Consider the following 115,343-nt stretch of genomic DNA (forward strand, 5'->3'; position numbering starts at 1 on the left):
GGGGTGAAGCGCCCGCACATCGGGCCCGTCAATGTTGCCGTACACCCCCCGCATCGGCGCCACCGTGGCCAGCCGCTCAGAAACAGCCGCTATCCCGAAATCACCCGCGTGCCAGATCTCATCAACCCCCTCCAGCAGCGCCAGAATACGGTCATCCAGGTAACTGTGCGTATCAGAGATCAGGCCGATTTTCATGTGGTAATGTGCTAATTATTTAAGGTGCTGATGTGCTATTCAGAATACCTGTTGGGCAGATAAGGTAGGATACGGCCTCACCGGAGCTTCAGTTTTCGGCTTGTTTTATGGAAACAAGCCGAAAACTGAGGTTTTCATCTCCAAATCTGCACATCCCCAAATTTCCAATTTAAAGAAATAGCACATCAGCACATTAATCAATTAGCACATTAAATTCCCCACGTCTCGGGTGCCTTGCGCCATTGCTCCAGGGTGGCGATGGCCTCCTGGGAGATGTAGCCTTGGGTAGCGGCTGTTTCCAGGAGGGCGTTGTAGTTGCTGAGGCAGATGGTGGGGATACCGGCGGCAGTGAAATTTTCATCGGCCTGGGCAAAGCCGTAGGTGAAAATGGCGGCCATGCCTATGACCTCGCCTCCGGCGGCCTGCACGGCTTTGGCGGCTTTGAGCGAGGATCCGCCCGTGGAAATCAGGTCCTCAATAAGTACAACCCGCTGGCCGGGCTGTAATTTTCCTTCAATTTGGTTCCCCATTCCATGGCTCTTTGGCTCGGGGCGTACGTATAAGTACGGCAAGTTCAGTATATCTGCCACCAGGGCACCCTGCGCAATGCCTGCCGTGGCTACTCCGGCAATGGCTTGTACGCCCGGAAATTGCTGCTGAATGGCCTCTGCCAGGGCATTTTTAATATAAGAACGAATATGCGGATAAGAGAGCGTAACGCGGTTATCGCAGTAGATGGGGGAGTTCCAGCCGGAGCTCCACTTGAAAGGCTGCTCCGGACGGAGCCGCACCGCTTGGGTTTCAAGGAGGTAAGCCGCAATCTGAGCGGCAGTTTCTGTGTGTGGCATGGGCGAAATTACACAAATAGTAGTAATGTTTTCCTGCATCCTACTTCTTGTGCCCTATGAAAATTCTTTCTTATTTTGTACCTCCTTACGCGCCTTACATAAGCGACAACTTCATGAATGTCTTTATCAACGACATCCCACTGATTATTAAAAAAAGCAGTGAAAAGATCTTTAAGCACAAATACGATTTAGTGCTCGGTAAAGACGATCAGTTTACTTCCAAGGATTTGGTGGGCGATGTGCTCATCCGCGACGTTGACTCTGTTCTGATTGACCGCTTGGTGCGGCTCATGGAAGTGAAGAAACTCAAGAAATTGGAGTCCCTCACGCTGGTCACCGACAAAAAGAAGAAACTCATTGCGCACCTCAAAGATCAGTTCAAGATCATTAAGGCAGCCGGTGGCCTGGTAGTGAAAGAAGGAAAGATCCTGATGATCTACCGCATGGGCATGTGGGACCTGCCCAAAGGCAAAATCAAGAAATCTGAGGAAACAACCCTAGGCGCCCTGCGCGAGGTGGAGGAGGAATGCAACATCAAGGTGGCCATCACCGGTGAACTACCCAACACCTGGCATTCCTATGCCTATAAAGGGAACAAGATCCTGAAGAAGACCAGCTGGTTTACCATGCAGTGCCTTGATGACACCTACATGAAACCGCAAGCCGAGGAATTCATTGAAGAAGTGCGCTTCATGACCCCAGACGAAGTGCTGGAGGTGCTGCCCGAGTCCTACACCTCTATTCAGTTTGTGGTGCGGGACTATCTGAAGGCAATGAAGAAAGGCTGAAAGGTATAAACTCCTGCACGTTGCCGCCAAAACGGTGAATCTCCCTAATGATAGAAGAGTTGATGGCCGCCAGCGAGGGCGAGGTAATGAGAAACACAGTCTCCAGTTCAGGATTGATGTGCCGATTGGCCTGCGCAATGGTGTTCTCGTACTCAAAATCTGTAGTGTTGCGTAAACCGCGCAGCAGGAACCTGGCGCCCACTTCTTTCGCGAAATCGGCGGTGAGGCCTTTGTAGGCCTGCACCCACACCTGCGGATTATCCTTGAACACCCCTTCAATGATGGACACCATCTCCTGCACCGGAAAATAGCGGTTCTTGCTGCTGTTGTTGCCAATGGCAATAATAATGTTGTCAAACAGCTCACAGCCCCGCTGCACCACATCATAGTGCCCGTTGGTGAAAGGGTCAAAAGAACCGGGGAAGATGGCAATGCGCTTCATAGGGTAGCAGGTGAGAGGTGGGTTTTAAGAATTTCCGGCGGTGAAGATGCTGAAAATATTCTGTTCCTGTACCCCTCAGATTCCCCAAATGTTTTCACCTGCGCTGATTTAAGCCTCTTTTCCGGAAAACAGGCTCTAAACAGTTGGTGTAATTCCAAAATATTAACCCTTTTTTGTAGAGGCAATTCCATGTGGTTGCCCCCATGCGTCTCTTACCGCAACTCAAGTTGTTGGTGATAAAACCAACAAAGGCGACTTTTCAATAGCACATTACCAAGCTTATCAAATAATGGAAACAAGCACGTATTCCGTCCCCCTTTGAAGGGGTAGGGGGATGACAGTACCGTTAGAAGAACCATCAGTACCGGCTAAGAAACAATTCAAAATGATTCTCGGGAATACCATGACCTGCTGGTGTCAACGCCCCTCTGCGCTCTCCTCTAGGGGAGAATCCTCGGTTCCATTTGTTGGTGTTATTACCAATAGTATGTATTGCGGTGGCCTGCGCAAGGGTAACCACAAGTGATTGCTACTACATTTCTAAATCGTACTCAAAGTAAAAGTGCGTTTGTGCCTGCTTATGCAAAAACAGGCACAAAACGCACTTTCTATTTAATGGCTTAAGGTAGCCTGGTTTATACAGAAGGAGCCAAGACCTGGGCCTCGTTCACGGGTGCCACCAACCGGAAGCCGTTGCCGTGTACGTTGATAATTTCCACGGTGGGGTCTCCTTTGAGGTATTTCCGGAGTTTGGTCACGAAGACATCCATGCTGCGGGCGGTGAAGTAGTTGTCATCTTTCCAGATTTTGCTCAGGGCCACCTCGCGGGGTAGCACGTCATTGAGGTACTGGCATAGCAGTAGGAGCAGTTCTGCTTCTTTTGGGGAGAGTTTCTGCGTTTCCGCGCCGCGGGTGATGAGGCGGGTTTTGAAGTTGAAATGGTAAGAGCCCAGGTTGTACTCCGTGGCGGTGGATTTCTCGGCCGGGGCTGGGGCGGCCTTGCGCTGCAGAATGGCTTTGAGTTTGCAGAGCAGAATCTCAGAATCAAAAGGTTTGGTGATGTAGTCATCGGCACCAATCCTGAAACCTTCCAGCATATCGGCCTTCATGGCTTTGGCTGTGAGGAAGATCACGGGCATCAATGGGTCGGCTTTCTTGATATCGGCGGCCAGGGAGAAACCATCCTTCAGGGGCATCATTACGTCTAGAATGCAACCGTCAAACATCTCTTTCTGAAACATGTGCAGCCCTTGCATGCCATCGGTGCAGAGTGTTACCGCATAGTCATGCAGCTCAAGGTAATCTTTCAGAACCATCCCGAAGTTAGGATCATCTTCTACCAGTAAAAGGCGGGTGTCAGGGTTTGTTGTCATGAAATCTTACTTTAAGGATGATTGAATTGCGTTAAACTGCATGTTTTTGGAAAGGAAGCCATAAAGTGAATTTGCTGCCTTTGCCTAATTCACTGCGCAGGTGGATGCTGCCGGCGTGCGCCTCGGCCATGGTTTTGACGTAGCTCAGGCCCAGCCCGAAGCCTTTCACGTTATGCACGTTGCCGGTGGGCACCCGGTAGAACTTCTCAAACACTTTCTTCTGCGCCTCGCGCGACATGCCGGAACCTTGGTCTTCCACGGAGATGTGCAGGCCCTTGGAAATAGTAGTGGTCTGGATCACGATCTTGGGCGCGTTGGGCGAGTACTTGTTGGCGTTGTCCAGCAGGTTGCCTATCATGTTAGACAGGTGGCCGGGGTCGGCCCAGACGTAAGGGGTGCGGGCGTCTAGTTTCAGGTCCAGGGTGCCCTGGCGCTGCTCAATATGGAGTTGGAACGGCTCGGCCGCTTTCTTGATCAGCTGGTGCACGTCTACTTCCTCAAAGGCTAGTTGCAGGGTGCGGCGCTCCATTTGGGCCGTTTGCAGTACCTTCTCCACCTGCTGGTGCATGCGCCGGTTCTCGTCTTTGATGATGCGCGCGTAATAGTCTACCCGCACTTCGTCTTTCCGCACTTTAGGGTTCACCAAAGCATCCAAGGCCAGGGAAATGGTGGCGATGGGCGTTTTGAACTCGTGCGTCATGTTATTGATGAAGTCATTCTTGATCTCGGAGATCTTCTTCTGCCGCAGGATGGTGTACAGGGTGAAGGAGAAAGTCAGGATAATGATAAGCGTGAACAGCACCGAGATAGCCGACGGGAGCAGTAGGCTTTGCCAGACATAGAGGTTACGGTCTGGGAAGTTCAGCAGCAGGAAACCCGGCGCGGTCATCACGTCATTGGGGAAAAGGCGCACCGCGTATTCGTTCTCCCGTAGGTTGGAAGGAATGAGCACGTTGGGGGAGGAGGTTAGTATGAGGTTGGTATTTCCCGGGGTGGCTGCCGTGCGCAAGGTGCAGTTATAGCGGATGTTGATGTTATGGTTGGCCAGTTCGGTGATGAGCAAGTCATTTACCTTCAGCTCCTGCAGGCGCTCGGCCAGCGGTTTTTCCTTGCGTACGTACTCAACGGCCATCTGCTGCATCACTTTATTCAGGGACTGGGCTTTGGCTACGGCTTTCTGGTTTTTGTTTTTTTCATGGAATACGTGCTGTGCGGGCGCCACAGTGGGTGCCTTGCCGGGTTGCACAGCCAAAGGAATCTGCGTTGGGGTAAGCGTTCTGGCTCCTTGAAGGACAATGGTGCTCCCTTTGGCAGTTCCTTTGGTAGCCGGGTAGTAACGCGCCATTTTATGGCCATGCACCACCGTGTCCTTAGTAATAGTAAGGGCTTGCCAGACCTGTTTGCCCAACAGGGTATCCGTGACCACGTCAATGACATTGCCGCGCACGTTCACCGCTCTAATGTTCTTAGTGGGGAGCCGTAGCAACTGCTGTTGCCTGGCCCGGGTGACCGAGTCATAGCTCATCCGGAGGACGAAGGCTGAGTCAACTTTAGACCGCTGGAAATGAGTGGGGCTGCTTTTTTTGAAAAGGGAGTCTATCTGCGGTTTCTGGGAAGCCAGTATTTTCCAGACGATGACTGAATCTGCGGGGCCTTTCCCGAAGATCTCCAGGTTGTCTTTCACCGGACCGCTGTGGGAATCGCGCACGTACGTTCTGCCATGCAGTTCCTGGTACCTGGTTGCTTCCTGGGCCCGGCCCATGGTAATGGCTTCGGCTTGGGTGACCATTACTTTCACAGGAGACAAGGTAAGTCGGGCGGGGGGCACGGTAGTGACATTGACGGGTGCCGCAGGGGCGGGGGCATGGGTCTTTTTAGGCTGTTTTTTCGCTTTTAAAGCCGAAACAGGCCGGCTTTTCTCTACAGCCACCGGAGCCTCGGTAGACAAGGCCGCCGCCCTGATCTGGGGAGCCTTCTCCTGGAGGTAATACACTGCCTCCTTGGTTTCTAACCGGCGGGCTACCTGTTGCAGCGCATCATGCACGTTCCGGTCAAAAACCTCTTCCTCCATCCGTACTGCATGGTGAATCCAGTAGACCTGGAACCCTATCAGCCCTATGAGCGAGATAGTCATCAGCACAATGACCCAAAGCAATGTTTTCTTTCTCATCTCTACAAAGATAAAGGCTTAAATGAGGGCAAACCTTACTTTAACTTTTCATTAACAGACTTTAACGGAGCCTTAACCTCTTTCCAAAAAGATACCCGGTAATATTGTATGAATCAACACCATAGCCTCATCTAAATTACAATTGTTATGAGAAAGAAACAATACACGTTCCTCTGCCTGCTGTCCTTACTGTTCCTGACAACGGCCTCTTTTCTGCCCGCCCAGGCACAGGAAAAGGCACAGGGTAAGGCCAAAGAGAAAACCAAGGCCATTCCCGGCAAGCAGGCCCGGGTGAAGATAGTGAAGCAGGAAGGCGACTCCTATTTTGTGCTGGACACCACCCTCACCATCGCCGATGGCATGTCTCATGAAGAGGCCGTGAGAAGGTTGGAGACCAGCGGCGTCTCCTTTAAAAGCATGGGGGCAAAAGAACTGAAACCCCAAAAGATTTCGGCCGCCAAAGAATTCAAAGGTACCCGGTACCTGGTTACCTCTGGCCAGGACTCCCTTAGAACCGTGGTGTTCAAAAGAGCCATTTCAGATACCGTATTCACCAAAGGTGGTCCTATAAGGGTCTTTGAGGCCCGTACCATTTTAGTGGATAGCCTCATAGGAGACAAAATCCAGGCAGTACGGGTAATGGGGCATCCGGCTATCTACCGGGAGTCCATCAAAGTTGATTCCCTCCTCGGCCCTCATAGGTTCATTCGGTTAGACAGTGCCCTTCAACTGAAAGCCGATACTTTCCTTTTGAGTGAAACCATAAGGGTAGAGAAGAACGGTACCGATGGCGAGGTAAAGGTCATAAGGGTTAGGCCGGGCAGGGCGGGAGATGCCCTGGAAACTGGTGAATACAACGTCATCAAACTCAGAAACCCTGGCCAGAACAACCTCATCATCCTGAGGCCTTCCAAAGCAGGCAAACCGGATGAAAAGAAGCAGTCATTGAAAGCCTCTAAAAAGAGTAAGAAAAAAGAAGCAGAGGTTCCTGCCAAACTGGACCTGCAGTTCTTTCCCAATCCTACGAACGGGGAGGTGAATATAAACTTCTTTTCGCAAAAGAAGACCAAAGCGCAGGTGCGGGTGGTAGACAGTCAGGGCAAAACAGTGTACCAGGAAGACCTGGGCGCGGTGCAAGGGCAAGTGTACAAACGTATGAATTTGGCCAGGTATGGCAAGGGCGTGTACGTGGTGCAATTGCAACTGGGTAAGACCGCCCAATCGGGGAAAGTAGTAGTGCAATAGCTTTTTATTTGTATGTTTGGCAAAGAGGCCTGGAAGTAATTTCCGGGCCTCTTTTGCGTTCAAGATTTACTACTTTTTCACGCACTACCGTATAGCAGGAGTATGAAAATACCCTTACCCGTTCTCTCTCCCTTTTATGCTTCAAAGAACCTCCTTTTAGCCTTGATTGTCTGGGTGATAGGGTCTTCTGGCTGTCTTTTTGCTCAAAGCATTGAAACCCAATCCTGCGCGGCCGCCAGGGTTACCGGTACCCCCATGCTGTTAGCCGATGGTATCACTTCTGAGGACCATAGGGGCCTTATGCGCCAGTACGATATGCTCTGGTATAAACTGGACCTGGCGCTGGAAAGGACTTCCCTGGACATCAGCGGCAGCGTGACTTTGTATGCCTCTGTGCAGGCCAATAATCTAACCGAGTTCGCCTTTGAGCTGCACCCTAATTTTGCCATCCAGCGGGTGCTGCTGGACGGAGCACCTTGTACTGTACGCCGGAATGGGGTGGAGGTAGTGGCGGTGCTGCCCACCGCAAAGGCGCGGCAGCAGAAGGTCAGGGTGCAGGTGTTTTATTCAGGGAAAGCTCCCGCTGGCGCCAGCGCCGCCATTGGAAACGGATTCTCTTCCGAGGTTGCCCAGCCCTGGAACCAGCAGGTGGCCTGGAGCCTGAGCGAACCGTTCGCGGCCCATGAGTGGTTCCCGGTGAAGCAGCTGTTGGAAGACAAGGCAGACTCTGTGGAAGTATGGGTGACCACGGATGTCTCAAACAAAGTAGGTTCTAACGGGCTGCTGCAGCGGGTGACACCCCTGCCAAACCAGAAACACCGCTATGAGTGGAAATCCAATTACCCCATTGCGTATTACCTGATCTCTGTGGCCGTGGGGCAGTATGAGGAGTATTCTTACCAGGTGCCGTTGCCCGGAGCCGCGCAACCTATGCTGGTACAGAACTTCCTTTACCCGGGAGCGCTGGGCACTTTCAAAGCCGAGGTAGACCGCACCGGGCAATTCCTGCAGCTGTTTTCTGAGTTGTTCGGGTTATATCCTTTTTACAAAGAGAAGTACGGGCACAGCATGGCGCCCATTGGAGGCGGTATGGAGCACCAGACCATGACCACCCAATCAACCTTTGAGTTTTCGCTCACGGCCCATGAACTGGCGCACCAGTGGTGGGGCGATGAGGTGACCTGCGCAGACTGGAGCCACATTTGGCTCAATGAGGGCTTCGCCTCTTACGGCGAGTTCCTGGCCATTGAGAGACTGCTGCCGGCTCAACGGTTGAACTGGTTGAACCGGTCGGTGCAGAGCGCCCAAACCCAACCCCAGGGATCGGTGTTCGTGAAGGACAGCACCAACGTGGGCCGCATCTTCAGCGCTGCCCTTTCTTACCGCAAAGGGGCCATGGTGTTGCACATGCTGCGGCACACCCTGCAGAGCGATGCGCTCTTCTTTCAGGCGCTGCAGGCTTACCGGAACGAATTCAGGTACAAAGTGGCTACCACCCGTGATTTCCAGAAGGTGGTGGAGCGCGTGAGCGGGCGCTCACTGCAGTACTTTTTTGACCAGTGGGTTTATGGCGAGGGATTCCCCGTATTCAATATCTCCTGGGCGCAGCGGGGAAACCAACTATTCCTCAAAAGCCAACAAACAGGTACCAGCCAAGCGACGCCTTTTTTCACCACCGAGGTGGAGTACAAGATCAGTACCTCGGTGAAAGACACGGTAGTGGTGGTGCAGCAGAACCAGCCCACCCAGGATTACCAAATTACCGTGGCGGGGGAGGTCCTGGGCATTGAGGTAGACCCAGACCAGTGGCTTTTGGAATCGGTGAGCAGCGTGCAGCAGGATGCCTCCATAATCCCGACAGACCAGGAAACGGTGCTGGTGTATCCCAATCCCACCCAGGGCGAGGTGAACCTGAAAAGCCTGCAGGGCGTGCCTGAGCAGATTTCTATCTATGACATGGCAGGCCGGCACATCCGGACTTTTGAGCCAACGAGCCTTTCTTTTTCCATTGCGGATTTGGGCGCGGGAGCCTATTTCCTGCGGCTTAAATACGGAGACAAATTCACGCAAGTGCGGGTATTGAAGCTGTAATAATATTATTCTTCTTTTTTAGTTGTTTTTTGCCAACAAAAGTTTAGTTTTTCAGTTTATAGCTTTGCAAGTTCTTCTGAACTGCTCCCTTGCTGTTTTACGTCTCATTTCCTCAAAATAGCCTGAAAACGCCCTGTCTACCGGTCAGATGTATTCCATCTGCAGACAGATAAACCATTGTTGGATATATAAATTGTACCTTATAAAACTATGTCTATGACTACTGAAACCGCCCTTGACCTAGATATAAAGCATAGGTTATTAGACGAGTGCCTGCGCCAGCAGACAGATTTTGTGGACCACGCCCGGCAAGCCATGGAAGAAGCCCAGTCCAGCGCCAATGAAAGCCAGGGGGCAATTGAAGATAAGTTTGAGTCCTTCAGGGAGGCTTGCCAGATCCAGCGGGATATGTTCGCTAAGCAATTGGATGAGGCCATTGGGAAACTGAGCATCCTTAAGCGGATCGTGCGCAGCAAAGTGAATGAGGATGTTTCTCTGGGCTCCATTGTGCGCACAGACGCCCAGAACTATTTCATCTCGGTGAGTTTGGGTGAGATCAACGTGGATGGGGAGAAATACTTCGCCATTTCAGCGGCCTCGCCGGTTTTCCAGGCCATGGCCGGCAAAACCAAAGGAGAGTCTTTTATCTTCAGAGACAAGAAAATCACCATCCTGGACCTGTTGTAGTATTCTATTCACACCATTCCTATCAAAAAAAGTATTTAGGGCTAGTGCTCTTTCCCCCAGAAGAAGCAAGGGCCTAAAAGCAAAGCGGGAACCCCATAAGAGGTTCCCGCTTTGCTTTTATAGGGGTGGGGCTGATTATTGCACCCGCGTCCAGGTCTGGGACCGACCGATAAGGGAAATGCCAATGTAGCCTTTCACCTCCAATTTGTCCTGGCCCAATAATTTCATGTATGAAGAATAGGTCTTGCCAGATTTAGGGTCATAGATGGTGCCATCGTCCCATTTGTCTCCGCCTACCGGTGAGAAGTTCTTCAGGAAAACCAAGCCCATGATAGGGCGCTTCTGCAGTTTAGGGTCTGGGTTGAACTGATCTACTTTGGGTTTACCATCCCGGTTGGGTTCTTTGAGCCATATGATCTTTCCGCATAGTTTATCGCCGCACTGGTAAATTTCAAAACGGGCTTCTTTCTCTTCGTTGGTCCAAACGCCAATTGGAGATTTTTTCTGAGCCCAACCAAGGGTGGAGGCAAGGCAAAGGAAAAGGGCAAACAAAAAGATCTTTCTCATACGTGTGTTGATGTTTGTTTTATGGTTTTCTAAATATAAGCAAATTATAATCCAAAAATATTCCGCTGCGCCCGTTTGCCGTAGAATGTTTGAAAGAAGCCCAAAAACAGAAAACCCATGCGAAAAACGCTGCTCATCACCCAGGGCATTTATTATGCCCTAACCGGAATCTGGCCCTTGGTGCACATGCCCAGTTTCCTGGCGGTCACAGGACCTAAGAATGAAGTGTGGCTGGTGGTAACGGTGGGCATACTGGTGCTGGCTATTGGGGCGGCCCTATTTACGGCGGCTTTCCAGCGGCAGGAAGAGCGGAGCGCCGGGGTGCTGGGCTTCTTTAGTGCAGTGGGTTTAGGGGCAGTGGATGTGCGGTACGCCACCCATGAAGTGATCAGAGATGTGTACCTACTGGATGCCGTGGGGGAGTTCTTGCTGGCGCTGGCTTGGGTCTATGTATTTTTCAAAACCCGGGAATCTACCGGGAAATAAAAAACATAAATTTTTTCATCAAACCTTTTGAACTATCCTTCCGTCTTTTAACTTTATAAAACGGAAGCGAGTGCTCCGGGCCCCTCTGGCAAACCCATAATTTACTTGGTGTAAGCGGTCGGGTTTATGTCGGACTAAAAGAAAGGAGGTAAAAGTGTCTAATCCCAGTAAAAATGTATTAAGCCTAGCTCATGTGTCAACCGTTAACCGTGTTGAAGCTTGCTAACTAGACTTCGTCTACTGGCGAATCCGGCATGAGGTAGCCCAATGCGACTGAGAGGCAGTTCTCTTTCGTGTCGCTTGATACCATTTCAAAGGATTCCATACCCGGCTACTGCAGTGGCCGGGTATTTTTTTGTCCGTACTTTTTGCTAATGCCTCGGTATATACTGACAATCAACTGGTTAAAATTTGTATTTAAAAGATGACCAGCATTTTAGACCTGATTATAATCCCGGGAATAATACAGCAAACCTCAGGGAGTGAGGGTTAAAGAGGAAAGGATAGGAGGATACCATCTGCCAAAGCCCATACGGGTCGGTAGCCAAACAATTGGTTTAGATTGTTTTAAGCCCTGTTTTCCTTAACCTGGCCAGAAACAGGATGGCAGAAATCAGGGAATAACCCGCCTGATATCCAGGAAACGGTCCTGGTAAAGGGTGCCTTCCAGTTCACTTACCTTCACGCCTCCGTTGGAGGAAGAGTGCACAAACTGCACGGCTTTGGGTGGGTTGGTGATGACAATGCCCACGTGACCGGGCGTTCTATCCTGGAGGTCAGTACCCGTGAAAATGACCAGGTCGCCTTTTCTGGCCTGCTGAACCGGTACACTCTCGCCTAGTTTGGCCTGCGCCGAGGAGCCGTGCGGAAGGTTGAGCCCGAACTGGTTATAGACATAGGTGATAAAGCCAGAGCAGTCAAAGCCTTCTTCGGTGACCCCGCCATAGGTATATTCTGTGCCATATCGTTGCAGGGCAAAGGCCACCAGGCTGTCTGATTTGGTAGCGTAGTTTCCTTTCAGCACCCCTAAACCCGGAGCCGAGGCTGCGTTGCGCACGGGGTGAGCCAGGGTGGAGTCGTTGTGGAATGCCTTGTCGCCACCATCTGAACTGGTCCGTCTGATCGCGCCGCCCAGGGAATCACCGGGTGCGAAAAAGACCTTGTACAGGATGAGTACAGAAAGGAGCACCCCAAAAAGAATCCATATTTTTTTCATATTATTTTCCTTTGCTGTACATACGTATTTACCGCGGTCTGCGGTTACCGGTGCTGGTTCTTTCCTTGTATTAGCCGGTTTTTAGCCGTATTATGCGCCTTTGTACTTACTACCCAAACAACTTTATGCAAAAAATAATCCATTCCTGGGCGGCCGGAGTGTTTCTGCTGCTGGCAGTGGCTTTTTCAGCCTCCGCGGCGCCTAAAATCTCTTACCGCCTTTCCATGCCCGAGCCCCAGACCCACTACTTTGAAGTGGAGATGCGGCTGGAGGACTTCAAAGGCAAAAACCTGGACCTTACCATGCCGGTGTGGGCGCCGGGCTCTTACCTCATAAGGGAGTTTCCCAAGAACGTGGAGGCTTTTGAGGCTTACGTAGGCAGTAACCGGGTTTCCTCAGGCAAACTGGACAAGAACACCTGGCGGGTAGCCTCCGGCGGCAAAGACGTCACCGTTAAATACAAGGTCTATGCCTTTGAACTGAGCGTGCGCACCAGTTTCATTGACGCAAGCCATGGCTATTTGAACGGTACCAGCGTGTTCATGTACCCCGAGGGCCACAAAGACCTGCCGTCCACCGTTACGGTGGTGCCTTTCAAAAGCTGGAGCAAAGTGTCTACGGGCCTTCCGGCGGTAGCTGGGCAGCCTTTCACCTTTAAAGCGCTCAACTATGACGTCCTCGCCGATTCTCCCTTTGAGATAGGCAACCATGAGATCCTCTCCTTTAAAAGCAACGGGGTGAAGCACGACGTAGCCATGTACGGCGACGCCAACTATGATGCCCAGCGCCTCACCGCCGATATGAAGAAGGTGACCGAAGAAGCGGCCAAGGTGTTCGGGGAATTGCCGGTGAACTACTACCTGTTCATCGTGCACAACCTGGCCAGCGGCAGCGGCGGACTGGAGCACCTTAACTCTACCACTTTGTCTACCACCCGTACCGCCTACGGCACCGAGCGAGGCTACAACGGTTTCCTGAACCTGGTGGCCCACGAGTATTTCCATCTGTGGAACGTGAAGCGCCTGCGCCCCATCGCCCTGGGACCGTTTGACTATAACCAGGAGAACTATTCCCGTATGTTGTGGGTCTCTGAAGGTTTCACCTCATACTACGCCGATGTGATCATGCGCCGGGCCGGGTTCACTTCTGAACGGGAGCATCTGGAGAAGATCGGGAGCAGCATCACCAGCGTGGAGAACACCCCGGGAAACAAAGTAGTATCAGCGGCGCAGTCCAGCTTTGATGCCTGGATCAAGCAGTACCGCCCAGATGAGAACTCCTACAACACGCATCTCTCTTACTACAGCAAGGGCGGGCTCCTGGGCATGCTCCTGGACATGGAGATCCTGAAGGCCACCAACGGCTCCAAAAGCCTGGACGATGCCATGAAAGCCATGTATGATGAGTACTACAAGAAAAAGAAGCGTGGCTTCACCGATCAGGAATTCCAGCAGGGCATAGAGAAGTTCACGGGCCGGTCTATGGATGATTTCTTCCGCCGCTACGTGTACGGTGTGGAAACCCCGGATTATAACACCTTCTTCAGCGCCGTAGGCATCTCCCTTACGGATGTGAACAAAGGCACCAATAATCCCTTGTTGGGCGCGGCCATCTCTACCACCACCGGCAAACCCGTAGTGACCACCGTTACCCGCAACGGCAGTGCCTGGCAGTCGGGCCTCAACGTGAACGATGAAATCATAGGCATGAACGGTTACCGCGTGGCGGATGACATCAACAAATCCATACCGGCCTTCTCCGTTGGCGATGTGCTGGAACTGGTGGTGAGCCGCAGCGGGCAGCTGATGATCCTGCCGGTGACGCTTCTCAAAGACCAAACCATCAAGCTCCGCGCTGATTTGGCGCCAAACGCCACCGAGGTTCAAAAGAAAAGCTACCTGAAGTGGACCAGCGCTAAATAGCGCTTCAGGGCTGCTTTTTCAAAATCAGCCTTAAAACGATTTTCCCTAAAACAGAAAGGCCGCTCTCATGAGAGCGGCCTTTCTGTTTTAGGACTGTTTTCCGGGATATGGCCCTAAAATAAGCGCTTATTTGATCCGTTTTAATTCCACTTCTCGGGCGGGCTTGATGATGAGCGGCACCTTTTCAATTTTCACCGAGCTGGTGTCCAGGCCAAACCATTTACCTTCTGAGGTGGTGAATTGCTTTATGTTGAAGTAAGACTGCATGATGGTGTTCTCCCAGAAAGGCAGGTCGTTCTCGTAGCTCAGGAACTTCTCCAGCACCACAAACCTGAAGTCCCCTATAAGGTTCTGCTTGTTCAGAGAGCTGTAGCGGCTGGTAATGTCCACCTCTTTGTTTTTCACCAGATCTTCCACCACTTTCCGGAAGAAGAGGTTGATGCGCTGCTCTACCCGGAAACCTAAGTTGAAGTCAATGCGCACCACATCCTGGCTGGCCAGCACCTTCACCTTGTACTCCATGGTATAAGGATCATCCACAGTGTTCACGTGAATGAACCAGTAAATGTCGGCGCGCTTGGGGCGTTTCTGGAAGATGGAGTAGATGATCTTGGACTCAATCTCAGTGGTGCGCTCGGCGCTGGTCATGAAAACCAGGTGGGTGGCATATTTAGGAATTGTCTCATCCTCGCTCAGCTCCCGCAGGGCCGGTACGTACTCCTTCAAAGATACATTCTCCGTTAACCGGCGCTTGATGTAGAAAGCCCTTAGCCAGATGTACATCACTGAGATCAGCAGGAACCCGATCAGCAGGGTAACCCAACCGCCGTGCGGGAACTTGATGAGGTTAGCCAGCAGGAAAGAGCCCTCAATGCTCAGGTACACCACCAGAAAAAGGAAGATGCCTACTTTGGCTACCTTTTTGATGATAAGATAGTAACTGAGCAGGGTGGTGGTCATTAACATGGTCACCGTAATGGCCAGACCGTACGCCGCCTCCATGTTGGCAGATTCCCGGAAGTACAGAACCACGCCTACGCAGCCCAGGAGCAGCAGCCAGTTCATGCTGGGCACATAGAGCTGGCCTTTCACGTTGGTAGGGTAAATGAGGCGCACCTTGGGCCACATGTTCAGCCGGATGGCTTCGCCGATGAGGGTGAAGGACCCGGTGATGAGGGCCTGGCTGGCGATCACGGCGGCAATGGTGGCAATAATGATCCCGATGAGCAGGAACCAGTCAGGCATCAGGCCATAGAAGGGATTGGTAGTTCCCAGTGAGACCAACTCTTTCCCCTCGAACTGCATCAACCAGGCGCCCTGCCCGAAATAGTTGAGCAGGAGACAGGTTTTCACAAAGACCCAGCTGATCCTGATGTTGCCCTTGCCGCAGTGGCCCAAGTCTGAGTAAAGCGCCTCGGCCCCGGTGGTACACAGGAACACAGCCCCCAAAAGCCAGAAACCGCCCGGGTAATTCACCAGCAGGTCATAAGCGTAGTAGGGGTTCAATGATTTGAGGATCTCCGGGTGTTCCAGCACCGACAAGACGCCCAGCGTAGCCAGCATGCTGAACCAGATGAACATCACCGGACCGAAAGCCTTGCCCACAATCTGTGTCCCGAAACTCTGCAACAGAAACAGGATCACCAGAATGCTGATGACAATTGGAACAGTGGGAATATTTGGGTTCAAAAGCAGCAGACCTTCTACCGCCGAGGAGACTGAGATGGGGGGAGTAATAACCCCATCGGCGAGCAGGGCGCTTCCGCCCAGCATGGCCGGGATGGTGAGCCATTTCGCTTTCCTTCTCACCAGGGCGTAAAGCGAGAAAATGCCACCTTCGCCTTTGTTGTCTGCCTGAAGCGTCAGAATCACGTACTTGATGGTGGTTTGCAGGGTAAGGGTCCAAACCACGCAGGAAATGCCGCCGTACACCAAGGTGGCATTGATGGGAGTAGATCCAATGATGGCTTTCATCACGTACAACGGAGAAGTCCCGATGTCGCCGTAAATGATACCTAAGGCAATGAGCAAACCTGCACCCGATACTCCCTGAGAGTGACTTTGGGAGTGATTGTTGGTATTCATTATTGTAATCCGGTAAAATTTTTCCCCTTTGGCTCATTAGAAGTCTGAAGGGGCAAATAGTAGATTTCTCCAAAAGGAAACCAATAAGCGTTCCTTTGAAGAAAGCGGGCAAAATTAACAGGTGCACTGTAAATTCAATGCACTTATTCCCTGAATTTCAAGGTTTAAATTTTGCCTTATAAAGGGAAGCTAAATGGCCTTTTTAACCCTTTAAGCTTGATATAGAAGCCTTCTACAACCTTGTATTATGCATTATTCCAAAATTAATTTGGAATTTATGAAGCAACATTATATATTGATTAAAAAAAAGTATATAAAATAATTAAATAGTAATATTAAATAGTTTGAAAAGTTATATTTCTTTAAAAGATGGATTTATGGTTCAAGCTGAGACTGATTATTTTAAAGTCTGGTTAGATACCCCTCGGAGAGTAGCAGTGTTGAATTGGAAGAAAGATGTGGGCTTGGAGGAATGTCAGCAAGGGATGAATGAATTGTTTCATTTGATCTCTGCCGAAAAGTTGGAGAAATGCCTTATCAACAACTCTAGCAGGGGAGTTCTTTCTATTGAAGCCGAGGAGTGGGAATTAAGTATCCTGCAAAACGAGGCCCTTCCCTCTGTGCCCGAGGGTTTGCAGGTGGCGTTGGTTATGTCTGAGGAGAGATACCAGCAGATGATCCATGACTATTCCCTGAACAAGGTCTGCAAGATCAACTTACCCATCCATATCCATTATTTTACCCAGGTAGACGAAGCCATTGATTGGTTAGAACACCAGTCAACCATTCCCTCCTGATCTATCTCTGGGCAACAATCTTTCCGTTTCTGGTTCAATAAAGTAAAAATGCACCCTAAACTGTTCTGCGTCATAGCAGAGCTTGGGATACGTGTGTGAATTAGCTGTCCAGGAATGCCATACTCATGGGCCGTTATCACGCAGTTAAGCCTTCTACGCCTATAGAATGAAAAAAGGAGGACGGCTCCTGAGCGCATCCTCCTTAGGTTTATTCAGCCGGTAAGGCTTAGTTGTTAACCGTAATCAATTCCACATCGAAGATTAACGTGGCGTTTGGTCCAATGTCTCCGCCCGCGCCTCTGGCACCATAGGCCAGGTTGCTTGGGATAAACAGACGCCATTTGTCGCCTTCTTTCATCAATTGGAGGGCCTCGGTCCAGCCGGCGATTACGCCGCTAACCGGAAAGGAAGCCGGCTCCCCGCGCTCATAGGATGAGTCAAATACGGTGCCGTCAATCAACGTGCCGTGATAATGGGTAGTTACGTTAGAGTTTCTGGACGGGGTTTTGCCTGAGCCGCTTTCCAGCACCTGGTATTGGAGACCGCTTGGCAGTGAGTGAACTCCTTCTTTTTCCTGGTTGGCTTTCAGGAAAGCTTCGCCTTCTATTTTGTTTTGCTCGCCAGACGCTCCGGCCTGGGCTTGTTGTTTTTCCTGCATCTGCATCTGCAGTTGCATCATGGCTTGCTGCACCTCGTTCTGGTCCAGTTTGGAGGGATTTCCGCTAATGGCTTCTTTAAGCCCGAAAAGCAAGGCCTCTGGTTCTACTTCAATGCCCTGTTTGGCAAAGTTGGCTGCCATGTCGCGGCCAATGATGTAGCTGATTCTTTTTGAAAGGTCGTTTAATTCCATAGTTTATCTTTTGTTAGGTAAAGGTACGTTTTCTATGGAATTTGGATGGTACAAGAACGCTAATCCGCCCTCCGGCGGAGTTCCTTGCCTCAGTTTTTCACCTTACAGGTACAGATGATAATCTTCATCGGAAAGGTCCAGCGGGATATTTCCGGGCGATAACCAAGTGGTTGCCAAAAAGCCTAAGGCACCAATCACTAAGATAGTGGTAACGGTTGTAATGATTTTCATGGCTTGTTGCGTTTATATTACAAACGTAAAATTCTTCAATCTTGTTAACTTCCAGGTAAAATTTACATTATTCTTGTATTAAATTAAATACCCAGGCGCAAGATTATTTTTGAAGAAGAGAAAGAAGATCTACACTGGTGAATTTACTACAGGATGCACCCTGATCATGGCTGGTAAGTAGAAGGAAGACCTTCAAAGTTGTTCATCTGATTGTAGCCCACTCCTGACTTACTCACAATCTCTTTTTCTGCTCAAAAATCCTTTTTCATTATCTCTTAAATAAAAAAAGGAGCCTGCATTTGCAGACTCCTTTCATAAAAACAGGCCCAAAATGAATTTAAGCGCTGGGCTAATTATTACATGTTGCGGCGGTACTGGCCACCTACCTCAAACAAGGCATTGGTAATCTGACCCAGGGAGCAATACTTAGAGGCTTCCATGAGGGCTTCAAAGATGTTGCCGTTCTGCACGGCCACTTCCTGCAGTTGCTTCAAGAGGGCAGGGGCTTTGTCCGCGTGCCGGGCGTGCAGTTCCTGCAGCATGGAGATCTGGTACTGCTTTTCTTCCTCGGTGGCTCTTATCACTTCAGACGGAATCACGGTAGGCGAGCCCTGGCTGCTCAGGAAAGTGTTCACCCCGATGATAGGGTACTCACCGGTATGCTTAAGGGTCTCGTAGTACAGGCTTTCCTCCTGGATCTTACCGCGCTGGTACATGGTTTCCATAGCGCCTAACACGCCGCCCCGCTCGGTGATGCGGTCAAACTCCAGCAGTACGGCTTCCTCCACCAGGTCGGTCAGTTCTTCAATGATGAAGGAACCTTGCAGCGGGTTCTCGTTCTTGGCCAGACCCAGCTCCCGGTTAATGATCAATTGAATCGCCATGGCGCGGCGCACAGAAGCTTCGGTAGGCGTGGTGATGGCCTCGTCATAGGCGTTCGTGTGCAGCGAGTTACAATTGTCGTAAATGGCGTACAGCGCCTGCAGGGTAGTCCGGATATCGTTGAAGTCGATTTCCTGCGCGTGCAGTGAGCGGCCCGAGGTTTGGATGTGGTACTTCAGCATCTGCGAGCGTGGGTTGGCGCCGTACTTCAGCTTCATGGCTTTAGCCCATATTCTTCTGGCCACACGGCCAATTACCGCATACTCTGGGTCAATGCCGTTGGAGAAGAAGAAGCTCAGGTTAGGCGCAAACGCGTTGATGTCCATGCCGCGGCTCACATAGTACTCCACAAAGGTAAAGCCATTGGCCAGGGTGAAGGCCAGCTGCGAAATAGGATTGGCGCCCGCCTCGGCTATGTGGTACCCGGAGATAGAAACCGAGTAGAAGTTGCGCACGTTGTGGTCAATGAAGTACTGCTGCACATCACCCATCAAGCGTAAGGCAAACTCGGTGCTGAAGATACAGGTGTTCTGGGCCTGGTCTTCTTTGAGGATATCGGCCTGCACGGTACCGCGTACCGAGGCCAGCGTGCGCTCCTTGATCTGGGAGTATACATCAGCCGGCAACACCTGGTCACCGGTAACTCCTAAAAGCATCAGGCCTAAGCCGTTATTGCCGTCGGGCAACTCGCCCTGGTAAGTAGTGCGTTTCTGGCCTGATTTCTGGAAAATAGCCTCAATACGGTCGTTTACCTCTGCTTCCAGGCCGTTCTCTCTGATGTAGAGTTCGCACTGCTGGTCAATGGCAGCGTTCATGAAGAAACCGGTGAGCATAGCGGCCGGACCGTTGATGGTCATGGACACGGAGGTCATCGGGTCAGCCAGGTTAAAGCCAGAGTACAGCTTCTTGGCATCATCCAGGCAGCAGATGCTTACCCCAGAGTTACCGATCTTGCCATAGATATCCGGACGGAGATCCGGGTCTTCTCCGTATAAAGTAACAGAGTCAAAGGCAGTGGATAAACGCTTGGCTGGCAATCCTTTACTTACGTAGTGGAAGCGACGGTTCGTGCGTTCCGGTCCGCCTTCGCCGGCAAACATACGGGTAGGATCTTCGCCCTCGCGTTTGAAGGGGAACACGCCCGCGGTGTATGGGAACTCGCCTGGTACGTTCTCCTGCAGGTTCCACTTGAGCAAATCGCCCCAGGCCTCGTAGCGCGGCGTGGCCACCTTAGGTATATCCAACTGCGACAGGCTGGTGGTGTGGGTTTTCACCTTTAGCACTTTGTCCCGCACCTTGAACTCATAGAACTCGTTTTTGTAGCTCTGGCGCTTCTCGGGCCATTGCTCCAACAGCTTCTTGTTCTGGCCATCAAGCCTTAAAGCAGTTTCTTCGTAGGCGTACTCTAACCCTTTAATCAATCGGTCTTTATCTTCCACCTCAATGGCTTGGATGGCTTCAATTGACTGGCGGATGCCGTAGAGTTTCTGGGCCACGGCGGCCTGGTCCTGTACCCACTTGTCGTAGCTGCGGTTGTTTTCTGCGATCTCAGAAAGGTAGCGCGTACGGGCAGGAGGGATGATGTAAACTTTCGCAGACATCTCACCCGTCGCCTGCAGACTGGAGTCAAAAGAGACGCCGGTTTTCTCCGAAATCTTCGCGATCAGGGCTTTGTACAGGCGGTTCATGCCGGGGTCGTTGAACTGCGAGGCGATGGTCCCGAACACAGGAATCTGGTCGTCGCTCACGTCCCAGAGCTGGTGATTGCGCTTGTATTGTTTCTTCACGTCGCGCAGGGCATCCAGGGCGCCGCGCTTGTCAAACTTGTTCAGGGCAATGATATCGGCGAAGTCCAGCATGTCAATCTTCTCCAGCTGGGTGGCTGCCCCGTACTCGGGTGTCATCACGTACAGGCTGGCGTCTGAATGCTCAATGATCTCCGTGTCTGACTGGCCAATACCCGAAGTCTCCAAAATGATCAAGTCAAACTGGGCGGCTTTCACCACGTCCACGGCGTCCTGCACGTAGCGGCTCAGGGCCAGATTGCTCTGGCGAGTGGCCAGGGAGCGCATGTACACGCGGCTGTTGCTGATGGCGTTCATCCGGATACGGTCGCCCAGCAGGGCCCCGCCTGTTTTCCGCTTTGAAGGGTCCACCGAGATAATGGCGATGGTCTTGTCCGGGAAGTCCATCAGAAAGCGGCGCACCAGTTCATCCACCAGCGATGATTTACCTGCCCCGCCCGTACCGGTGATACCCAATACCGGGGTGCTTACCTGCTGTGGGCTGGCGGATTGCTGTTCAACGCCATTCAATAACTGTTCCTTCACCTTGGCGAACTCCTCGGGGAAGTTCTCCGCGGCAGAGATAAGGCGGGCAATGGATTTAATGTCTTTTTCTTTCAGGTGCTTCACCTCACCGTTCAGGTTCTGGCCGGTAGGGAAGTCACACTTCTGCAGCATGTCATTGATCATGCCCTGCAAACCCATGGCGCGTCCATCGTCTGGGGAATAGATGCGGGCGATGCCGTAGCCGTGCAGTTCCTCAATCTCCGTAGGCAGAATCACGCCTCCGCCACCCCCGAAGATGCGGATATGGCCGCAACCGCGCTCATTCAAGAGGTCATACATGTACTTGAAGTACTCCAGGTGACCGCCCTGGTAAGAGGTGATAGCAATGGCCTGGGCATCTTCCTGGATGGCGCAGTCCACGATCTCCTGCACGGAGCGGTTGTGGCCCAGGTGGATGACCTCGGCGCCAGACGCCTGAATAATCCGGCGCATGATATTAATAGCCGCGTCATGGCCGTCAAACAAAGAGGCAGCAGTGACAATGCGGATGTGGTTAACCGGTTTGTAGGGTTGTACAGTGGTAACTGACATTTGTTAGCTTAGCTGGTGAACGTTGTGCGAAAGTACGAATTTTAGACGAATGGTGGAGGCGCAATCCTGAGTGCCGGGCGAGCATGTTTAAAAGCAGGCCACTCTACCATGCTTTACGGATTTACAGAAGAAGAGAATGGGGCCAAAGCCTCAGAAAAAGCGCTTGGCGCAGTCTGGCAGTTTAGGCCTTATTTTTCCTGAAACAGGCTCAAACCAGGTTTCGTTCACAGACGGTTGCTGCTACCAACCCGCTTTTGCGTAGTTTACCAAAAAAATCTGCCTATGCCTGAACTGCCTGCTTCCGCCCTCATTCCCTTTATTGACGTGGTAGGTACCTTCGTGTTTGCCATCAGTGGCACCTTAACTGCCGCCGATAAGAAGCTGGACCCGTTTGGGGCATCGGTCATCGCTTTCGCGACGGCCTTGGGGGGAGGAACGGTAAGGGACTTGTTGCTGAACCTGCGGCCGGTTTGGGTACAGGATGAACGGCTGCTGATCACGGTTTTTGCGGCGGTGATGGTGACCTTGTTTTTCAGGAAGATCATTGGTAGATTCAGAAGGACCATGTTCCTGTTTGATACCGTGGGAATTGCCTTGTTCACCATCCTGGGCATGGAAAAAGCGCTTCGGCTGAACGTGCCGCCCTTGATTGCCTTGGTGATGGGGGTGGTGACAGCGGTATTCGGGGGGGTGGTGCGCGATATCCTTTGTAACGAGATTCCCCTGATTTTCAGAAGGGAGGTTTATGCCACGGCTTGCCTGGCGGGCGGCGCCTCTTACTTGCTTATGCGCCTGGCCCCGGTGCCGCCCGGGGTACCCGTTTGGATCGCCATCGGGATTATTATTCTCATCAGAATCCTGGCCGTGCGGCTGAAGTGGGCTTTCCCCAACCTGAAACCAGAAGAGTGATATTCGTTTTTCAGCCGTTTTCAGATAAATAGTCTTGAAACGGATACAGGCGGCGAGTTATTAACTTTTGCTTTTTTCCTTCTCCAGATTTTCCTGCTGCTTCTCCATGGTGTCCATCACTTTCTCTGGCTGGACATCCTTAGCGAGCTCATCAATCTCAGGGTCATGGGCTGCTTCAATACCCATCTGCTTGGCCATGGCGGTCACCAGGGTTACCAGGCGGGTAATCTCGTGCTCGGCCAATAAACTGACTTGCAGGTCCAGATCAGCCCGTTTGTCGGCCTGGATGTTGGAGCGGTTCTGGCTGATGAGCACGAAGGTGGACAGAAAAATAGCCTCCACCGAGGCGAACATCGCCAGTACCACAAAGGACTCATCAAAGGGTTTCAGGCCCAACCAACCAGAATTCCAGGCAATCCAGGTGCCAAACAGCAACAGGTGAATAACCACAAACAGCATGCTGCCCGTGAATTTGGTTACCGCGTCAGAAATGCGTTCAGACATATTCCGGGAACGATCTTCCTGTTTGCGCCGGTCCAGCAGCGCCTTGATATTGCGTTCCACTATCTCGGCCATGTGGCCCTCCGTTCCCCGGAACACACTAACGTCCTTCTCTTCAGCCATATCAGTTCAATTTCAACACGGGTTATACGGCTGCTGCGAAAAGAAGAGGTTTTAAACAAAAGAAAATTCATTTAAACCAAGCCAGTTTATTGAGCTAAGTCTGTATTTATGCTTATTTTCAGAAAACAGGCCCAAAAGAGGCCAGAAAACGTAAAAAGTAAGTCCAGGCTCCCAGATGCTTTCCAGCGGCTCGCATTTCTTTATTATCTTTGTTGATTGTAATCGATTTCTATGAAGAACATCCGCAATTTTTGCATCATTGCGCATATTGACCACGGCAAAAGCACCCTGGCCGACCGCCTGCTGGAGTTTACTTCCTCAGTGACGGAGCGGGAAATGCAGAACCAACTTTTGGATAACATGGATCTGGAGCGGGAGCGCGGCATCACCATCAAGAGCCACGCCATCCAGATGAACTATAACTACAAAGGCGAGGACTACATCCTGAACCTTATTGACACGCCCGGCCACGTGGACTTTAGCTACGAGGTTTCCCGTTCCATCGCCGCCTGCGAGGGCGCGCTGCTGATTGTGGATGCTTCGCAGGGAATTGAGGCGCAGACCATCTCCAACCTGTACCTGGCCATTGGGAACGACCTGGAGATCATCCCGGTGTTGAACAAGATTGATTTGCCGCATGCCATGCCTGAGGAGGTAAGTGACCAGATCATAGACCTGATCGGCTGCGAGCGGGAAGACATTATCCATGCCTCGGGAAAGGCGGGAATTGGTATTGAGGAGATCCTTGCGGCCATCTGTGACCGCATCCCGGCGCCCAAAGGCGACCCCGAGGCGCCGTTGCAAGCCTTGATCTTTGACTCGGTGTTCAACTCTTACCGCGGTATTGAGGTGTACTTCCGGATCATGAACGGCACACTGCGCAAAGGCGACAAGGTGAAATTCATTGCCACCGGCAAGCAGTACGAGGCCGACGAGATTGGCGTACTCAAACTGAACCAGGAGCCTAAGCAGGTGATGGGGGCCGGAAACGTGGGTTACCTCATCTCCGGGATCAAGAACGCGAAAGAAGTAAAAGTAGGGGATACCATTACCCACGCTGCCAACCCAGACACTATCCAGATCCAGGGCTTTGAAGAAGTGAAACCCATGGTATTCGCGGGGATTTACCCAGTGGAGACCACCGAGTACGAAGAGCTGCGTTCCTCAATGGAGAAGTTGCAGTTGAATGATGCCTCTCTGGTATGGGAACCGGAAACCTCCGCGGCGCTCGGTTTCGGATTCCGTTGCGGGTTCCTGGGCATGCTCCACATGGAGATTGTGCAGGAGCGTCTGGAGCGCGAGTTTGACATGACCGTGATCACCACGGTACCCAGTGTGCAGTTTAAGGCATTCACCACCAAAGACGGCGAGGTTGCGGTAAGCGCGCCGTCTGAGATGCCAGAGCCTAATTTCATTGACCATATTGAGGAGCCGTTTATCAAGGCGCAGATCATCTCCAAAGCCGAGTTCATCGGTCCGATCATCTCCCTGTGTATGGACAAGCGCGGTATCCTGAAAGCCCAGAACTTCCTGACCTCTGACCGTGTGGAGCTCATCTTTGAGATGCCGCTGGCCGAGATCGTGTTCGACTTCTTCGATAAACTCAAGACCATCAGCCGGGGCTACGCCTCCCTTGACTACGAACTCATTGGGTTCCGGGAGTCGCACATGGTGAAGCTGGACATCATGCTTAACGGCGAGAAAGTGGATGCCCTTTCTGCCATTGTGCACCGCGATAAGGCCTATGACTGGGGTAAGCGCCTCTGCGAGAAACTTCGGGAGCTGCTGCCGCGCCAGATGTTTGAGATCGCCATCCAGGCCGCCATCGGGCAGAAAATCATTGCCCGTGAGACGGTGAAAGCCCTCAGAAAGAACGTATTGGCCAAGTGCTACGGCGGGGATATCTCCCGTAAACGGAAGCTCTTGGAGAAACAGAAGAAAGGGAAGAAGCGTATGCGCCAGGTGGGCAACGTGGAGATTCCGCAGGAAGCCTTCCTTGCAGTTCTTAAACTAGATTGATTTCAGAACCCGGTGCCACTGCACCGGGTTTTTCTTTTACCCGTACGCCATGCCTTTCACTTTTTCCCACCCCGCGGTCGTGTTGCCGTTCAAGTCGGTCTCCGGCCAGAAAGTCTCCCTTACCGCAATGGTGCTGGGCAGCATGGCGCCTGATTTCGAGTTCTTTTTCAGAATGCGGGCCGAAACCGAAATCAGCCACACCTTGAAGGGCATTTTCCTGTTCGATATCCCGGTGGTGGTGGTCATGGCTTTTCTGTACCATTGCTGGGTGAGGCACCCTTTTTTGGGTCATTTACCGGTTTTCCTGCAAAAACGGTTCTCGGTCTACTCGCAATTCAACTGGCCGGCTTACTTCAAGGAGAATTGGGTGGTGGTGATCACCTCGGGGTTTCTTGGCGTAGTGCTGCACCTGCTCTGCGACGATTTCACCCATGACTACGGCTACACCGCGCAGCATATCCCGGCGCTGGCCGCTGCCTATGAGATTTTTGGCCGGGATGTGCCCGGGTACCACCTCAACCAGTACCTAAGCAGCCTGATTTTGGGCATCCTCCTGGTCATCCAAGCATTGCGGCTGCCTGCCATCCATTCCGCCGATGAACAAGCTGCTTTCTTCCGATACTGGGTTTTGGTGGCGCTCGTCTCTTTGCCTACCTTTTTCCTGCGTTTTGCCCTGCGTGACCGTGAGATGATCATGAATGACATGATTATGACCGCCATTGCGGCTGGTTTGCTGGGGATCATCGTCGCGTCCTCGGCGGCCCAATTGGCTAGAAAAAAGCAACGCGCGCCCATCAGCCCTGTGTAAGCTACAAATATTTTGGGGCTGTTTTCCTGAAATCGGGCTTGAAACAGAGCCTTATCTTTTCAACTCCAAAGGATGCAAGATAGAGGCATTACTGAGTCTGTTTAGGCTAGGACCTAACTTTGCGGGTTTTCCGGCCTGACTACCTCCAGAAACAATCCCCCTTCGTTTTTAAAGCATTTTCAGAAAATCGGAAACAAAACAGAATCTTGTCTTGTTTATTAATCAATCGATTGATTAACTTTGCGCCACTTTAGAAAATGGCAGAGAAAGAAAAAATAGATAAGAAAGAGCACCTGCTGAACGTGGCGGAACGCGTGTTTGGCGAGATGGGCTACGATGGCGCTTCTACCCGGCTGCTGGCCCAGGAGGCAGGCATGAACATGGCCATGCTCAATTACTACTTCGGGTCTAAGGACGGATTGCTGAAGGCGGTAGTAGAACGCCGGATGTCCTCAACCAGGAAAGAGTTTGAGGTGATCGCCCACCAGGACATGCCGTGCTGGGAGAAAATCAACCAGATCGTGCAGCTGTACGTGAGCCGGGTGGCCACGAGCAAATATTTCCACAAGATCATCTTCCGGGAAATCTCCGTGATCCGCACCGGGTCCGAAGTGACCGACTTCGTGCTGGAAAACCTTTACCAGAATGTGATGCTGGTGCACCAGGTGCTGGCAGAAGGCATCCAGAAAGGAGAGTTCCGGGAAGTAGACATTGAAATGACCGTGGCCGGAATTTTTGGGACGGTCAACTACCTTATCAACTCCCGCCGGTTGGCCTCCAAGATCCTGAAAATGGATTTGATGGATGACCAGGTGCTGCAAGAAGAAATGAAGCCGCGCCTGCTGGCTTATTTACAAGATTCCCTTAAAACACACTTACTTAAAAATGAAACTGAGAAATAATGCTTCTGCTGAGCATCCTGCCTTTGGACGGAGCGTCCTTTCGGCGGTCGTGGTAGGAGGCTTTAGCTTCCTGATGGCGTTTGCCCAACCGGCGGCGGCCCAGGAAGCCAAACACCTGAACCTGCAGGAAGCCGTGCAAATGGGGGTGCAGAATAGCAAGGTACTGCGCCTTTCCCAAACCAAGATTGACCAGGCCATTTCGCGCTACAACCAGGTGAAAGACGAGGCCAAGCCTAAAGCCAGCGCCAGCTACACCTACAACCACGCCGAGATCCCTTCTAACATCCTGCAGATGTCCAAACACGCCGAGCCGTTTTTCCTGCCCAAGCGTGCCGATGCTTTTTTAGGGACGGTCTCTGTGCAAGAGGTGATCTTTGCCGGAAACAAACTGAAGTACGCCAAAGAATCCACTGACCTTATGGCCCAGGTGGCCCGTCTGGACGCCGAGAAGGACAAAGACGAGATTGCCTACCATGTGACCAACGCTTATTTCAACCTGTACAAACTGCAGCAGAGCCAGAAAGTGGTGGCGCAGAACCTGCAGGCAATTGACAAGCAGATAAAGCAGGCGAAGCGGTTCTTTGAGCAGGGCATTGTGACCAAGAACGATGTATTGCGCTTCCAGCTGCAGCGCAGCAATGTGGAGCTCACCGGCTCCGACCTGGAGATAAACCGCAAGATTGTGGTTTATAACCTGAACGTACTGCTGGGCTTGCCGGAGAACAATGACCTGGTGGTGGAAAACGCCGCCGCGCCGGACGGCCGCAACGTGTCTTTGGCCGCTTACGTGGATTCTGCCCTAGCTAACCGCGAGGAACTGCAGGCCATTGACCTGAACAGCCGCGCCGCCGATAACAACATCAAGTCTATCAAAGCCGATGCGCTGCCCGCCCTGGTGGCCTCCGCCGATGCCTACCACATCAACCCCAGCGGCTCCATCATTCCGCCGGCGCGTGGTTCTCTGGCCATCGGGACGGTAGGTCTGACTGCCGCCTGGAACTTTGACCGCCTCTGGACAAACAAAAACAAGATCGCTGAGGCCAAGATCCAGAGATCCCAGCTGGACATCAGCCGCGAACTGACCACGGACCAACTGAAAACCGAGGTGAACCAGAACTACCAACGTTACCTTTTGGCCTTGGACAAAATCAACATCCTGCAGACCTCCATCGCTCAGGCCGAGGAGAACGACCGCAGCGAGGCCTCGCGCTACACAAACAAAGTAGCCTCGGCTACCGACAGAATTGAGGCGCAGACCCGCCTGTACCAGGCCCTCATCAACCTGGAACTGGCCAAAGCCGATGCTGGCCTGGCTTATTTTACTTTATTAAAATCAACTGGAAATATCCTTAACTAATCACCGCATACAACCCAAATGGAAACTGAGAAAAAGAAATCGAACAAAGTAATTCCCATCATCCTGGGCCTAGTCCTGATCATTGGCGGATTCTTTGGCGTGAAAGAATACCTGTATTTCAGCAAGCACGAGGACACCGATGACGCCCAGATTGACGCCGATATCAGCCCAGTGGTGGCGCGTGTGAGCGGCTACGTGGATACCATCATGTTTGAGGAAAACACCCACGTAACGCAAGGCCAGGTGCTGGTGAAACTGGATGACCGTGACTACGCCATCAAAGTAGAGCAGGCAATGGCCGCTTCACAAGGCGCCAGTGCCAGCACCGGCGTAAACCAGTCTCAGATTACCGCCACCGCTGCCACTGCTACCACCGCCAAGGCGAACATTGAGGCCACCCGCGTGCGTCTCTGGAAAGCAACCCAGGACTACAACCGCTTCGCTAATTTGATCAAAGACGGTTCTATCACCCAGCAGCAGTTTGACCAGGCCAAAGCCGACCGCGACGTGGCCCAGGCAAACTACCAGGCCGCGCAGGACCAGTACAAAGCCGCTTTGCAGCAGGTAGGTACTACCCGCTCGCAACTGGCGGTGACCAACACGGGCGTAAACCAGCGCCAGGCCGATGTGGACTTTGCCAAACTGCAGATGTCTTACACCACCATCACGGCGCCGGCCAGCGGCATTGTATCGAATAAAAACGTGCAGAAAGGTCAGTTGGTGCAAGCCGGCCAGAGCCTGTTCTCCATCGTGAATGACAACAGCATCTTCGTAACCGCCAATTTCAAGGAAACCCAACTGGAGAACATCCGCGAGGGACAGAAAGTGAAGATTGAGGTAGACGCTTTTCCTGAGGCCGATGTACAAGGGGAGATCTATAACTTCTCACCGGCCACCGGCGCCAAGTTCTCTCTGCTGCCCCCGGATAACGCTACCGGTAACTTCGTGAAAGTGGTACAGCGCGTGCCCGTGAAAATCAAAATCAAGGCCTCTCCTGAACTGATGAAGAAACTGCGCCCAGGCATGAGCGTGAAAACATCGGTCCTGACGCAAGAATAACCTATGGCTGAAACTGGATTAAGAAAATGGGCCATCACCATTACGGTGATCTCGGCGGCGCTGCTGGAGCTCATTGACACCACCATCGTAAACGTGGCCATGCCGCAGATCCAGGGCAATCTAGGCGCGACGCTGGAAGACGTAGCCATGATTGTGACCGGTTACGCGGTGGCCAACGTGATCATTCTGCCTATGTCGGGGTGGTTGGGGAGCCGATTTGGCCGCAAGAACTACTTCCTGTTCTCCATCATTGTGTTCACCCTGGTGTCTTTCCTTTGCGGGAACGCCACCAGTCTGGAGGAACTGGTGATCTTCAGGATTCTGCAGGGGCTGGCCGGGGGCGGATTACTGTCCACCTCGCAGTCCATCCTGCTGGAGGCCTGGCCCAAAGAGCAGGTAGGAACCGCGACCGCCTTGTTCGGGTTGGGCGCCGTGGTAGGGCCTACTTTGGGACCCACCATCGGGGGCTACATCACCGATAACTACTCCTGGCCCTGGATTTTCTACGTGAACATTCCGGTGGGCATTATGGCGGCCATTGCCACCTACCTGTTCATCAAGAAGACACCCCGAGAGCTAGGCGGCAAACCCGTGGACTGGTGGGGCATTGCGCTGCTGGCCATTGCCGTGGGCAGTCTGCAGATTGTGCTGGAGAAAGGCGAGACCGAGGATTGGTTTGCAGCTACCTACATCATCGTGCTGTCGGCAACCGCCGTGATCGGGACGCTGCTCTTCATTTGGCGCGAGCTCACGTTTGAGTACCCCATTGTCAATTTCAAGATCATGCGCCACCGGAGTTTCTCGGTGGGCATGTTCACCTCTTTTGTGCTGGGTTTCGGTTTATACAGCTCCATGTTCGTGTTCCCGGTGTTCACGCAGGGGTTGCTGGGCTTCACGGCGCAGCAATCGGGTAAACTGTTGCTCCCGGGCGGACTGTTCACCATCATGATGATGCCGTTCATCGGGAAGATGCTGCAGCGCGGCGTACCGGCCCAGTTCATGGCGACGGGCGGGATGCTCTTGTTCTTTGTCTTCGCGATGATGATGAACCACTCCACCTTGCTCTCAGGCACCGGCGACTTCTTTTGGCCACTAGCCATCAGGGGAATCGGGATGGCGCTGCTGTTCGTGCCTTTGACCACGCTGGCGATCCAGGACCTGAAAGGACATGAGGTAGGGCAGGGAACTGGTCTGAACAACATGATGCGCCAGCTGGGCGGCTCCTTCGGGATTGCGGCCTTGACTACGCTCATCCACGTGCGCCAGGGCTTCCACCGCAACAACCTGCTGGTGAACATCAACGAGTATAACCCCGTGTTCACCCAACGCCTGAACGGCCTCATGCAGAACTTCCTGAGCAAAGGCTACACGTTCATGGATGCGCAGAAAGCCGCCTACAAAGCCATTGAAGGGATGGTGATGAAGCAGACCGCCCTCTTGTCCTACACCGATGCCTTCTGGGTATCGGGGATGATCATGCTTTGCTCCATTCCGCTGCTCTACCTGCAGAAGTTCAAGAAGAACTCCAACGTGCCGGTAGACGTGCATTGATCTAACCTGAACACCGATAATCAGAAATCCCTTTCGGGCCTATTTTCCCAAAAACAGCTTCGAAAGGGATTTTTCTTTTACAGACGAGTTCGGGTTAATGAGTTTCAGTAAAGCGGAGGGAAAAGGTTGCCGAACCTGTCTCAATGTTTCTCTGAGTGTGGTTCATCCTTTGGATCTCCTTCGTCTTGTTTATCGCCTCTTTTTCCATAATAAGCTATAAAACAGTAAGGATAGCAGGTGGCAATTGCAATAAGACTTGCACTAAGCCAAAGTGGAATATCTTTTTTCTTACATATAACTCAGGCTCAGGAAATAACTGCGAAAACCCGTGGACCTTTCCCCGTTGGCATGTACTTTTGCGCTTCGTATCATCTCTCATTCTCTTACCCATGACCCTTTTAGACGGAAAGAAAACCTCTGAAGCCATCCAAAGCGAGATTGCCGCAGAAGTTGCCCACATCAAAGAACAAGGAGGAAAGGTACCACACTTGGCTGCTATTCTGGTTGGCCATGACGGTGGTTCAATGACGTATGTAAACAACAAAGTACTGGCCTGCGAGCGCGTAGGGTTTGAGTCCACGCTGTTGCATTACGAGGACGATATAACCGAGGAAGCCCTTCTTAATAAGATCAGGGAGATAAATGAGGACGATGCCATTGACGGCCTGATTGTGCAGTTGCCGCTGCCCAAGCACATCAACCCGAACAAAGTGCTGGAGGTATTGGATTACAAGAAAGATGTGGACGGATTCCACCCCGTGAACGTGGGTCGCATGGTAGCCGGTCTGCCCGCCTATCTGCCTGCAACCCCTTACGGCATCATGCAGTTGCTGGAACGCTACAACATTGAAACCAAAGGCAAGCACTGCGTAGTGGTAGGCCGCAGCAACATCGTGGGAACGCCTATCAGCATTCTCATGAGCAAATGCACCATCCCCGGCGAGGCCACCGTTACCATCTGCCACCGCAACACCGTGGATCTGGCGCACCACACCCGCCAAGCCGATATCCTCATCGTGGCCGTGGGCAAACCCGGCCTCATCACCGAGGACATGGTGAAAGAAGGCGCCGTAGTGATTGACGTAGGAACCACCCGCGTTACCGATCCCACCCGCGAAAGAGGCTGGCGCCTACGCGGCGACGTCGATTTTGAGAAAGTAGCCCCAAAATGCAGCTACATCACCCCGGTACCCGGCGGCGTAGGTCCGTTAACCATCTCCATGCTGCTGAAGAACACCCTTCGGGCCGCCAAGAAAGAAGTACACGCTTAGAATAAGCCATAAAACAGAAACGCCTCACTTGCTCAAAGCAGGTGAGGCGTTTTCCGTTTAGGAGTCACTTTAATCAAAGCACTTCTAAACGTCATTAAAGGGTTCCTTCCTTATGTTCCTGCATCAAGAGCAGTTTGAACCCGGCAAAGTCATTGGGCATATCGGTGACTTGTTTCTGCCTACCCTGGAAGACCTTCAGTTGCTCTGGTAGTTCTATTTCCTGGCCTAAGACTTCTTCCATGCTTTTCTTGAATTTGGCCGGGTGCGCGGTTTCCAGGAAAATTCCCGGGGTTTTCAGCTCAGGCAGCAGTTGGCGCAGACTCAGGTACCCGATGGCGCCGTGCGGGTCTAAGAGGTAACCCGTGTCCTGGTGCACCAGTTTGATGGTGCCTTTGATTTCCTCGTCATCGGCCCAGAAGCCTTTGACCACCTGTTGGATGGCCCCCAGTTCATGGCGGAACAGCTCCTGGATGCGCGGGAAGTTGTTGGGGTTTCCTACGTCCATAGCGTTAGCGATGGTGCATACTGAGGGAGCGGGCGCATACTCGCCGGTCTCCAGGTAGTGAGGTACAATGCGGTTGCGGTTGGTGGCGGCTACAAAGTAGGTAACGGGTAAGCCCATCTGACGGGCCAGCAATCCGGCAGCCAGGTTCCCGAAATTTCCGCTGGGCACCGAGATAGTGATCTCAGTGGCCTCAGGGTTCAGTTTTTTCCATTGTCCCCAGGCATAGAAGTAATACACCATCTGCGGGAGCCACCGCGCCACGTTAATGGAGTTAGCCGAGGAAAGGTTCTTCTTCTGGTTTAACTCTTCGTCTGAAAAAGCCTGTTTCACAAGGGCTTGGCAATCGTCAAAGGTGCCTTCAATGCCTACCGCGCTGGTGTTCTGGCCCAGCGTGGTGAACTGCATTTCCTGAATCTCGCTTACGCCCAACTGCGGATACACCACCACCACGTCAATGTTGTCGAGGCCCAGGAAACCGTTGGCTACGGCGCTGCCGGTATCGCCTGAAGTAGCCACCAATACGGTAACCGGACGGTCAGGTTCCGCGAAGGCCTGCAAACAGCGGGACATGAATCGGGCACCTACGTCTTTGAAAGCGCAGGTAGGCCCATGGAACAGCTCCAGGGCGTAGATGTCTTTCTCCACCTCCACCAACGGAATCGGGAAATTGAACACTTCGGCGCAGATCTTTCGCAGGTCGTCCGGAGAAATATCAGCGGTGACATAAGGCTGTAAAACTTCAAAGGCAATCTCGGGCAGCGAGAGGGTAGGGAGCGCTTCAAAAAAGTCTTCGCCCAGGGCAGGGATCTCATGCGGGAAGAAGAGCCCTTTGTCCTGGGGTAGCCCTTTGATGACGGCTTCCTTGAAACTCATCTGGGCAGCGTAGTCATTGGTGCTGTAGTATTTCATAGCGAAACGGCAGGTTGGAAGGTTGACTGGGCCACCAAGCGTACACCCTGGTCCGGCACCTGTGATACATACGTTTTGGTTTCAATTCCGCTGCCAGCATAAACGGCTTCCATGGCTTTCTTCACCTCCTGGGCCTGCTCCAGCGTCGCCGACAAAGCGAAAATAGACGGCCCCGAACCTGAGATTCCTGCTCCCAAAGCCCCGGCACTTATAGCGGCATCTTTGACCTGCTTGAACAAAGGAATGAGCACCGAGCGCTCTGGCTCGAAAATCTCATCATGCAAACTGCGCCCAACCAAGCCATAATCCTTCTTCAACAGGCCGGCCATTAAACCCGCCAGATTTCCCCACTGTCGGATGCCTTTCTTGAGCGGGATTTCCTGTTTAAGGATGCTGCGCGACAGCGAAGTTTTGAGTTCTATCTGCGGGTACAGAATGGTGCAGTACAATTCCAGCGGCACCCCCAAAGGCACCACATCCAGGGGCTCATAATCCCGTACCAACACAAACCCACCCAGAAGAGAAGGCGCTACATTGTCGGCGTGGGCAGAACCGGAGGCTTTGCGCTCACCTTCCATGGCGTACATTACCAGTTCCTGGGTTGTGAAAGGCGAACCCAACAAGGCGTTCACGGCGAAGGCGGCTGCGGCCGAACTGGCGGCGCTACTGCCCAAACCGCTGCCCACCGGCATGCCTTTGTGCAGTTGCAACTCCAAGCCGTGGGTAATGTTCAGGGCCTCTAGCATTTTCTGGGCCACCACGCCAATCACGTTCTCTTTAGCATCAGTGGAAAGTCCTTCAATGCCGTGGATGGCGGAAATGGTGACACCCGGGGCATCTGATTTACGGGCCCATACTTCATCTCCGGGGGCGTCCAGGGCAAAACCCAGCACGTCAAAGCCGCAGCAGACATTGGCCACCGTAGCCGGGGCGTAGGCTTTGACAAAATTGTTGTTATCCATAAATAAGGCGCTGTATCTGTATGTCAGACCTAAGACTTTAAACTGGTAGAGGTCTGTTGATCAGTTTTTAATGGTTAGTTTATTGCGTGTATTCTGAAAACTTCGGGTAAAGCGATTACGCCAGCGTGGCGGTTGATTTTTCCGGGACGGTGAGGAAGAACCGGTCGTGGAGCAGATTCACGGCGCGGTGGGCGTCATTGGTGTTCAAAACCACGGATATAATCCGTTCGGTAGCGCCCTGCGCGATGGCCCTGATGTTGATGTTATGGTCACCCAGCAGCGAGAAAGCCTTGCCCGCGATGCCGGGCTGCTGTACCATGCCGTTTCCTACAATGGCCACAATACTCATGGGCGTCTCTACGCTTACCGGGTTCAGGAGCCCTTGTTCTATGTCGCCGGCAAATTCCTCGGTGATGGCCTGGGCAGCTTTTTCCCCCTCGGCCTCGGCCAGACCAATAGTGATGCTTTGCTCAGAAGATGACTGCGTGATGAAATAAACGTTGATGCACTCCAGGGCCACGGCTTTGAACATCCGCATGGCCACGCCGGGAACGCCCACCATACCGCTCCCGCTGATGGTAAGCACCGCAATGTGGTCAATACAGGAAATTCCCTTCACGTTCTGAGCACTAGGAGCGGGGTTGGCCGAGATGAGCGTTCCTTTATGGGCCGGGTTAAAGGTGTTCTTGAGTACCAGCGGAATTTTGGCGGCCACCAAAGGCGCGATGGTGGGAGGGTAAAGCACCTTCGCCCCGAAATACGCCAGCTCCATGGCTTCCTCGTAGCTCAGTTCCTCAATAGAATAAGCGGCGGCCGCTTTGCGCGGATCGGTGGTATACATACCGTCCACATCAGACCAGATCTCCAGCAGTTCAGCATTCAAGGCAGCAGCATACAATGAAGCGGTATAGTCAGAGCCCCCCCGGCCCAGGACGGTGGTTTTGCCGTCGGCGGAGCGGGCGATGAAGCCGGGTGCCACTAGGAGATCCGCCTGTGGCAGGTTGTCTCGCATAAAGGCGTAGGTGGCTTTGAGGTTCACCTTCGCATTCAGGTAATTGTTGTCGGTTTGAATGAAGTCGCGGCTGTCTACCAGTATGTTGGGCAGACCGTGGTGCTGGAACGCCACCGACACGATGGCCGAGGACAGGCGCTCGCCGTAGGCCATAACCCGGGCTTTAGTAGAGTCGCTGAGCTCATCCAGGAGGTAAATGCCGCGGCACAAGTCTTCCAACTCCCGGAAAATCATCTTGATACGGCCTTTAATGTCAATCTGCTGGCTCATGGGTACCAGTTCCTCAATGGCCTCCATGTGCTTGCTCTCCAGCTGCGATAGGAGCTCCAGGTAGGTAACATCATGGGTTGCGGCCTTCTGGTACAGGCTGATGAGCAGATCGGTGACTTTGGACATGGCGGAGACCACCACCAGCATTTTAGGGTTGTTTTTCTCCCGCAGAATGGAGATCAGTTGACGGATGGCCCCGGCATTGGCCACGGAGGTACCTCCAAATTTCAAAACCAGCATAAGATCAGGCTTTTAGGAAACGATAATTGTTACGTTGATTTCCGGCCACAGGCCGAAAAGGCCAGCTAGAATTTGGCCTTTGGAAGGGACGATATGTGCAGCTATACCCCCGGAGGGGTAATCGTGGTAATGCCTGTGGTAATGGAAAACGCCAACACACCGGTACCCGTCTCCTGAATGGCAGGAGAAAGCAGAAGGGATACTATGTTGAGAGTTTGTGCCATTGGTGCTGGCAATATCTGAAAAATTATCAAAGGAAAAAGTGAAAAGCTGAAAAAACTTTATTGGACTATGGGAAGTCACGCGAAAAAGCCGTCCTGCAACTCTGGGCAGGAATAGTTAACTTTGCGGCGCCCAAGGAAAATCCAATTGGTAAAGCGGGCCCATGCGGCAACTTATACCGTTGAATAGATGTTGGGTTAATACAACAATTCACGTTTTGGGACAGTTTTCATGAAAACGGGCCCTAAACCGTTTAGCTTATTACTTAGAAATTGGAAGCGACAGCAGATATTAAGATTGCCTCAGTGCACACCGTACCCAAAGACGGCACCAAATTACCTTTGATGGAGCATTTTTACACCATCCAGGGCGAAGGGTACCATACCGGCAAAGCCGCCTACTTCATCAGGTTGGGGGGCTGCGACATAGGGTGCCACTGGTGCGACGTGAAAGAGTCATGGGATGCGAAACTGCACCCCCTCACCGATACCGATTGGATTGTGCAGCAGGCTGAGCAGTACCCGGGCAAAGCTGTAGTGGTGACGGGCGGCGAGCCGTTGATCTATAACTTGGATTACCTTACCTCAGAACTGCAGAAACGCGGCATCCAGACGTTCATAGAAACCTCGGGGGCTTACCCTTTGAGCGGAACCTGGGACTGGATCTGCCTTTCGCCCAAAAAATTCAAAGGTCCGCACCCCAGCGTACAGCCGCACGCCGGGGAACTGAAGGTGATTGTGTTCAACAAAAGCGATTTCGCCTGGGCTGAGGAACATGCCGCGCAGGTGGGACCTAACACGCGCCTTTACCTGCAGCCCGAGTGGAGCAAAGCCGACGTGATGATGCCCCAGATTGTGGAGTATGTGAAAAGCAACCCTAAGTGGCGCATTTCGTTGCAAACCCATAAATTCCTGAATATCCCCTAAACCATGCAGCGTCTCCCGCTTCTTTGCCTTGTCTTTTTCTTCTTTCTCCAGTTAACCACCCCGGCATCTGCCCAAAAGCCAATAGAAGGTGGCTCTGCGAATAAAAAAGCCCAGAACGCTTACCAGGAAGGATTGAAATACATCCAGGCCCGGGATTTTGAGAAGGCGCTGGCATCGTTCAATGATGCCGTGAAGCGGGATTCCACCTTTGGGGAGGCTTACCTGGAGGCCGCTGGTTTGTACCGTATCCTGCAGAAAGAGGAGGAGGCTTACCAGTATTTCCGACGTGGTTTGGCCAAAATGGATTTAAAACCTGGCCGCTCCGCCGATTATTACAACTACGCTGATCTGGCCTTCGCCCGTGGGCAGTATGACCAGGCTTCTACCTATTACCAGCACTACATCCAGTTCGGGAAGAAGAACAGCCGGCAGATGCAGCGAGCAGTCCAGCAGCTGGAAAATGCCAAGTTTGCCCAAAACGCCATCAAAACGCCTGTTGACTTCAAGCCTCAGCCATTAGGCGAGGGGGTAAACAAATTCAACCTGCAGTATTCCCCGGTGCTCACCGCCGACCAACAGGCGCTGCTTTTCACCGCCCGCAACGGCAGCGGAGAACTGGACGACGAGAACCTTTACCTGGCTTCCCGCAAGGATGGGCAGTGGCAGGCGGCAGTTCCCATCTCGGAAGCCATCAACTCAGAGTTGAACGAGGGTGCTGCCTCGTTCTCCGGCGATGGTCGCGTGCTGGTCTTCACCTCCTGCAACCGCCAGGATTCCTACGGCTCCTGCGATCTGTACATCAGCTACCGCGAGGGAAATGAGTGGAGCAAACCCAAAAACATGGGCCGAACCGTGAACACCGCATCCTGGGATTCCCAACCAAGTCTCTCGGCGGATGGGCGCACCATTTACTTTGCCTCTAACCGCAAAGGCGGGCAAGGGGGCGAGGACCTCTGGATGACCAAACAGCAGGATGACGGCAACTGGAGCCTGCCGGTGAACCTGGGCCCCAAAGTGAATACCCCGGGCCGCGAGAACTCGCCTTTCCTGCACGCCAGTGGCAACACCCTGTACTTCGCCACTGATGGGTTGCAGGGCATGGGCGGTTTGGACCTGTTTAAGGTAAACCGGGAGCAAAACGGCTGGGGCACGCCCCAGAACATGGGCTACCCGCTGAATACCCACCGCGACGAAAGCTCCATCTTCATTTCCCCTGACAACAAAACCGGATATTACTCGGGTCAGGCGGTGGCAGGCACCAAAGCGGAGGTTGCTTTGCTGCAGTTTGAAGTGCCCGAAGTCTGGAAAAGCAAAACCATTGCTTCATTTGCCCAAGGACGCGTTTTTGACGCCGTCACCAAAAAACCGCTCAAAGCCACCGTGCAGGTGTATGACCTTGACTCTGCGGGCGTGATCTCCCAACAGGTAAACTCAGATGGTACCTCGGGCGCGTACACCATCGTCCTGAACCAGAAACAGCGCTACGCCTTATATGTGACGGCACCAAACCACGTGCTGGAAAGCCGCCATATTGCCGCAACTTCCACCTCGGCGCCATTGGCCCTGGACTTCTACCTGCAGCCCCTGAACAAAGGCGCCAAAGCCGTGCTCAGCAACATCTTCTTTGACACCGGCAAAGCCGAACTTCGGCCAGAGTCGCAGACGGAACTGAACAAAATCTTCCAGTTCCTGAAGGCCAACCCCAGGATACAGGTGGAGATTGCCGGCCACACCGATAACGTAGGTCAGCCAGCCGCAAACCAGAAACTCTCCGAGGCTCGGGCCAAGGCCGTGGTGAAATACCTGGTCTCCAAAGGCGCTCCAGCTTCTATCTTCCAGGCCAAGGGTTACGGTCAGACCCAACCAGATGCCCCCAACACCTCAGAAGAGAACCGGCAATTGAACCGCCGCATTGAGATGCGTATTCTATAGGAAAAAATTTTAGAGAAGAACAAACAATCCAAAGCCTTGCTGGTTGTATTAGTGCTAGTGTAAGTAAAACCTAAGGTTTAGTTGTTTAATTGATTTAGTAGAAAGGAAAAGCGGCCGGATTAAATCCGGCCGCTTTTTTTGTTTTCAAGCTGATTTCACCAAAACAAGGCTGAAACACAATCACCTTGTTCTAGGCAACAAGATATTGTCAAGCCATTCTTACAGTGCGCTTTTCTCGGCGGTTTCCGCTACCTGCTGGTCCAGGGACACCAGGGCGGCATCGCGGGGTTGGGCCAGGGCCTCGGCCATGTCTGGTTCTTCAATCTGCCGGTTCACCTCCCTGGCTTTCTGCACCAAGGCCTGGAAGAGCCGGCGTTGTTCCTGTCTTCGGGGCAGGTACTCTGGGTGCCACTGTACGCCCATGATAAAATCCCGCTCCACATGTTCAATGGCCTGCACCACCCCGTTAGATTCTGTGGCCACTATGTCAAGGCCTTTGCCGGGGGTATGCACCGCCTGGTGGTGCAGCGCGTTCACTTTGAGTTTTGGGCCCCCTATAATCTGCTCCAGTTTGCTGCCTGGCTTAAAGGTGACTTTCTTCACCGGAAAAATGCTGGACGGATTGGGCTCTTCTTTGTAGAAATCGCTGATGTCCTGGTGCAGGGTTCCCCTGAAGTACACATTCAATAGCTGTGAGCCCCGGCAGATGCCCAGAACCGGCAGGTTCTTTTTCACAGCCTGGTCTATGAGCTGGAACTCCAGGTGGTCGCGGTCATGGTCCAGAGACCACTGCGGCTTGCGGCTGAAGAGTTTGCGCACGAAGAAAAGGACAGGGTAGTAGATCCAGCGGGTGAAGCGCCAGATCCTCTGGAAGAAGTTTTTCCTGGGGTTCTTGAGCGTGCGTTTGAGGTACTCCTGAAAGACCGAGTCCTGCTGGTAAGTCTTAGGATCCACATCGGCGCCGCCGCCCACAATGAGGCCCTGCAAGCCATCGGCGGTACGCGGGTTTGACGGGGTGATATGCACGGGTCGGCCGCCGGCCAGCAAAACCCCGAAGGCCGTGAATACCCACGCCACCTCGCCGCCCTTGTCTGGGCCGGTAATGCCAATAGTGGGCCGGTTACGGTGGATCTTATAGTTGGTCTTCTTTATGGTAGCCACTGCTCAGTTTGTTTGCACCATTTTTTCTCAAACCCAATGAGGGTGTTCTCTTTCAGGCTGAGGTATTCTTTGCTCATCTGGGTGATGCGGTCTGGGTCATTGGCCAGTTCTTCAATGACTACCCAATTGTTCCATTCTTGGGCCAGGGTCCAGTCTGGGTCAGAGATACAGGAGTTGGGCAGGCGGTAATGGAAAGTCTTTCTGGCTTTTACGCTGCCCAGGTTCGTATATTGGTTCACTTGCTCAGGCCGCACAGAGGCAAAGAGGGGGTACATATCCAGAGGGCGATTCCGGTCTGGGTTGTACTGGTGGTAATCGTCAATGAGTTGTTCCAGGGTAGGCGCGTAACCCGGATCCAACACCAGCCGGTTGTACTCGGCCGGGAAAGGATTAATGAACGAGGTAAGGTTCTTGCGGGCGAAATCTGTCTCGCCAGCCTCCAGAAGCCATGGGTATAAAAGCAGAAATGCCCTGATGTACCGCAGAATGGTGTCTGGCTCGGTATCGGGGATCTCGGTGTTGATGTGCGTACCGAAGGCATTAGTGATGAAGGCCTCGGTGCCTTTGGCGTGGTGCTCATACAAGGTCTGGCGCAGCACCTCCAATTGTTCCAGCTGGTCATAGGGAAGCGGCGGCAGCCCTATTTCATAGGGAATCACTTTCTGGATTACGGCCTCCAGGGCATCGTCTATGAAACTCTCCAGGGTTTCGTTACCCAGTTTGACATGCTCCACATCAATGTTCAGCTTCTCGAAGAGCGTTTTATACTGTTTCTCGGTGAGTAGCTTCAGGTCTATCTCCACGCTGAAATCGCCAAGGCGCGTATTTACCAGTTTGGCCGAGAAACGGTTTTCCCATTCTATCTCGCCGCCGTACAGCACCTGGATGATCTCCAGGCATTCATTGATGCCCACATTCGCGAACTCCAACTCAAAACCTACGGTCCGCACCTTTCCTTCCTTGTTTCTCTCAATTGGCAGTGGCTTGAATGTCATAGTTTTAAAGGTCTACACAGTTTCCTACACGAACGAGGATAGAAGCGAAGCGTTACACCTTTTGTACTATTTTATTGTGTTTTGAAACGAAAGGATGGTCTTTCCCAATTGGTTTTTTGATTTCCTGGGGAGGAGAAGAAGTTTGATGAAGTGTAAACATTGTGGACCTGAATTGGCGCAGACGCTCGCAGGACCTCTGGACGCTGCGAGGTCCTTTGAGCAGGCGTTATCCCAGAACTTAAGCAAAAAGGTGATTTAGGCACGTTTTTCTAAAACAATGCCTAAATCACCTTTTACATTTTCCCTATTTGCCCAGAAGCAGTACAACCACCTTGTAGCAATCTCATTCTACCGCTTACAGGGGATGCATACTTTTCCCGCTTTGAATGAGAAAAATTAGCCGATGGTATTACCGTGTGCTCAAAAGACCTCGTAGCGTCCGGAGGTCCTGCGAGCGTCTATGCCAAGCACGCAGGACTACGCCAGCATTTGGTTGAATTCTTCCTCAGAAACAATCTTCACGCCCAGGGTAGTGGCTTTCTCCAGTTTACTGGGTCCCATTTTGTCGCCGGCTACCAGGTAAGACAGTTTCTTGGAGATGGAGGAAACAATCTTGCCGCCGTTGGCCACAATGGTATCCTGCAGTTCCTCGCGGGAGTAGCCAGAGAATACCCCGGATACCACGAAGGTGAGGCCCGCCAGTTTATCGGATTGGGGCTCTACCACGGCTACCTCACCCAGGTCCAACTGCAAGCCATGGAACCTCAGGCGTTCCACCAAATGTACGTTGGCTACATCCTGGAAATACTCCCGCACCGAGGCGGCAATGCGGCCCCCGATCTCGGGCACGGCAATGAGTTCTTCCTCGGTGGCGGTGCGCAGGGCGTCTATGTTCCGGAAGTGCTGGGCCAGTTTCTGCGCTACTGTGTTCCCTACAAACCGGATACCCAGGGCAAACAGCACCCGGTCAAATGGTGCTTCCTTGGAGTTCTCCAACGCTTTGAGGATGTTCTCCACGGTGGTTTTCTGGAACGTCACCACCCGACTTTTACCGGTCTCTTCGTTCACAAAGGTCTTTTTCAACCCGAACAGCGTGTCATACGTGAGGTCATAGAGATGGTCGGGGCTGGTGACCAGACCTTGTTCCACCAGCAACTCAATCTTGCCTTCGCCCAGACTCATGATGTTCATGGCCTTTCGGCTGATAAAATGCTCCAGTTTGCCTTTCACCTGCGGCGGACAGCCTTTCTCGTTAGGGCAATAGTGGTTGGCCTCTCCCTCGGTACGGACCAGGGCGGTATTACAGGCCGGGCAAATGGTTGGGTATACAATTGGCTCAGCGTTTTCTGTCCGTAATTCGGTTTTTACCGCGGTTACCTTGGGGATGATCTCGCCACCTTTCTCTACTACCACTTTGTCACCGATCATCAGCCCCAGGCGTTCTATCTCGTTGGCGTTGTGCAGGGAAGCGCGTTTCACAGTAGTGCCCGCCAACAGTACCGGTTTCATGAGTGCCACGGGCGTCACAGCGCCGGTGCGGCCCACATTGTATTCAATGCCCAGCAGATCAGTGACGGCTTCCATGGCTTTGTACTTGTAGGCCATGGCCCAACGCGGACTTTTGGCCGTGTAGCCCAGCTCCTCCTGCTGCGCATAGGAGTTCACCTTCACCACAATACCGTCTGTGGCGATGGGTAGCTCAAAGCGCTTGGTTTCCCATTCGTGAATGAAGTCCATTACCTCTTCAATGGTGTCGCACACGCGCCAGGTAGGCGATACGTTTAGTCCCCAACGCTGCAAGGCCTCCAAACTCTGGGAGTGGCTGTCGAACAGGGTAGGGGAGCTGAGCAAACTATAAGCAAACATGCTCAGACGACGGCGGGCCACTTCTTTGGAATCCTGCAGCTTGAGCGTGCCGGAGGTGGCGTTTCTAGGGTTGGCCATCAATGCTTCTCCAATCTCCTCGCGCTCTTTGTTTAGTTCCTCAAACACCGAGAAAGGCATGAATACCTCACCGCGCACCTCTACCTCCGCCGGGATGTCCTCACCGTGCAGGTGCAGCGGAATGGTACGGATGGTGCGCACATTGGGCGTGATGTCATCGCCGCGGGTCCCGTCGCCCCGGGTGACGCCGGCAGTAAGCGCGCCATTGGTATAAGTGAGGCTCATGGCCACCCCATCAAACTTAAGCTCGCAAACGTACTCCACGTGGTCACCGGTGACCTTGCGCACGCGGTTGTCAAACTCCCGCACCTCATCCTCAGAGTAGGTGTTGCCCAAGGAAAGCATAGGGTATTTATGCTTTACCGTAGGAAAACTCTTGGTAATGGTGCCGCCCACGCGCTGGGTGGGGGAGTTGTCTGAGCGGAATTGCGGGTGCTGCTCTTCCAACTGCTGCAGCTCTTTCAGCATCTGGTCAAACTCATAGTCAGACACTTCCGAGACGCTGTTCTGGTAATATTGGTAATTGAGGTAGTTAAGGCGCTGGGTAAGCTCTAAAATGCGGGCTTCAGGGTTCTGCTCAGGCATGGGTGCGTGGTGTTTTTATCTAGGGCAAAGGTATGAAAAATCACCCCGAAGTTGCTCCATCCTGGTTCTCCAAATAACCACCCCCAGCCCCTCTTAAAATAGGAGGGGAGCTTTCTGCTCCTCACCGTAGATTAGGGGTAGCCAGAGTTTTTATCGTATAAATACCTGCACTTGAAGAAGCTGTTTTTGCTTTAGTTTTGGAAAAAGAGCACGAAAGGATCTTGCTTTTAGCAAACTTTTAGGTTTTTATTCAACAAGGGGAACGTTGTGGCAAAATGGACTGCAAACATTAATTAACCGGAAAGCGGCTATTGAAGAAAAGCTCCCCTCCTAATATTGGAGGGGTTGGGGGTGGTAAATGGTTGCTACTTTCTAAAGCTTCTCCTAATTTCCTCAATAACTCCCTCTGTCTGTTCAAACACATCTTTGTTCTCAAACCGGATTACTCTGATGTTTAGGTTCTGCAGGTAAGCTGTCCTGACATGATCATTCTCCATGCCGGCATAGGTAAAATGATGGGCTCCATCCAATTCAATGGCGAGCATTTCTGAAGGGCAATAGAAATCAAGGATATATGGACCTACACTGTGTTGCCGCCTGAATTTTTTTCCGTCCAATTGGCTTCTTTGCAGGATTTTCCATAAAAATGCCTCGGCAGATGTAAGATTATTCCTCAGATTTCTGCGATTCTCTTTTAAAGGCGGAACGTTATGGATAGGTGTTTTCACATAAAGCGGATTTCCGGCCAAACTGAGGTACAAGCGTTTTGGTTCCCATTGTAAACTACGTTGGAAAAGGCTCAAGAAATTGCATCTAACAGGTTCTTAAATCCATAAAATTTGTTCAATCCTGAAAATCCTGCTTCTTTGGGTTTTTCCTAAACTAAAAAGAACAAAACATGTCATATATGGTAATGGGCGTATCGGGGAGCGGAAAGACCACGGTGGGGAAGCTTTTGGCGCAGAAACTTGGTTTGCATTTCTTTGACGCCGATGATTACCACCTGGCGCCCAGCATTGAGAAAATGCGAAGTGGCATTCCACTTACGGACGAGGACCGCGCTGAGTGGCTTCTAAAACTGAACGGACTTTTGCAGGAGGCGGAAAAAGCGGGGCAGGAGATTGTACTGGCCTGTTCGGCGCTAAAGGAGAAGTACCGCCTGGTTTTGCAGCAGAACCTGAAAAACGAGCTCAAAATAGCTTTCCTGAATGGTGATGCGGCCTTGCTCCAGAGCCGCCTGAGCGCGCGGGAGGGGCACTACATGCCTGCTACTTTGCTGGCCTCCCAACTGAACACGCTGGAGGTGCCCGTTCATGCCTTAACTTTGGATGTGGTGCATCCGCCGGAGGTGCTGGTAGAAGAAATCATCCGGAATTTCCCGCCAGGCGGTGCTGCTGTCACAAGCGCCGATGTCTGAGCAATCCAGAACCCGTATTTATAGGCTATCTTTGGGCTACAATATCCTTCAAGACTATAGTATGTCCTTTTCAGAGTTAGGTTTATCGCCCGCCATTGTCAAAGCCGTGGCCACCCAGAATTTCCCTCAACCCACCCCGGTGCAGAAAATCGCTATCCCGGAGATTTTGAAGGGACGGGATTTGCTGGGAATTGCGCAGACGGGCTCGGGGAAAACCGCGGCTTACGCCCTGCCTATCCTGGACAGAATGCAGACGAACCGGGCTTTCAGGAACCGCTACGTGAAGGCGCTCATCTTGGTGCCCACGCGGGAACTGGCTTTGCAAGTGGGGGAGGTATTCCTGTCTTTCAGCGCGCATATTCCTATCCAGATTAAGACACTGGCTGTATTTGGGGGCGTGTCTATCAATCCGCAGATGATGAAACTGCAGGGAACCGATATCCTGGTGGCCACGCCGGGCCGCTTGCTGGACCTGGTGGAGTCTAAGGCGGTGCATCTGTCTGAGGTAGAGACGCTGGTGCTGGACGAAGCCGATAAAATGCTGAACCTGGGTTTTGAGGAGGAGATGCGCCAGATTCTGGCCCTTTTACCAAAAAGACGCCAGAATCTGCTGTTTTCAGCCACGCTGGACAAGAAGGTAGACGCCATCCAGGAAACTTTGCTGCATGAGCCTATTGTGGTGGACATCAAAGAAGAGGAAGACGCCGGGCCGTCGCTGATCTCCGAGATGGCTTACCTGGTGGCCACTGAAAGGAAAGGTCCGTTCCTGCGCTATCTCATCAAACACAATAACATGCAACAGGTGCTGGTGTTCGTCTCCGCTACCCAGCGCGCCGATCATCTGGTGACCAAACTCGCGAACAACGGCATTAAAGCGGTGGCGCTGCACAGCGGCAAAAGCCAGGGAGCGCGCACTGAGGCGCTGGCCTTGTTCAAGAAAGGGAAAGTAACGGTGCTGGTGGCCACTGATCTGGCCTCGCGGGGAATTGACGTGCAGTATTTGCCCTACGTGATCAACTATGACCTGCCGCGCGCGTCTAAAGACTACATCCACCGGATTGGCCGCACGGGCCGGGCAGAGTCGGCGGGAGAGGCGATCACGCTGGTTACCCCCGAGGATGCCCACCATTTCAAGATCATCCAGAAGCAAACCAAACGGGTGATTCCCACTCAGGAAACCGGCGACATTGATTTGAAAGGCTTTTGATATAGCTCTGGAAAGAGAGCAATAACTATAAAGGGTTTCGGGGTTGTTTTTTGAAAAACAGCCCCGAAACCCTTTTCAGATTTTTATCCGGCGGTCGCCGATATTTTCACCTAAGGATTGGTAGACCAGATGCCCGCTTCTTTAAGGAAAACCCTGCGGTTCAGCTTTAGTTGGCAAACCACAAACTCAGCAAAATCTTCTGGCTGCATTACTTTATCTGGGTTGCCGTCCGTAAGCTTTAGTTCCACGGCTAAGTCGGTGGCTACGGTGCTGGGGGTGAGGGTGGTCACCCGGATGTTGTGCTTCCGGACCTCCTGCATCAGGGACTCAGACAAGCCAATGAGCCCGAATTTTGAGGCGCTGTAAGCACTGGTCACCGCGGAGCCGCGTTGCCCGGCAGTAGAGGAAATATTCACGATATCGCCGGTTTTCTTGGAGATCATGGCGGGCAGTACGGCGCGGGTCACGTAGTAAGGCCCCATCAGGTTTACTTTGATGATGTGCTCCCATTGGTCCGGCTCCAGGTCCAGGAACTTCCCGAAGGAAGCTGTACCAGCGTTGTTGATGAGGATATCTACAAAGCCCAATTCCTGCTGCACCTGCTCCACGGCCTCGTTCACGCTGCGGATCTGGGTGACATCGGCAGTCACGATGGAGGTTTCCACGCCAAGGGCTTCTATCTCAGAGGACACTTTCTCCAGATCGCTTTTGGTGCGGGCCAGCAACCCAATGTTCACTCCTTCTTTAGCCAGCGCAAGGGCAATGGCACGCCCAATTCCTTTGCCGGCGCCCGTAATAAGGGCAGTTTTTCCTTTCAAAGATTCCATAAAGTGTACTTATAATTTCTAATACCAGCAGATACGCCCCTGCACACCTTGGTGCGGGCCATTTCCTGCCAACAACTGTGCTTCTTGTCATGGGTTAAACGGGCAAAATTTCTGGTAGTTGGATTTCTTTTTATGGAATGGAGCTGGTTTGAATAGATTCCCTGCATTACCGGCAGAGTAGGATTACAGAATGGCGAAAGCTGTTTTGAGCCTGTTTTCTGTAAAGCAAAAAGAAACGGATTCTCCCATTTCAAAGGATAATTCCTACTTGAAAATGCCTGTATTTCTAATTTGGCTTCCTGGAATGGTGACTTACGCAGCTTTTTAAAATTTAATATTATCTTGTGTGGGTGCAAATTAGAACCTGGCTTATTCATAGGCTGTTCTGATAAAAAAGCCCTAAAGTCCGTTTCTTATATAGAAGATTCGTATATTTCGTCAGCTCCTCCTGAATTGCAGGACATATGTGTTTGCCCTTCATTACCCCCCTAAATATGAAAGCTACCAAAAGAAATTATGTACAGGTCAAAGGCAAAGGGAAGAAACCCATGCTGTTTGCCCACGGCTATGGCTGCGACCAGTCTATGTGGCGCTACGTTACGCCTGCCTTTGAAGAAGATTACAAAATAATACTCTTTGACCATGTGGGTTTCGGGAAGGCAGATACCTCTGCGTACGTTCTGGAGCGCTATTCATCACTGCAGTCTTACGCCGTAGACATCCTGGAAATCTGCGAGGAGCTGGAACTGGAGGATGTCATCTTTGTGGGCCACTCGGTCAGTGCCATGATCGGGGTGCTGGCTTCCATCATTGACCCAGACAGGTTCTCCAAACTGGTATTGATCGGGCCCTCACCCCGTTACATCAACGATGAAGATTACACCGGAGGATTTACCCAGGAGGGCATAGATGGCCTGCTGGCTTCGCTGGACAGCGATTACCTGAACTGGTCACACAGCATTGCGCCCATTATCATGGGCAACGAAGACCGGCCCGAATTGGGGCAGGAACTGGCCCAGAGCTTTTGCCGAAGCAACATAGAGGTGGCCAAGGAATTTGCCCGCATCACTTTCCTCTCAGATAACCGGGCCGATCTGAAGAACGTGAAAACCGAATCCCTGATCCTGCAGTGCTCTGATGACGTGATTGCGCCCCTGCCGGTAGGGGAGTATATGCACCAGAACCTGCCCAATAGCACCTTCAAGCTCCTGAAAGCCACCGGGCATTGCCCTAACCTTAGTGCCCCGGAAGAGACCATTGCTGCCATTAAAGAATTTTTAAGCCTTGATGTAAAATCTGAGGAGAAAGCCAAAAGCACAGTATAAAGTTCTGTCCCCTAAAAGGCAGAACAGAATGTGGGAAATCAACTCAATGGATAAAACGGAGCTCAAGAAGGCGAATGGTGATGTATACTTTGAGGCGCAAAGGCTGCTGCTGAATGGGTACATTCAAGTGAACTGGATTGGGATCCAGTCTCTTGAAACGGTGGTGATGGGCGGTAATCAAATCCTAGCTATGCTGCGGGAAAAACCTTGCCGGGGTCTACTTAACAGTAACCGCGAACTCATAGGCCCTTGGGAGGTGGCTGTGCCGTACATGGCTTTTAAATGGGCACCGGCCGCAAGCTCACTGGGCCTGCGGTACTTCGCGCATGTCTTGTCCCCGGGCATTTTCGGGAAGAGGTCATTTGACCAGTTCCAGACCCAAATGAAAGAACCGCTGATCATTGTGAGGTCTTTTGATGAACAAACCCAGGCTGAGCAATGGCTCCTCAAGCAATTGGCTTAATCTCTTCCCTTCCTTTAGGAATACTCTACCAAAAAAATAACAGCCTCCGTTTCATGGCTGATTTCCAAAAATCAGCCATGAAACGGAGGCCACAATATCTATAATCAAAGAGCTATTCTTTGACCTGTACGCCGGAAGCGACAAACGTGATGGTGGCTTTGGGTTTGTTGATGGCGGCAATCTCTTCTTTGCTTTTTCCGGCATCCTCGGCGAAATGGCGCTGGTCTGCCACGCTCACGGTGTCTCTGAACGCCACACCCTCAAACACCACTTCCTTACCTACAATGTTTTTGGGCATAAAGAACGCGTAGTTCTTGAAGGTGACCCGCATGGGCTCCTGCCCATCTAAGGCTACTTTCATCCAGCAGCCTTTGGCCTGGCAAACCTCCAGCACATTGGCGGCAATAGTTGCCTTGGCTGAGTCCTGGGTTTCAAGCATAGTGGGCAGCTGGGTGGCGGCAATGGCGTTCTTGGTCGTGATCTTGGTCCCGAAGGTTTTCACCGGTTGCGCAGAGTTCTGGGCAGCAGAAGCAGGGGCCTCAGGGTTTCTGGCGCAGTTTCCAAAAAGAAGGGCCAAAGCAAGGGAGGCTGGGAAGAGAAGCTTTTTCATAGCAGTCTTGGATTTAACTATGAGTAAAGCTACTCAACTTAGGCTAAGGTGCAAACATAGAGCGGTTTATTTCTGCAGGGCCTGGGCCGCGTTCCGCTTGGTTATGAGTTCCAGGCCTTTGGCTTTCTTTCCGCGCTTGTTATAGTACTGGCATTTGATGAGGCCGTGCTCCAGGGAGAAATACTCCTCCACCTTGAAAACATCGCGCAGAGGCAGGCCCATGGCGTCCAGGTTCACCTCATAGTTGTAGGTGATTTTATAGCAGTCAAAGGTGCCGGCCGGGGTGGTTACTTTTTCTATGGCTTCTACCTTGCGGTCTGTTGCTACCATGGAAATTTGGGTTATATTTACTGAAGAGGAGCGGACCTTGACACCCAGTTTTCCGTCGGGCAATTTCTGGCCTATTTTCATCTGCTGCGGATAGGCAATATCTACCGGGGTAAAGTCAAAATCCTTTCCTTCAAAGGCTTTCATTACCTGTTCCCTGAGCAGAAGCATGGCATCAAGGTAAACGGTGTCATTGACGCACCGGATGTGGTACTCCTCAGCGGTTTCTGGCCGGTTAGATTTGTTTCTGCGGGCGCTTTTGAAGGTGGTCACGTAAGCGCCGTCCTTGTCGGTTACCTGTTGTACCACTTTGTTGTTGAGGGTGCCTTTGTTGCGCCCCTTGTCGGTTACCTGAAAGACGAACTCAGTATTCTTGGCCAAGCCCAGCGGTTGCAGACAGTTTTGGGCCAGTGCCGCACCGGGCACCATGCCCGAAGCCCCAAGCCACACCAGGCCTAGCACGTAGAAGTAAATTTTTTTCATAGAGAGTTACCCCACTCCGGGGTAGATAGCTGCTATTTATACGTAGTAGTCCCTTGCTTGGATATATTGGACTTTTCAAATTATAATACGGAATGAAACGAGGCGTTTTAAGCTTCGTATTTTTTGTCTTTGTAACCGCATCTGCAAACCAACTTAGAGAATATGGAAAACTCTACCCAACCCGTTCAGAAACTGTCTGACCTGGCCGCCATCCTCCTGGAGAAACTGAAGGCCGCCCAAACAGACATCACCTTGGATTTTCAGGAAATGTCTGTGCAGGGACCCGGCCCCGCAGGCCAGCCCGGCCAGTGGAAACTCAACGGCAAGCTCACGCTCAAAACCAAGTCCTCAGGCGCTAACCACTCATAAGCCATGGATGCGTTTCCGTTTGAAATTGCCGGTAAACTGGTGCTCACCGTTCTGGAAGACCACGTGCTGGTAGTGGCCGAGGAGAATTACGTCATCGTGAACTTTAAAGACCACCCAGCCCTGGAGCGGGTGCTCCAGAATGTGCTGCCGCCTTCGGGCCCGGGCAAAAGCAGCGGTGGGTTTGCTTCCAAGATGGAAAAAGCCAAAGAGCTGAACCATTGGATGCTACGGGCCGGCCTGGTGGTAGATGTACGGGTCAACAACAAAACGTACGTGGAATTTGGTACCGGTAACATGCCCCGGATTACGGCCAGTGCGGTGTTTGGGCAGGTGGGTTCGTGGTTTAAAAGAAGCTGATTCCTGCCTTCCATGCGCCCAGAAACTTCCCTGAAAATGGATTATTTAATATAAAAATAGGTGGATGCAACGTTCTTGCAGAAAAGTGCATCAAATATGAGAAAACCTGTAAACATTCTATTGATTTTCAAGGTAGTACATAAGAGAAAAGGAAGTGTTTCAAACAGTCTGGTAAGCATGTAAGGCTAATGAACTTTTAAGTCATGAAATCTGAGAATCAAAATAAAATAGGCGCTGGCAAAATGTCCAGCTTTGAAAAAATAGAGAAGGTACCGCCGCTCAAAATGCTCCTTTATGTCAGCATGGCCGGCATGGCCATGTTGTTTTTCATGCTAACGGTGATGTTTCTCTATAAGACCGGCGAGTCTGCCTCTGTTACCTCCTTTGTACTGCCTAAGCTTTTTTCTGTAAGTACCGTTCTTATCCTGGTAAGTGGCTTCTTTATGCAGCAGGTGCCCGGTTTCTACCTTCAGGACGACCTGGTGCAAATGAAGAAAGGCTTGATGTGGTCTTTGGTCCTGGGCATGGCGTTTGCCGTGGCGCAGATTGTGGCCTGGTATGAAATGGCCTCGGCCAGGGTTTTCTTTGACGGGCATCCGGCGGGCACTTTTCTGTACCTTTTGTCGGCTCTGCACTTGCTGCATATTGCCGGCGGATTGGCATTTGCTTCTTACCTCTACGTGAAAGTGAACAGAGCCTCCACAGACCCAATCCGTTCGCTTATCTTCAACCGTGACCCATACCGCCTTATGCAGGTGCAGATGCTGCGCAGCTATTGGCAGTTCCTGGACGTAATCTGGATCGCGCTGTTCTTTATTTTCCTGTTTGCGCTGTGAGGAATGAGTGATTGAGAGAATAAAGCAAGAAAATAAAGAGGCGAGGTTGGTAAACTGAATTTACCGGCCTCGCCTCTTTATTTTATCAAATATAGGTGGATTTTAATTTTTCAAGCTATCGAATTTCACCATCCATTCATTCCTTCACTCAACCACTCCTTATTCATTCTCTCAATCATTAAATTACTCATTCAATCAATAACACACTCAATCGCAAAAGTGAAGGCTGTAGAGGTCAAAATTCTGGTGGTTGAACAGGGTGTCAAAACGGTAGCTGAACCCTACGCCGGTGGGTTTTTTCCCGAACTGCACGTGCCGGATATAGGTTCGGAGAACTTCATGCAGTTGTGAGTCCAGGAGTAATTCTCCCCACACCGTGACCTGGTCCTGGTCGGGGTTCATCTTCTTTTCTTGAAGCACAAACAGCACGTAGTAGATGAAGTCTTCTGAGGACGTGAAAAAGAAAGAGTTGCAGAACTCCAGTTTCAGGCCTTGCAGCACCACCAGCGTCACGTAGTTCTTGTCTACGTAGATGAAAAGCTGGGGCCTTGAACTGCGCTCGGCCATGTGCAGAATCCCTTCCATCAGCGCCGAGGTCTGGTGCACAAACTCAATGGGGCTATTCTGGAAATGGGTATCCGACCAAGCCTCCAGGGAAGCCGGAACCGTGAACACGTTGATAAGCTCTAACCGGGGATGCTCGTGGTGGTGCACTAACTCCAGTTCCGGTTCTACCACGGCATTCAGCTTCAGGTACTCTTCGCGGGCATTCAGGTCAAAAAGGGCCTCGGGGATGAGGGTAAACTGCTGGTTCTTGATCCCGATGCGTACCTGCTGCCATTTTCTCTCCTCCAGTAGGGGAGAGACGCTCCGCAATTGCTGTAGTTGCGAGATGGCGTTTTCCACCGAGGAAGGACTTTCGGCCTCATAATCTTCCAAGGCAACGAATTTATTGCGCTGGGCATCCAGCACCCCCAAACGGATGCGGTGGGCCCCGAAATTGATGTATAGGTGAGCGCTGGCACTGGAGCTAGGGTCAAAAGCGTCATCTAGGACGCGTTGCGTCTGTCTGAAAGCCGGCACGGACGTAGTCAAGGGTAAGTCTTAGGTGAAAAATGAATTACAATATTACTCAAATTATGCCTACTCCCCATGCCGCCCCGCCAGATTGCTGCGGATTCGCCCGATTAGTCAAGCTCCAGGCCATTGGCTACTAGCCTTAAGCGAGGTCAAGGAACTCACCAGAAGCGGATGAGGAGCTGCTATTTTCCGTGAAAGTATATTCCCTTTTACACCTGTTTTTTAGAAAAGAGGTGTAAAACATTAACTGCGGTTTTAGCCCAAATAAAAAGAAGCAGATCAGAAATCCACGGAGTAGATCTTTTCCAATTGCTTGTCATTGATCCAGGTCGGCAGGTGGCGCAACGCAAAATTGCGGGCCTTCATGTACAAAGGGTTTTTATTTTGAGCCACTTCTCCCAGGAACTTGGACTGTCTGGTAATCCAATGGGTGCGGGGCATGCGGCGGGCCTCAAAACGTTTGGCGGCCAGGTTGAAGTCAAAGTCTTTCTTCAGCTCATCGGCGAAGACAATGGCGTCTTCCACGGCTTGGCATGCTCCCTGGCCCATATTGGGAGTGGTAGCGTGCCCGGCATCGCCCAGCAGCAATACATTCTGGAAAGCGAACTGCGGTAACGGTGCCAGGTCATAGAGATCGTGCCAGAGTAGTTCCTCGGGTTTGGTGTGCAGGAACAGCTCAGGGATAGGGGCGTGATAATGCTTAAAGTGCCGCTGCAGATCCTCTACCCGCATGGCTTTCATTCTGGGGTCTTGTTCCGGTGCGTTGATGCAGGCAAACCAGTAAATCTTGTTTCCTTTCAAAGGTGTCCAACCCACACGGCCGGCTTTGCCCCAGGTCTCTGAAGCGTAGATACTGTCCAGCCCGGGGTTCTCAATGATGGCGCGCCAGCAGGTGTAACCCGCGTACCGGGTCACCGATTGCGGCAGCAACTGCTTCCGGATGGCGGAGTTAATTCCGTCCGCTACCAGCAGATGGTCAAAAGTTGCGGTTTCCCCGTCCTGAAAATGCACAGTGATTCCCGCGGGAGTAGAAGTGGTGCTCAGGGCGCGTTTATTGGGGTGCAGGGTATATCCAGGCAGTTGGTTCACCAGAACCCGGTGCAGGGAGGCTCTATGGATGACAAAGTTGTCAAGGCCGTACTTCTCACTAATTTTTCGGCTATCGGTGCGGTTGATGAGGCGGCCGTGCTCGTCAAAAATATGGAAGCCATCAAGGCAGTTCCCTTCGGCAATGACTTTCTCAGCAATGCCTATGCGCTGAAAACCTTTGATGGCATTGGCCGCCAGGGCTAGACCGGCACCCACGGGCTCAAACCTGGGCGCGGCGTCAAACACCTGCGCGGTAAGGCCAATTCGCTGCAAGGCAATGGCGGTGGTCAGTCCGGCTATGCCGCCCCCAATAATTCCAATCTTCATGTGTTCTGTTACTGGTTCCTGAACGTCAAAGGTGAGGCGAAGATACGGCAGGAGAAACCATTAAGGAATTCTATAAACCACCGCATTGGCATTCATGCCGGCCCCTACGGAGGCGAACACCAGCACCTCACCACTCTGAAAACGGTGGCCGTCCATTTCACCGTGGGCCACCAAATCATAAAGCACCGGCAGGGTAGCCACCGAGTTGTTGCCCAGCGTCCCGATGGTCATCGGCATGATGTCTACGGGAATGTTTTCCTCGCCATACAGTTTGAATAGTCGGTCCAGCATGGCCTCGTCCATCTTCTCGTTGGCCTGGTGAATGAGCACTTTCTTCACCTCAGACAGCGTTATGTTGGCTTTATCCAGGCAGTCTTTGATGAGTTGCGGAACCCGCGTCAGGGCGTATTCATAGATCTTGCGACCATCCATTTTGATGTAGAGGTTCTCGCGGGAAAGGTCTGGGTTGTAAGAAGGGGAGGAGTTGAGCCAGAAGGCCTGCGTGAGGGTGTCTGACACGGTAAGGTGCTGCAGAATGCCGTTTTTGGCTTCGCCCGGGTGGGCCTCCAGAATCACGGCCCCGGCGCCGTCTGAGTAAATCATGCTGTCGCGGTCATGGGCATCAGAAACCCTGGACAGCGTCTCCGTCCCGATGACCAAGATGCGTTTGGCATCACCGGACTGAAGGTAATAGTGCGCCTGAATCACCCCCTGCAACCAACCAGGGCACCCGAAAGGCAAATCATATGCCACGGTGTAGGGGTTGGCAATCTGCAGTTTGTGCTTGATACGCGCCGCCAGCGGCGGCATCATGTCCACCCGCCGGGAGCAGGCTTTCACATCCCCGAAGTTGTGGGCCACAATGATGTAGTCAAGGGTCTCGGGGTCAATGCCGGCATCAGCAATGGCTTCCTGCGCGGCCCTGAATCCCAGGTCTGAGGCCACCAGGTCATCGGTGGCGTATCTTCTCTCTTTGATGCCCGTGATCTGGGTGAATTTCTGGATGATGACTTCATTGGAATTGGGCAATTTCTTACCCGCGGCATCAAAGAACGAATGCTCCAGGAAATCTTCATTGGGTACTATTTTAGTAGGCAGGAATCTCCCGGACCCGGTAATGACAGTTGAAAGCGTATGGGGCAACATAATAGGTAAAAACACAAGTGGTGAAGGGTAACAGCAGGTTTCAGGCGTTCTGGGGGATGGGCCTGGATGGGAGTTCCTCCAGGAAAAATGAAAGAGGAAGCCCGGTTATTATCCGCTGCAAAGTCAAGGTGCAGATTATTTTTCGGAAACCAAAAAAAGCCAGCCCGGAAAAAGCAAAACCAATGGGCAAGTGCTTGTAGTGTAGTAATTTACCTTGTTTTAAGAAATAAGCCCAAAAACGGCAGATTAGGAATAAATACGTAAAGCATCTCTAAGAACCCAGTAGATGTACTGGTTACGGAAGCTAAGGTGAGGCAAGAGCGAATAACTATTCAAATAACAGTTTCCAGCCACCCAAAAGCACGAAAAGCCAGATCAAGCCTTTGATCAGGAAAAACAGGAATCCGGCAACGCCTATCCTTTTTAAGCCTTTTTTCCAGTTTGACATAGTCTTAAATAGGGGTTATACGAAAATATGCACGTTTAAAGCTACCAGGTACAAACGTGTTTTTAAGCCATTTTGTATAAAACAGTTCAAAAAGAGGAAACACCCGTTCACTGGCCTCCTCCACAAAAAGTGAAAAGCTTGCCTCCTTTACCCCTGCCAGATAACTGAGGAAATTACCCTATAGTCAACTGACAGGAGAAGGTTTATAGGTCTAAACAAGAGTTTCAGGCCCAGAGAACTCCACTTAAGGCTACACCAGCCCGGCCAGTTTCAGGTCCTTTTTGGAGAGTTTGTTTTTCTTGAGTTCATAAGATTGCCTGATGAGGCTTTCCAGTCTGGTTTTCTCTAGGGCAAAAGGATTCTCCAGGAGCACCCATTTATAGCGGGCCAGGTAAGGGGCCGGAATAATGCCGGGCAGGGCAATCAGCTCTTCAAATTCATGGTCCAGCACCTGCATAGAGAAAGTGAAGGGCGGTTCCATGCTGGCCACGCAGAACATCTTGCCACCCAAAGAAAAACAAAGGTCGTGGCCCCATTTGATGTCTTCGGTCACGGCCGGGAAAGACAGGCAAAGCGTCCGTAATGATTCAAGATTCATGTGGTCAATTCAATTTAGGTCCCGAAAGATAAGCCGGTTTAAGGGCACTTTTAGCAAAATCGGGCTTAAAATAGAGCGGCTTACTTCATGCGCACCAGCGGGTTCCCGCAATTAGAGCAGTAGTTATCGGTTTTGTCTACCTCCCGGTCACAGTTATTACAGGTAAGTGGAGGGCCAGCAGGGACGGTTCCTGCCGCTTTCACTTTGGACAGTTCTACAGTTACAATGCCGGTTGGCACCGCAATGATGGCGTAACCAATGAGCATCACCAAAGAGGAAATCACCTGCCCGGTGGCCGTCTTGGGGGTAATGTCTCCGTACCCCACCGTGGTGATGGTGACAATGGCCCAGTAGATGCTTTGCGGGATGCTGGTAAACCCGTTTTCTTCTCCTTCTACTACATAAATCACCGTCCCAATCACCAGCACCAGGGCACAGACGGTGAGGATGAAGACCGTGATTTTCTGCATACTGGCGACCAGCGCACTCCTGATGATCTGGGCGTTCTCCACGTAGCTGGTGAGCTTCAGAATTCGGAAAACGCGCAGTAAACGCAGAATCCTGATGGCCATGATGTACCGGAGGCTGGGCACGAAGATCGCCAGGTAAGTAGGAATGACGGATAAGAAATCTATGATCCCGAAGAAGCTGAACATGTACTTCAACGGCCTGGGGTTACTGTAGATGCGCAGCAGGTATTCCAGGGTAAACGCCGCGGTGAAGACCATCTCCAGGGCCCTGAAATACACATTGAACAACTGCCGGTAAGAAGGAACACTCTCCAGGCAAACGGTGAGGGTAGAAAGCAGAATCATCCACAGCAGGACCACGTCAAACCGGCGGCCGGCTGGCGTGTCGGTGCCATGAATGATAATGTAGATCTTTTTCCTCAGCGCGGCATTTCCCATAAGTGATTCTTTTGATGTTCTGGCGAAGAATAAAGGTAAACTGCCAATAGTACACAGAAAATACCGCAGAGTTGCGCAATGGCCAAGACTAAATTCTAAGGGAAGGCAAAATTCTGAGGACGGACGGAGGTTCTCAGAAGGGCAGGTCCAGCTAAATTTGAGGCGAACCCTGTATTTAACTCCCTAATCCTTACCTTTGTAGAACATTTCCCAGAACTTACCCCAGCTACATCACCCTTTATCGCTTATGCTGAAGCCTCTTAGACTTCTTTTTGCGCTTGCCCTTTTCCTTTCCCTGACCCAGGTTTCTGCCCAGGAACTTCCCAACCGCGAGTTCCGGGGCGTGTGGGTAGCCACCGTGGCCAACCTGGACTGGCCCGTACGCGGCGCCTCCCCAGAAAGCCAGAAAGCTGCTTTACGGGCAATGTTTGACAAGATCAAGGAAGCCAACCTGAACGTGGTTTTCTTCCAGATAAGAACCGAGTGCGATGCTTTTTACCGATCCAGCAAGGAGCCCTGGTCCAGGTTTTTGACCGGTACTCAAGGCAAAGACCCCGGCTACGACCCCCTGGCCTTTGCCATTGAGGAGGCCCACGCCCGCGGCCTGGAACTACACGCCTGGTTTAATCCGTACCGCGTGAGCACAGTCCCCAACCCGGCGGTGTACAATGCCCAGCACGTCTCTAAATCCCGGCCCGAGTGGCTTCTGAGTTTCTCTAACGGCAAGAAGATCTTGAACCCGGGCCTGCCCGAGGTGCGCCAGTACATTGCCTCGCTCATCAAAGAAGTGACCCAGAACTACGCCATTGACGGCGTCCATTTCGATGACTATTTCTATCCGTACCCCGAAGGCACTTTTAACGGCATCTCCTCAGAAGACGCCCAGACTTTTCAGCAGTACGGGGCTGGGTTTGCCAGCATCAAAGACTGGCGGCGCTATAACGTAAATGAGACCCTGCGCCTGGTCAATGCCCAGATCAAAGAAACCAAGCCCCAGGTACGGTTTGGCGTGAGCCCCTTCGGGATTTGGAAGAACAACGAGCCGGCGGGTATCTCGGGGATGGATGCCTACAACGCCATCTACGCCGATGCCGTCTATTGGCTGGACAACCACTACGTAGACTACCTCACGCCGCAGCTCTACTGGGCCATCGGCGGACGCCAGGATTACCGCAAACTGCTGTATTGGTGGTCAGACAAAGCGGCCAATGCCTCCAGGCACCTGTATCCGGGCCACATCGTGCAACAAACAGGATTTACGCCAGAGGAAGTGCCTCACCAGATTGAGATCTCGCGCTCAAACCAGGAGAAAAACGCTTTGGGCAGTGTCATCTTCCGGGCGGCCAATATCCTCAACAATTCCAACCTCATCGCCACCTCGTTCAAAGCCGCTACATTCCGGTTGCCGGCCGCGCCGCCTGCCATGTCCTGGATGACGGGCAAAGCCCCCGCCGCTCCGTCTGGCCTTACCGTGACCCTGAACGAAGCCACTGGCAACTACGAGGTGCGCTGGACCAGAAACCCGTTGAATACCCACGCCTTCAAACGTTACCTGCTGTACACCACCGCTTCTATGCCGGCCACGGGCGCACTAATCCCGGATGGTTCTGTAAGGGCCTTCACCACCGCAGAAACGGTGACCATTGCCGCCGCCGAGGTTCCTTCACCTACCGCTTTCTGGGCCGTGACGGAAATGAGCCCCGCAAACCAGGAGAGCGAATTAAGCAATGTGGTGGTATTAGGAAACACGGTACCGGTGCTGGCCCAGCAAGAGAAGCCTATCTTAACCGTAGACCAATTAGGCCTCGGCAATGGCACCCCGGAGACGGTGGCTTCTCCTGGCACGCCTGTTTCTTCTACTTCCAACAACGTTTATGTGACCATTAACCTGAAGAAGAAATCTGGGGTGAAGGCCGAGCTGTACACCATGGACCGCAAAAAGAAAATTCGCGTTCTGAAGGAGAAATACAAAGCTGGTAACCATACCCTAGCTATCCCGAGGGGCAAAATGGCGCCAGGCACCTACATGCTGGTTTTGGAGTACGCCGGCCAAAGAAGCGTGCAGAAAGTAGTGTTTGATTAAACCCCCTGCCTCTTTATAGATAAAAACAGAGAAAGCTTGCCGTTGGCAAGCTTTCTCTGTTTTGGGGAGGGTGGTAAGTCAATTCCTGGCCAGGGTTTCGGTTTGCTCAGGGAGTGTGGGTTTGAGCACAAAAGCCCGGGCAAACTTACCTAATAGGGTGAATTCGTGGTCAGGTACTTTGTTCTCTATCGGTTTTATGGATCTCAGGTAAGAGACAACTGCGGTGAGTTCTTCGTCATTCATGTTTTGTCCCTGCATGAAAGGCAGCACTGCCTCCCCGTTCTTTTTTACCCCGTAGCGGAGCACGCGGGCAATCTCCCCATCGGTCATGCCCCCAATCCCGGTTTTTACATCTGGGGTGATGTTAGTGGTGAAGATCGTCCCGAAGGGTGTTTCCACTTTCTTATTCCCGGCCAGGGAAGGCTCATGCCCCATTTTCAAAACTGAATCTACGTTCTGGACCGGACTGTGGCACTGCACGCATCCTCTGGTCACCAGAACCAGGTTTTTCCCGCGCTCAATCACTACCAGGTCTTGAGAGGCTTTGATGTCTGGGTAAGGTGCTTCGTAGGTAAGGTGCTGGCGAAGCATGGTAGCCACCGCGGCCCCGGCAATCAGGACCAACAAGACCAGTCCGGTCCATTTAAAAAATTTACGCGCCATGGTATTTGATAGGGTGTAGCCTGAGGTATGGAATATTGAATAAGATATAAATAGAATCCTAGGGTTTAACTGGCAACCGGTTTATAGCTTCTCAAGAGCAGGAATCCTACAATGGAGAAAAACAACACGGCCAAGCCAATGGGCGCCTCCTGCTGTGCATACCAGATGTTGCTATTCTTCAGCAGCGGTTCAACCAGAAAAGGCCCTACTATTCTGGCAAACAGCAGAAACAGGCCAAATACCACCACCGGAGAAAGAATAATGGCCAGAACCCGAACCCATACCGGCCGATGGATGCTCAGCCTGTAGCCCACCCCGGTGGATCCTATGGCCAGCAGGATAATGCCCACCTTCATCAAAAAGGCAGCGGCGCCGGTGTCTATGATCCTGCCGTCTGTGGAAATAATAACCCCCAGCTTGATTGTCCAGGCCAAAGCGCCGCCAATCAATAACAGGGCTGCTACCCGGGTCCAGTTTGAAAAAAGTGCCTTTACTTGCATATGTTTGCGTTTTTATGATTTAATCTGGAATCTATTTAGACCATAAAGCCACCTGCGGGATAATGGTGGTTTTGAGGTAATGTGAACTCAATAAAGGCGATTTCCTGGTGCCGATGTTAGGGTACTTTGGAATGGCTGATACGCCCTATGGAAGCTGATACAATCCCAGCTTACCTGTCGCGCTTTGTGGCTGGTACTTTCGCCTTCTTATCAGGAAGACAGCCTGAACAAAGATTTCCACTATGGGGAGCGGCTGTTTTTTTATGCGGGTTCCCGTTTGGGGCTTATTCGTAGAATAAAGGCTTTAAACACAATTCCTAAAAGAAGCAGGTGATAAAGCCCTTATCCTGAAAGGATTTTGAATACGGGAGTGTGTATTTAGGGTAAACCTGACCATGTGAGAAGCGGGAAGGAGGCAGGGTATTACTTCAAGGCAGGCTATAGGAAACTGGTTAGAAGCGATGGCTCCTAATTTTAGCAACCTATGTTTGAACCTGCTTTAAGGGTTATTACTTAGTTTTTAGGGCTCAGCTTTTTGTCTGAAACAGCCACTTTTGTGGATGGTGCGCTCTGGGTATTATCCTGCTTTTTAGCCTGCTTGTTTTTGTCAAAGGGGAAATAATCTACCACGTCATATTTCCAGACGTTGGTGGGGAAAATCACCACCAGGTTTGCTGTTTCTTCGCCCACGTTCTTAAACGCATGCGGAACCATAGGCGGGATGTTCACCATGTAAGGTGCCTTAATGGTGAAGGTAGTATCGCCTAAGGCATATAGAATATCTCCCTCCAGCAACACATGTGATTCTTCGCCTTCATGCGTGTGCATGGGAGGGTAACCGCCCGGGAAAGTCTCGGTGATACCAATGGTCAGGTTGTTGTACCCATTTCTCTGGCCTTCCATGACATGCACGTATTCGCCGGGGCCTGGGTTAATGGTGGGCATTTTGTCCAGGGTGACGGCGTGGTGGGAGTAATACTTCATGGATGGCGCGGTAAACGGACCCGGCACGGTTCGTCTTTCCAGTACTTTGTGCGGATGGTGCTGGGCATGCAGCCTTACCATGGTTTGGTCTGGAGTAACTTTGTTTTCCTTTACCAGATTACTTAAAGGGAAGGTCTCTTTGGCCTTGCTCTCAGTGGAGGTTTTGCTGGTAGGGGTGTCGTTTTTTTTGGCTGAGCGGCTAGTACAGGAAGAAAAAAGAAGCAGTACAAAAACCGCTAAATAGAAGGGCGAGAAGGCTTTCATGATAAGTGGTTTTTAAAATGAAAGATTTTTTCCTCAGCATTTCAGTTCACATGGCAGATCCGGATGGTGTAATTAAATATACTTTATTTAATGGCTATTTTCTAAAGAATTAACCAAAAAGAGTTGATGCCCAAAGGTTTATCTCTAGTAAAATAAAAGAAGGAGCACCCTGCGGGTCAGACAATTTGTCGTCCCGCAAGCGATACTCCTCCTAATAGCGGGGAGAAGGATATTGGGTGATGGTGATGTACAGATGAACAAACCTGTGTTTGGGGTTCCTTTTGCGGAAACTAGGTCCCAAACATAATGGTCCCCATTTGACTTGGTTTTAACTTGCTCTTGCCGCTGAAAACAGGTTAGAATTGAAAACCCATTTGCAACTGTATATCAGATCTGTAACTATCTAAAGGACCTGCTCCTTTTTTATAAGTTACGCCTATTGAAAAAGGTCTTTTCCCTGTCTTAATGTCAACCCCTGCACCTCCCATAAAATAAAACATGATAGGCTTATCATCATAAGTTGTATCTAAAGACGCTGTATATACCGTTTCTTGACTTGGAGCGCCATCCAAGGGCCCAGACGTGTATTCATACCTTCCTTTCTGATTTAAATAGATGTCACAGCCCGGTCCAAACTTAATGAAGGGCAAAACCGATGCGTTACTTCTGTAGAAGGAGTACTTAAACATGAGGGGGAGTTTAAGAGTGGTGAATTGGATGTTTGTTTTGTAGCTATATAACAAGGGATATAGCGCTAGTTCTTTTTGCGATGTATACTCTGCAATATTCAAAGCGGGAGCCAACTGCAGGAAGTATTTATTCTCCCCTATAAAGTTCAGACTCAGGTCTACCAGTACACCCACTTCATAAGTGAAACTTGGTTTAAAATCTAAGTACTTCCTTACATCATAATCACTGATGTACATGTTGTAAGGCGGAGAATCCAGGTGGGAAAGGCCTCCTGCTACAAATACCCCAAACTTTGATTTAACTCCTTTAGGGACAGGTTTTTCAAATTGCACATATTCCTGGGAGGGAGAACTGAGTTGCTGGTAGGCTTTGGCCAGGGATACCAGATCTTTGATAGTACAAGAGGCTCTATCTATTTTGGGGTGTAAAGAGGGCTGATCCCACATGAGATACTTCAACTGTCCTCTGAATTTCTCCGGAACTGCTTGCCCTTGGTTAATACCACCATTCCTTAAGGTACCGGCAAACTCATCATGATGGTCCAGTTCCACCACCTGGTTTCCTTTTGACACAAAGAAGTGGTCTTTGACATCCTCTTTGTAATAAAATACACTAATCAAACCCTGGGAGACAGATTCAATAAAAACGTCTTCTTCTAACCGGTAATTAAATTGAATGCTGGATAGGTAATTTTTTCCATCCTGAAACCGGTAAGCCCTCAACTGATCAGGGGTATACACTATTTTGTCCTGATCCTGCTCTTTTTTGAAGACGCAGTTTTTGGCGTTGGCTATATCGCTCCGGTAATTGAGGAAGCCTTTTACCGTATCACCTTGTAACGTGATAATGTAACCAGGCCTGAAATCTGTTTGGGCTTTAATTTCTGAAAAAAGGAATAGAAATGTAAGTAGGGAAAAGGCAATCTTGTACTTAAAAGAAATCATGTAAAGTTGTAATGATAGGCTATGGGTATGAATTGGGTTATAAAATGGCAAGATAGGAAATGGTAACTGGTATTAGATAGAGGCCATCCTGGTTAATTCTACCTCTAATTTGTCAAAGTTTTCTTCATTCTTGTCAACCGCAAATTTCTTGATTTTTAAACACTCTTTCTGAGTGTCAAAAAGCATCTTGAAGATGACGCGGGTAGTGTTGGCGGTTACTTCTTCAAAGGTTACCAGTACCTGGAAAAGCGGTTGAGAGTGCCGTTTCCAGTGAATAAGAAATGGGGCGTCTATCCTGATGAACTCACATTCATTATGGTAATTTCCTTTCTCGGGGCCGTGCATGGTAAAACGCCACATACCGCCGGGCCTGAAATCAAACTCATGGAAGGTATTGGTAAACCCCGCCGGACCCCACCAATTCTGTAAGTGGTCTGGATTAGCCCAGGCCAAGAAAACCAGCTCTTTGGAGCCCTTAAAAACACGGGTGCTGACAATCTCGCACTCGTCGGGGGAAGAGGGGATAGGTTCTGCTAACATACCGAGGAAAAGGGTATAGAGTAATGCGTATACTGCAATGGTCACCAGGAAGATAAATATATAAAACAGGCAGATAGAGCATCCTCTGCCTTTACCCCTGGCGCAGAATCTTCTCCAGCTTTTTGCCTTTCGCCAGTTCATCTACCAGCTTATCTAAATACCGGACTTGCTGAGTTAAAGGATTTTCAATTTCTTCAATTCTATAGCCGCAGATGGTGCCGGTGATCAGGTGGGCATTGGGGTTCAGGTTGGCCTCCCGGAAGAATGTCTCAAACGTTGCTTTCTCGTTGACCAATTCCTGCAGCTTCTGGTCATCATACCCCGTGAGCCAATGGATGACCTGGTGCAGTTCTTCTATGGTGCGGCCTTTGCGCTCCACTTTGGTGACATAGTGCGGGTAAACCGAGGAGAAAGTCATGCTGGCTATTCTGGCATCATGCTCGGGTGTTGCTTTCATGTTATTTCAATCTTTCAAGTTGTCCTTTTCTTTTCACCAGGTTCTTGTAGTCCAACTGAATTTCCCTGGCTTTCTTCAGCCAGTTCTTCACCTGGGCTACATCCACCTGTTCAACTGAGGTATAGGTGATGGAGGCATCTTTGAACTTGCCGGTGCCCGCCTTCAACTGCTCTTCCCCAAAATCTGCACCGCTCCAGAACATGAGCCGGACGCCGCCCTTCAGTTTGCTGTACCCTACAATAGGGTTGCCGTCCAGAAACCATACCGGATGGGCATGCCAGATTTTGCTTTCCGCCTCGGTCAGTTCGGCGTCAATAACCCTTGCCAGCAGGTCACAGATTTCCTGGTCGGCCGCTGATTGACTGTGGTGATAAGCCTGTATTTCCTCTTTCATGGTGGTTTTCTTTGGGGTGGCTCCTCGGCTATATTTGTCCCTTATGGTTTGGGTCAAAGTCTACCATCCACTCAATTCCATATTTGTCTCTGAACATACCAAAATAAGAGCCCCAAGGGCTATCAGAAATAGGCATTTCAATTTGCCCGCCTGCTGAGAGTCCATGGAATAGTTTGTCAGCTTCTTCTTTGCTTTCAGCACTAATCACAATTTTGCTTCTGTTCTCATTTTCGTTTGTTCGCCCCAGTACTTCAGGTACATCATTGGCCATCAAGACACTTTTACCAATGGGTAAAGCAATGTGCATGATTTTATCCTTTTCATGATCTGCTACTGGGAATTCAGCGCTTGCCAAATCTTTGAAACGCATTATTCTGGCGAATTCTCCGCCAAATACTGATCTGTAAAAGTTGAATGCTTCTTCTGCATTTCCGTTGAAATTAATGTGTGGGTTTATATTCGCCATAATTTCAAATTGTAACTTGATTTATATATTTAACTAACCTTATTCAAAACACCCGTAACCAAAAGCTATAAGTAATCTTGGATTCTAAATTATTTTTATTTAAATGTTTGGGCTAATTTTATGTAGTGTTCTGATTTAGTAAAATCAACACAGTCTTCTATGGCCCTTTTAAGAAGGAATTTTTCATCTTGAGAAATTCCGGCTCCCCACACAGCTCCTTGGATTGCAAACAATATTTCCTTTTCAAGGTCTGATCTTACTTCAACTTCTTTTCTGTTTAGCAGAAGGCTTCCTGGCCGGGGAAGGTTGTCAAATCTTTTTAAGGTTGCTCTCTGCACAAACTCAATTTCGCAAGTTTGAGAATTTTGGTCTTGCATAACCAAAGTTACCGATCCTCCGTCCATCCAAAGATGAACATCTTCTATGGTTAGCTTTCCTTTGATATTGAACACTCTGAAAATACAGCAGTTACGCCTAACGGCCTAGTGTAAAAAATGTGCAAAGCCGTCGGCCGTGGTATAGTGTTTACACAATGTTAGGCATATGTGCCTTTTACAGCAAGTGTGTTGGCTTTAATTTTTGGCCTGCAAGTTCTACTATTTCAATTATTCGTTTATTCCTTGTCTCAGGCCGCCTGGCAAGTACAAGCCATTGTAATATTGCTTTCCTGGCAGACTTACTCAAGCTTAAAAAGAAGTCTTTTGCAAATGGTTTGCTGGCAAATGCTGTCTCTAAATCTTTTGGGATAATCAAATCTTCCACTTCATCTAATAGGGTCCAGGAACCATTTTGCTTGGCAATTTCAACGCTTTTATAACCAGCATCTGTCATTTGCCCGTTGCCAATCAGTTCCTGCACTTTGATTTTGTTTATTTTTGACCAGGTACTAGTTGGTTTGCGTTTGCTAAAAAACTGATGTGCTGTTTCTTCGTCAACCTTTATTTTTTTACTATCTATCCATCCAAAACATAGTGCCGCATCTACGGCTTCACTCCAAGTAATAGCTTCTTTTGCAGAGCTTTTGTTGTAAAACACAAGCCATACAGCCTGCTTGGAAAGATGGTTTTTCTCTAACCACTTCCACCACGCTGTATAGCTTGTAGGATGAAATATTTCTATCTCTTTCTCTTGCATTTTACTTGACCACAGTAGCCTCAAGCTCAACTGTTAAAGTGGCAAAAAGCCCTTTTACTTCAATTAAAGTTGTTGCTTGCTGGATGCCATGTTTTTGTATAAATGGCACATATACATCCATACAAGTAGTGAAAAATTCCTGCGTTGAGGTTGTGTAGATATTGAGTCTGACAATGTTTTTGCATTCGTAACCCGATTCATCAATCAGTTGCTTTAAATTAGCAATTGTCTGGATTAACTGCGAACGCATATCTGCATTGCTTGGAACTCCGTGGACATCAAGGGCAACTTGTCCTGAGCAATAAAGGGTCCCAGTAACGTTTTTTACTTCAACGGCCTGTACTGAATTGGTGTTTTTACCCCAAACCCAAGGGTCAAATGTTTGCTTTTCCATTTTTTGCAGTGTTTTAAATTTTACAATGCAAAGGTGAAGCACCGTTATGACAGCCCTATGTCAGGGGTTAGAGTGAGTTAATGAAATTTATCGAAATATTCCTGTAACGTCATTTTATGTTGGTCAAACTTTTCGGTTAAAATCTCCAATGCCGTAATTCTGTCTAACCTAAAATATCTAAATCCATTTCTTAGATGACACCATGCTATTAGCAACCAATTTTCTGTGGTGCTAATTAGGGCAAAAGGCTCAATGGTGCGATGGGTTGTTTTATTTTGTTCATTGGTATAGTCTATTCTAACCAAATAAAAATTGGTTAGAGCATATTGTAGTTGTGAAATATTATCACTGTTTCTTTCTCTGTTTAAATTTTGCTCAAAACGGGTACGTTCAGCGAGTAAGTTGACTTTGTCTTTTTCTGTCTGCCTTAAAACTGCTTTTATTTTGTCTATTGCTTCAGTGTAATCCCTGATGAAAGACGTGTCTTTGTTCTTCAGCACTAACTGTTCGGCAAGGATCAAAGCATTGGCCTGGCTTTCAGAAAACATGACAGGCGGGATTTTATATCCTTCCATTAAGGAATACCCCTTACCGTCTTCTGTCAGGATAGGAACACCTGCTTGTTCTAATGCCCTGATGTCTCGGTATATTGTCCTGATGCTAACGTTGAATTTGCCTGCCAGGCTTGCCGCTGTCGTCAGGCGTTTCGTTTGCAGTTGTGTCAAAATTGCAGTCAGCCGTGAAAGTCGCTTTGTATCGTTATCGTTCATTTATTTGTCTGACTGTTAATGTTTGTAGAGTGTTTGGTGGTATTACGCCTCACGTACTGGGCTATGCGGTGGCGAAGCTACCGTATAGGTGTGGTTATTTGCTGGGCTTTTACCGTCTGGATTGTTCATGGACAATTGGAGTAAATGAAAGTCCTTTCAGTTTCTGCTTTTCAATTAAATTTTTGATTCTCTTAGAGACGACTTGAAGTCTTGCTGCACTTCCGCCACTACCAAAATACTCGTTGGTTTGAACAATTTCATAATCTGGGTTGAAAAGGGATTTATTAAAAAGATAACCGCCAATTTGGGGATGATGAAACTTAACTCGTCCGCAACATTTTAGATTTGTGTCTATGTTGCACTCCTCTTCATTATCTGTTTTGCAGGTTACTGTTTTTGTGTTGTAATCATCAAAACCTCTATCCAAAATTGTGTCTATATGCAATTGGAAGATTGACTCAACTTCGCTGTTTTTCTTATGCAGTAGGGGCTTGGAAAATGCGATGCCTTTTACCTTTTCGTTTTCTAAAAATTGTTTAGTTTCTGGCCTTACGAATATTGCCTCAAACTCCCAGTGTAAGCCCCAAAACTGATTCTTGGTTTGTTTTGGTTCTGCTTTCAGCCTATAAGGTGCGTTTTGAATCTTTCCAATGCCACAAACCCCACAATATGCGTCTAAATCAAAAGTGGCCTTTAAGTAACCAAAATCACCTTCGGGTTGAGGATACTGGTATTCTCCTGTGTTTATGACAAACCAGTCTGCATTTTCAATGTCTGCTTTTTCATAGACTGTTCCTACTTGTGAAATTATTCCATAACTGTCAACCGCCTCTTTCAAGTCTTCGAAACCTGTCGTGTCTTCATACAAGTAAAACTCAATCAAGTATTTGAAACTTGGAATTACGCAATGAAGGTCCTCTTTATATTTGTATTCACAAGAGTATCTATCTAGAGTACGTTTGATTGGTCCGATTACATTTGTGTGGCTGTCATATACCAAGTATCTATGTTGAATCCTCATATTTTGTTATTTAGCCTTGCACATAACGGTCTCGTGCATGAGGCGTGCGAGGCCGTCGGCCGTAGCATGGCTTATGCACAATGTTGGGCTACGTTATTCATCTTTTTTATTAGAATCATCTGACGCTGTTTTGCCATAAGCGTCTATAAGTTTTCTGCAAGTCCTGAGGATGTCCGCTTTGTAAGTTAAGTTTACTTCGTCGAACTCATTTTCAAATTCTATCAACTTTTCGATATTCCATTGAAGGCGCTCCGTTCCAATCGGTAATTCATCTACATTCAAGTCATAGTCTCTAAAGATTGAGACATCTATATCATTAGCCTCTTTGTAAGGTTCAAGCCAGCCTATTATCTGGTTCATTTTATAAACCCCAAGAGGTATGGCTACTTGATTGGAAATAATGGCTCTAGCATTTGACACCATTTTGTTTATGAACCTCTGCCTTTCCTTTTCTTCTAGAGTCATTGAATTTTATATATTTTAATGAAGCCCAACGGACTCGTATAAAAGACGGCGAGGCCGTCGGCCGAAGCTGACTTTTATACAATGTTGGGCAAAGTAGTTCTTTAACCGTCTATTAAAACTGCTTGAGGTTCAACTCCGCTAAATTCTACTGTGAATTGGTGGTTTTCATCATGTTCCGTGTCGAATGATAAATCCCATTTCAAAGGTTTCTTATCCTGGTTGGGGATTGTTAAGGCGACCAACTGAAATTCGCTGTCGAAGTTTTTTATTGTGAAGTCTTCTTTCCAATTCCTGAACTCGTCTTCGATTAGTGGCTTGAACTTTATCACCAAGTCGCTGTAGTTTTCCTGAATCCAATTATAAAACTCTTTTTGTTTTTGGTCGGGGCCGTCCTCGTTAGCGGTGATAAAATACTCAATTTCTTTTCCAGTCGGTTTGAAAATTCCTTTTCCTTCAAAGTAGCTTTTCCCTTCGACCTTCATTTTCCTAAACCTTAGATTTCCGAAAAAGTCGTCCTGAATTATTACTGGCTTTTTGAAGATGTCGAATAATCCCATTTTTTATATTTTCTATTTTGCCCAACTACTGTATATAAGGAGCTGTTCCGGTTATTGACACCTTGAACAGAGCCAAACTTCCGTTTATCTGACCAACGGTGGTCAAATAAACGGAACTGCTCCCCCGAATGTAATATATATCCCTCTCATTGTATTTTCTATTTAGCGGCTATTTTCTCAAAAGCAGCCACTAAACAGACAGCCTTACCTTATTGCCTCATACAACACCTCTATTAGGCGCTTCGCATCTCTGCCGGTGCAGCCGGGGATTTGTTTGCGGTAGCTGGTGTCAAGGCGGCAAGAAAGACGTTGGCGTGTTGATGGCAGATGGTAGAAGTCTTAATGGAATTGTGGCTTTTAAAAACCGAAAACTCGTATTAACCATATAAGCAAAGTAGTGCTTCAGGGTTTAGTACTGGGGGGTAGTCAGTATTAGTTACTAAACTGGGCCTAAACTTCCTGATTCTACTCAATTGTGGAATAAAAATCAGTAAATACGCCTTGGATTTCCTGTTTCGTATATAGTAAGTTAAAGAGCCGGCGCTCTTTCATTCTTATTAGGCCTTTCTGAAAGTAACTGCTTGTTTTATGGCTATTATAAATGGTACTTCCGTTATACTGTATCCTTCAGCCGGATACTTAATTCACAGTTATTCTGTAGAATATATTATTTCTTAGGTCTTTTTAGTCTTTTCAGGCTTCTTGGGTGAACAGATGGCTAGTCAACTCAATAACGCTTTCTGCTTCTGGCTTAACTGCTGGTGCTCTTTTATAGCTTAGGCTTCTTTTATTTACTTCTATGCATTCCACCCCAGATTTTTCTTTGAACCTGCCCCAGGTTTTTGAAGCCCTGCCTGACTGCTACCTGGTATTATCCGCAGACTTTGTTATCCAAGGCGTGACGGAAAGCTATCTTACATCAACCTTCACGAGCAGAGAACAGTTAGTGGGTAACTCTTTTTTTGAGGTATTTACGGGCCAAGAGGGTCAGCAGGAAGCGGCAATTCTCCGGCACCTGAAGCAATCTTTTGATAGGGTTCTGAAAACGAAAAAGCCAGATAGCATGCCGGTGCAGCACTTTAACTTAAAAGATCCGGAGAGGCCCAACCTTAAGCTGGAACGGTACTGGAAATCTTTAAACACCCCGGTACTGGATGGCAAGGGCGAGGTGCTTTACATTTTACATAGGGTAGAAGATGTTACAAAAATTGTTCGGCAAAGCCATAAACTGGAAAACCTGACCAGGCAGGAAGAAGACACCAAAGCAATTGCTAACGAAAGTCAATTGTTGTGGTACATTGAGCAAGAGAAAGTTAAACGGGCTTACGAAAAACTGGAAGAGGAACACCGTAGGTTTAAGGAAGCCCAGGCTCTGGGGCACATCGGCAGCTTTGAGCGAAATTATAGTGAAGAAACCCTTAATTGTTCTGATGAATTTTACCGTATCCACGGTTTAGAACCTCAGAGTGAGGAAATAACAACTGATAAAATATTAGCCTTTTCGCATCCGGAAGAACGGGAGATTTTGCGGGAACGCATTTGGCAGGCACAAATCTTTCTTGAACCTTTAGAATTAACCCACCGGATAATCTGGCGCAATGGCACCATTCGTTACGTTCACCGGCGGGCCGTTTTAACCCCAGATGCGCAAGGAAAGCCGCTGAAAGTCTACGGAACCATTCAGGATATTACGAGCCAGGTGATGGCTCAGGAAAAAGTCCAGGCCAGTGAAGCCTTGTTACGGAAAGCCGAAGCAATAGGGCAAACGGGTAGTTATGAAGGAGACTTGACTACCAGGAAATTCCGGTTTTCAGATAACATGTACCAGTTACTTGGCCTGCAACCTCAAAGCCTTGTCCCGGACCTGGATTTTATTGATTCTATATCCCATCCGGAAGATGTTGCTCAGGTACGGGAAATAATTGGTAAGGCTGTTCAGTCAAAAAGACCTTACCAATACACGCGCAGAATTTACCGGCCTGATGGTGAAATGCGCTACCTTTTCAGTAATGGAAAGGTAGTTTGTGATGAAGCCGGCAATGCCATCAAAATAGTAGGAACGGCCCAGGACATCACTGAAAAGAAACGGGCAGAAGAAGAAATAAAAGAAACCAAAGATTTACTGGAAGCCACCTTCAATGCTTCGGTAAACGGCATAGAAGTTTTCCAGGCGGTGCGAAATGACGCCGGGGAAATAATAGACTTTGAATGGTTACTGGTGAATCATACCACGGAGCGGTACGCCGGCCGAACGGACTTAAAGGGGCATAAATGGCTTGCCACTTACCCTGAGCTCAGACAAACCAGCATGTTTCACCAATTCAGGAAAGTAGTAGAAACCGGGCAAGTTCTGGATTATGAGCACTTTGACCAGTATAAAGATTTTGCTGCCTGGTTTCAGACCATGGGGGTGCCGTATAGAGATGGGCTAATTCTTACCTGGACAGATATAACCAACCGGAAAAACGCGGAAGCAGAACTAACCCAAAAGGCTGAATTATTGCAAACCATTGTAGATACGGCTTTTGGCGGCATGGCGCTATTGGCGGCTATACGGGACCAGGAAGGAAAGATTACTGATTTTCGCTACCTTATGGTTAACACGGTACAGGCCAGGTATGCGAATATATCCAGGGAGAAAATGGTAGGGAACACGGTGCTTGCCTTTTTTCCTTCTATCATAAGTACTGGGGCATGGGAGTGTTTGCTCCGGGTAATGGAAACCGGTGAACCTATTCAGCAATTGGAAGAATACCATGCCGATGGCGTAGGTGGCTGGTTTGAACAGCATTACGAGAAAATAAACGATGGTATTCTGGTTTGGAACGTGGATGTAACTCCCATCAAAAAAGCTGAAATTGAAAGGCGGGAGAGCGAAGAACGGACCTGGAAATTTATTGATTCCCTTCCTCAGATGGCCTGGACCGCGGCTGTAAACGGGGGCAGTACCTACTATAACCAAAAAACGTACGATTATACCGGCCTTACCTTTGAGCAGATGAAAGAGTATGGTTGGGAGCAAATCTATCAGGAGACGGAGCGAGCCAAGGTAGAACAGGAATGGAAAACAGCCATCGCCTCGGGGAAAGAATACCGGAAACAGTCTCTCATGCGCCGTTGGGATGGCGCCTATCGCTGGCAGTTAGTCATTGCCCAGCCCGTAAAAGACCATGCCGGCAACATTACTTCCTGGGCAGGTACGGTAACCGACATCCACGAAAGGGTTATTGCCGAACAAGAGTTACAAGAGAACAGGCAGCTGCTCAAAGCTGTCATAGATGCTTCCATCAATGGGATCCAGGCTTTCAGGGCCATACGCGATGAAGAAAACCAGCTGATTGATTTTGAGTGGATTCTTACAAACCAGGTAACGGATACCTTCCTGCAGAAAAATGATTTGGTGGGGAAGCGATTAACAGATAAATATCCGGGTACAAAGCCAGTTGGAATTTTTGATAAGATGAAGCAAGTGAACGAAACTGGAAAAACCGCTCACTTTGAAGTCTGGTATCCCTATGATGCTTTACAGCATTGGTTTCAGTTTATAGTGGTAAAAATGGGAGATGGAGTAGTTCTCACTTTCCAGGATATAACAGAACGCAAAGAACTGGAAGAGCAACGCCTGCAGTGGGAACTCCAGAAGCAACAGGAGTTGCTGCATGCCATCTTAGAAACCGAAGAAAGAGAGAAAAAACGGATTGCTGAAAATTTGCATAATGGGTTAGGGCAAGTTCTTTTTGCAGTTAAGATGCAATTAGACCTGCTCAACCCAGAGGACTCCGTAAAAAGCGCAGCCCAAACAAAGGCCTTCTGGCAAAGAACAGACCAGCTATTGACCAATGCCATTGAACTTACCCAAACCATCTCCCATGAGCTTACCCCAACCGTGCTGAAAACCTTTGGATTATCTGCAGTGCTGGTGGATATATGCAAGCAATTAAGTACTAAAAACCTCTTAGTGAAATGCAAGACTGATTTTAAAACAGTTTTAGAAAAACACCTCCAAACTGCTATCTACCGGATTGTTCAGGAGCTGCTTAATAACATTGTGAAACATGCGCATGCTACCCTTGCCTCTATAACCGTGCTGGAAGAAAAAAGTGGTATTCTCATTATAGCCCAGGACAACGGAAAGGGGTTTAAGGCAAAGCCACTTCCAGGTAAGGGAATGGGTTTGATAGGTATAGGTGATCGGGTGAAACTACTGAACGGAACGCTAGAAATCCATTCTTCCGGTCCCGGAACAACCATCACCATTAAATTGCCCCTTAAAAACAACCATCCTGGCGTCCGTAAAACAGAAGTTGTTTTATAAAATACGTATAAAATAAGAAGAGGAGGATGTAGCAGCACCGTAAATCATTAAAGGCAGAAGGTGAGTAATGAAAGGTACCTTGATCTTACTTATTTCCATGACCAGGAAAATACCCCGTTTAAACGCCTTTTTTCTGCGGGTTCTTTACTGACCGGTTCTTATGCTTTGTTACTACTTGTGCTTTATTACCTGGTACTTTATCCAGGGAAACGCTTCATATAATTTGAAATGATAAAAGTAGCTATCGCCGATGATCACGCACTTGTAAGAGAAGGTTTAAAAACCATGCTGAATAATTCTCCGGACGCCGGTATAAACCTGGTAGACGAAGTAGAATCAGGAACTGATTTGGTGCAGCTTCTTAGCCAGGTAGAGGTAGATGTAGTGCTTATGGATATAAGCATGCCAGATATGGATGGTTTACAGGCCACCCGTCAAATCAAGCAGCAGCACCCCTTGGTAAAAGTACTTATTCTCTCCATGCTGGAAGATGAACGGTTTGTAGTGGAAGCCATGCAAGCGGGAGCAACCGGGTACCTGACCAAAACAGTAAGCCGCAAAGAACTGGTAAGAGCAATTCAAATAACGGCTGGGGGCGAGGTGTATATTGGTACGCACATCTCCTTAAAGCTACTCGGTAAAATTCCCTTAGAGGATAGTAAAACACCAACGCCCGAGGAAAAATCAGATAGTAATCTTACCAAGCGAGAGTTGGAAGTACTAAGCCTGATTGCTCAGGGTTTTACCACTACCCAAATGGCGGATAAACTTTTCACCAGCAAACGGACCATAGAAAGTCATCGGCAGCATTTGCTTGAAAAAACAAATTCTAAAAATACAGCTTCTCTTATTGCTTACGCAGCCACCCATCATTTACTCAATTAACCAGGCGGGTAATCCTTCCCCCGTATTTCTAATAGGTTACAATGGTTAAGGTTTGGCTTTACGTATAACCCGTAGTCATCCTGTAAATGCTTATCAATGGAAGCTTATTATAAGTTTACCTGATAGGCCTCTAAGTAAAAATTCATACTAAAAAGTACCATTTCTGGTGCAAATATCCGTGAATTCCTCCCGGTTTTAAGTGCTTTCTGCCATTCCTCCGTGTTTTCATAGAGCATAAATCAGTATAACGCTCCCAAATTTCAAGCGTTTTCTTCCTTATCATCTCCACCTTACTGAATGCATTCTTAAATCAACTATCACCTTAACCCATCTACCTATGAAAGCTTTAGTATTTCACAAACCCAAAGATGTTAGTGTAGATAATGTTGATGACCCAACAATTGAGGAACCAACCGATGCCATTGTTCGCATCACTTCTACAGCCATTTGTGGTTCTGATCTCCACATTTACAACGGCTTTATGCCCCAGCCGCATGATTTAGTTCTTGGCCACGAGTTTATGGGTATTGTGGAAGAAGTAGGCAGCAGTGTGTCAAAATTAAAAAGAGGAGACCGGGTAATTGTTCCATTTCCAATTGGATGCGGGCACTGCATGTTTTGCCAGCATGACTTAGCCACCCACTGTGAAAACTCCAATGATAAAACCTACAGCCAGGATGGTAACCTGGCCAAAGCGCACGGCGGCGGCCAGTTATATGGTTTCACGGCCACTTACGGCGATAAAAACGGCGGCCAGGCGGAATATGCCCGGGTACGTTACGCCGATTACAACCCAAGAATAGTACCGGATGGTATTCAGGACGAAAAAATATTATTCCTGACCGATATATTTTCTACCGGCTGGGCGGCCTGCGAGTGGGCAAACGTGTCGCCCGGCGAAACAGTAGTAGTATTTGGTTGTGGTCCGGTTGGTATAATGGCCCAGAAAGCCGCCTGGCTTCATGGTGCAGGACGGGTAATTGGGGTGGATATTTATGATTACCGGCTGGCCAAAGCCCGCGAAACCGCCGGTTCAGAAACCATTAATGCGCACCAGGTAGACGCGGTAAAAGCCATTGTGGATATGACCGGTGGCTATGGCGCCGACGTTTGTATTGACGCGGTGGGGATGGAAGCAGATAGAACCACGCTGGAAAAAGTAGGCAATGTACTGCACGCCGAAAAAGGCAGCGACAAGGTGCTGGAAAATTGTATTGATGCCGTACGGCGAGGCGGCAAGGTATCAGTAGTAGGGGCCTATGGCTACCCATATGACAAATTCCCCGTGCAGAAATGGTGGGAAAAGAACTTTACGCTTCGGGGCGGCCAGGCCTGGGTACAAAAATATATTGACCACCTCATTACCCTGGTAGCCGAAGGCAAAGTAACCTTGGATGACATTATTACCCACAAGGTGCCGCTGAGTGAAGCTGCCCGCATGTACCAGATCTTCAACGATAAAGAAGACAACTGCGTGAAGGTGGTACTTAAACCCTAAGGTTTCCTCCATGGTAGGTGTACTGTAAGTTTAAAGTAAACGAAAAAGCTACTTGAGCTTGGGCATACTTAGTTTGGGCAGGCTTTTCAAAATTTAGCCCGGAAACAGAAGCTTGCCCGAACGTTAGGGAGAAGCGTTGAAATCCAGAAGGTTCAGTTTGCCACCTAAGCAGAGTAGTGCTTCAAGGTTTAGTACTGTAAGGTAGCCAGTATTTGTACAAAACTGTTCCGTTAAATTGTTTTTTTACCATTTTGGCCAAACCAGGTCCAAAACGTCTCATCAAAATACACAACACCATTACGCTGGGTAAAAACCGGTTCTAAAGAAGTTGTACTTATCGGTAGCATAATAGGTGTCTTCTTTATGGCCTTGCCTCTTATTCAAGAAATGTCCCCTGTAACCCTTCTATCACGCCAGGGTTTGAAATTCACTTCTGCTTAATTCTTTATGCCTAAAAAAACCGCTTATGCTAGCAATGAACTTTCGCGGCCCTTTTCAAATTAGGGCAGACCGCAACCGACCGGAACCGGAGATCAAACATCCCATGGATGCTATTGTCCGGGTCACCCGATCCCTGGTTTGTGGCTCGGACTTGCACCTGTACCACGGGTTAGTGCCCGACACACGGGTGGGGATGACCTTTGGTCATGAATTTACCGGTGTGGTAGAAGCAGTTGGATCAGAGGTGAAAAAACTGAAAGTGGGTGACCATGTATTGGTACCATTTAATATTGCCTGCGGCTCCTGCCCGCATTGCAAACAGGAATTGTTTGGTAACTGCCATGAGGCTAATTCAGAAGCCACCGCCGTAGGGGGCTTTTTTGGCTATGCCCACACGGGGGGAGGGTATGATGGAGGACAGGCCGAATACGTTAGGGTACCTTATGCCGATGTGAGTCCCACCATCATCCCGGAAGGTATGGACCTGGAGAATGCCGTGCTCCTCACGGACGTGGTGCCCACCGGCTACCAGGCGGCAGAGCAGGCTGGCATCCAGAAAGGCGATACCGTGGTGGTGTTTGGAGCCGGACCGGTAGGACTTTTGGCAGCCCGCTTTGCCTGGTTCTTTGGTGCCGGACGAGTTATTGTGATTGATGAATTAGACTACCGCCTGGAGTTTGCCCGCAAATTTGCGTTCGCCGAGGCGTACAACTTCAGAGAAATGAAAGACCCGGTGGTATTCCTGAAAAAAACCACCGATTACTTTGGCGCTGACGTGTGTATTGATGCCGTGGGTTGCGATGCCACCGGCAGTACCCTGCAAAACATTACCGGTAAAGAATTACTGCTGCAGGCCGGTAATGCAACTGCCTTCCATTGGGCTGTTAATGCTGTTAAAAAAGGTGGTATTGTGTCCATCATTGGGGTATATGGTCCACCCTGGAACCTCGTTCCCCTCGGCAGTATAATGAATAAAGGCATTACCATAAGGGGCAACCAGGCCTCGGTAAAACGGCTGCTTCCCAAGCTGATTGACCATATCATGAGCGGCAGAATCAATCCGAAGGAAATCATTACGCACAGGCTGCCTCTGGAGGAAGTGTCAGATGCCTATCGCATGTTTTCCAAAAAGCTGGACTACATGATCAAACCTGTGTTAATTCCTCCAAGAGCCAACGTTTAAAACCGTTTTACTATGAAGAATGCATTAGAAAACAGAATAGATGAGTTCCAGGACAGGGTTATAGCCAACCGCAATATGGCTGATCTGGCCTTAAATATACCTGGCTGGGGAATGGATGCAGATCCCGAAAATGATCCCACTTACCCCATGAAGCATTATAACGGTGCTGACCACCAACGCCTCAATTATGAAAAGGCGCCCCAGCAGCCCCTTGACATGGAGGTCTTTCATTCTATTGAGCGCCCCGGTGTTACGCGTGTCTTCGGTACTTCTACACCCCCGGCAGGCCTGAGCGGTGCTATACGTAGGTATGCCTATAAGTACAGCGAAGCCACCGCCACGCACTGGATGACGCTCATTCTGGCAGACCGGGTAGACGTAATACAGGGAAAAATCAATGATCTGAAACACGGCGTTATTCCCAACCCCTGGAAAGAAAGAGGCTGGAGAGCTGAATGGAAATACAACCGTTCAGCTTTTCTTGGCAGGGCAGCTACTACGGCTTTGCTTATAACTGCAGGTGTCTTATGGTTTAAAAGAAGATCCTTGAATAAGCAACTTCTGGAAAGGAGGTAGTCTATACAGTATCAACCCAAAAGTTGTCACAGGCTGAACAACTTTTGGGTTGATACCTATAGGTAAGAGGTACGCCTGTGTTCTGCAAGACCACTTAAACTGGTGAGCAGAATGGGAGCTACTTTACCTGTATGCTCAAAGCCGACGCTGCTAATTCTATAGGTTCCAATATTCTATTCATCTGCCTGCCTTAGCCATTTGCTTATGGAGCGTCCGTGCCAGAACGAAACAGCTTGCCTTCAAGGAGGATAAATTTTCCACGTTTAATTATTCACTATTTACAGGCCATTCTTATTAAATCATCTCCTAACTGATTTTTACTCATAATAAATTTTAAACCCTATGGCTAATGCATTTAAAACATTTGGTCCGCCTCATTCAAACCAATCTGCCAGGCAGGGGCAAACGAAAAGCTTCACCAATGTAGGTACATCTGGCAGAGTATTATCGGTGTTGGGTGGTGCGGCTTTGGCCTATTACGGTTGGGGCAGAAAGCAATCTCCTCTCGGGAAAAGCTTAGCCACAGCGGGCGGTTACCTGGTACTACGGGGAACAACGGGTTTCTGCCCGTTTAATGAAGTCCTGCACGTAGATACAGCTCATCCTGAAACCCAGGGATTTGAAGTCACTTCCAGCGTTACTATACTTAAACCACGTGAAGAGGTGTACCAATTCTGGCGCCAACTAGAAAACCTGCCCAGGTTTATGCAATACCTGGAAGATGTGCGGCGAACAGGTCCCCGGCGTTCGCACTGGGTAGCCAAGGTGCCCAAAAATATTATCTACAAAGAGAAGCTCACTACAATAGAATGGGAAGCCGAAATCACACACGAAGAGGAAAATAGCCTGATTGCCTGGCGCTCCCTGCCTGGTTCTGAAGTTGAAAATTCCGGTGAGGTCCGTTTTACAGATGCTCCCGCCAACCGGGGCACCGTGGTGCAAGCTACCATTTCTTACAGACCGCCGGCAGGAGCTGCCGGGCAGCTAGCCGCCAGATTGCTGAATCCGGCCTTTAAGGAACTGGTAAAACAGGACGTTCGCCGGTTTAAGCGTCTGCTGGAGGCAGGAGAAATCCCCACCATAATTGGCCAACCCTCCGGCCGCAAAGATGAGAACTACTAAAAACACATTTTCTAAAATTTAATAAGGAACCTATGAAAGCCATCTGCTGGGAAGGAATCAATAAAGTGAGTACGGAACGCGTACCAGATCCTACTATTTTAAATCCGCGTGACGCGATTGTGCGCGTTTTTTTATCATCGGTATGCGGCTCAGATTTGCACCTGCTGGGTGGCTATATACCCGCCATGCGTTCCGGCGATATAATTGGCCATGAGTTTATGGGCGAAATTGTAGAAGTTGGCCCCGAAGTAAAAAACCTGAAGAAAGGGGACCGGGTAGTGGTGTGCTCTGTTTTAGCTTGTGGCGGGTGTGAGTACTGTGATCGGGAGGAGTATTCGTTGTGCGATAATTCCAATGCCGAACCTGAATGGACCGAGAAGGCTTACGGCTACCCCGTGGCAGGCATTTTTGGTTATTCTCACGCTTTGGGAGGTTACGCCGGCAGCCATGCCGAGTATACCCGGGTTCCCTTCGCCGATAATGTGTGTTTTAAAGTACCGGATGGGGTAAGTAACGAATCTGCCTTATTTACCTCAGATGCTTTCCCAACCGGGTATATGGCAGCCGATTTCGCCGGCATTGAACCTGGCGACACCGTGGTGGTATGGGGTTGCGGCGGTGTAGGCCTGATGGCCATGCACAGCGCCTGGTTGTTGGGAGCCGGCCGGGTAATCGCCATTGACCAGTACCCGTACCGGCTGGAACAAGCCCGTCTCAGGGCAAATGCCGAAGTACTGAATTTTAAAGAAGTGGATGTACTGGAAGCTTTGAAACAAATGACCGGGGGCCGTGGTCCGGATCGCTGTATAGATTGCGTGGGCATGGAAGCCAACAGCACCGGAATTGAAAAGGTGTATGATTACGCCAAGCAATACGCCCGGCTACAGAGTGATAGGCCTTCCGTGCTCCGGCAGGCAATTATGGCGTGCCGCAAAGGCGGAACGGTATCAATTATAGGGGTGTACGGAGGACTTATAGATAAATTCCCAATGGGACCGGCCATGAACAAAGGCCTGACTTTCCGGATGGGCCAGCAGTTTGGCCAACGGTACATTCCTAAACTGCTTGATATTGTAGCCCGCGGAGAAGTAGACCCAGCCTATTTGCTCACCCATAAATTACCCCTGGATAAAGGCCAGGAAGGGTATATGATGTTCAAAGAAAAAGCAAACAATAACATGCGTTCGGTGTTTGCCCCGGCCGGATAAAATAAGATAGGAAATTATTCTGGCAGAGAGGATAATATGCTTTTCTCCCGGTTACGGATGCTGGTGCCTTTTACCATTACCATAGAGTTCCTACCAGCTTTGCAAACAGGAACTCTATGGTAACCGCCATTAGTCAAATTCGGAAAGAAGAAGAAACAAACGAAGGCGAGAAGGGAAAAAATTGTTGAATCTTAAACCGTTCTTATGCACAACCATAGACCAACCGATAGGCTGGAATATTTCAGTGATGCGGTGTTAGCTATTGCGGCAACACTGCTTGCCACCGAACTGCCGAAACCGGAGACCGAAACCGGCTTGCTGCAGGCCATTGCCCATGAATGGCCTTCGTATGCGGCGTTCGCGGCGTCTTTCCTGTTTATCTGCATTGCCTGGTCCAACCACCACAACATGTTTATTTACCTAAAGCAGACAGACCAGTACCTGCTCATCCTGAATATCTTGTTTTTGATGTTTGTTACCCTGCAATCCTTTACCACCGGCTTATTGGCTAATCATGTAGGCAAACCAGACGAACAAACGGCCGCAATGATATACCACGGGACCCTGGTGTTAATGACCTTTTTCTACAATTGTCTCTGGTGGTACGCCATCAGGAAGCCTGAACTTCTGGAGGAAGATACAGACAAGAAGCTCCTTAGGCTACTTACAAAAGAATACGCCATTGCTCCTGCGCTGCACCTGGCTGCCTTAGTCATTTGCATCTGGAGCGTACCTTTTAGTATCATCCCTGTTTTGTTGCTGTACATCTATTTTGCCCTTCCTCGGCTTAGTGAAAAAAGGATGAACCAGGAAAATCCAAATTAGAGTAGACAAGCATGGAACCTACTTCTGACACTTCAACTTAAAACTACCCACTCATGAGTACAAACAGTGAACAATTGGAACATGTATTTTCAGACAATACCTACCAGTTAACCGGGGTAGCGGTATCAAAAGAGGGGCGGGTGTTTACCTGCTATCCTCTATGGCCTGGTCCGCACAAATGGGATGTGGTGGAAATCACTGGGCCTGATACCTGCAGGCCTTACCCAGATGAACAGTGGAACAACTGGAAAGAAGGGGAGGACGGAAAGAATAAATGGGTTTGTGTGCAGGCGGTGTATGTAGATGAGGAAGATTTCCTGTGGGTGGTAGACCCGGCGTGCCCTTTTATGGAACAAGTATATGACAATAGTTTTAAGCTGGTAAAGTTCAACCTGGTTACCAATAGCATAGAAGAGGCCTACCGGTTTGATGGCATACTGAGCAACAAAAGCTATATCAATGATGTGCGGGTAGACACCCAAAGGAAGGTTGCTTATTTAACGAACTCCAACGAAGGTGGAATTGTAGTGGTAAATCTTGAAACCGGAACCATTAGGGAGTTACTGCGCAACCATTATTCTGTGAAACATGACCCTTCCTTTAAACTGATTGTGGATGGGAAAGAATTCAAAAAGAAGGGTGAACCGGTTCACCTACAATCTGATGGTATTGCTTTAACACCAGATGGCGAATGGCTGTACTACAAACCCCTCACCGATAATAAACTATACCGTATCAGAACCGAATTTTTGCGGAATGAAGAGCTGCCGGAAGATCAAGTGGAGGCTGCAGTAGAAGATCTGGGAAGGTTTGCGGTGACAGACGGGATGATTTTTGACAAGAGCGGCACCATATACCAGGGAGATTACCAGAACTACAAAATGGTGAAAATAACTCCGGACCAAAACCAGGAAGATGTAGTGGCAGACGAAAGACTTATATGGCCTGACAGCTATTCCATTTCACAGGATGGTTATTTATACATCAGCTGCTCCCAAATCAACAAACAACCCGATTATAACGAAGGCGAAAATAAAAGAACAGCCCCTTATGCCATTTACCGGATGAAGTTGCCTGCCACCTAAAAAGCAGCGAGCCAGATTTTGTTAACCCATTCCGCTCAGTAAGTAGTTGAGCTAGCCAGAAGAATTACTATGCGGATTTGTCTTTTAGATTTTAACTACCACTTTTCCAATGGCTTTGCCGCTTTCTAATAAATTGTGCGCTTCTTTCAGGTTTTCGGCGGTCAAGCCTTGCATGGTGGTATTAAGAGTTGGTTGTAAGATGCCCTCATCCAGTAGTTGAGCAATTTTGTTTAGGATGTGATGCTGCTCTACCATGTCTTCTGTCTGGTACAAAGAACGGGTAAACATAAGCTCCCAATAAAAGCTCACACTCTTTCTTTTTAGCTGCTGTAATCTTACAGGTTCTGTCGGGTCGCTGATGGAACCTACCTTTCCCAGCGGTTTGATGAGTTCTACTATGGCTTCCCAATATTGATTCAGGTCTACAAAGTCTACAATAAAGTCTACCTGTTCAAAGCCGATGTTTTTTACCTCACTCACCAGGTTGCTGTGGTTGACAACATGATCTGCGCCCATTTTTTTGCACCAATCAATAGTAACGTCTCTTGAAGCGGTGGCAATAACGGTTAACCCCAATAGCTTTTTAACCAGTTGGATGGCAACGGAACCCACACCTCCGGCACCGCCAATAATAAGCAGGGTTTTGCCTGCATCTTTCTCTTTGCTCAGTTGAAAATGATCAAAGAACAGTTCATAAGCCGTAAGGGAAGTAAGCGGCATGGCAGCAGCTTGTTCCATGCTGATGTTTTTCGGGGCGAACCCTACAATGCGTTCATCTACTAACTGATATTCCTGGTTAGAGCCTTCCCTTGTAAGGTCTCCTGCATAAAATACCCGGTCACCTTTCTGGAAGAGGGTCACCTCCTCGCCGGTAGCTTCTACGGTACCTATCGCATCCCAACCAATGACCTTAGGCGTATCCTGTTGCTTGTCTTTGAGGCTGTTTCTTCTTATTTTATAATCTACAGGGTTGACCGATATGGCTTCCACCTTTACCAGAATGTCTTTTCCTTGCGCAGTTGGTATTTCTTTTTCAAACTGGATAAAGCTTTCTGCTTCCTCAATGGGTAATGAAGTTTTAAAGCCGATTGCTTTCATAATGTATGTTACTTTGGTTTTAGATAGTAGTTCTAGAACCTGTTACCGATAAATTCCTGCGGAGTTGTCAAGAATTCTTCATTCTCCTATATTTTTTAGTTCTAACCTTTGGGAAGGAGACGGCTAACGTGGGAGGGGTATTGCCGGTGTGCTGATGAACCGTGTTGCAAAAAGCTTGCTGCCTTTTACGGATAATTACCAATTTTTCTAAGAAGGAGAGTGGACCCTGAGCATAGTAGCAATACAGTGTTGCGCGTTCGTTTTATTTTCCAATAAGAACATTGTATTCGGTTGGGACTTCCACTCCTCTAAAACGGTTGGTCAAGCCATAGAACAGAAAGGCTGTCAGGATAATACCGAAGCCCAATATCGCTTTTGCCTGCCTTTGTGGTGTCCAGCCAAAAACAGCCTGTTTCATTTTCTTGCTGTGAATCGCTGCCATATGCCCGAAAAAGGAGATGGTGGCAAGCGCGTAATAGGGAATAAAGAACAGGTTGAATGGGAAAGTATTCAATCCTGCCACGCCATAATAAAAGTTGGTGTCTAGGTGCAAAACAGTACGTCCCGCTAATACAGAGCCTACATGAATGATAAAAAAAGCCGCCAAGTAAAGTCCTGTCCAACGGTGCAGTTTATCAATTTTGCTGACAGCTGCCTTCCGGTTTTTCTTGAAGAGCTTAATGCCCGACATTATTTGTAAAAGCACGGCCATCAGCAGGATTGCCTCCACAAGAATGTCGCGGTATACAAGGCGCAAGCTCTTCATGACCTCTATATGCTGGTCAGCTCCTGCAATACTGTAGAGGTGGTTGAATAAATGAAGCCCGGTAAAAATAGCTAACATGAGGCCAGATAGATAGTGAAGTCTTGTAGTAGTCAATTTTGATGGTGGGGTTTATAGCATAAAATGTTGCACAACGGTTAGGCTAAACGGCACCTCCTGCCACTTGCCGCTTTCCGCCACTTCTTTGATCACCCGGTTTCGCTCTAAAAGCAGGTGCGTCATGTACTGTCTTAGAAACAGGTAATCTGCCAGTTTGCCCAGCATACCCAAGGGCGAGGTATAGTGGAACACAACTGTCATGCGCGTAGCCTCTCCGGCTAAAGCCTCAAACCTGTGTTCATGCCGGAAGCTTTTAAAAGCACCGGTGAGCATTTCATCTGCAAAGAAATAAGGCCGCTCAAATGCAGTAATGTAGCTGCTCAACTTTAGACGTACCCCCAGGTGTTTTGCTTCCCATGTGACAGAATCACCTAACTCCATCAAGCCTGCTATTACTCCTTATTTGGCTTTCTCTTCTGTTTGCTCGGTAGAGACCTGATGCAAGTCAACACTTCTAGCCAAGTCAAAGCAAACAGCTAAAGGAGCTTTGATGGAATTATTGAGAGTGATTGTTGGCATTAAATTAAACAGGCATGCATAAAAGGATAATGATTAGTTCCACCAACGTTTTTTCTATGCGCAGTGTACCAAAGGGCATTCCGTATAGGTTTTGCTGTATGCAGCTTTTATTCTAATCTTTCATAATTTATTTTCAGGTCGAAATCATAATGGCTATCCTCAGCAACTATTTTGAAGTATGAACAACCATATTTCACTTCAGAAACATAGAGTTCCTTATCATGTCTTGATATCTTTAAAATTATTCCTCCCTTTTCATGAGAAAGATTAAAGTGTAAATCAAATTCTTGATCTAAATAGTTGTCAAGTAAATCAATAGTCCTTTTGCCGTTTTTGCAGGCTTCTAATCTCAAATTATTCTCCTCATACGACTTATAAATTTTAGTAGCCTCAGTTACTTGTTCATCTTTTTTCAAGGATGAGTAATCATGGCTAAAAAGAATATTTAAACTCCAATCCTTTGTGTCATTTTGAGGTTTTATCTTGAAGTTGTTAAAGGATCTCTGACTGGATATTACACCTGTTGACCTTTTACCCTGATTAGTGAAGTTGTACTCATATTGATGGTGATACTCTCGAATAGCAAATGCAGTTTTAATAATAAATCCGATTAACTTTAATATTATTCTCCTATTTATCAGTAAGATTACAGCTATTAAGGAAGCTGTCAAATAATGCCAATTAGTTATGACTCTCTCTTGATCTAGTTTAATGAGAATTCTGTTCCATGATTCAGTAAAAGAAATCGACAGATTAATCTTCTGATAAAAGAGGTAGACAGAAGTTCCCAAAGCAAGTAGAATTATCCATATAAGATTTGATATTATCTTACTTCCAACGGGGTCTTTCCAAATACCTTGAAATGTTTTTTTCATTTGTATAATTATATACAAGGTCTCTGCTAAACGACGGGTGAGGCCTTCACCGAAAACTGACTTTTGAGTTTTGTTAGCAATTGTAATTTTTATAAATCCAATAACTCCTTCTGTAGTTCTTTTTGAAGTTGTTTGTTTGGAATCTTACTAACTATTTTCTCTGTTATTCTTTTTAAATCCTGGAAGTTTTCCTTTAAATCTTTATCTGTAGGAGTATTTATGCCGTGCAGTAAATTGTTCCTTATTTGTCGAAGATACCTAAGTTGATTAGAATCTTCGGATGTTAATATATTCTTACTTTGCAGAAAAGTAAAGTCAGGAACAAGATGCAGTTTCCTTTTTATTTCATCAGAAGGGTAAAATTCTCTAACAGCTTTTTCTAATATTACCCAGCATTTTACAAAAGATTCAAAATTTGAGGCTTTTCTTTCAGAAATGTGGAGGTTTTTAAAATATGTTTTTAGATTAAGATTCTCAGTCGTGTAAAATTCAGAAAGCAACATGCTTAATAACTGGTCAGTAACTGATTCCTCCAAATTTATATTTATTTTATTGATGTAGTTGTAAAAGTCTTCTGTATTAACTTTTTTAATAGAATCTAAATAATTATTAAGTAAATAAGTATCACCGAGTTTAATTTTATTTAAATAGTTTTTGTCAATGTTGTTAAGTATAAAGTTTGTAAGTTCATACTTGTCTGTAATATCATTACTTTTCTTAATTCTTTCTGCCATAGCAGATTGAAGTCTTTCAAGTGCAATCTCTCCACTTAGAACTAGTCCGTTTATTTCATCTAATATTGCTAGTTCTTCGTTTGATAAATTACCTGAAAATGGTTTATAAACTAGGTCATGTTCAACTTCAGACCAAGCATGCATAAGGACTGAGGCTACTTGAATCTCAGCAAGAGTATCTAAATATCTTTTAGTTAAACTTTCATCCTTTAACTTTATTCTATAATGAGTTGCCCAATATCCGGAAAAGCGTTTGGTGTATTTTGGTGTATGTGCTTCATTAGGGAAATCCTTTTTCTTGTCAATATGAAATAACTCAGTAATTATTTCATTTATTATTTTTCTTTCAGATGGGAAGTATAATGATATCCGAATTCCGGCTAAATCAACAATATCATCATAGATATCTTCTACAGTTTTGTACTTCTTATCTTCGTTTCTCTTTAATAGCTTATCCCTCAACCTATCAGGCCTTTTAGCTCTAAAAGTAACAATTGCTTTTATTCCACGGTTAAATAATTGGTCTTCTATTTTTGTAGCAATTATTTGTGATAAATTTTGGTAGTAGTCAAATTCTTTGTTGTATTGCTTGATGAAATTTTCAATTACCGTCATTTATAGGAAATTTAGTTTGTTATTGCCAACGTACTGGGCTAAACGGCGTGCGAAGCTGTCGGCCAAGACTGAAGTTTAGGTGTTGTTAGCACATGTTTTATTCTTTTTCAAGAAAAACCAAAACGCCAGCTAAGCTTCGGTCTGTGGTTATGATATTATCATTATTCTCATTATCTATTATTGACAAAACATATTGTGGTGGTGTATCTGTAGAAAAGTCTTCAGGAATTTTAGTATCAAGCTCTAATGCTGCTTCATTATCTAACTCAAATTGTGCTCTTGCAAAAGCTTGGATATTTGTCACAAAATCGCTTTTACCATAGCCACTACAACATACTAAGCAATGCCAAGGACTTATTTTATTTTGTAAATCAATTAAATGCTTACTGTTTGTTGGCCTAAGCTTTTTAACAGTAAATGCACTTGTCAAGGAACATCCAAAGAAATCTTTTAGATGAGAAAAGGTTCTACAACTCCATTTATTTAGATACTGAGGGTCATCCGTTTGTATATATAAGCAATATATAGGAAACAAGGGTTGAGGTGCAGATAATGCCTTAGTGATTAATTTGTCACATTGATATTTACCTTTCTTTGGACTTCTATAATGCAAGTGCTCAAATTCATCAGAATCTATATTGATAACTTTTGCTTGAACTCTGAAACCAATCCATTTATTGGTTAAACCTTTAAACCACCATTCCCAATCTGCACCATTCTTTCCTTCTGCATTTTTTGTGAAGACTTTTGTAAATACCTGATTATTATGTCTTGCTTTAAGAGCGAGTACATTCAAGTCAGTAAGTGTTTCTTCTTTAAGTTGAAAATGAACTCTTCGTCCTTGTTGAATCTTGTCCCATGTATCAAGTGCTAATCTTTTATAGGTATTACAAAGTGTCATTTTAATTTATTTAAATATGTACTAACGGTCTCGTGTAAACAACGTGCAAGGCCATCGGCCGTGGCATGATGTTTACACAATGTTGGCAGTAGGCATTTTTATAATTAGCCTAACCAATTTATTTGTTGTGAAAAAAATTAATGTCTAGATTTTCATACTCGATATATTCTTGAAAATTGTTTTCCTCAAATATGTTATTTATTTCGATGCTGTTTAAAGCACCCTTTTCTAACAAGGCCTCAGTTAACACATGATGCAAATATTGAACCTTTGAATGATTCTGAAACAAACTGATTAAATCCATTAATTTGTATTTTATAAAGGAATATTCATTTGTATTGAAATAACCAGCTAAATATGATAAATATCTTTCTGCGATTTCGAAGTCCCCTCCACAACCTGAAGTGTCAAGAAATTGATTGATTTGTTGAGAATTGGCCACTTTTAACAATAGAAAATCGTCCTGTTTTATTACTTCAATGTTCTGACCAATAATCCCAGCCATTGCAATAGCAAAAATTTCATTCACCCTTTGTAGGTTAGTTTCATTTTCACCATTGAAGTTAGGTGAGATATGTAGAGCACCATTCATCCTTTCATCAGGTAAGCCTTCTCGGACTATAGCCAAACTATTAACAGTCCAATATTCTTTAAAAAGATACCAAACAATGCCATGTGCTGCTTCATGCTGTGCGGTCTTTATTTGGTCTAAGGTCGGAGCATTATTTGCATCAGGCGGGGCAATTGTATTGACATTATTAGGATGCTTAAATATTTTTTGTAAAAGTTTTATTAGGTTCATAGAATTATTTTTTGCTTGCTGCCAACTACTGGATAAAAGGAGTGAATTCCTGTTATTGGTTCTATATGCGGAGGTAAACTTCCGGTTATCAGACCAACTGTAGGGGATAACCGGAATTACACTGCCGAATATACTATATATAGACAATTCAATAAAAAACACTTTTCGGGCTGTTTTCACCAAAACAGCCCGAAATCAGTATTATCTATCTCAACGCCTCATACAACACCTCAATTGGGTGTTTCGCGTCTCTGCCGGTGCCGTCGTGGATTTGGTGACGGCAACTGGTGCCGGGGGCGGCGATGATGACGTCATTTGCCGCAGCCCGCACGGTAGGGAAGAGCACCAGTTCGCCTACTTTCATAGAGACCTCGTAATGCTCAGCTTCATACCCGAAAGAGCCGGCCATGCCGCAGCAACCCGAGGGAATGACTTCCACCTTGTAGTTGGCTGGTAAACTCAGCATCTGCTGGGTGTACAGCACGCTGGAAAGCGCCTTCTGGTGGCAGTGGCCGTGCAGTTTAATCAGGCGGGCCTCGGTTTTGAAGAGGTTCCGGTCAATGTTTTTGTTCAGGATTTCGCGGGCAATGAATTCGTCAAACTGCAGGCAGTGGATGGACATGTGTCTGGCGGCTTCCAGTTGGTCTTCGTCTACCAGGTCCAGGTACTCGTCGCGGAAGGAGAGGATGCAGCTGGGCTCAATGCCAATGAGTGGGGTATCCGCCGAGACCAGTTGGTGCAGCATGGCCACGTTCTTCTGGGCCAGTTTCTTGGCCTCGCGCACCAATCCCTTAGACAGGTAGGTGCGGCCGCTTTCCTCATGCTCGGGCAACACTACCTCATAGCCCAGTTTCTCCAGCAGCAGCACCGCTTTGATACCAATGGGCGTGTCGTTGTAATTTGTGAACTCGTCGCAGAACAGGTACACCTTCTTTTTGGGCGCGGCGCATTCCTTCACTTTCTCGGCCTGATGCTTTTTAAACCAGCTGCGCAGCGTGGTTTTGTGCAGGAGCGGGAGGGAGCGTTTGGGCGCGAAGCCCACAGCCTTTTTGAAGGCGTTTGCGGTAAAAGAATTCTTAAACAGCAGGTTGTAAGCCCCCGGCAACAGCGAGGCCAGCTTGTTCGCGTTGTTGAAGTTGCTGATCAGGCGCGTGCGGAACGGAATGCCGTTGGCGTCATAGTAGTGCTGCAGGAACTCGGCCTTGAGCTTGGCCACGTCTACGTTAGACGGGCACTCAGACTTACAGCCTTTGCAGGAGAGGCACAAATCCATGGCCTCTTTGATTTCTTCGTGGTCAAAGCGGTTTTCTTTGTTGGAGCGGGTCAGGAACTCGCGCACAGTGTTGGCCCGGCCGCGGGTGGTGTCGCGCTCGTTTCGGGTCACCATGTAGCTGGGGCACATGGTACCGCCGGTGAGGTGCGTTTTGCGACAGTCGCCGGAGCCGTTGCAAAGCTCGGCCGCCCGCAGCACGCCGCCCGCGTCTTTGAACTTGAACACGGTGTCAAACTCGGGTGTTTCCTGGCCCGGCTCGTAGCGCAGGAAGGTGTTCATGGAAGGCGTGTTCACAATCTTGCCCGGGTTGAAGATGTTGCCCGGGTCCCACACGCGTTTCACTTCCTCCAGCAGTTTGTAGTTCTCTTCACCGATCATGAACGGGATGAACTCGCCGCGCAACCGGCCGTCGCCGTGCTCACCGCTCAGAGAGCCGCGGTACTTCTTCACCAGCGTGGCAATCTCCGTAGCGATGGAGCGGAACAGCTGGTTGCCTTCCTCGGTCTTCAGGTTGATGATGGGGCGCAGGTGCAGCTCCCCGGTACCGGCGTGGGCATAGTGCACGCAATAAAGGTCATACTGCTCCAGAATGAGGTTGAACTCCCGGATGAACTCGGGCAAATCGTTCACATCCACGGCCGTGTCTTCAATCACTGCCACCGGTTTGGCATCGCCGGGAATGTTAGACAGCAGCCCGAGGCCCGCTTTGCGCAGGTTCCAGACTTTCTTCGTATCGGCGCCGGTTACCAGCGGGTAGTGGTAGCCCAGGTTGTTTTGCTGCAGGTCCTGCACGAGCGCCTGTGCCCGGGCTTCAATGTTGGCTACAGAATGATCGGTGAGTTCCACCACCAGGATGGCCCCGGGATCGCCCTGCACAAAGAAGCGGTTCTGGCTCTGCTCAATGTTGGTTTTGGTACACTCCAGCACGTAATGGTCCATCAGCTCGCTGGCGCTGGGGTTGTGCAGCAAGGCCACCAGGTTCGCCCTTAAACACTCATCCACGCTCTCGCAGTGCACGCACAGCAGGCCAATCTCGTTGGGCGGAAGTTGGTTCACGTGCAGCTTGATCTCCGTGAGGAACGCCAGTGTGCCCTCAGAACCGGCAATGAGCTTGCAGAAGTTGAAGCGCTCCTCGGTCTCGGTAAACGGCTCGGTTTCCAGGAGCAGGTCGATGGCGTAGCCGGTATTGCGGCGCTGGATGCTGGGTTTGGGAAACTCGGCGCGGATGTTATCCTGCGTCTGCGGATGGCTCAGCATGGCTTTGGTAGCCTGGTAAATGCGCGTCTCCAGATCACCCGAGGTATTCTCGCCCCGGCATTTCGCCTCAAATTCCTCCCGCGTCAACACCCCGAATTCAGCCTCGGTGCCATCGCTCAGAATGGCTTTCACGCTGATGAGGTGCTCACGGGCGCTGCCGTACACAATGGAGTTGGAGCCGCAGGAGTTGTTTCCCACCATGCCGCCAATCATGGCGCGGTTGGCCGTTGACGTCTCCGGACCGTAGAAAAGGCCGTGCCCCTTCAGGAACATGTTCAGCTCATCCCTAATCACCCCGGGCTGCACGCGCACCCAGTTCTCCTGGGGGTTTACCTCCAGAATTTGCGTAAACGTGCGCGAAACATCCACCACAATGCCGCTGCCCACCACCTGACCAGCCAGCGAGGTACCAGCCGTGCGCGGAATCAACGACGTGCCTTCCAGTTTAGCGAACAAGATGAGGGTTTTGATATCCTGGATGGAGGCCGGGAAAGCTACCGCCAAAGGTTTCTCGCGGTACGCCGAGGCATCGGTGGCGTACAGCGTCCGGATGGTGTTGTCGTAATGGAGTTCGCCTTCTAATTTATGGGCAAGGTGAAGTAATTTCTCTGGGCTCATGTACTTGGGGCGGTTCCCAGACCTCCGCTGTGGCGGGGCCGGTAAACCGGATAAATATGCTTCTTTTGCTCTTTTACTCCTGAAAACGGCCTACGTTTATCTCAAAACCTGAGAAGGCAGATGGATATTGCGCTGTCAGAAAGGAGAAGCTCTAATGTAAGGCAGGATGGGGGAAAGTCAAAAAGAGAATTACGGCCTGCTACTATTTCAAAGGGGAAAATGGCAGGCCGTTTTTAGGCCGATTTCTTCTAAACAAGCCTTAAACAGCCTGATTGCTTTTCAACGGTAACCTCTATTCGATAACCTTTTCCCGTTGCAGGATTTCTTTCCATTGGTTTGATTCGGCTACTTCCTTGATCACCTGGTTGCGTTTCAGGAGTAGGCGCGTCATGTACTTTTTCAGAAACAGGGCATCGGCTAATTTCCCCAGGAAACCCAGGGGTGAGGTGTAGTCGAAGGTGTCTGTCATGCGGGTTTCTTCCGCGGTGAGGGCTTCAAAGCGGTGCTCGTGCCAGATGCGTTTAAAGGCTCCTTTTACCATTTCATCTACAAACCGGTGCGGCCTTTCCAGTACCGTGATGCTGCTCGTGAGTTTCTGCCGGACGCCAAAGTGGGTGGCTTCCCAGGTGACGGTCTCGTGCAGGTCAATCAACCCAGACACCACACCGGCCACTGCTATTTCATCAGTCTGCTGGGTAGAAAGGGTGTGCAGGTCAATGCTCCGAGAGAGGTCAAAGCAGCGATCAATGGGTGCCTGGATGTTGGTTTGCAGCCAGATGATGGGCATGGCAATGGGGTTAGGGTAGGGCGCTAAGATAAGGCTTGAAAACAAAAAAGCCGTTTCGGGCTGTTCTTCTAAAACAGGCCCAGAAACGGCTTTCTGCAAATTGGGGGATATACTACAAAATTAAAATCCTCTTCCGCCACCTGGGTACCCACCACCCGGACGGTTCATGTCATTATTAGGACGAGCGCCGCTACCACCAAACATGCGCAGGTTGTAGTTGAAGCTCAGCATAAAGTAGCGCTGCAATACGGTAGTCTGCACGTCTTCAATGTAAGCGTTGGCAATGTTCCGCTGGATGCTGGTGTTCTCACCCAGAATGTCAAACGCTGACAACCGGATCTCGGCCTGGCGGTCTTTCAGGAATTTATAGCCTATGCTGCCGTTCCAAAGCATGAACGTAGGGTCAATTCCTTCAGACAGACCGCCGTTGTACTGGTGGTTCAGCTCAGAAGTCAGGGTCAGGCCTTTCCACAGAATCCAGTTCAGTCTGAATTGGCTGCTCTGGTTGTAGTAGTTGTTGTTCTGCTCCTTGCGCAGAGAATAAGTGGCCTCGTTATAGGTAGCGTTGGTGGAGATCAGGAAGTCAAAGTTCTCGCTGATGTTTGAGCTGATGACCACGCCACCGCCCACGTTGGCCGTGGTGGTGTTGTTTTCAGCGTCGTCAATAAGACCAGGGGTCTGGTTGTAGGTGGCGTTCAGGTTCAGGTTCAGGTTAGACTTGATGAAAGGCAGGGGCAGACCATACGTCAGGAAGGAACGCAAAGAGTACTGGCCGTCTAGGTTCACTGGTCTGTTGAGCTGCTGGTTTCCTCTCAGGGTATCGCCGGGAGAAACAATCACTTCGCCTCTTCTGGCGGTAATGGTCTGTCTGCCTATATAGTTCTGGGCCGTTGAGCCACCCAGCACAAAGAAGAAAGAAGAAGACCGGCCCGGGTTGGCAGACGAGTACCGCATGTTGAAGTTATGGTTGAAACTCTGGCCCAGGCCCGGGGTACCCATGCTCCAGATCAGGGAGTTTGACTTGTCAATGGCGCTCTGCAACTGCTCTACGCCTGGGGTTTGGGAACGGCCGTTGTAGAAGAGTCTGATGTTACGGTCCTGGTTGAAATTGTAACGCACCATGGCAAACGGCAACACATTGTGGTAGTTGTACTCGGGGTTGATAGGAGTAGGGTACAACTGGTCGGTTTGCATGTTCAGGAACTGGTAGCGGGCGTTCAGCATCACCTGGAAATCACGGGTGTTGTAGCGCCAGCCGGTGCCAAACTCCTGGGTCATGGTTCTGTTCTCCACCGTACTGGACTGGCTGGCCAGCAAATTGTCATACACTTCGCTGTTCTCGGCGCGCTCATAGGTGCGCTTGTCGCCGTCTGAGTTGCTGTAGTTGGTGGTATAGGTCAGCTGCAATTGCGTGTTTTTGGTAAGCGGCTCGGTGTAGTTCAGGTTGGCGCCCAGGTTCAGGCCTTTGTTGTCCAGCACCGAGATCTGGTCTTGGATCTGGATATCCTCATCGGTCACTGTTTCTGAGTACAGCTGGCTGTTACCTTTGTTCTGGTTGTAGCCCGTGGTCACGTCCAGGCTGATGGTACGGCCTCTTTTAGGGAAGCTGTGGCGATACAGGATGTTGTTGTTGAAGTTCATCCCGTCCAGGTCAGACCCGAAGTTGTTCAGCAGGCTGGTGAAAGGAGATCCGGCCAGGGTAGCGCCCCGGTCAAAGCTGGTGCCGGTGTTGCTCTGGAAGCTCAGTCTCGGGCGGATGATGATGGAGTTGGCTGAGTCAATGTTGTAGGTCAACCGCAGGTTGGCGCGGTGGTTCACGTTCTTAGTGTCTGAGTTGCCGTTCTGGCCATAGGTGCTTTCCTCTGAGCCGTCAATGCCGTACTGGCGGAAAAGGGAGTAGTTGGCTCCGGTATTGGAGTGGTTGAAGAAGTAGCTGCCCTGCACGTCTACTTTCTTGCCCCATTTATCAAGGTAGTTCAACCCGATGGCGTTGGTACGGGCAATCCCGTTATTGGAGTTCACCAGGAAATCGCCGGTATTGTTACCGCCGCCCCAGCCTCCGCCGCCTGGTCCGCCGCCACCGCCACGGGGACCACCGCCGCCGCCACGGTTTCCACCGCCCCGGCTAGAGGCACTGGCTACGCCCACCAGGTCTTCTGAAGAGAAGTTCTGCTCGTTCACGTTGTTGCTCAGACCTACAATGGAGATGCGGCGGTCGCCCTCAAACTGGTTGATGTTCCCGCTGATTCTGTAACGGCCATCGGTACCCGCCCCAGCGCTGATGCGCCCGAAACGGCCGGTTCTGAACTCAGGCTTGGTCACGATGTTGATCGTTTTCTGCTCGTTTCCGTCATTGAAGCCGGTAAACTGCGCCTGGTCGCTCTGGCGGTCAAACACCTGTATTTTGGAGATCACCTCGGCGGGCAGGTTTTTCAGCACCGCGCTGGGGTCTTCCCCGAAGAATTCTTTGCCATCTACCAGCACGCGCTGCACCCGCTCGCCCTGGGCCTGCACCTGTCCGTTCTGGATGGTGATACCCGGCATCTTCTGGATGAGGTTCTCGGCGTTGGCATCGCGGTTTACCTTAAAAGCCGCGGAGTTCATCTCGGCGGTATCTTGTTTCTGGATCACGGTAGCGGCCCGACCTACTACCTCTACCTCTCGTAGCGTAGTGGCGCCAGAGGTGAGGGTAAGCGTGCCTAGTTGGATGGGAGCACCCGTGGCGGTAACGGAACGGTATAAAGTCCCGAAGCCTAGGTAAGAGATCTTCAGCACGAAACGCCCGTTCTGGACACCGGCAATTTCAAAGCGACCTTCCACATCGGTAGCGGCGCCCTTGTAGACGGAGGAGTCCTGCGCGTTCAGAAGCGCCACCGTAGCACCGATAAGCGGAGAGCCGCCGCCCACGGCCTGTCCTCTCACGGAGGTAGTCTGGCTGTACCCTAGATAAGAGATTAAAAGAAATAAAAAGAGTAAAGGTATTTTTCTCATTGCCTCATAGTTTCGATTTAGACCATTACCAGAGGACTTGGTTTAATACAGGCGAAAAAAAACTGTTTAAAGGCTGTTTTCTCAAAATCAGCCTTTAAACAGTGAAGGGTGGTTCTTTACCTCAGAGGCCAGTTTGCCGGTGGTTTGCCCTTAGGCAGCTGCCATTACTGCAAGGTGGCTGTCCGCTACTTTTTAAGATTCCCTTTTACTTGCTCAATCCTTTGCTGCTGATAAACTCCTCAAATAGCCGTTGTTCTTCCTGTTCTTGGGGGGTAAGGTCCTTCATGGTCAAATCACTCATGCCCAGGGGAGAGTAAAAGGTCCACTTCAAGGTAGGGCGGTGTTTTAGGAACAAGTGGGTTTCGGCGAATTCATCGTGGTGGTACAGGCCCAGCCATAACCTGGCGGCAAGGCCTAAAAGGATGAAAGTAAGTACCGGAATTATTCTCCTTATCATGGGAAGCAATGGGCCAGGGGGTTATCCCTTCAAAAAGGCCAGCAGCGGCTGGAGGAAACGGTTGTAAGCTTCAATGTGCGGCAGGTGCCCCACGTTGTCCAGTTCCACCAGTTTGGCATTAGGGATCTTTTTGGCGGTTTCTTTGCCCAAGGCCGGGTAGTTGCCCAGTTTCTCGCGGGCGGCGGCCGGCGCGTTGGCTTTGCCTAGGGCGGTACGGTCGCGTTGCCCGATGATGAGGAGGGTAGGCATCTTGAGCTGGTCAAACTCATAAACCACCGGCTGCGTGAAGATCATGTCATAGGTGAGGGCGGCGTTCCAGGCTACTTTGGGGTAATCGGGTCCGGTGGTCCAGCCGGCCAGCAGGTTCACCCATTTGTCGTACTCTGGTTTCCATTGGCCGCCGTAGTAGTTATCCAGCTGGTATTTCCTGATGCTTTCCTGCGTCTGCTTCAGCTCGCCGGCATACCATTTCTCCACGCTCTGGTAAGGCACCCAGCGCTTCCAGTCCTCCAACCCGATGGGGTTTTCCAGCACCAGTTTTTCGGCTGTTTCCGGGAACATGAGCGCAAAACGGGTGGCCAGCATGCCGCCCATGGAGTGGCCCATCACGGTAACCTTCTGCACCCTTAAAGTATCCAGCAAACCCTTGGTGTTCTGCGCCAGCATCTGGAAGGAGTACTGGATGTTCTGCGGCTTAGACGATTTCCCAAACCCGATCTGGTCTGGAATGATCACGCGGTACCCGTTCTTGGACAGGTCACGGGCAGTTTGCTCCCAATAGGCGCCATTGAAATTCTTGCCGTGGAGCAACAGCACCGTCTTTCCGTTGGCTTTCTGCGGTTTCACATCCATGTAAGCCATCTTAAAAGCCTGCTGCTGCACTTTCACGGGGTGGAAAGCCACAGGAAACGGATATGGGTAATTGGTGAGTTCAGCATCCAGGGGTTGCACCTGGGCGTGTGCGGCAAAGGCACTGGAGAGGAAAAAGGCAATAAATAGTTTTCTGAGGGATTTCATGTTCAATCTGTTGGCTAAATGCAGGGAAAACGCAAAACAGTTTAGAACATTGTTTTACGAAATGAGGGCCTAAACGCCCACGGCTCCCTGGAAGAAAAATAGAATGTCAACCGTTCTTGGTTATTTGGTCGCCACCCGCCAGATGGTATTGCTGGAGTCATCAGCGACCAGCAGGGAGCCATCCGGAAGTAGGGCTAGGCCCACTGGGCGGCCATATACCTCGCTTTTCGCGGAATCAGCGATGAAACCGGTGAGGAAATCTTCGGGCGGGCCGCTGGGTTTTCCGTTCTGGAACGGGACAAAAACCACTTTATACCCCACCAGGTCTGAGCGGTTCCAGGAACCGTGCTGGGCCACAAACGCGCCGCCCCGGTATTTGCCAGGGAAGGCAGATTTCTTGTAAAACGCCAAGCCTAATGAGGCGGTGTGCGCGCCCAGTTGAACCTCAGGCACCAGGGTTTTCTTCACCAGATCGGGGCGCTGGCCTTTCATGCGGGGATCTTCGTTCTGCCCGAAGTAAGCGTAAGGCCACCCGTAAAAGCCGCCTTCTTTCACGCTGGTGAGGTAATCGGGGACCAGTTCATCGCCTAGCTCATCGCGCTCGTTCACGGCAGCCCACAGGGTGTTGGAGCCCGGCGCCCAGTCAATGCCCACCGGGTTACGGAGGCCGCTGGCGTACACCCGCTCCCCAGACCCGTCCGGGTTTATCTCCAGGATGCTGGCGCGCCTTACCTCGTTTTCCATGCCGTTCTCACCGTTATTGGAGCCAGACCCTACCGCGATGTAGATTTTGGAGCCATTGGGGTGCGCTAAAAGGTTGCGGGTCCAGTGGTTGTTATAGCCACCGGCGGGCAGTTCCAGGATCTTCTCGCCTTTGCCGGTGATCTTAGTTTGGCCGGGTTGATAAGGGAAACGCCAAAGGGCATCGGTGTTGGCCACATAAAAGTAATTGTTGAGCACCAGCATCCCGAAGGGCTGGTTCTGCCTTTGCAGGAAGGTGTACCGCTCCTCCGGCACCCCGTCCTGGTTCACATCCCGGAAAAGGGTAATCCGGTTCGCACTTTTGCCCATGTTCTGGGACATGGCCTGCCCGGTTACCTTGGCGACAACTTTCTCGGCGCCTTTTTTCTCCGTCTCGGCTTCAGACACAAAGATGTCGCCGTTAGGGCCCACGTAGATCCAGCGCGGATTGCGCAGGCCATCGGCGAATTTGGTTACCCTAAAGGCCGCGGGCGCCACCGGCGTTTTATCAGCGGGCCAGCCAATCACCTTGCTGTAGTTCTTCACCGATTCGGTGGCATAGGGTTGGGGCAGGGGCTCTCCCGCAGTGGTTGGAGCTGTTTGCGCCTGGGCGGCGTCACTGGCTTTTTCTTCTTTGGATGGGGAATTGCAGGCGAATAGGAGGCTTCCTAAGAGGAGGCAAGCTGCCGGAATCCGTATTATTTTCATGTTAAGAAGGGGATTGGTACGTATTTATTACAAGTATATACGCAGACGAGGAGAGAAGTTGAACGCTGGTTTTTCTGGTGAATATCAAGCTTTGTTTTGGGGGCGTTTTTGGGAAAGTAGCTTCAAATCACCTGGTGCCATGTTATGCGCAAATGACAGGTAGGGCTGGCGGGGCATCTTTAACAATACTTTAACTTTTCATTAGGCAGGCCTTAACACACTGGTATATAGCACTCTACTATCTTTGCCAAAAAACAACCTACCTATGAAAACCCTGAAATTTACCCTCAGTCTGCTGACTTTTCTGTGCACTTTTTCCCTGGCCTTTGGGCAGGAAGGGGTGATTGTGTACGAAGTGAAAATGGACATGCACCGTATGCTCAGCAAAGAGCGGGAAGCTATGAAAAGTATGATTCCCGAATACAACGTGAACAAGCAGGCCCTGTACTTCAACCCCGAGGCTTCTTTGTACAAGCGCCTGGTAGATGAAGAAGAGGAGGCCACCGCTGGCTCAGGCGGGGTGATGTTCAGGGAACGGAATGCCTTCTGGGAGCTGTACCTCAAACCAACCGAGTCTAAAAGGGTTTCACTTCGCGATTTCAATGGCAAAAAGTACCTGGTCCAGGACAGCCTGACCATGCTGCCCTGGAAATTTGGCGAAGGAACCAAAACCGTAGCCGGCTACCCCTGTAAACAAGCCTCTTATTTTGACGAGAAACGGAAACACATCGTAGTGGCCTGGTACACCGACAAACTGCGGCCTTTCCTGGGACCAGATTCCTACGCCTCACTGCCGGGTGCCGTGCTGGAGATTGACGTGAACAACGGTGAGCGCGTGGTGAAAGCCCTACAGGTAGATCTGCGGCCGCTCAAAAAAGGCGAACTGGTGGAGCCCACCAAAGGAGAAAGGATCTCTGAGAAACAATTCCAGGCGCTGATGAATGAGCAGATGGAACGCATGCGCCAGAACGGCGGCAATATGATCATCCGGAACTAAGCATCCGCTAAGCCAACCCAGTCTTATTCTGTATGAAAGAACTTTTACTTTTTGCCTTCCTTTTGGTAGGCCAGGTAGCCTTTGCCCAAAAGATTTCTATCAAAGGGAAAGTCCTGGACGAGAAAGACAGCCCATTGCCTTCTACCACGGTCCTGCTTTTGCAGCCCAAAGATTCCACCCTTGTTTCCTTTACCTCCACCGATGCCCAGGGCGCTTTTGAGTTTAAAAACGTGAACAAAGGCACTTACCTGCTTAAAATCTCCTTCGTGAGTTACAAGCCTTTCTACCAGACTATTGAGACCCCGGAAGCCGCAGGACTACTGGAGGTGGGTACCATTAAACTGAAGCCAGCTACCAATGAACTGGGAGAGGTGCTGGTAAAAGGCGAGCAGGACCCGGTGACCATCAAGAAAGACACCCTGGAGTTTAACGCCGGCTCTTTCAAGACGCAACCAAACGCGGCCGTGGAAGACCTCCTGAAAAAACTGCCCGGAGTGCAGGTGGAGACCGATGGTTCTGTCTCGGTGCAGGGCGAGAAAGTGAAACGTGTGACGGTAGACGGGAAAGAGTTCTTCGGGAACGACCCTAAGATCGCCACCAAGAACCTGCCCGCCGACGCGGTGAACAAGGTGCAGGTCTACGACAAGAAATCTGACCAATCTGAGTTCTCTGGCATTGACGACGGGCAGCGCACCAAAACCATCAATTTAGAACTGAAGGAAGACCGCAAGAACAGCATGTTTGGGAATGCTATGGCGGGCGTAGGCACCAGGGGCCGTTTCCAGAGCAAGTTCAACCTGAACCGGTTCCAGAAAGGAAAGCAGTTCTCGGTGCTGGGTATGGGCAACAACGTGAACACCCAAGGTTTCGGGATTGACGAGTACCTGGCTTTCTCGGGCGGCATGCAGCAAATGGTTTCTGGCGGGCGGTTCAGGATTGAGATTGGCGGCAACTCCGGGATTCCGCTGAACAACGGCGGCCGCACGAACGGCCTGATGCGCACCTACGGCGGCGGACTCAACTTTGCACAACCCTTGGGCAAGAACACCGAGGTGAACGGCAATTACTTCTTCAACCACCTGAACCATGCCGTACGCAGTACCATTGACCGGGACGAGGTGCGCCCCACTGGTCCGCTGGAGTACACCCAGACCGGAAGCCAGGAAAACACCCACACAAACCATCGTCTGAACCTGGCCATTGACCATAAAATAGATTCAGCCAACTCAGTCAAATTCACCACCTCTTTGGGCATGAACCAGACAAAGGCATTTGGCAACTCCCTGAGCGAGACCAGAACCGGGGAAGGGCAGTTCCAGAACCGCAGCGACAGCAGAAGCAACGCCAGCGGCGAGGGCCAGAACCTGGACGCAAGCCTGCTGCTGCGTCACAAATTCCCCAAGAAAGGCCGCACGCTTTCGCTCACCACCCAAGCCAGGCTGAACAACGCTGACAACGAGAATCGTCTCACCGGCGTGAACGAGTACGCCAGCCAGCCCCGGCAGGAAATAAACCAGTTCCGGGTGAATGAAACCAATACCTACAGCTACAGCGGTAATTTGAACGCCACCGAACCGCTGGGTAACCGCCGCTACCTGGAAGCCTCTTACCTTTTCAACCAGAGCCACAACGAGTCTGACCAGCAGGTGTATGACCTGCAGGAAGGCCAGCGGGTCCTGAACCAAAGCCAGAGCAATCTCTATAACAGCGATTACCGGTATCACCGGGCGGCGGTCAATTTCCGCATCAACCGCGATGCCTTCAGCTTTGCAATCGGGCCCGGGTTCCAGCGCTCAGAGTTGTTTGGCTACGTGCGCCTGAAAGAGAACATGCCGGTGCGCAAGACTTTCACCAACGTGCTGCCCACCGCCCGCTTCAACTATGAGTTCAGCAACAACCGCCGGGTGGAAGTAGATTATGAAACGTCTATCCAGGAGCCCAGCGTACGCCAGCTGCAACCGTTGCCAGACAGCAGCAACCTTCTGAACGTGTACGTGGGAAACCCTGGGCTTCGTCCGGCCTATCAGCACCAGCTGCGGGTTAATTTCAGTATGTTCAACCCTACGTCCATGATCAGCTTCTTCGCCTTCGGGCTCCTGGACTACACCACTGATGCCATCACCAACTCGGTGCGGTATGACCAGAACCTGGTGCGCACCACGCAGCCTGTGAACGTGAAATACAGCCGCATGTCTAACCTGAACCTGAGCCTGGGGTATCCGCTGCGCAAGCTGAAAAGCCGCCTCAACGCGGGGGTGAGCGTACAGGAGCAGCAGGGCCTTAACCTCATTGACGAAATACCCACCACCGTGGACAACCGCACCTTCTCGGGCAACCTGCGCTACGAGTACCGTCTGGACCAGAAGTTTGACCTGAGCCTGCGCGCCGACCTGAGCCTTCAAACCACCGATTACAGCTCTGGGGGCAGCCAGGACCAGCGCTTTGTGAACCAGACCTACACCGGCGAGACCAACGTGTACCTACCTAAGCAGTTCCACCTGAATTCCACCCTGGAGTACCTGGTGTACCACAACCCGCAACTGGGTTTCCGGCAGAATATCCCACTGCTCAACGCTTCTGTAGCCAAGCAGTTTCTCAAGAACAACAGCGGCGAACTGCGCCTCACAGCCGTGAATCTGTTGGACCAGAACCTGGGCATCTCCCAGACCACCGGCCCCAACTACGTGCAGACCGAGACTTTGAATTCCCTGGGCCGCTACTTCATGCTACAGTTCACCTACAGCCTCAACAAGCACATGAACCCAATGGCCGGCCGCGGCGGCATCCGGATTATGCGATAGTTATGCATACTTCAAATCGTTAAAAGCAAATCGCCCGGCAGGTTATCTACCGGGGGATTTTTTTAAGGCCTTGCTAAAGGGAAGCCAGCGCCCTTTTATCCTTACGGATGACGTCGTTACGGTGTAACGACGCTACATTCTCCTGTAGCGACGTTATAATGTAACGTCGTTATAATCCTTTCAGACAGCAATTCTGTTTCTACTTACTAAACAGGTCCAGAATTTAACTTGATGGTTAAACCTGATTCAGCCCGCTTGCACCACTTTATCATAAATCCTTTTCACCTGCGAATCTCCGAAGCCGTAAATGCCCTCTTTTTCTGAAAACGCCCGGAAAACGGAGGGGAAGTCTGAGTCTGAACTTCTGATGATTTCCTTAATTGTTCGCTCCGGTCTGGGCTCTTCTCCGCTTTTTGGAAAACGGTCTAAATGGGCCTGGCATACTTCCCGCAGGTAGGGAAAAGCAGGGGAGGACTTAGAGGAAAGTTTTTCAAGCTTTTCTAAATCATTCTCTTTGAAAGCGGTCCATAGTTCCTTGCCTAAGGTGAGGTCTTCCTCTTTCAAGTTTATCCGGTGCTCAAAGCAAAAAAGCAAGTTCTCCAAGGTGGCCCCTCCGAAGTCCTGCCATACTTCCTGTTTCTTCAGATGGGCCGGGTAGACGACATTGACCTCTTTTATTCCGGGCAAATCATGAAGCAAAGACAAAATGAACCATAGGTTGGCCCGGCAGAAAAGGTCATAGCCAAACCACAGGTTGAATTCTGAGTTTTCTGGGGAGGAGAGCAAGCGGTTCATTTCCGCTACTACGGCGGTGGCGTATTCCTCCTCAGTAGCCTGGTAAGCAGCGCTGAGGTAGCGCGCCCGGGTCTTGAAAAACTCCGGCAAGGTGTCGCCGGATAGGTCACCTTCCACCAGGCATTCCCGAGTCACTATCATCTGCCCGCTTAAACCCGTGGCTTTAAACCGGTCGGTTAGCGCATCGCCATTTAAGATGTGGTAAACCATGTTTTAACTTAACATTTTTAGCCCGGAAGCAAAAAGGTCATTGCCCTTTGGTGAAAGAACAATGACCTTTTTGAACTAGTTATTTCATGTTTATGATGCGCTTAGGCTTCGCCCATCATGAGCCCTTCAATGGTGTGGGCCTGTACAATGGGTTCTAAGGTATCTACCAACCGGTAGGTGAGGTGCTGGCGGACGCTTTCCGGGAGTTTTTCAAAAAAGGCCCTGGAAACCTGCAGGTCGTGGCGCTCGGCGTTGATGCCACCGGGCGCGTCTACCCCCAGCACCAGCGCCGGACGGGCCTTGTCTGATCCGTTGGCGGTGCCCCGGTGGATGGTGAGCGCTGAACGGGCCGATATGTCGCCCATCTGCGGCATTTTACGCTGGGCCCGGGCCTCGTAGCGCGGGTACAGAGACTTGGGCGGAAACATGCCGTGCTCAAAGCCATCGGGTAAGTCCCACTGGGTGCCGGGCGCAATCTCAAACGGACCCATGTCTTCAAACACATCCACGGTTGTGAGGTTGAATGCCAGGGAATTGAGGCGGCGCCCTATAATGGTATCCTCGGGGGCCGGGAAGTCGCGGTGCCAGGGTTGGTTTACCGCACCGGGGTTAGGCACGTCAAACCCTATCTCCACAATCTTGTAGTCTGGCCCCAGCACGGCCTCGCACACGGTGGTTACCCAAGGGTGCGTGACCAGGTCAATGAAGCCGGTGATATTTTCGGGGTGAATCTCCACGTAGTGCCGCTTGGGACCTCGGCCCACCGCCCCGCCAGGCCTTTGGAGGGCATCTTCGTAGAGCTCCAGAACGTCCTGGTGCAATTGCTGCACCCATTCCCGGCTGAAGGCGCCTTTAAGACCTATGATTCCCTCGCCGTAAAGGCCGCCCATGATCTGGGCTATATCGTAGGCAGGTGTCTTGCTTTCCTGCGTGCTCAAGGTAGCAGTGGTACCCTGGTGATGTTCTTGCCAACTGTTTTCCATATCTCTCCGCTTTTTCCTGCAACTGTTGAAGGCTTATGATAAGTTATTTAGAACGAGCGGGTAGGGGTTTTGTTTCGGGCAAAAAGGTAGGGCCAGTCATCAAAATCCGTCGTGTTCAACCACCAGGAGAAGGGCAAAGCCAAGGCAGGGTACATTCATTTCCAGGCCGATTTTTGGAAAACAGACTTAGAAAGGGCAAAAAAAAGAAGACTCCCATAGGGAGCCTCCTTTTTACCTAATCCTATTTTTTCCTATGATTCTATTTATTACCAGTATTTAATTTTTGATGAATCGCTTATAGGTGATTTTGCCGTTATGCTCCATGGTAAGCATGTAGAGTCCAGCTGGTAAAGCCTGCACGTTGACTTTGTTTCCTTTTACCCTGGTTTTCATCACCTCGCGCCCGGCCAAGTCCATGATCACAAGGGTGCTGCCGTCCAGGTTTTTAGAAGCGGAGAAACGGAGCTCACCGGAGGTAGGATTCGGGTAGAGGCGCACGCTGGCTTTCAGTTCGGCGTCTTCTTTCACCCCCAAGGGGCCGGGGTTGTAATAGATGTTGTCAAAGAATAACTCGGCACCGGCGGGTGGAGGTGTCACGGAGGCCACCATGAACGACTGGTTCACGTTGTTGAGGTTAAAGCCGCTTACCGTCATGAACCTGGACAATGGAATAGAAACCTGGTGCCAGGTGCCGTCGCGCACCAACCCGAATTGATCACCGGTCTCCGGGATGTTCACCCAACTCTCCACCTCGCCGCTCTTTATGCCCACCTTTAGCGTGCCGGTGGCAGTGGTTTTCATATGGAATCTTAGCGAGCCGTTGGCGGCAAACGCCGATAGGTTTTTGGGCTTGTTCGCAATCCCGAAGCCGTACCAACCTTTGCCTCCGGTCTCCTTCACGGCGATGACCTCGGTGCCTTCAAAGGAAACAGGAGCCGGAGCAGTGATTTGGGAGAGCGTTCCTTCCCATAGGTAGAGGTTGGCGTCGTTCGTGTAGCTGAGTTTGGATAAGGTTTGCGTGGTCTCGGTGTAGATACCGTAATTGCCGGCGGCGGAGATGGGTTCCTGGCCGGTGGAGATGTCATCCCCGGCGTTCTGGTACAGTTTGATGTAGTCTACGTACATCTTGGCCGGTAAAGGCGCCGTAATACCTGATGGATTGGTAATGCCGGGGTAATTGCCGCCCACGGCCAGGTTCAATACCAGGAAATGTGGGTTGTGGAATTCCTCCAAATCACTGCCAGCAGCACCGGCGGTATTGAAGGCGAAGAACTCATGGTTGTCCACGTAGATCCGGATGGACTGGCTTGTCCAGACCATTTTGTAGGTGTGGTAATCGTTGTTCAGGTTAGCCGGGGTATCATAGTGGGTGCCGTAATCTGCCTGGCTGTTGTTGTGCTCCCAGTGCACGGCGGCCCCTACGCGCCTATTGGTGAGCCCAGCCTGGATGGCATCCCTGATACCCATCTCCAGGATATCTATCTCCCCTATGGCTGGCCACACGCCACCCACAGTGCCTAAGGTCCAGAGGGCGGGCCAAAGGCCGTTCTGCAGATCGGGGACTTTGATGCGGGCTTCTACGGTGCCGTACTTGAACTGCAACTTACCTTCGGTCTTAAGGCGGGCCGAGGTGAACTGGCGGGTCTGCAAGGCTTCGCGGCGAGCTTCGATGACCAGATTCCCGTTTTCTATGCGCGCGTTTTCCGGACGGTCTGTGTAATACTGCAACTCGGCGTTGCCCCAGCCGCAGAGATTCCGGTTGCAGCCGTCTCCCACCTCAAAAGTCCAGTTATTGGTATTGATGGTAGGTCCGTCAAAGTTCTCTTCCCAGACCACAGTTTGGGCCTGCCCTGAAGAAGACAGGGCCAGTAGCAACCCCAAAGAACCAATCGTTTTCTTTAAGGATTTGCTTTTGAAAAGAAAGGCATAGTAATGGTGGATCATGCAGTAGAAATTTGGAGTGAATGGGGGATAAGGGCACCTTTTATTGCCGTCTTCACTTCCAAAAGTACTCTTCTCCTGATTTTCAGGCTCAAATTGCCCTACTACAATACTACATCAGGGGTAAAGAGACTACTACAACATTTCTACATCAGGGTCTTTCTTGTTTCCAGACCATGCCTTTGGGGTTACCTGAAAGCCATAGTGGACATTTCAGATGGAAGCCCTGTTTCTCAGCAGATGGCTGGACTATTTTCAATAAAGTCTGCTCCCCATCTCCGTTTTTAGCCCATAAACAGAAAACCCCGGCCTTTTCAGACCGGGGTTTCCGCTTTTGGTTTTAAGGCCGATTTCTTAAAAACGACCTTAAATCACTTCTTATAAAACAACTTTGGTGGGCTCAGAGGCGGCCTGCACGTGCAGGGAGTGCTGGTGGATTTCCTGGAAGATGGCTTTCACAAATACTTCTTCCAAGCCTTCGCGGGCAGCGGCCTTGAGGCGGTGCTCCATCACCTGTTCCCAACGGCCGGTTTGCAGCAGGTTCATCTTGTTCTCTTTCTTGAGCAAACCAATCTGCTTGGCTACCGCAGAGCGGCGGGCCAACACGTTGATCAACTCATTGTCAAGGTAGTCAATGAGGTTACGGAGCTCGCTCAGTTCTTCCTCGTTCTGGGTGGCAGAAGAAACCACGCGCTCTACTACCAGAGAAGCCAACAGGTCTTTCAAACCTTCGGGGGTTACCTGCTGGGCGGCATCGCTCAGGGCCACGTCTGGGTTGCAGTGGGTTTCAATCATGAGGCCGTCTACCTGCAGGTTCAGGGCCTCCTGGCTGATCTGCTGGAGCAAAGAACGCTTGCCGGCAATGTGGCTTGGGTCGCAGATCAAAGGAATCTCAGGCAGCAGTTTCTTGAACTCGTAGGCCATGTTCCACTTGGGGTGGTTGCGGTACGGACGGCTATCAAAGGCCGAGAAGCCCCGGTGAATGGCGGCCAGATCGGTGATGCCGGCGCGGTTCAGGCGCTCAAGGGCTCCCAGCCACAACTGTAGGTCTGGGTTTACCGGGTTTTTTACCAGTACCGGCACGTCCACGCCTTCCAGCGCATCCGCAATCTCCTGTACTGAGAATGGGTTTACCGTGGTACGGGCACCTACCCACAGCACATCCACACCTTGCTTGAGGGCATCGTTCACGTGCTCAGCGGTGGCTACCTCGCAGGCAGTCAGAAGGCCGGTTTCTTCCTTCACGGTCTTCAGCCATTTCAAACCTACTTTGCCAATTCCCTCAAAAGCTCCCGGACGGGTACGCGGTTTCCAGATTCCGGCGCGGAAAATGGTTACTTCCGGCACGGCCTGCAAACCGCGGGCGGTGGCCAACATCTGCTCTTCGCTTTCGGCGCTGCAAGGACCGGCAATAATCAAGGGTTGTCCATCGGCCCGTTTGAAGATGGTTTTAGGCGACAGGTTTAGGTGCTTCGTACTCATAAGGAGATTTCGGTTTTGGCCGAGGTTAAGTGTTTTGAAATTCTGTTTGTTGCTTCTTCAATCTTGGTTTCGGGGAGGCAGAGGGAAATCCTGAGATAACGCTCGCCCTGCGTCCCGAATATTTTTCCCGGGGTAAGAAAGACCCCGGCTTCGTAGAGTATTTCGTCTAAAAAGGCTTCCACGTTGGTCACTTGGTCTGGTACCCGGGCCCAGACAAACATGCCTACCGCATTTTTCTCGTAGGAACACCCCAGGAGTTCCAACAGTTCATAAACTTTCTGCCGGCGCTGGGCATACACCGCGTTGCGGGCTTCGTGCCAGGCATCTGGGTTAGACAAAGCTTGGATGGCAGCGTGCTGCACCGGCAGAAACATGCCGGAGTCAAGGTTGCTTTTCACGCGCAGCACGCACTGGAGATAGTCCTGGCGGCCCAGCACCATGCCTACGCGCCAACCGGCCATGTTATGCGATTTGCTCAGGGAGTTGAATTCCAGGCAGCATTCTTTGGCGTTGGGCAAAGACAACAAGCTTAATGGCTTCTCATTGGGCAGCACCAGGCTGTACGGGTTGTCGTTAGCGAGCAGGAATCTATGTTTGAGGGCCAGTTGCACCAGGTTCTCCAGAACCTCGGCGGTAGCCTCGGCGCCGGTGGGCATGTGCGGATAATTCACCCACATGAGTTTGATGTCTCCTCCGGCCAGCAATTGCTCCAGTTCCTCTTCCTGGGGGAGCCAGCCGTTCTCTTCCTTTAAAGAATAGAAGACCGGTTCAGCGCCTACCAGTTTGGCGGCCGCGGCATAGGCCGGATAACCAGGATTAGGCACCAGCACTTTGTCGCCGGGGTTCAGGAACGCCATGGACACGTGGAAAATCCCTTCTTTGGAGCCCATAAGCGGCAACACTTCCGTCTCAGGGTCCAGGTCCACGTTGTAAGTGCGCCCGTACCAGCCCGCAATGGCCTGCCGAAGCGGCGCGATGGAGTTGTAAGGTTGGTAGCCGTGCACGCCTGGCTTGCGGCTGGTATCTACCAGCGCCTGAATGGTGTCCTCTGAGGGAGCCATGTCTGGGTCGCCGATGCCCAGGTTGATGATGTTGCGGCCCTGGGCGTTAAGGGCCCGTACTTCGGCCAGTTTGCGCGAAAAGTAGTACTCCTGCACATGCTGTAGTCGGTTGGCGCTGGAGATAATCATACTAATTCAATTTGGGCCTTTACAATTGGAGAAATGCAGCCTGCCAGACGGTCCTGAGGAAGCGGCGCCTCAGCCTTCGGATATTGGCCAATCACGTTCAGGTTGGGAGCCACCACAGTAAGCGCTTCCAGTGCCTGGGAGATTTCTTCAGCTAGTTGGCCCTCCATTTCCAGTACCCAGTGCTCCCGTTGACCTGGGTTCTCTAAAGGAAGCGGCTGCAGCATGGTCAGTTCCAGGCCGTTTTCCACTTGTTCCAGGATATTGTCCATGGATGCTTTTACCTCGGCCGCCGACAGGATCACGGTAGCTTTGTTTCCTTCTGCGTTTAATTTCTCGCGGGAGAGCACCACAAAGCGGGTGTAGTTCTCCACGTCATTGGCTACGTTTTGTTGTAGTACCTCCAGGCCGTACAACTCGGCGGCTTTACGGCTGGCAATGGCAGCCACCCCGGTGATTTTGCCTTCCTGCAAAATGCGGGCGGTGTCTGCGGTGTCAGAGGTTTCTTTCGTTTTGATGCCAGCCAGGCTGTTGATGTAGTCGCAGCACTGCAGCAGGGCGATGGGGTGGGACCAGATCTCCTGGATGTCTTCCAGTTTCTGGCCCGGCAGCGCCATCAGGGTTTGATCTAACAGAAGCCAACGTTCTGCCAGCACAGAAAGGCCATACTGGTCCATCATGCCGTAGTTGGGCAACAGCGGACCCGCCAGGGAGTTCTGCACGGCCATCACGGCAAAATCCACCAGGCCAGATTCCAGGGCTTCGCACAGCTCCGGGAAGGAGGCGCAGGAAACCATGTGGAGGTGGGCCGCCGGGAAAAGCTGCTTGGCGGCGGTTTCGTGGAAAGAGGCGGGGCCTCCCTGGATGGCGATTTTTAAGGCTCTGTTCATAACGAAAAAAGCCCCGCTTTAGGCGGGGCTCTGAGGTTTTTCTTATTGTATCTTAACGCAAAGTCTTACCTGTTGAGCCCCGGCTGAGGTCCAAAAAAGTAAAAACCGTAAAAGTAAGAATTGCGCTGAATCATTGTCTTGCTGTAAGGATGCTCAAACATACAGCCTCCTCTAATCACTTCCAAATATTTTGGTGAAAAAGATTAAAAACTTTCACAAAAACGCTTGTTAGTTTGAGAAATTAACGGTATAAGCAAACAGTCGTTAGTAGTTTCTTAGCCCAAAACTCCTTTTAAGCTTCATTTCTCAAAAACAGGCTTGAAATAACTTCCTTTCCAAAAGGTTAATTTTTCTGCGCCAGCGCTCTTTGGGCCAAAGTTTTCCTGAGCCTCTGGAAAGTTTTAAGCGGGCCAATGGCTACGGTGGTATTCACGAGCCAGGCCGGCACAGAGCCGCCGGGATTCACCTTAAAAGTATATTCCACCTTAATATGACCATTGCTGCCCGGGGTAATCTCCCACACCGCCAGGGAAGAAGGAATCCGGATGAATTCTTTCTTTTTAGGCAGGAAGTCGTTGACACTTTTCACCTCCACGAGGGCCTGGTTGTTTCTGACCGGGGAAAAGGCCGCTTCTACCACCATATCACGGTCAGTAAGCGGCCAGGGCATGTCGGCCTCAGTGTAATAGACCAGGCGGTTCTCGCTTTTGCGTTTTAATAGGGCGGTCTTCCGGTTCAGGTATACCCAATCTGAATGGTGCTCCACATCTTTGAGCAAACTTACCAGTTGGGCCGCCGTTCCGGGCACCTCGCATACTACCCTTATCTCTTTGAAGTTGTTATCCGGTACCTGACGGGTGTACACTTCAATGCCATCCTCGTTTTTCTGCAGTTCCCAGTTGCCTTGGGCTAAGAGGGGAGTACCGCCCAATAACCCCAGTGCCAGGCCCAGGAGAATAATTCTTTTCTTCATCTATAATGCGCTTCTCTCTTCCAGGTCACCTGCAAAAGAAATGCCGAGGTGTGCCTGGGTTTCTATGGTCAACGTTCAGAAGGCAAAATTATGACAGACAGAGGGTTTTATGGCTGTTTTTATGATTTATGCCCCAAAGAAGAAAACCTGGTCAAAATTTACTCATGGTTCCGGTCTGCTGGCTCTTCTTTTTATTTCTTCTTTGTTTGAGTAAAGAAATGTAGCCGATAATCAAAATAATAAGGGCTACAAAAGGTAAAATCCATGGGGTTGTATTGGGTCCGGAATGTCCTTTTCGCCCAGTAATTGCCGTATATTGATCTCGATGGTTCTGGCTATGGCCGTTACGGAAGTATCACTGGGCCTATTGCGGAACGGGTCCTGTAAATGGTAGGCAGTTTTCTCCAGTAATAGGAAAATAGAAGAAAGGATTACCAGTAATGGCAATTCGTAAATAAGCGCAATTTCCCTTAAAGAAATAGAAAGCGTGATCACGAAAAGGTAGATGGCTAAGTGCAGAAATAACCGGTAGGTTTTAGGGAATACCGTGCTGTTGATTCTTTCGGCTTTCCCCATGGAATCTACCAGCCTTACCAAGGTGGAATCAAGCTGTACTTGTCTGAAAGTATCTATTTCATTGGATGCCTGCAGTTGTTTGATGTCTAATGCGTTCAACTGAACAAGTGCCAGGGGTTTGTTCTTGTGCGGAGTTATTTGGTTCAGGTCATTTTCCGTTAAAAGATGCTGAGTTCCTTCCAGCGGGTCAAGGCCTCTTAGCGACTGTCCCAAAGAATAACACCAGGCAATCTGGCGGTAAGCCAAGGTGGTAATGATGGGGGAAAAAGCGTTTGGAATATAGGTTTGCAACTGAATCACAAAGCTTCTGGAATCATTCACAATGGCGCCCCACACTTTTCTGGCTTCCCACCACCGGTCATATGACTGGCTTATTTTAAAGGATAATAAGACCGTAATAGCGGTTCCCAGGAATGCCGGAATATTGCTGGGCATCTCAGGAATATTATCTACAAAAGCAGAGGAGAGAAAGTGCGCGCAAACCCCAATCAAGATGATGATCAATAAGTCAGTTTTGATCTTATTGTAGATGTATGATAAGGGAATTCTCTTTTCTAAAAGCATACACAGAAGCAAAATTGGGTTAAACAGCAATCTGGAGGACCGTTACAACACTGCTGCCAGCCCTGGAAAAGAAGACTGCCCGTTTATACGCGTAGGTTCTGTCTTGTTGTTGCCTTACCTGGGGTACGAAATTTCGCGTGCAGAAGTATGCCTGAAACTTGAAGAAAGGAGGAAAGAGAAAAATAAAAAAAATCAGTGAGCCTGTAAGCCGGGTTTTGTCCTCTGCCCTGGGGCAAATGGCTTATCATTTATCTAGGCCCGTCCTCACGAAGGGGCTCCATCAACCTACCCGCTGACATCGGACGAGCAGCCCTTAGCCTTGCCCTAAGACAAGGCGCTGTCAGCCTATTTGGTCTTTCAACTCCTGAGGTTTACCCAGCCGGACTAGTCACCTAGCCGCTGGTGCGCTCTTACCGCACCTTTTCACCCTTACCACCTTTTAATTAAGAATTAAGAATTTAATATTAAGAATGACTCCTAATTCTTAACTCCCCATTCCTGATTAATCGGTGGCGGTACTTTTCTGTGGCACTGGCTGTCACCTGGCCGTCTCCCGCCAGGTGCCTTCCCGTTAGGAAGCAGGATGCTCTGCGTTGCCCGGACTTTCCTCCCCGCCCGAAGGCGCAGCGATAAGCCGGCTCACCGATTTTTTACAAAGGTAGGTCTTTTGGACCGGATTTGCCCGTAAACCCAGCCTCTGTTTACCGGCTGTTTTCGTGAAATCGTGTCTAATAGGCCTTAACTGGTACTCTATCCTGCAAAACCTGCTAGTAACAGAGGACAGAGTTTCAGTTTTAAGACTGGTTTAAGGAAAAAGGATTAAAAGTATCCGCTTAGAAGAATTAGGCAAAAAATCTAGCCCTGGCATTGCTTGCCCACCGGTGCTAAACGTAAAGAGAGGAGGATAAAGGGTTGCTGCCATGAACACTATTTCTGAAAAATCAATCAAAGGCTTGCTGAAAAAGGTGGAGGAACTGCTGCAGGAGGCGGCCGCGCTGGAAGAGGAATTCGGACCGGTGGTGAACAAGGTGCACCTGTCGTACAAAGAAAGCAGCAAGAACCTCCTGCACTACCTGGCCTTACGCAAACATGACATCCGGGAGCTGCAGGGGCAGTTGTCCCGCCTGGGACTTTCTTCCCTGGGCCGCGCCGAAAGCCACGTAAAGGCCACCCTTATCGCCGTCAGGAACCAGTTGCGCCTGCTTTTGGCCCACCTTACCAATATCTCGCCTGAGGTGGTGCCTTTCGCCTCCATTCCTTCAGAACTGCCCTCGCACATCACAGATTTGCTGGGGGAACCCTCACCCAACCGGGAAAGCCGCATCATGATCACCTTCGCCGCCGACATGGCAGATGATTACCCTTTGGTGCGGGACCTGCTCAAGGCCGGCATGAACTGCGCCCGCATCAATTGTGCCCATGATGATACTACCCTTTGGGAGAAAATGGTGGGGCAAATAAGGAAAGCCGAGCAGGAGGTGGGCCGCCGTTGCATTATCCTCTTTGACCTAATGGGACCCAAACTCCGTACCGGGGCATTAAAACCCGGGCCTAAGGTCGTGGGCATACACCCCAAAATAGATGAACTGGGGCAGATTTCCGCGCCGGCAACGGTGTGGCTGGCGCCCCCGGGAGTACCGGCACCGGGAAGGATAGACAAAACCCTGCGGGTATCGGCAGAATGGCTCGCGCACCTGAAAGTTGGAGGTAAGATCACCTTCAAAGACACCCGTCGCCGGAAACGAACCTTTACCGTGGCAGAAATGAAAGGCGGTGGGGCATTGGTGCATCTGCGCCAGTCGGCGTACCTAAGCCAAGGCACGGAGCTAAGGCTGGCGCTGGAAAAAGGGAAGGAGCTCAAGGAAAAGCTGGAGGCCCTGCCGCCGGTCATTTTCCCGCTCACCCTGAAAACAGGGCAGGAGTTGATTTTGCACCGTGAGAACATTCCCGGCGAGCCCGCCCGCTATGACCAGGAAGGAAATCAAATTGCGGCGGCCCACATCTCCTGCACCTTGCCCGAGGTGTTCAGTCGGGTGAAAAAAGGTGAGCCCATCATGTTTGATGACGGGGAAATAGAGGGCATAATCAAAAAAGTAACCCCCGATGAGCTGTTGGTGAAGATCACTGCCGCCGATGAGGAAGGAACCAAATTGCGACCTGACAAAGGCATCAACCTTCCTGAAAGTGACCTGCAACTACACAAACTTACCGAGAAAGACCGCGAGGACCTGGCCTTTGTGGTCAAGCACGCCGATGTGGTGAACCTTTCCTTTGTGAGCAACCCCGGCATGGTGGAGGAACTGCAGCAGGAACTCCAAAACCTTAACGCCGGTCACATCGGGATCATGCTTAAGATAGAGACCAAGGCTGCCTTTAAAAAGCTGCCCCTGCTGCTGCTCACTCTGATGCAGCAACATCCGGCCGGCATTATGATCGCCCGCGGCGATCTGGCCGTGGAACTGGGCTG

102 protein-coding genes and 1 other RNA gene (2 of these 103 cut by a window edge) are annotated in these 115,343 nt (G+C 50.1%); 37 read left to right on the top strand and 66 right to left on the bottom strand.

Annotation, left to right across the window (positions count from 1 at the left end; genetic code table 11):
* Positions 1 to 195, bottom strand: the beginning of a protein-coding gene (locus J3P35_RS10635; protein ID WP_210464588.1) for a metallophosphoesterase family protein. The gene continues 303 nt to the left of window position 1, outside the view; the window shows 195 of its 498 coding nt (coding positions 1-195); its start codon is at positions 193 to 195; its stop codon lies off the left edge, out of view.
* Between the two features lie 209 nt (positions 196 to 404).
* On the bottom strand, positions 405 to 1,043 hold the full coding sequence (gene pyrE / locus J3P35_RS10640; protein ID WP_210464589.1) for an orotate phosphoribosyltransferase: 639 nt from the start codon (positions 1,041 to 1,043) through the stop codon (positions 405 to 407).
* Between the two features lie 56 nt (positions 1,044 to 1,099).
* On the opposite strand from pyrE, the gene J3P35_RS10645 reads away from it, so the two are divergent.
* Positions 1,100 to 1,831, top strand: coding sequence for an NUDIX hydrolase (locus J3P35_RS10645; protein ID WP_246850160.1), 732 nt, complete (start codon positions 1,100 to 1,102; stop codon positions 1,829 to 1,831).
* Here the strand turns inward: J3P35_RS10645 and coaD are convergent.
* The 3 genes from coaD to J3P35_RS10660 form a co-directional block, all read right to left on the bottom strand.
* Positions 1,782 to 2,273 carry a pantetheine-phosphate adenylyltransferase gene (gene coaD, locus J3P35_RS10650; protein ID WP_210464590.1) on the bottom strand — a complete coding sequence of 164 codons (492 nt, stop codon included), beginning with the start codon at positions 2,271 to 2,273 and terminating at the stop codon, positions 1,782 to 1,784. The two genes, J3P35_RS10645 and coaD, sit on opposite strands and share 50 nt — an antisense overlap.
* A 635-nt stretch (positions 2,274 to 2,908) precedes the next feature.
* Positions 2,909 to 3,646 carry a response regulator transcription factor gene (locus tag J3P35_RS10655; protein WP_210464591.1) on the bottom strand — a complete coding sequence of 246 codons (738 nt, stop codon included), beginning with the start codon at positions 3,644 to 3,646 and terminating at the stop codon, positions 2,909 to 2,911.
* Between the two features lie 31 nt (positions 3,647 to 3,677).
* Complete coding sequence (locus tag J3P35_RS10660) at positions 3,678 to 5,816, bottom strand: sensor histidine kinase (protein WP_210464592.1); 2,139 nt, start codon at positions 5,814 to 5,816, stop codon at positions 3,678 to 3,680.
* Between the two features lie 147 nt (positions 5,817 to 5,963).
* Between J3P35_RS10660 and J3P35_RS10665 the strand changes: the two genes are divergently transcribed.
* The 3 genes from J3P35_RS10665 to J3P35_RS10675 all read left to right on the top strand — a co-directional run bounded on the left by J3P35_RS10665 (position 5,964) and on the right by J3P35_RS10675 (position 9,839).
* Positions 5,964 to 7,061: a T9SS type A sorting domain-containing protein gene (locus tag J3P35_RS10665; RefSeq protein ID WP_210464593.1), complete on the top strand. Its 1,098-nt coding sequence runs from the start codon at positions 5,964 to 5,966 to the stop codon at positions 7,059 to 7,061.
* A gap of 102 nt (positions 7,062 to 7,163) precedes the next feature.
* Positions 7,164 to 9,152: a M1 family aminopeptidase gene (locus tag J3P35_RS10670; protein WP_210464594.1), complete on the top strand. Its 1,989-nt coding sequence runs from the start codon at positions 7,164 to 7,166 to the stop codon at positions 9,150 to 9,152.
* A gap of 216 nt (positions 9,153 to 9,368) precedes the next feature.
* On the top strand, positions 9,369 to 9,839 hold the full coding sequence (locus J3P35_RS10675) for a hypothetical protein (RefSeq protein WP_223808909.1): 471 nt from the start codon (positions 9,369 to 9,371) through the stop codon (positions 9,837 to 9,839).
* A 135-nt stretch (positions 9,840 to 9,974) separates the two neighbouring features.
* On the opposite strand, the gene J3P35_RS10680 is transcribed toward J3P35_RS10675, so the two are convergent.
* A complete protein-coding gene (locus J3P35_RS10680) occupies positions 9,975 to 10,406 on the bottom strand; it encodes a DUF2147 domain-containing protein (RefSeq protein WP_210464595.1) in 432 nt (143 codons plus the stop codon).
* Between the two features lie 117 nt (positions 10,407 to 10,523).
* On the opposite strand from J3P35_RS10680, the gene J3P35_RS10685 reads away from it, so the two are divergent.
* Positions 10,524 to 10,892 carry a hypothetical protein gene (locus tag J3P35_RS10685; protein ID WP_210464596.1) on the top strand — a complete coding sequence of 123 codons (369 nt, stop codon included), beginning with the start codon at positions 10,524 to 10,526 and terminating at the stop codon, positions 10,890 to 10,892.
* Positions 10,893 to 11,505: 613 nt separating this feature from the next.
* Here the strand turns inward: J3P35_RS10685 and J3P35_RS10690 are convergent.
* A complete protein-coding gene (locus J3P35_RS10690) occupies positions 11,506 to 12,108 on the bottom strand; it encodes a C40 family peptidase (protein ID WP_210464597.1) in 603 nt (200 codons plus the stop codon).
* A 125-nt stretch (positions 12,109 to 12,233) separates the two neighbouring features.
* On the opposite strand from J3P35_RS10690, the gene J3P35_RS10695 reads away from it, so the two are divergent.
* Positions 12,234 to 14,030 (top strand): M61 family metallopeptidase, encoded by a 1,797-nt coding sequence (locus J3P35_RS10695; protein ID WP_246850161.1) that lies wholly within the window; start codon positions 12,234 to 12,236, stop codon positions 14,028 to 14,030.
* 126 nt (positions 14,031 to 14,156) lie between these two features.
* Here the strand turns inward: J3P35_RS10695 and J3P35_RS10700 are convergent, their stop codons facing one another.
* Positions 14,157 to 16,115, bottom strand: coding sequence for a KUP/HAK/KT family potassium transporter (locus J3P35_RS10700; RefSeq protein WP_210464598.1), 1,959 nt, complete (start codon positions 16,113 to 16,115; stop codon positions 14,157 to 14,159).
* Positions 16,116 to 16,492: 377 nt separating this feature from the next.
* Here J3P35_RS10700 and J3P35_RS10705 point away from each other — a divergent pair, with 377 nt between their 5' ends.
* Positions 16,493 to 16,912 (top strand): hypothetical protein, encoded by a 420-nt coding sequence (locus J3P35_RS10705; protein WP_210464599.1) that lies wholly within the window; start codon positions 16,493 to 16,495, stop codon positions 16,910 to 16,912.
* A gap of 226 nt (positions 16,913 to 17,138) precedes the next feature.
* Here J3P35_RS10705 and J3P35_RS10710 read toward each other — a convergent pair whose 3' ends face one another.
* The 3 genes from J3P35_RS10710 to J3P35_RS10715 form a co-directional block, all read right to left on the bottom strand.
* Entirely contained in the window at positions 17,139 to 17,762 is a 624-nt protein-coding gene (locus J3P35_RS10710; RefSeq protein ID WP_210464600.1) for an FKBP-type peptidyl-prolyl cis-trans isomerase, read from the bottom strand.
* Positions 17,763 to 17,864: 102 nt separating this feature from the next.
* Positions 17,865 to 17,993, bottom strand: coding sequence for a hypothetical protein (locus J3P35_RS22105; protein WP_262897555.1), 129 nt, complete (start codon positions 17,991 to 17,993; stop codon positions 17,865 to 17,867).
* A 356-nt stretch (positions 17,994 to 18,349) separates the two neighbouring features.
* Positions 18,350 to 21,757: a methylmalonyl-CoA mutase family protein gene (locus J3P35_RS10715; protein ID WP_210464601.1), complete on the bottom strand. Its 3,408-nt coding sequence runs from the start codon at positions 21,755 to 21,757 to the stop codon at positions 18,350 to 18,352.
* Between the two features lie 282 nt (positions 21,758 to 22,039).
* Here J3P35_RS10715 and J3P35_RS10720 point away from each other — a divergent pair, with 282 nt between their 5' ends.
* Positions 22,040 to 22,666, top strand: coding sequence for a trimeric intracellular cation channel family protein (locus tag J3P35_RS10720; protein ID WP_210464602.1), 627 nt, complete (start codon positions 22,040 to 22,042; stop codon positions 22,664 to 22,666).
* A 60-nt stretch (positions 22,667 to 22,726) separates the two neighbouring features.
* On the opposite strand, the gene J3P35_RS10725 is transcribed toward J3P35_RS10720, so the two are convergent.
* Positions 22,727 to 23,290, bottom strand: a complete 564-nt coding sequence (locus tag J3P35_RS10725; protein WP_210464603.1) for a DUF1003 domain-containing protein — start codon at positions 23,288 to 23,290, stop codon at positions 22,727 to 22,729.
* A gap of 231 nt (positions 23,291 to 23,521) precedes the next feature.
* Between J3P35_RS10725 and lepA the strand changes: the two genes are divergently transcribed.
* The 7 genes from lepA (at position 23,522) to J3P35_RS10760 (ending at position 32,257) form a co-directional block, all read left to right on the top strand.
* Positions 23,522 to 25,309: a translation elongation factor 4 gene (lepA, locus tag J3P35_RS10730; protein ID WP_210464604.1), complete on the top strand. Its 1,788-nt coding sequence runs from the start codon at positions 23,522 to 23,524 to the stop codon at positions 25,307 to 25,309.
* Positions 25,310 to 25,358: 49 nt separating this feature from the next.
* Entirely contained in the window at positions 25,359 to 26,117 is a 759-nt protein-coding gene (locus J3P35_RS10735) for a DUF4184 family protein (protein WP_210464605.1), read from the top strand.
* A gap of 257 nt (positions 26,118 to 26,374) precedes the next feature.
* A complete protein-coding gene (locus J3P35_RS10740; protein ID WP_210464606.1) occupies positions 26,375 to 27,019 on the top strand; it encodes a TetR/AcrR family transcriptional regulator in 645 nt (214 codons plus the stop codon).
* Positions 27,003 to 28,376 (top strand): TolC family protein, encoded by a 1,374-nt coding sequence (locus J3P35_RS10745; protein WP_210464607.1) that lies wholly within the window; start codon positions 27,003 to 27,005, stop codon positions 28,374 to 28,376. The genes J3P35_RS10740 and J3P35_RS10745 overlap by 17 nt, the downstream gene beginning before the upstream one ends.
* A gap of 18 nt (positions 28,377 to 28,394) precedes the next feature.
* Positions 28,395 to 29,435: an HlyD family secretion protein gene (locus J3P35_RS10750; protein ID WP_210464608.1), complete on the top strand. Its 1,041-nt coding sequence runs from the start codon at positions 28,395 to 28,397 to the stop codon at positions 29,433 to 29,435.
* Between the two features lie 3 nt (positions 29,436 to 29,438).
* Positions 29,439 to 30,986 (top strand): DHA2 family efflux MFS transporter permease subunit, encoded by a 1,548-nt coding sequence (locus J3P35_RS10755; RefSeq protein ID WP_210464609.1) that lies wholly within the window; start codon positions 29,439 to 29,441, stop codon positions 30,984 to 30,986.
* A 389-nt stretch (positions 30,987 to 31,375) separates the two neighbouring features.
* Positions 31,376 to 32,257 carry a bifunctional 5,10-methylenetetrahydrofolate dehydrogenase/5,10-methenyltetrahydrofolate cyclohydrolase gene (locus J3P35_RS10760; RefSeq protein ID WP_210464610.1) on the top strand — a complete coding sequence of 294 codons (882 nt, stop codon included), beginning with the start codon at positions 31,376 to 31,378 and terminating at the stop codon, positions 32,255 to 32,257.
* 94 nt (positions 32,258 to 32,351) lie between these two features.
* Here J3P35_RS10760 and thrC read toward each other — a convergent pair whose 3' ends face one another.
* The 4 genes from thrC to J3P35_RS22110 all read right to left on the bottom strand — a co-directional run bounded on the left by thrC (position 32,352) and on the right by J3P35_RS22110 (position 36,379).
* Positions 32,352 to 33,671, bottom strand: coding sequence for a threonine synthase (gene thrC, locus J3P35_RS10765; protein ID WP_210464611.1), 1,320 nt, complete (start codon positions 33,669 to 33,671; stop codon positions 32,352 to 32,354).
* Positions 33,668 to 34,633, bottom strand: coding sequence for a homoserine kinase (locus tag J3P35_RS10770; protein WP_210464612.1), 966 nt, complete (start codon positions 34,631 to 34,633; stop codon positions 33,668 to 33,670). The genes thrC and J3P35_RS10770 overlap by 4 nt, the downstream gene beginning before the upstream one ends.
* Before the next feature lie 115 nt (positions 34,634 to 34,748).
* Entirely contained in the window at positions 34,749 to 36,155 is a 1,407-nt protein-coding gene (locus J3P35_RS10775; protein ID WP_210464613.1) for an aspartate kinase, read from the bottom strand.
* Positions 36,156 to 36,256: 101 nt separating this feature from the next.
* A complete protein-coding gene (locus J3P35_RS22110; protein WP_262897556.1) occupies positions 36,257 to 36,379 on the bottom strand; it encodes a hypothetical protein in 123 nt (40 codons plus the stop codon).
* A gap of 342 nt (positions 36,380 to 36,721) precedes the next feature.
* On the opposite strand from J3P35_RS22110, the gene J3P35_RS10780 reads away from it, so the two are divergent.
* Positions 36,722 to 37,303 carry a 7-carboxy-7-deazaguanine synthase QueE gene (locus J3P35_RS10780; RefSeq protein ID WP_210465563.1) on the top strand — a complete coding sequence of 194 codons (582 nt, stop codon included), beginning with the start codon at positions 36,722 to 36,724 and terminating at the stop codon, positions 37,301 to 37,303.
* 3 nt (positions 37,304 to 37,306) lie between these two features.
* On the top strand, positions 37,307 to 39,235 hold the full coding sequence (locus J3P35_RS10785; protein ID WP_246850163.1) for an OmpA family protein: 1,929 nt from the start codon (positions 37,307 to 37,309) through the stop codon (positions 39,233 to 39,235).
* Between the two features lie 219 nt (positions 39,236 to 39,454).
* On the opposite strand, the gene J3P35_RS10790 is transcribed toward J3P35_RS10785, so the two are convergent.
* From J3P35_RS10790 to J3P35_RS10805, 4 genes are all read right to left on the bottom strand, one after another.
* On the bottom strand, positions 39,455 to 40,396 hold the full coding sequence (locus J3P35_RS10790) for a gamma-glutamyl-gamma-aminobutyrate hydrolase family protein (protein WP_317195369.1): 942 nt from the start codon (positions 40,394 to 40,396) through the stop codon (positions 39,455 to 39,457).
* On the bottom strand, positions 40,384 to 41,391 hold the full coding sequence (locus J3P35_RS10795; RefSeq protein ID WP_210464614.1) for an amidoligase family protein: 1,008 nt from the start codon (positions 41,389 to 41,391) through the stop codon (positions 40,384 to 40,386). Before J3P35_RS10795 ends, J3P35_RS10790 begins: the two co-directional genes overlap by 13 nt.
* Positions 41,392 to 41,868: 477 nt before the next feature.
* Positions 41,869 to 43,920, bottom strand: coding sequence for an NAD-dependent DNA ligase LigA (gene ligA, locus J3P35_RS10800; protein WP_210464615.1), 2,052 nt, complete (start codon positions 43,918 to 43,920; stop codon positions 41,869 to 41,871).
* Between the two features lie 365 nt (positions 43,921 to 44,285).
* Positions 44,286 to 44,648: an endonuclease domain-containing protein gene (locus J3P35_RS10805; RefSeq protein ID WP_210464616.1), complete on the bottom strand. Its 363-nt coding sequence runs from the start codon at positions 44,646 to 44,648 to the stop codon at positions 44,286 to 44,288.
* A 170-nt stretch (positions 44,649 to 44,818) separates the two neighbouring features.
* Between J3P35_RS10805 and J3P35_RS10810 the strand changes: the two genes are divergently transcribed.
* On the top strand, positions 44,819 to 45,337 hold the full coding sequence (locus J3P35_RS10810; protein WP_210464617.1) for a gluconokinase: 519 nt from the start codon (positions 44,819 to 44,821) through the stop codon (positions 45,335 to 45,337).
* Positions 45,338 to 45,398: 61 nt separating this feature from the next.
* Complete coding sequence (locus J3P35_RS10815; protein ID WP_210464618.1) at positions 45,399 to 46,544, top strand: DEAD/DEAH box helicase; 1,146 nt, start codon at positions 45,399 to 45,401, stop codon at positions 46,542 to 46,544.
* A 110-nt stretch (positions 46,545 to 46,654) separates the two neighbouring features.
* On the opposite strand, the gene J3P35_RS10820 is transcribed toward J3P35_RS10815, so the two are convergent.
* Together J3P35_RS10820 and J3P35_RS10825 are read right to left on the bottom strand one after the other, a co-directional pair.
* Positions 46,655 to 47,371 (bottom strand): 3-ketoacyl-ACP reductase, encoded by a 717-nt coding sequence (locus J3P35_RS10820; RefSeq protein WP_210464619.1) that lies wholly within the window; start codon positions 47,369 to 47,371, stop codon positions 46,655 to 46,657.
* A complete protein-coding gene (locus tag J3P35_RS10825) occupies positions 47,359 to 47,748 on the bottom strand; it encodes a hypothetical protein (protein ID WP_210464620.1) in 390 nt (129 codons plus the stop codon). Before J3P35_RS10825 ends, J3P35_RS10820 begins: the two co-directional genes overlap by 13 nt.
* 117 nt (positions 47,749 to 47,865) lie before the next feature.
* Between J3P35_RS10825 and J3P35_RS10830 the strand changes: the two genes are divergently transcribed.
* Complete coding sequence (locus J3P35_RS10830; RefSeq protein ID WP_210464621.1) at positions 47,866 to 48,696, top strand: alpha/beta fold hydrolase; 831 nt, start codon at positions 47,866 to 47,868, stop codon at positions 48,694 to 48,696.
* A gap of 28 nt (positions 48,697 to 48,724) precedes the next feature.
* On the top strand, positions 48,725 to 49,159 hold the full coding sequence (locus J3P35_RS10835) for a hypothetical protein (protein ID WP_210464622.1): 435 nt from the start codon (positions 48,725 to 48,727) through the stop codon (positions 49,157 to 49,159).
* Positions 49,160 to 49,271: 112 nt separating this feature from the next.
* On the opposite strand, the gene J3P35_RS10840 is transcribed toward J3P35_RS10835, so the two are convergent.
* Both J3P35_RS10840 and J3P35_RS10845 read right to left on the bottom strand, forming a co-directional pair.
* Positions 49,272 to 49,769, bottom strand: coding sequence for a DUF4920 domain-containing protein (locus J3P35_RS10840; protein ID WP_210464623.1), 498 nt, complete (start codon positions 49,767 to 49,769; stop codon positions 49,272 to 49,274).
* A 66-nt stretch (positions 49,770 to 49,835) separates the two neighbouring features.
* Positions 49,836 to 50,579, bottom strand: coding sequence for a TapB family protein (locus J3P35_RS10845; RefSeq protein WP_210464624.1), 744 nt, complete (start codon positions 50,577 to 50,579; stop codon positions 49,836 to 49,838).
* Between the two features lie 162 nt (positions 50,580 to 50,741).
* Between J3P35_RS10845 and J3P35_RS10850 the strand changes: the two genes are divergently transcribed.
* From J3P35_RS10850 to J3P35_RS10860, 3 genes are all read left to right on the top strand, one after another.
* Positions 50,742 to 50,948, top strand: coding sequence for a hypothetical protein (locus J3P35_RS10850; RefSeq protein WP_210464625.1), 207 nt, complete (start codon positions 50,742 to 50,744; stop codon positions 50,946 to 50,948).
* A 3-nt stretch (positions 50,949 to 50,951) separates the two neighbouring features.
* Complete coding sequence (locus J3P35_RS10855) at positions 50,952 to 51,305, top strand: hypothetical protein (protein ID WP_210464626.1); 354 nt, start codon at positions 50,952 to 50,954, stop codon at positions 51,303 to 51,305.
* Between the two features lie 203 nt (positions 51,306 to 51,508).
* Entirely contained in the window at positions 51,509 to 52,141 is a 633-nt protein-coding gene (locus J3P35_RS10860; protein ID WP_210464627.1) for a cytochrome c oxidase subunit 3, read from the top strand.
* Positions 52,142 to 52,348: 207 nt separating this feature from the next.
* On the opposite strand, the gene J3P35_RS10865 is transcribed toward J3P35_RS10860, so the two are convergent.
* The 5 genes from J3P35_RS10865 to J3P35_RS10885 form a co-directional block, all read right to left on the bottom strand.
* Positions 52,349 to 53,236, bottom strand: a complete 888-nt coding sequence (locus tag J3P35_RS10865; protein ID WP_210464628.1) for a DUF3822 family protein — start codon at positions 53,234 to 53,236, stop codon at positions 52,349 to 52,351.
* 264 nt (positions 53,237 to 53,500) lie between these two features.
* Entirely contained in the window at positions 53,501 to 54,637 is a 1,137-nt protein-coding gene (locus J3P35_RS10870; RefSeq protein WP_210464629.1) for an FAD-dependent monooxygenase, read from the bottom strand.
* A gap of 60 nt (positions 54,638 to 54,697) precedes the next feature.
* Positions 54,698 to 55,783, bottom strand: a complete 1,086-nt coding sequence (locus J3P35_RS10875; RefSeq protein WP_210464630.1) for a 3-oxoacyl-ACP synthase III family protein — start codon at positions 55,781 to 55,783, stop codon at positions 54,698 to 54,700.
* A gap of 698 nt (positions 55,784 to 56,481) precedes the next feature.
* Positions 56,482 to 56,829 carry an MmcQ/YjbR family DNA-binding protein gene (locus J3P35_RS10880; RefSeq protein WP_210464631.1) on the bottom strand — a complete coding sequence of 116 codons (348 nt, stop codon included), beginning with the start codon at positions 56,827 to 56,829 and terminating at the stop codon, positions 56,482 to 56,484.
* 80 nt (positions 56,830 to 56,909) lie between these two features.
* A complete protein-coding gene (locus J3P35_RS10885; protein WP_210464632.1) occupies positions 56,910 to 57,737 on the bottom strand; it encodes an ion transporter in 828 nt (275 codons plus the stop codon).
* A gap of 247 nt (positions 57,738 to 57,984) precedes the next feature.
* On the opposite strand from J3P35_RS10885, the gene J3P35_RS10890 reads away from it, so the two are divergent.
* Entirely contained in the window at positions 57,985 to 59,820 is a 1,836-nt protein-coding gene (locus tag J3P35_RS10890; RefSeq protein WP_210464633.1) for a glycoside hydrolase family 10 protein, read from the top strand.
* A gap of 78 nt (positions 59,821 to 59,898) precedes the next feature.
* Here J3P35_RS10890 and J3P35_RS10895 read toward each other — a convergent pair whose 3' ends face one another.
* From J3P35_RS10895 to J3P35_RS10965, 15 genes are all read right to left on the bottom strand, one after another.
* Positions 59,899 to 60,483 (bottom strand): c-type cytochrome, encoded by a 585-nt coding sequence (locus J3P35_RS10895; RefSeq protein ID WP_210464634.1) that lies wholly within the window; start codon positions 60,481 to 60,483, stop codon positions 59,899 to 59,901.
* Positions 60,484 to 60,548: 65 nt separating this feature from the next.
* Positions 60,549 to 60,983, bottom strand: coding sequence for a hypothetical protein (locus J3P35_RS10900; RefSeq protein WP_210464635.1), 435 nt, complete (start codon positions 60,981 to 60,983; stop codon positions 60,549 to 60,551).
* Positions 60,984 to 61,496: 513 nt separating this feature from the next.
* Positions 61,497 to 62,231: a cupin domain-containing protein gene (locus tag J3P35_RS10905; protein ID WP_210464636.1), complete on the bottom strand. Its 735-nt coding sequence runs from the start codon at positions 62,229 to 62,231 to the stop codon at positions 61,497 to 61,499.
* A 356-nt stretch (positions 62,232 to 62,587) separates the two neighbouring features.
* Complete coding sequence (locus tag J3P35_RS10910; RefSeq protein ID WP_210464637.1) at positions 62,588 to 63,865, bottom strand: outer membrane beta-barrel protein; 1,278 nt, start codon at positions 63,863 to 63,865, stop codon at positions 62,588 to 62,590.
* 72 nt (positions 63,866 to 63,937) lie between these two features.
* Positions 63,938 to 64,405: an SRPBCC family protein gene (locus J3P35_RS10915; RefSeq protein WP_210464638.1), complete on the bottom strand. Its 468-nt coding sequence runs from the start codon at positions 64,403 to 64,405 to the stop codon at positions 63,938 to 63,940.
* Positions 64,406 to 64,496: 91 nt separating this feature from the next.
* Entirely contained in the window at positions 64,497 to 64,862 is a 366-nt protein-coding gene (locus J3P35_RS10920; RefSeq protein ID WP_210464639.1) for a DUF2200 domain-containing protein, read from the bottom strand.
* A gap of 1 nt (position 64,863) precedes the next feature.
* Complete coding sequence (locus tag J3P35_RS10925; protein WP_210464640.1) at positions 64,864 to 65,256, bottom strand: DUF1801 domain-containing protein; 393 nt, start codon at positions 65,254 to 65,256, stop codon at positions 64,864 to 64,866.
* A gap of 28 nt (positions 65,257 to 65,284) precedes the next feature.
* Positions 65,285 to 65,722, bottom strand: a complete 438-nt coding sequence (locus tag J3P35_RS10930) for a VOC family protein (protein ID WP_123128710.1) — start codon at positions 65,720 to 65,722, stop codon at positions 65,285 to 65,287.
* A 95-nt stretch (positions 65,723 to 65,817) separates the two neighbouring features.
* Entirely contained in the window at positions 65,818 to 66,174 is a 357-nt protein-coding gene (locus tag J3P35_RS10935) for a hypothetical protein (RefSeq protein WP_210464641.1), read from the bottom strand.
* Positions 66,175 to 66,274: 100 nt separating this feature from the next.
* Positions 66,275 to 66,856, bottom strand: coding sequence for a YdeI/OmpD-associated family protein (locus J3P35_RS10940; RefSeq protein WP_210464642.1), 582 nt, complete (start codon positions 66,854 to 66,856; stop codon positions 66,275 to 66,277).
* A 1-nt stretch (position 66,857) separates the two neighbouring features.
* Positions 66,858 to 67,250 (bottom strand): RidA family protein, encoded by a 393-nt coding sequence (locus tag J3P35_RS10945; protein ID WP_210464643.1) that lies wholly within the window; start codon positions 67,248 to 67,250, stop codon positions 66,858 to 66,860.
* A 77-nt stretch (positions 67,251 to 67,327) separates the two neighbouring features.
* Positions 67,328 to 68,020, bottom strand: coding sequence for a helix-turn-helix transcriptional regulator (locus tag J3P35_RS10950; protein ID WP_210464644.1), 693 nt, complete (start codon positions 68,018 to 68,020; stop codon positions 67,328 to 67,330).
* Positions 68,021 to 68,129: 109 nt separating this feature from the next.
* Complete coding sequence (locus J3P35_RS10955) at positions 68,130 to 68,903, bottom strand: hypothetical protein (RefSeq protein ID WP_210464645.1); 774 nt, start codon at positions 68,901 to 68,903, stop codon at positions 68,130 to 68,132.
* A 231-nt stretch (positions 68,904 to 69,134) separates the two neighbouring features.
* Positions 69,135 to 69,506 carry a hypothetical protein gene (locus tag J3P35_RS10960; RefSeq protein ID WP_210464646.1) on the bottom strand — a complete coding sequence of 124 codons (372 nt, stop codon included), beginning with the start codon at positions 69,504 to 69,506 and terminating at the stop codon, positions 69,135 to 69,137.
* Between the two features lie 101 nt (positions 69,507 to 69,607).
* The gene (locus J3P35_RS10965) at positions 69,608 to 70,063 is read right to left on the bottom strand and encodes a hypothetical protein (RefSeq protein ID WP_210464647.1); all 456 of its coding nucleotides are present in this window, start codon (positions 70,061 to 70,063) and stop codon (positions 69,608 to 69,610) included.
* Positions 70,064 to 70,862: 799 nt separating this feature from the next.
* Between J3P35_RS10965 and J3P35_RS10970 the strand changes: the two genes are divergently transcribed.
* The 9 genes from J3P35_RS10970 (at position 70,863) to J3P35_RS11010 (ending at position 83,201) form a co-directional block, all read left to right on the top strand.
* Positions 70,863 to 74,378 (top strand): PAS domain-containing sensor histidine kinase, encoded by a 3,516-nt coding sequence (locus J3P35_RS10970; protein WP_210464648.1) that lies wholly within the window; start codon positions 70,863 to 70,865, stop codon positions 74,376 to 74,378.
* A gap of 228 nt (positions 74,379 to 74,606) precedes the next feature.
* A complete protein-coding gene (locus tag J3P35_RS10975; RefSeq protein ID WP_210464649.1) occupies positions 74,607 to 75,263 on the top strand; it encodes a response regulator transcription factor in 657 nt (218 codons plus the stop codon).
* 337 nt (positions 75,264 to 75,600) lie between these two features.
* Positions 75,601 to 76,761, top strand: coding sequence for a zinc-dependent alcohol dehydrogenase (locus J3P35_RS10980; protein ID WP_210464650.1), 1,161 nt, complete (start codon positions 75,601 to 75,603; stop codon positions 76,759 to 76,761).
* Positions 76,762 to 77,227: 466 nt separating this feature from the next.
* On the top strand, positions 77,228 to 78,385 hold the full coding sequence (locus J3P35_RS10985) for a zinc-dependent alcohol dehydrogenase (RefSeq protein WP_210464651.1): 1,158 nt from the start codon (positions 77,228 to 77,230) through the stop codon (positions 78,383 to 78,385).
* A gap of 12 nt (positions 78,386 to 78,397) precedes the next feature.
* Positions 78,398 to 78,961 carry a hypothetical protein gene (locus J3P35_RS10990; RefSeq protein ID WP_210464652.1) on the top strand — a complete coding sequence of 188 codons (564 nt, stop codon included), beginning with the start codon at positions 78,398 to 78,400 and terminating at the stop codon, positions 78,959 to 78,961.
* 342 nt (positions 78,962 to 79,303) lie between these two features.
* Positions 79,304 to 80,083: a YgaP-like transmembrane domain gene (locus J3P35_RS10995; protein ID WP_210464653.1), complete on the top strand. Its 780-nt coding sequence runs from the start codon at positions 79,304 to 79,306 to the stop codon at positions 80,081 to 80,083.
* A 32-nt stretch (positions 80,084 to 80,115) separates the two neighbouring features.
* Positions 80,116 to 81,291, top strand: a complete 1,176-nt coding sequence (locus J3P35_RS11000; RefSeq protein ID WP_210464654.1) for a zinc-dependent alcohol dehydrogenase — start codon at positions 80,116 to 80,118, stop codon at positions 81,289 to 81,291.
* 204 nt (positions 81,292 to 81,495) lie between these two features.
* A complete protein-coding gene (locus J3P35_RS11005) occupies positions 81,496 to 82,116 on the top strand; it encodes a TMEM175 family protein (protein ID WP_210464655.1) in 621 nt (206 codons plus the stop codon).
* Between the two features lie 53 nt (positions 82,117 to 82,169).
* Positions 82,170 to 83,201 (top strand): L-dopachrome tautomerase-related protein, encoded by a 1,032-nt coding sequence (locus J3P35_RS11010; protein WP_210464656.1) that lies wholly within the window; start codon positions 82,170 to 82,172, stop codon positions 83,199 to 83,201.
* Positions 83,202 to 83,285: 84 nt separating this feature from the next.
* Here the strand turns inward: J3P35_RS11010 and J3P35_RS11015 are convergent, their stop codons facing one another.
* From J3P35_RS11015 to J3P35_RS11075, 13 genes are all read right to left on the bottom strand, one after another.
* Positions 83,286 to 84,299, bottom strand: coding sequence for a zinc-binding alcohol dehydrogenase family protein (locus J3P35_RS11015; RefSeq protein WP_210464657.1), 1,014 nt, complete (start codon positions 84,297 to 84,299; stop codon positions 83,286 to 83,288).
* A 262-nt stretch (positions 84,300 to 84,561) separates the two neighbouring features.
* Positions 84,562 to 85,143, bottom strand: coding sequence for a hypothetical protein (locus tag J3P35_RS11020; RefSeq protein ID WP_210464658.1), 582 nt, complete (start codon positions 85,141 to 85,143; stop codon positions 84,562 to 84,564).
* 51 nt (positions 85,144 to 85,194) lie between these two features.
* Positions 85,195 to 85,563, bottom strand: a complete 369-nt coding sequence (locus J3P35_RS11025) for an SRPBCC family protein (protein WP_246850165.1) — start codon at positions 85,561 to 85,563, stop codon at positions 85,195 to 85,197.
* A 245-nt stretch (positions 85,564 to 85,808) separates the two neighbouring features.
* On the bottom strand, positions 85,809 to 86,576 hold the full coding sequence (locus J3P35_RS11030; RefSeq protein WP_210464659.1) for a hypothetical protein: 768 nt from the start codon (positions 86,574 to 86,576) through the stop codon (positions 85,809 to 85,811).
* A gap of 89 nt (positions 86,577 to 86,665) precedes the next feature.
* Positions 86,666 to 87,925, bottom strand: a complete 1,260-nt coding sequence (locus J3P35_RS11035; RefSeq protein ID WP_210464660.1) for a GTP pyrophosphokinase — start codon at positions 87,923 to 87,925, stop codon at positions 86,666 to 86,668.
* 97 nt (positions 87,926 to 88,022) lie between these two features.
* The gene (locus J3P35_RS11040) at positions 88,023 to 88,826 is read right to left on the bottom strand and encodes a DUF6615 family protein (protein ID WP_210464661.1); all 804 of its coding nucleotides are present in this window, start codon (positions 88,824 to 88,826) and stop codon (positions 88,023 to 88,025) included.
* Between the two features lie 118 nt (positions 88,827 to 88,944).
* Positions 88,945 to 89,628 carry a hypothetical protein gene (locus J3P35_RS11045; RefSeq protein WP_210464662.1) on the bottom strand — a complete coding sequence of 228 codons (684 nt, stop codon included), beginning with the start codon at positions 89,626 to 89,628 and terminating at the stop codon, positions 88,945 to 88,947.
* A 205-nt stretch (positions 89,629 to 89,833) separates the two neighbouring features.
* A complete protein-coding gene (locus tag J3P35_RS11050) occupies positions 89,834 to 92,776 on the bottom strand; it encodes an FAD-binding and (Fe-S)-binding domain-containing protein (protein WP_210464663.1) in 2,943 nt (980 codons plus the stop codon).
* A gap of 292 nt (positions 92,777 to 93,068) precedes the next feature.
* Entirely contained in the window at positions 93,069 to 93,563 is a 495-nt protein-coding gene (locus J3P35_RS11055) for an SRPBCC family protein (protein WP_210464664.1), read from the bottom strand.
* 120 nt (positions 93,564 to 93,683) lie between these two features.
* Complete coding sequence (locus J3P35_RS11060; RefSeq protein ID WP_210464665.1) at positions 93,684 to 96,554, bottom strand: outer membrane beta-barrel protein; 2,871 nt, start codon at positions 96,552 to 96,554, stop codon at positions 93,684 to 93,686.
* Between the two features lie 205 nt (positions 96,555 to 96,759).
* Positions 96,760 to 97,011 carry a hypothetical protein gene (locus tag J3P35_RS11065; RefSeq protein WP_210464666.1) on the bottom strand — a complete coding sequence of 84 codons (252 nt, stop codon included), beginning with the start codon at positions 97,009 to 97,011 and terminating at the stop codon, positions 96,760 to 96,762.
* 21 nt (positions 97,012 to 97,032) lie between these two features.
* A complete protein-coding gene (locus J3P35_RS11070) occupies positions 97,033 to 98,028 on the bottom strand; it encodes an alpha/beta fold hydrolase (protein WP_210464667.1) in 996 nt (331 codons plus the stop codon).
* 120 nt (positions 98,029 to 98,148) lie between these two features.
* Positions 98,149 to 99,477 carry a PQQ-dependent sugar dehydrogenase gene (locus J3P35_RS11075; protein WP_210464668.1) on the bottom strand — a complete coding sequence of 443 codons (1,329 nt, stop codon included), beginning with the start codon at positions 99,475 to 99,477 and terminating at the stop codon, positions 98,149 to 98,151.
* 265 nt (positions 99,478 to 99,742) lie between these two features.
* Here J3P35_RS11075 and J3P35_RS11080 point away from each other — a divergent pair, with 265 nt between their 5' ends.
* Together J3P35_RS11080 and J3P35_RS11085 are read left to right on the top strand one after the other, a co-directional pair.
* Positions 99,743 to 100,474, top strand: coding sequence for a GLPGLI family protein (locus J3P35_RS11080; RefSeq protein ID WP_210464669.1), 732 nt, complete (start codon positions 99,743 to 99,745; stop codon positions 100,472 to 100,474).
* A 32-nt stretch (positions 100,475 to 100,506) separates the two neighbouring features.
* Positions 100,507 to 103,275: a TonB-dependent receptor gene (locus J3P35_RS11085; RefSeq protein ID WP_210464670.1), complete on the top strand. Its 2,769-nt coding sequence runs from the start codon at positions 100,507 to 100,509 to the stop codon at positions 103,273 to 103,275.
* A 246-nt stretch (positions 103,276 to 103,521) separates the two neighbouring features.
* Here J3P35_RS11085 and J3P35_RS11090 read toward each other — a convergent pair whose 3' ends face one another.
* From J3P35_RS11090 to rnpB, 9 genes are all read right to left on the bottom strand, one after another.
* The gene (locus J3P35_RS11090) at positions 103,522 to 104,280 is read right to left on the bottom strand and encodes a DUF1835 domain-containing protein (protein ID WP_210464671.1); all 759 of its coding nucleotides are present in this window, start codon (positions 104,278 to 104,280) and stop codon (positions 103,522 to 103,524) included.
* Positions 104,281 to 104,381: 101 nt separating this feature from the next.
* On the bottom strand, positions 104,382 to 105,263 hold the full coding sequence (locus J3P35_RS11095) for a phytanoyl-CoA dioxygenase family protein (RefSeq protein ID WP_210464672.1): 882 nt from the start codon (positions 105,261 to 105,263) through the stop codon (positions 104,382 to 104,384).
* A 276-nt stretch (positions 105,264 to 105,539) separates the two neighbouring features.
* Positions 105,540 to 107,207: a family 16 glycosylhydrolase gene (locus tag J3P35_RS11100; protein WP_210464673.1), complete on the bottom strand. Its 1,668-nt coding sequence runs from the start codon at positions 107,205 to 107,207 to the stop codon at positions 105,540 to 105,542.
* 375 nt (positions 107,208 to 107,582) lie between these two features.
* Positions 107,583 to 108,686: a chorismate mutase gene (locus J3P35_RS11105; RefSeq protein WP_210464674.1), complete on the bottom strand. Its 1,104-nt coding sequence runs from the start codon at positions 108,684 to 108,686 to the stop codon at positions 107,583 to 107,585.
* Positions 108,683 to 109,876 carry a pyridoxal phosphate-dependent aminotransferase gene (locus J3P35_RS11110; RefSeq protein WP_210464675.1) on the bottom strand — a complete coding sequence of 398 codons (1,194 nt, stop codon included), beginning with the start codon at positions 109,874 to 109,876 and terminating at the stop codon, positions 108,683 to 108,685. Before J3P35_RS11110 ends, J3P35_RS11105 begins: the two co-directional genes overlap by 4 nt.
* Positions 109,873 to 110,763 (bottom strand): prephenate dehydratase, encoded by an 891-nt coding sequence (locus J3P35_RS11115; protein ID WP_210464676.1) that lies wholly within the window; start codon positions 110,761 to 110,763, stop codon positions 109,873 to 109,875. Before J3P35_RS11115 ends, J3P35_RS11110 begins: the two co-directional genes overlap by 4 nt.
* Positions 110,764 to 111,106: 343 nt before the next feature.
* Entirely contained in the window at positions 111,107 to 111,736 is a 630-nt protein-coding gene (locus tag J3P35_RS11120; RefSeq protein WP_210464677.1) for an START domain-containing protein, read from the bottom strand.
* Between the two features lie 246 nt (positions 111,737 to 111,982).
* Positions 111,983 to 112,876, bottom strand: coding sequence for a bestrophin family protein (locus J3P35_RS11125; protein ID WP_210464678.1), 894 nt, complete (start codon positions 112,874 to 112,876; stop codon positions 111,983 to 111,985).
* A 188-nt stretch (positions 112,877 to 113,064) separates the two neighbouring features.
* Positions 113,065 to 113,522: RNase P RNA component class A (gene rnpB, locus J3P35_RS11130), an RNA gene on the bottom strand.
* Between the two features lie 274 nt (positions 113,523 to 113,796).
* Here rnpB and J3P35_RS11135 point away from each other — a divergent pair.
* Positions 113,797 to 115,343, top strand: the 5' portion of a protein-coding gene (locus J3P35_RS11135) for a pyruvate kinase (protein ID WP_210464679.1). The gene runs 307 nt beyond the window's last position; 1,547 of the gene's 1,854 nt are visible here — the first part of the coding sequence; the start codon lies at positions 113,797 to 113,799; its stop codon lies beyond the right edge, outside the window.

This window comes from Rufibacter roseolus (assembly GCF_017916365.1).
In the GTDB taxonomy this organism is placed as follows: Bacteria; Bacteroidota; Bacteroidia; order Cytophagales; family Hymenobacteraceae; genus Nibribacter; species Nibribacter roseolus.

Excerpts from the sequence above, each read along its gene's own strand:
- J3P35_RS10925 (WP_210464640.1), bottom strand. The coding sequence starts at position 65,256 with ATGAAAGAGGAAATACAGGCTTATCACCACAGTCAATCAGCGGCCGAC.
- J3P35_RS10975 (WP_210464649.1), top strand. The coding sequence starts at position 74,607 with ATGATAAAAGTAGCTATCGCCGATGATCACGCACTTGTAAGAGAAGGT.
- J3P35_RS10690 (WP_210464597.1), bottom strand. The coding sequence starts at position 12,108 with ATGAAAAAAATATGGATTCTTTTTGGGGTGCTCCTTTCTGTACTCATC.
- J3P35_RS10750 (WP_210464608.1), top strand. The coding sequence starts at position 28,395 with ATGGAAACTGAGAAAAAGAAATCGAACAAAGTAATTCCCATCATCCTG.
- J3P35_RS11095 (WP_210464672.1), bottom strand. The coding sequence starts at position 105,263 with ATGGAAAACAGTTGGCAAGAACATCACCAGGGTACCACTGCTACCTTG.
- J3P35_RS10665 (WP_210464593.1), top strand. The coding sequence starts at position 5,964 with ATGAGAAAGAAACAATACACGTTCCTCTGCCTGCTGTCCTTACTGTTC.
- J3P35_RS11025 (WP_246850165.1), bottom strand. The coding sequence starts at position 85,563 with ATGGAGTTAGGTGATTCTGTCACATGGGAAGCAAAACACCTGGGGGTA.
- J3P35_RS10810 (WP_210464617.1), top strand. The coding sequence starts at position 44,819 with ATGTCATATATGGTAATGGGCGTATCGGGGAGCGGAAAGACCACGGTG.
- J3P35_RS10855 (WP_210464626.1), top strand. The coding sequence starts at position 50,952 with ATGGATGCGTTTCCGTTTGAAATTGCCGGTAAACTGGTGCTCACCGTT.
- J3P35_RS10885 (WP_210464632.1), bottom strand. The coding sequence starts at position 57,737 with ATGGGAAATGCCGCGCTGAGGAAAAAGATCTACATTATCATTCATGGC.
- J3P35_RS10735 (WP_210464605.1), top strand. The coding sequence starts at position 25,359 with ATGCCTTTCACTTTTTCCCACCCCGCGGTCGTGTTGCCGTTCAAGTCG.
- J3P35_RS11110 (WP_210464675.1), bottom strand. The coding sequence starts at position 109,876 with ATGATTATCTCCAGCGCCAACCGACTACAGCATGTGCAGGAGTACTAC.
- J3P35_RS11125 (WP_210464678.1), bottom strand. The coding sequence starts at position 112,876 with ATGCTTTTAGAAAAGAGAATTCCCTTATCATACATCTACAATAAGATC.
- J3P35_RS10720 (WP_210464602.1), top strand. The coding sequence starts at position 22,040 with ATGCCTGAACTGCCTGCTTCCGCCCTCATTCCCTTTATTGACGTGGTA.
- J3P35_RS10945 (WP_210464643.1), bottom strand. The coding sequence starts at position 67,250 with ATGGAAAAGCAAACATTTGACCCTTGGGTTTGGGGTAAAAACACCAAT.
- J3P35_RS11090 (WP_210464671.1), bottom strand. The coding sequence starts at position 104,280 with ATGGTTTACCACATCTTAAATGGCGATGCGCTAACCGACCGGTTTAAA.
- J3P35_RS10995 (WP_210464653.1), top strand. The coding sequence starts at position 79,304 with ATGGCTAATGCATTTAAAACATTTGGTCCGCCTCATTCAAACCAATCT.
- J3P35_RS10905 (WP_210464636.1), bottom strand. The coding sequence starts at position 62,231 with ATGAAAGCCTTCTCGCCCTTCTATTTAGCGGTTTTTGTACTGCTTCTT.
- J3P35_RS10870 (WP_210464629.1), bottom strand. The coding sequence starts at position 54,637 with ATGAAGATTGGAATTATTGGGGGCGGCATAGCCGGACTGACCACCGCC.
- J3P35_RS10645 (WP_246850160.1), top strand. The coding sequence starts at position 1,100 with ATGAAAATTCTTTCTTATTTTGTACCTCCTTACGCGCCTTACATAAGC.
- J3P35_RS10940 (WP_210464642.1), bottom strand. The coding sequence starts at position 66,856 with ATGCAAGAGAAAGAGATAGAAATATTTCATCCTACAAGCTATACAGCG.
- J3P35_RS10980 (WP_210464650.1), top strand. The coding sequence starts at position 75,601 with ATGAAAGCTTTAGTATTTCACAAACCCAAAGATGTTAGTGTAGATAAT.
- J3P35_RS11015 (WP_210464657.1), bottom strand. The coding sequence starts at position 84,299 with ATGAAAGCAATCGGCTTTAAAACTTCATTACCCATTGAGGAAGCAGAA.
- J3P35_RS10780 (WP_210465563.1), top strand. The coding sequence starts at position 36,722 with ATGGAGCATTTTTACACCATCCAGGGCGAAGGGTACCATACCGGCAAA.
- J3P35_RS10830 (WP_210464621.1), top strand. The coding sequence starts at position 47,866 with ATGAAAGCTACCAAAAGAAATTATGTACAGGTCAAAGGCAAAGGGAAG.
- J3P35_RS11035 (WP_210464660.1), bottom strand. The coding sequence starts at position 87,925 with ATGACGGTAATTGAAAATTTCATCAAGCAATACAACAAAGAATTTGAC.
- J3P35_RS10700 (WP_210464598.1), bottom strand. The coding sequence starts at position 16,115 with ATGAATACCAACAATCACTCCCAAAGTCACTCTCAGGGAGTATCGGGT.
- J3P35_RS10670 (WP_210464594.1), top strand. The coding sequence starts at position 7,164 with ATGAAAATACCCTTACCCGTTCTCTCTCCCTTTTATGCTTCAAAGAAC.
- J3P35_RS10715 (WP_210464601.1), bottom strand. The coding sequence starts at position 21,757 with ATGTCAGTTACCACTGTACAACCCTACAAACCGGTTAACCACATCCGC.
- J3P35_RS10915 (WP_210464638.1), bottom strand. The coding sequence starts at position 64,405 with ATGTTAGCAGAACCTATCCCCTCTTCCCCCGACGAGTGCGAGATTGTC.
- J3P35_RS11010 (WP_210464656.1), top strand. The coding sequence starts at position 82,170 with ATGAGTACAAACAGTGAACAATTGGAACATGTATTTTCAGACAATACC.
- J3P35_RS11115 (WP_210464676.1), bottom strand. The coding sequence starts at position 110,763 with ATGAACAGAGCCTTAAAAATCGCCATCCAGGGAGGCCCCGCCTCTTTC.
- J3P35_RS10695 (WP_246850161.1), top strand. The coding sequence starts at position 12,234 with ATGCAAAAAATAATCCATTCCTGGGCGGCCGGAGTGTTTCTGCTGCTG.
- J3P35_RS22110 (WP_262897556.1), bottom strand. The coding sequence starts at position 36,379 with ATGGCACAAACTCTCAACATAGTATCCCTTCTGCTTTCTCCTGCCATT.
- thrC (WP_210464611.1), bottom strand. The coding sequence starts at position 33,671 with ATGAAATACTACAGCACCAATGACTACGCTGCCCAGATGAGTTTCAAG.
- J3P35_RS10795 (WP_210464614.1), bottom strand. The coding sequence starts at position 41,391 with ATGACATTCAAGCCACTGCCAATTGAGAGAAACAAGGAAGGAAAGGTG.
- J3P35_RS10875 (WP_210464630.1), bottom strand. The coding sequence starts at position 55,783 with ATGTTGCCCCATACGCTTTCAACTGTCATTACCGGGTCCGGGAGATTC.
- J3P35_RS11105 (WP_210464674.1), bottom strand. The coding sequence starts at position 108,686 with ATGAGTACGAAGCACCTAAACCTGTCGCCTAAAACCATCTTCAAACGG.
- J3P35_RS10680 (WP_210464595.1), bottom strand. The coding sequence starts at position 10,406 with ATGAGAAAGATCTTTTTGTTTGCCCTTTTCCTTTGCCTTGCCTCCACC.
- J3P35_RS10845 (WP_210464624.1), bottom strand. The coding sequence starts at position 50,579 with ATGAAAAAAATTTACTTCTACGTGCTAGGCCTGGTGTGGCTTGGGGCT.
- J3P35_RS10820 (WP_210464619.1), bottom strand. The coding sequence starts at position 47,371 with ATGGAATCTTTGAAAGGAAAAACTGCCCTTATTACGGGCGCCGGCAAA.
- J3P35_RS10755 (WP_210464609.1), top strand. The coding sequence starts at position 29,439 with ATGGCTGAAACTGGATTAAGAAAATGGGCCATCACCATTACGGTGATC.
- coaD (WP_210464590.1), bottom strand. The coding sequence starts at position 2,273 with ATGAAGCGCATTGCCATCTTCCCCGGTTCTTTTGACCCTTTCACCAAC.
- J3P35_RS11005 (WP_210464655.1), top strand. The coding sequence starts at position 81,496 with ATGCACAACCATAGACCAACCGATAGGCTGGAATATTTCAGTGATGCG.
- J3P35_RS10960 (WP_210464646.1), bottom strand. The coding sequence starts at position 69,506 with ATGACTCTAGAAGAAAAGGAAAGGCAGAGGTTCATAAACAAAATGGTG.
- J3P35_RS10655 (WP_210464591.1), bottom strand. The coding sequence starts at position 3,646 with ATGACAACAAACCCTGACACCCGCCTTTTACTGGTAGAAGATGATCCT.
- J3P35_RS10930 (WP_123128710.1), bottom strand. The coding sequence starts at position 65,722 with ATGGCGAATATAAACCCACACATTAATTTCAACGGAAATGCAGAAGAA.
- J3P35_RS10825 (WP_210464620.1), bottom strand. The coding sequence starts at position 47,748 with ATGAATAAGCCAGGTTCTAATTTGCACCCACACAAGATAATATTAAAT.
- ligA (WP_210464615.1), bottom strand. The coding sequence starts at position 43,920 with ATGCCTGAGCAGAACCCTGAAGCCCGCATTTTAGAGCTTACCCAGCGC.
- J3P35_RS22105 (WP_262897555.1), bottom strand. The coding sequence starts at position 17,993 with ATGAAAATCATTACAACCGTTACCACTATCTTAGTGATTGGTGCCTTA.
- J3P35_RS10860 (WP_210464627.1), top strand. The coding sequence starts at position 51,509 with ATGAAATCTGAGAATCAAAATAAAATAGGCGCTGGCAAAATGTCCAGC.
- J3P35_RS11030 (WP_210464659.1), bottom strand. The coding sequence starts at position 86,576 with ATGAAAAAAACATTTCAAGGTATTTGGAAAGACCCCGTTGGAAGTAAG.
- J3P35_RS10840 (WP_210464623.1), bottom strand. The coding sequence starts at position 49,769 with ATGAAAAAGCTTCTCTTCCCAGCCTCCCTTGCTTTGGCCCTTCTTTTT.
- J3P35_RS10685 (WP_210464596.1), top strand. The coding sequence starts at position 10,524 with ATGCGAAAAACGCTGCTCATCACCCAGGGCATTTATTATGCCCTAACC.
- J3P35_RS11060 (WP_210464665.1), bottom strand. The coding sequence starts at position 96,554 with ATGAGAAAAATACCTTTACTCTTTTTATTTCTTTTAATCTCTTATCTA.
- J3P35_RS10740 (WP_210464606.1), top strand. The coding sequence starts at position 26,375 with ATGGCAGAGAAAGAAAAAATAGATAAGAAAGAGCACCTGCTGAACGTG.
- J3P35_RS10895 (WP_210464634.1), bottom strand. The coding sequence starts at position 60,483 with ATGGCGCGTAAATTTTTTAAATGGACCGGACTGGTCTTGTTGGTCCTG.
- J3P35_RS10725 (WP_210464603.1), bottom strand. The coding sequence starts at position 23,290 with ATGGCTGAAGAGAAGGACGTTAGTGTGTTCCGGGGAACGGAGGGCCAC.
- J3P35_RS11040 (WP_210464661.1), bottom strand. The coding sequence starts at position 88,826 with ATGACACTTTGTAATACCTATAAAAGATTAGCACTTGATACATGGGAC.
- J3P35_RS10985 (WP_210464651.1), top strand. The coding sequence starts at position 77,228 with ATGCTAGCAATGAACTTTCGCGGCCCTTTTCAAATTAGGGCAGACCGC.
- J3P35_RS10900 (WP_210464635.1), bottom strand. The coding sequence starts at position 60,983 with ATGCAAGTAAAGGCACTTTTTTCAAACTGGACCCGGGTAGCAGCCCTG.
- J3P35_RS10850 (WP_210464625.1), top strand. The coding sequence starts at position 50,742 with ATGGAAAACTCTACCCAACCCGTTCAGAAACTGTCTGACCTGGCCGCC.
- J3P35_RS10705 (WP_210464599.1), top strand. The coding sequence starts at position 16,493 with ATGGTTCAAGCTGAGACTGATTATTTTAAAGTCTGGTTAGATACCCCT.
- J3P35_RS10965 (WP_210464647.1), bottom strand. The coding sequence starts at position 70,063 with ATGGGATTATTCGACATCTTCAAAAAGCCAGTAATAATTCAGGACGAC.
- J3P35_RS11065 (WP_210464666.1), bottom strand. The coding sequence starts at position 97,011 with ATGATAAGGAGAATAATTCCGGTACTTACTTTCATCCTTTTAGGCCTT.
- J3P35_RS11045 (WP_210464662.1), bottom strand. The coding sequence starts at position 89,628 with ATGAACCTAATAAAACTTTTACAAAAAATATTTAAGCATCCTAATAAT.
- J3P35_RS10890 (WP_210464633.1), top strand. The coding sequence starts at position 57,985 with ATGCTGAAGCCTCTTAGACTTCTTTTTGCGCTTGCCCTTTTCCTTTCC.
- J3P35_RS11120 (WP_210464677.1), bottom strand. The coding sequence starts at position 111,736 with ATGAAGAAAAGAATTATTCTCCTGGGCCTGGCACTGGGGTTATTGGGC.
- J3P35_RS11080 (WP_210464669.1), top strand. The coding sequence starts at position 99,743 with ATGAAAACCCTGAAATTTACCCTCAGTCTGCTGACTTTTCTGTGCACT.
- J3P35_RS10950 (WP_210464644.1), bottom strand. The coding sequence starts at position 68,020 with ATGAACGATAACGATACAAAGCGACTTTCACGGCTGACTGCAATTTTG.
- J3P35_RS10660 (WP_210464592.1), bottom strand. The coding sequence starts at position 5,816 with ATGAGAAAGAAAACATTGCTTTGGGTCATTGTGCTGATGACTATCTCG.
- J3P35_RS10675 (WP_223808909.1), top strand. The coding sequence starts at position 9,369 with ATGACTACTGAAACCGCCCTTGACCTAGATATAAAGCATAGGTTATTA.
- J3P35_RS10760 (WP_210464610.1), top strand. The coding sequence starts at position 31,376 with ATGACCCTTTTAGACGGAAAGAAAACCTCTGAAGCCATCCAAAGCGAG.
- J3P35_RS11050 (WP_210464663.1), bottom strand. The coding sequence starts at position 92,776 with ATGAGCCCAGAGAAATTACTTCACCTTGCCCATAAATTAGAAGGCGAA.
- J3P35_RS11020 (WP_210464658.1), bottom strand. The coding sequence starts at position 85,143 with ATGTTAGCTATTTTTACCGGGCTTCATTTATTCAACCACCTCTACAGT.
- J3P35_RS10815 (WP_210464618.1), top strand. The coding sequence starts at position 45,399 with ATGTCCTTTTCAGAGTTAGGTTTATCGCCCGCCATTGTCAAAGCCGTG.
- J3P35_RS10920 (WP_210464639.1), bottom strand. The coding sequence starts at position 64,862 with ATGAAAGCAACACCCGAGCATGATGCCAGAATAGCCAGCATGACTTTC.
- J3P35_RS10710 (WP_210464600.1), bottom strand. The coding sequence starts at position 17,762 with ATGGAATTAAACGACCTTTCAAAAAGAATCAGCTACATCATTGGCCGC.
- J3P35_RS11055 (WP_210464664.1), bottom strand. The coding sequence starts at position 93,563 with ATGCCCATCATCTGGCTGCAAACCAACATCCAGGCACCCATTGATCGC.
- J3P35_RS10775 (WP_210464613.1), bottom strand. The coding sequence starts at position 36,155 with ATGCTGGTTTTGAAATTTGGAGGTACCTCCGTGGCCAATGCCGGGGCC.
- J3P35_RS10880 (WP_210464631.1), bottom strand. The coding sequence starts at position 56,829 with ATGAATCTTGAATCATTACGGACGCTTTGCCTGTCTTTCCCGGCCGTG.
- J3P35_RS11070 (WP_210464667.1), bottom strand. The coding sequence starts at position 98,028 with ATGAAATCCCTCAGAAAACTATTTATTGCCTTTTTCCTCTCCAGTGCC.
- pyrE (WP_210464589.1), bottom strand. The coding sequence starts at position 1,043 with ATGCCACACACAGAAACTGCCGCTCAGATTGCGGCTTACCTCCTTGAA.
- J3P35_RS11085 (WP_210464670.1), top strand. The coding sequence starts at position 100,507 with ATGAAAGAACTTTTACTTTTTGCCTTCCTTTTGGTAGGCCAGGTAGCC.
- J3P35_RS10990 (WP_210464652.1), top strand. The coding sequence starts at position 78,398 with ATGAAGAATGCATTAGAAAACAGAATAGATGAGTTCCAGGACAGGGTT.
- J3P35_RS10970 (WP_210464648.1), top strand. The coding sequence starts at position 70,863 with ATGCATTCCACCCCAGATTTTTCTTTGAACCTGCCCCAGGTTTTTGAA.
- J3P35_RS10770 (WP_210464612.1), bottom strand. The coding sequence starts at position 34,633 with ATGGATAACAACAATTTTGTCAAAGCCTACGCCCCGGCTACGGTGGCC.
- J3P35_RS10745 (WP_210464607.1), top strand. The coding sequence starts at position 27,003 with ATGAAACTGAGAAATAATGCTTCTGCTGAGCATCCTGCCTTTGGACGG.
- J3P35_RS10910 (WP_210464637.1), bottom strand. The coding sequence starts at position 63,865 with ATGATTTCTTTTAAGTACAAGATTGCCTTTTCCCTACTTACATTTCTA.
- J3P35_RS10785 (WP_246850163.1), top strand. The coding sequence starts at position 37,307 with ATGCAGCGTCTCCCGCTTCTTTGCCTTGTCTTTTTCTTCTTTCTCCAG.
- J3P35_RS11000 (WP_210464654.1), top strand. The coding sequence starts at position 80,116 with ATGAAAGCCATCTGCTGGGAAGGAATCAATAAAGTGAGTACGGAACGC.
- J3P35_RS10835 (WP_210464622.1), top strand. The coding sequence starts at position 48,725 with ATGTGGGAAATCAACTCAATGGATAAAACGGAGCTCAAGAAGGCGAAT.
- J3P35_RS11075 (WP_210464668.1), bottom strand. The coding sequence starts at position 99,477 with ATGAAAATAATACGGATTCCGGCAGCTTGCCTCCTCTTAGGAAGCCTC.
- lepA (WP_210464604.1), top strand. The coding sequence starts at position 23,522 with ATGAAGAACATCCGCAATTTTTGCATCATTGCGCATATTGACCACGGC.
- J3P35_RS11100 (WP_210464673.1), bottom strand. The coding sequence starts at position 107,207 with ATGATCCACCATTACTATGCCTTTCTTTTCAAAAGCAAATCCTTAAAG.